This is a genomic window from Pseudarthrobacter sp. B907 (assembly GCF_040137805.1).
Taxonomy (GTDB): Bacteria; Actinomycetota; Actinomycetes; order Actinomycetales; family Micrococcaceae; genus Arthrobacter.
Window position 1 is genome coordinate 34,597 of sequence record NZ_JBEEQE010000003.1, and the last position, 113,817, is coordinate 148,413.

At 69.6% G+C, this 113,817-nt stretch carries 101 protein-coding genes, 2 tRNA genes and 1 riboswitch (1 of these 104 only partly in view); of the genes, 63 read left to right on the forward strand and 40 right to left on the reverse strand.

Features of this window, described 5'->3' with window-relative positions; genetic code table 11:
* Positions 1–18 precede the first annotated feature (18 nt).
* Both ABLI39_RS03195 and ABLI39_RS03200 read right to left on the reverse strand, forming a co-directional pair.
* Positions 19–900 (reverse strand): glutamate ABC transporter substrate-binding protein, encoded by an 882-nt coding sequence (locus ABLI39_RS03195; protein ID WP_349411944.1) that lies wholly within the window; start codon positions 898–900, stop codon positions 19–21.
* A gap of 87 nt (positions 901–987) precedes the next feature.
* The gene (locus ABLI39_RS03200; protein WP_146337010.1) at positions 988–1,743 is read right to left on the reverse strand and encodes an amino acid ABC transporter ATP-binding protein; all 756 of its coding nucleotides are present in this window, start codon (positions 1,741–1,743) and stop codon (positions 988–990) included.
* A 155-nt stretch (positions 1,744–1,898) separates the two neighbouring features.
* Between ABLI39_RS03200 and ABLI39_RS03205 the strand changes: the two genes are divergently transcribed.
* The 4 genes from ABLI39_RS03205 (at position 1,899) to ABLI39_RS03220 (ending at position 4,948) form a co-directional block, all read left to right on the forward strand.
* Positions 1,899–2,822, forward strand: a complete 924-nt coding sequence (locus ABLI39_RS03205) for an LOG family protein (RefSeq protein ID WP_349411946.1) — start codon at positions 1,899–1,901, stop codon at positions 2,820–2,822.
* Positions 2,823–2,857: 35 nt separating this feature from the next.
* Complete coding sequence (locus ABLI39_RS03210; protein WP_349411948.1) at positions 2,858–3,256, forward strand: DivIVA domain-containing protein; 399 nt, start codon at positions 2,858–2,860, stop codon at positions 3,254–3,256.
* Positions 3,257–3,276: 20 nt separating this feature from the next.
* The gene (locus ABLI39_RS03215; protein ID WP_349412199.1) at positions 3,277–4,557 is read left to right on the forward strand and encodes a putative hexosyltransferase; all 1,281 of its coding nucleotides are present in this window, start codon (positions 3,277–3,279) and stop codon (positions 4,555–4,557) included.
* 223 nt (positions 4,558–4,780) lie between these two features.
* Complete coding sequence (locus tag ABLI39_RS03220; protein ID WP_079550332.1) at positions 4,781–4,948, forward strand: DUF3117 domain-containing protein; 168 nt, start codon at positions 4,781–4,783, stop codon at positions 4,946–4,948.
* Between the two features lie 79 nt (positions 4,949–5,027).
* Here the strand turns inward: ABLI39_RS03220 and ABLI39_RS03225 are convergent, their stop codons facing one another.
* A complete protein-coding gene (locus ABLI39_RS03225) occupies positions 5,028–5,660 on the reverse strand; it encodes an O-methyltransferase (protein WP_138768734.1) in 633 nt (210 codons plus the stop codon).
* 241 nt (positions 5,661–5,901) lie between these two features.
* Here ABLI39_RS03225 and sigE point away from each other — a divergent pair, with 241 nt between their 5' ends.
* The 3 genes from sigE to ABLI39_RS03240 all read left to right on the forward strand — a co-directional run bounded on the left by sigE (position 5,902) and on the right by ABLI39_RS03240 (position 8,149).
* A complete protein-coding gene (sigE, locus tag ABLI39_RS03230) occupies positions 5,902–6,537 on the forward strand; it encodes an RNA polymerase sigma factor SigE (protein WP_349411951.1) in 636 nt (211 codons plus the stop codon).
* An 8-nt stretch (positions 6,538–6,545) separates the two neighbouring features.
* A complete protein-coding gene (locus ABLI39_RS03235; RefSeq protein ID WP_349411953.1) occupies positions 6,546–7,694 on the forward strand; it encodes a hypothetical protein in 1,149 nt (382 codons plus the stop codon).
* Positions 7,695–7,771: 77 nt separating this feature from the next.
* Complete coding sequence (locus tag ABLI39_RS03240; protein WP_349411955.1) at positions 7,772–8,149, forward strand: twin-arginine translocase TatA/TatE family subunit; 378 nt, start codon at positions 7,772–7,774, stop codon at positions 8,147–8,149.
* Between the two features lie 52 nt (positions 8,150–8,201).
* Here ABLI39_RS03240 and ABLI39_RS03245 read toward each other — a convergent pair whose 3' ends face one another.
* Genes ABLI39_RS03245 through ABLI39_RS03255 form a run of 3 tightly spaced genes read right to left on the reverse strand, consistent with a single transcriptional unit; the run spans position 8,202 to position 11,354 of the window.
* A complete protein-coding gene (locus ABLI39_RS03245; protein WP_349411957.1) occupies positions 8,202–9,353 on the reverse strand; it encodes an Mrp/NBP35 family ATP-binding protein in 1,152 nt (383 codons plus the stop codon).
* An 11-nt stretch (positions 9,354–9,364) separates the two neighbouring features.
* A complete protein-coding gene (locus ABLI39_RS03250) occupies positions 9,365–10,090 on the reverse strand; it encodes a DUF1003 domain-containing protein (protein WP_349411958.1) in 726 nt (241 codons plus the stop codon).
* A complete protein-coding gene (locus tag ABLI39_RS03255) occupies positions 10,071–11,354 on the reverse strand; it encodes a magnesium transporter MgtE N-terminal domain-containing protein (protein ID WP_146337018.1) in 1,284 nt (427 codons plus the stop codon). The genes ABLI39_RS03250 and ABLI39_RS03255 overlap by 20 nt, the downstream gene beginning before the upstream one ends.
* Positions 11,355–11,431: 77 nt before the next feature.
* On the opposite strand from ABLI39_RS03255, the gene ABLI39_RS03260 reads away from it, so the two are divergent.
* Entirely contained in the window at positions 11,432–12,301 is an 870-nt protein-coding gene (locus tag ABLI39_RS03260; protein ID WP_349411960.1) for a general stress protein, read from the forward strand.
* An 80-nt stretch (positions 12,302–12,381) separates the two neighbouring features.
* Here the strand turns inward: ABLI39_RS03260 and ABLI39_RS03265 are convergent, their stop codons facing one another.
* A complete protein-coding gene (locus tag ABLI39_RS03265) occupies positions 12,382–13,965 on the reverse strand; it encodes an aminopeptidase P family protein (RefSeq protein WP_349411962.1) in 1,584 nt (527 codons plus the stop codon).
* 71 nt (positions 13,966–14,036) lie between these two features.
* Here ABLI39_RS03265 and ABLI39_RS03270 point away from each other — a divergent pair, with 71 nt between their 5' ends.
* Positions 14,037–14,882 carry a PHP domain-containing protein gene (locus tag ABLI39_RS03270; protein WP_349411964.1) on the forward strand — a complete coding sequence of 282 codons (846 nt, stop codon included), beginning with the start codon at positions 14,037–14,039 and terminating at the stop codon, positions 14,880–14,882.
* Between the two features lie 8 nt (positions 14,883–14,890).
* On the forward strand, positions 14,891–15,499 hold the full coding sequence (locus ABLI39_RS03275) for a MarC family protein (protein WP_349412200.1): 609 nt from the start codon (positions 14,891–14,893) through the stop codon (positions 15,497–15,499).
* 22 nt (positions 15,500–15,521) lie between these two features.
* On the opposite strand, the gene ABLI39_RS03280 is transcribed toward ABLI39_RS03275, so the two are convergent.
* The 3 genes from ABLI39_RS03280 to ABLI39_RS03290 form a co-directional block, all read right to left on the reverse strand.
* A complete protein-coding gene (locus ABLI39_RS03280; protein WP_349411966.1) occupies positions 15,522–16,391 on the reverse strand; it encodes a DNA-methyltransferase in 870 nt (289 codons plus the stop codon).
* An 8-nt stretch (positions 16,392–16,399) separates the two neighbouring features.
* Positions 16,400–18,133, reverse strand: coding sequence for a DEAD/DEAH box helicase (locus ABLI39_RS03285; protein WP_349411967.1), 1,734 nt, complete (start codon positions 18,131–18,133; stop codon positions 16,400–16,402).
* A 329-nt stretch (positions 18,134–18,462) separates the two neighbouring features.
* Positions 18,463–19,989: an RNB domain-containing ribonuclease gene (locus ABLI39_RS03290; protein WP_349411969.1), complete on the reverse strand. Its 1,527-nt coding sequence runs from the start codon at positions 19,987–19,989 to the stop codon at positions 18,463–18,465.
* Positions 19,990–20,030: 41 nt separating this feature from the next.
* On the opposite strand from ABLI39_RS03290, the gene ABLI39_RS03295 reads away from it, so the two are divergent.
* Entirely contained in the window at positions 20,031–20,702 is a 672-nt protein-coding gene (locus ABLI39_RS03295; RefSeq protein WP_349411971.1) for a ferritin-like fold-containing protein, read from the forward strand.
* Here the strand turns inward: ABLI39_RS03295 and thiE are convergent.
* Positions 20,699–21,406 carry a thiamine phosphate synthase gene (thiE, locus tag ABLI39_RS03300; protein WP_349411973.1) on the reverse strand — a complete coding sequence of 236 codons (708 nt, stop codon included), beginning with the start codon at positions 21,404–21,406 and terminating at the stop codon, positions 20,699–20,701. The genes ABLI39_RS03295 and thiE overlap by 4 nt on opposite strands.
* Positions 21,407–21,432: 26 nt before the next feature.
* A riboswitch (TPP riboswitch) is annotated at positions 21,433–21,553 on the forward strand.
* Here thiE and thiO point away from each other — a divergent pair.
* The 6 genes from thiO (at position 21,545) to ABLI39_RS03330 (ending at position 26,067) form a co-directional block, all read left to right on the forward strand.
* Positions 21,545–22,828 carry a glycine oxidase ThiO gene (thiO, locus tag ABLI39_RS03305; RefSeq protein WP_349411975.1) on the forward strand — a complete coding sequence of 428 codons (1,284 nt, stop codon included), beginning with the start codon at positions 21,545–21,547 and terminating at the stop codon, positions 22,826–22,828. Its footprint overlaps the riboswitch before it by 9 nt.
* Positions 22,825–23,061: a sulfur carrier protein ThiS gene (thiS, locus tag ABLI39_RS03310; protein ID WP_349411977.1), complete on the forward strand. Its 237-nt coding sequence runs from the start codon at positions 22,825–22,827 to the stop codon at positions 23,059–23,061. Before thiO ends, thiS begins: the two co-directional genes overlap by 4 nt.
* Before the next feature lie 5 nt (positions 23,062–23,066).
* A complete protein-coding gene (locus ABLI39_RS03315) occupies positions 23,067–23,876 on the forward strand; it encodes a thiazole synthase (protein ID WP_349411979.1) in 810 nt (269 codons plus the stop codon).
* A gap of 130 nt (positions 23,877–24,006) precedes the next feature.
* The gene (locus tag ABLI39_RS03320) at positions 24,007–24,333 is read left to right on the forward strand and encodes a YciI family protein (protein ID WP_349412201.1); all 327 of its coding nucleotides are present in this window, start codon (positions 24,007–24,009) and stop codon (positions 24,331–24,333) included.
* A gap of 40 nt (positions 24,334–24,373) precedes the next feature.
* Entirely contained in the window at positions 24,374–25,669 is a 1,296-nt protein-coding gene (locus ABLI39_RS03325; protein WP_349411981.1) for an RNA polymerase sigma factor, read from the forward strand.
* Positions 25,670–25,674: 5 nt separating this feature from the next.
* The gene (locus ABLI39_RS03330; RefSeq protein WP_349411982.1) at positions 25,675–26,067 is read left to right on the forward strand and encodes a VOC family protein; all 393 of its coding nucleotides are present in this window, start codon (positions 25,675–25,677) and stop codon (positions 26,065–26,067) included.
* Positions 26,068–26,085: 18 nt separating this feature from the next.
* On the opposite strand, the gene ABLI39_RS03335 is transcribed toward ABLI39_RS03330, so the two are convergent.
* The 4 genes from ABLI39_RS03335 to ABLI39_RS03350 form a co-directional block, all read right to left on the reverse strand.
* Entirely contained in the window at positions 26,086–26,475 is a 390-nt protein-coding gene (locus tag ABLI39_RS03335; protein WP_349411984.1) for a VOC family protein, read from the reverse strand.
* Between the two features lie 67 nt (positions 26,476–26,542).
* Complete coding sequence (locus ABLI39_RS03340; protein WP_349411985.1) at positions 26,543–26,845, reverse strand: cytochrome c-type biogenesis protein; 303 nt, start codon at positions 26,843–26,845, stop codon at positions 26,543–26,545.
* Positions 26,846–26,910: 65 nt separating this feature from the next.
* Positions 26,911–27,135, reverse strand: a complete 225-nt coding sequence (locus tag ABLI39_RS03345) for a DUF3107 domain-containing protein (protein ID WP_349411987.1) — start codon at positions 27,133–27,135, stop codon at positions 26,911–26,913.
* A 78-nt stretch (positions 27,136–27,213) separates the two neighbouring features.
* The gene (locus ABLI39_RS03350; RefSeq protein WP_395940416.1) at positions 27,214–27,882 is read right to left on the reverse strand and encodes a TetR/AcrR family transcriptional regulator; all 669 of its coding nucleotides are present in this window, start codon (positions 27,880–27,882) and stop codon (positions 27,214–27,216) included.
* Positions 27,883–27,966: 84 nt separating this feature from the next.
* Between ABLI39_RS03350 and moeB the strand changes: the two genes are divergently transcribed.
* Together moeB and ABLI39_RS03360 are read left to right on the forward strand one after the other, a co-directional pair.
* Entirely contained in the window at positions 27,967–29,178 is a 1,212-nt protein-coding gene (gene moeB, locus ABLI39_RS03355; protein WP_349411988.1) for a molybdopterin-synthase adenylyltransferase MoeB, read from the forward strand.
* 11 nt (positions 29,179–29,189) lie between these two features.
* A complete protein-coding gene (locus ABLI39_RS03360) occupies positions 29,190–30,197 on the forward strand; it encodes an SDR family NAD(P)-dependent oxidoreductase (RefSeq protein WP_349411990.1) in 1,008 nt (335 codons plus the stop codon).
* Between the two features lie 40 nt (positions 30,198–30,237).
* Here the strand turns inward: ABLI39_RS03360 and ABLI39_RS03365 are convergent, their stop codons facing one another.
* Positions 30,238–31,584: a glutamyl-tRNA reductase gene (locus ABLI39_RS03365; protein ID WP_349411992.1), complete on the reverse strand. Its 1,347-nt coding sequence runs from the start codon at positions 31,582–31,584 to the stop codon at positions 30,238–30,240.
* Between the two features lie 158 nt (positions 31,585–31,742).
* On the opposite strand from ABLI39_RS03365, the gene hemE reads away from it, so the two are divergent.
* The 10 genes from hemE (at position 31,743) to hemL (ending at position 42,691) form a co-directional block, all read left to right on the forward strand.
* Complete coding sequence (gene hemE, locus ABLI39_RS03370) at positions 31,743–32,876, forward strand: uroporphyrinogen decarboxylase (RefSeq protein ID WP_349411993.1); 1,134 nt, start codon at positions 31,743–31,745, stop codon at positions 32,874–32,876.
* Positions 32,877–32,881: 5 nt separating this feature from the next.
* Positions 32,882–34,393 (forward strand): protoporphyrinogen oxidase, encoded by a 1,512-nt coding sequence (gene hemG / locus ABLI39_RS03375; RefSeq protein ID WP_349411994.1) that lies wholly within the window; start codon positions 32,882–32,884, stop codon positions 34,391–34,393.
* Positions 34,394–34,502: 109 nt separating this feature from the next.
* Positions 34,503–35,186, forward strand: a complete 684-nt coding sequence (locus ABLI39_RS03380; protein WP_349411996.1) for a hypothetical protein — start codon at positions 34,503–34,505, stop codon at positions 35,184–35,186.
* A gap of 132 nt (positions 35,187–35,318) precedes the next feature.
* A complete protein-coding gene (hemQ, locus tag ABLI39_RS03385; RefSeq protein ID WP_349411997.1) occupies positions 35,319–36,032 on the forward strand; it encodes a hydrogen peroxide-dependent heme synthase in 714 nt (237 codons plus the stop codon).
* Positions 36,029–37,294 (forward strand): ferrochelatase, encoded by a 1,266-nt coding sequence (locus ABLI39_RS03390; RefSeq protein ID WP_349411999.1) that lies wholly within the window; start codon positions 36,029–36,031, stop codon positions 37,292–37,294. Before hemQ ends, ABLI39_RS03390 begins: the two co-directional genes overlap by 4 nt.
* Complete coding sequence (gene hemC, locus ABLI39_RS03395; protein WP_349412001.1) at positions 37,291–38,289, forward strand: hydroxymethylbilane synthase; 999 nt, start codon at positions 37,291–37,293, stop codon at positions 38,287–38,289. The genes ABLI39_RS03390 and hemC overlap by 4 nt, the downstream gene beginning before the upstream one ends.
* A 20-nt stretch (positions 38,290–38,309) precedes the next feature.
* Complete coding sequence (locus tag ABLI39_RS03400) at positions 38,310–39,251, forward strand: uroporphyrinogen-III synthase (protein ID WP_349412002.1); 942 nt, start codon at positions 38,310–38,312, stop codon at positions 39,249–39,251.
* Positions 39,248–40,231 carry a porphobilinogen synthase gene (gene hemB / locus ABLI39_RS03405; RefSeq protein ID WP_349412003.1) on the forward strand — a complete coding sequence of 328 codons (984 nt, stop codon included), beginning with the start codon at positions 39,248–39,250 and terminating at the stop codon, positions 40,229–40,231. Before ABLI39_RS03400 ends, hemB begins: the two co-directional genes overlap by 4 nt.
* Entirely contained in the window at positions 40,228–41,346 is a 1,119-nt protein-coding gene (locus ABLI39_RS03410; protein WP_349412005.1) for an LLM class flavin-dependent oxidoreductase, read from the forward strand. Before hemB ends, ABLI39_RS03410 begins: the two co-directional genes overlap by 4 nt.
* Positions 41,347–41,359: 13 nt before the next feature.
* Positions 41,360–42,691 carry a glutamate-1-semialdehyde 2,1-aminomutase gene (gene hemL, locus ABLI39_RS03415; RefSeq protein ID WP_349412007.1) on the forward strand — a complete coding sequence of 444 codons (1,332 nt, stop codon included), beginning with the start codon at positions 41,360–41,362 and terminating at the stop codon, positions 42,689–42,691.
* A 109-nt stretch (positions 42,692–42,800) separates the two neighbouring features.
* Here hemL and ABLI39_RS03420 read toward each other — a convergent pair whose 3' ends face one another.
* The 4 genes from ABLI39_RS03420 to ABLI39_RS03435 all read right to left on the reverse strand — a co-directional run bounded on the left by ABLI39_RS03420 (position 42,801) and on the right by ABLI39_RS03435 (position 46,431).
* On the reverse strand, positions 42,801–43,643 hold the full coding sequence (locus ABLI39_RS03420; RefSeq protein WP_349412008.1) for a MetQ/NlpA family ABC transporter substrate-binding protein: 843 nt from the start codon (positions 43,641–43,643) through the stop codon (positions 42,801–42,803).
* 107 nt (positions 43,644–43,750) lie between these two features.
* Complete coding sequence (locus ABLI39_RS03425) at positions 43,751–44,422, reverse strand: methionine ABC transporter permease (protein WP_349412010.1); 672 nt, start codon at positions 44,420–44,422, stop codon at positions 43,751–43,753.
* Positions 44,422–45,447: a methionine ABC transporter ATP-binding protein gene (locus ABLI39_RS03430; protein ID WP_349412012.1), complete on the reverse strand. Its 1,026-nt coding sequence runs from the start codon at positions 45,445–45,447 to the stop codon at positions 44,422–44,424. Before ABLI39_RS03430 ends, ABLI39_RS03425 begins: the two co-directional genes overlap by 1 nt.
* A gap of 273 nt (positions 45,448–45,720) precedes the next feature.
* On the reverse strand, positions 45,721–46,431 hold the full coding sequence (locus ABLI39_RS03435) for a 3'-5' exonuclease (RefSeq protein ID WP_349412014.1): 711 nt from the start codon (positions 46,429–46,431) through the stop codon (positions 45,721–45,723).
* Positions 46,432–46,573: 142 nt separating this feature from the next.
* Here ABLI39_RS03435 and ABLI39_RS03440 point away from each other — a divergent pair, with 142 nt between their 5' ends.
* The 3 genes from ABLI39_RS03440 (at position 46,574) to ABLI39_RS03450 (ending at position 53,813) form a co-directional block, all read left to right on the forward strand.
* Positions 46,574–46,990 carry an MGMT family protein gene (locus tag ABLI39_RS03440; RefSeq protein ID WP_349412016.1) on the forward strand — a complete coding sequence of 139 codons (417 nt, stop codon included), beginning with the start codon at positions 46,574–46,576 and terminating at the stop codon, positions 46,988–46,990.
* A complete protein-coding gene (locus ABLI39_RS03445) occupies positions 46,987–50,277 on the forward strand; it encodes an ATP-dependent helicase (RefSeq protein ID WP_349412018.1) in 3,291 nt (1,096 codons plus the stop codon). The genes ABLI39_RS03440 and ABLI39_RS03445 overlap by 4 nt, the downstream gene beginning before the upstream one ends.
* A 101-nt stretch (positions 50,278–50,378) precedes the next feature.
* The gene (locus tag ABLI39_RS03450; protein ID WP_349412202.1) at positions 50,379–53,813 is read left to right on the forward strand and encodes an ATP-dependent helicase; all 3,435 of its coding nucleotides are present in this window, start codon (positions 50,379–50,381) and stop codon (positions 53,811–53,813) included.
* Between the two features lie 9 nt (positions 53,814–53,822).
* Here the strand turns inward: ABLI39_RS03450 and ABLI39_RS03455 are convergent, their stop codons facing one another.
* Together ABLI39_RS03455 and ABLI39_RS03460 are read right to left on the reverse strand one after the other, a co-directional pair.
* Positions 53,823–55,058, reverse strand: coding sequence for a macrolide 2'-phosphotransferase (locus tag ABLI39_RS03455; RefSeq protein WP_349412020.1), 1,236 nt, complete (start codon positions 55,056–55,058; stop codon positions 53,823–53,825).
* 108 nt (positions 55,059–55,166) lie between these two features.
* A complete protein-coding gene (locus ABLI39_RS03460) occupies positions 55,167–55,703 on the reverse strand; it encodes an ArsR/SmtB family transcription factor (protein WP_349412022.1) in 537 nt (178 codons plus the stop codon).
* Positions 55,704–55,778: 75 nt separating this feature from the next.
* Between ABLI39_RS03460 and ABLI39_RS03465 the strand changes: the two genes are divergently transcribed.
* On the forward strand, positions 55,779–57,029 hold the full coding sequence (locus tag ABLI39_RS03465; protein ID WP_349412024.1) for an MFS transporter: 1,251 nt from the start codon (positions 55,779–55,781) through the stop codon (positions 57,027–57,029).
* A 43-nt stretch (positions 57,030–57,072) separates the two neighbouring features.
* On the opposite strand, the gene ABLI39_RS03470 is transcribed toward ABLI39_RS03465, so the two are convergent.
* On the reverse strand, positions 57,073–57,567 hold the full coding sequence (locus ABLI39_RS03470) for an NUDIX domain-containing protein (RefSeq protein ID WP_349412026.1): 495 nt from the start codon (positions 57,565–57,567) through the stop codon (positions 57,073–57,075).
* Between the two features lie 193 nt (positions 57,568–57,760).
* On the opposite strand from ABLI39_RS03470, the gene nudC reads away from it, so the two are divergent.
* From nudC to ABLI39_RS03485, 3 genes are all read left to right on the forward strand, one after another.
* Positions 57,761–58,849, forward strand: coding sequence for an NAD(+) diphosphatase (gene nudC / locus ABLI39_RS03475; RefSeq protein WP_349412027.1), 1,089 nt, complete (start codon positions 57,761–57,763; stop codon positions 58,847–58,849).
* Positions 58,850–59,051: 202 nt separating this feature from the next.
* Positions 59,052–61,142 carry an ATP-dependent DNA helicase UvrD2 gene (locus ABLI39_RS03480; RefSeq protein ID WP_349412203.1) on the forward strand — a complete coding sequence of 697 codons (2,091 nt, stop codon included), beginning with the start codon at positions 59,052–59,054 and terminating at the stop codon, positions 61,140–61,142.
* Complete coding sequence (locus ABLI39_RS03485; RefSeq protein WP_349412028.1) at positions 61,142–61,789, forward strand: M48 metallopeptidase family protein; 648 nt, start codon at positions 61,142–61,144, stop codon at positions 61,787–61,789. Before ABLI39_RS03480 ends, ABLI39_RS03485 begins: the two co-directional genes overlap by 1 nt.
* 4 nt (positions 61,790–61,793) lie before the next feature.
* On the opposite strand, the gene ABLI39_RS03490 is transcribed toward ABLI39_RS03485, so the two are convergent.
* Positions 61,794–63,245: a zinc-dependent metalloprotease gene (locus ABLI39_RS03490; RefSeq protein WP_349412029.1), complete on the reverse strand. Its 1,452-nt coding sequence runs from the start codon at positions 63,243–63,245 to the stop codon at positions 61,794–61,796.
* 235 nt (positions 63,246–63,480) lie between these two features.
* Here ABLI39_RS03490 and ABLI39_RS03495 point away from each other — a divergent pair, with 235 nt between their 5' ends.
* The 4 genes from ABLI39_RS03495 to ABLI39_RS03510 all read left to right on the forward strand — a co-directional run bounded on the left by ABLI39_RS03495 (position 63,481) and on the right by ABLI39_RS03510 (position 68,193).
* Positions 63,481–64,641: a YlbL family protein gene (locus ABLI39_RS03495; RefSeq protein WP_349412030.1), complete on the forward strand. Its 1,161-nt coding sequence runs from the start codon at positions 63,481–63,483 to the stop codon at positions 64,639–64,641.
* Positions 64,642–64,725: 84 nt separating this feature from the next.
* Positions 64,726–67,749 (forward strand): UPF0182 family membrane protein, encoded by a 3,024-nt coding sequence (locus ABLI39_RS03500; RefSeq protein ID WP_349412031.1) that lies wholly within the window; start codon positions 64,726–64,728, stop codon positions 67,747–67,749.
* A 174-nt stretch (positions 67,750–67,923) separates the two neighbouring features.
* Positions 67,924–67,997 (forward strand) — tRNA-Met (locus ABLI39_RS03505).
* Between the two features lie 122 nt (positions 67,998–68,119).
* Positions 68,120–68,193, forward strand: a tRNA-Met gene (locus tag ABLI39_RS03510).
* Positions 68,194–68,247: 54 nt separating this feature from the next.
* Here the strand turns inward: ABLI39_RS03510 and ABLI39_RS03515 are convergent.
* The 3 genes from ABLI39_RS03515 to ABLI39_RS03525 all read right to left on the reverse strand — a co-directional run bounded on the left by ABLI39_RS03515 (position 68,248) and on the right by ABLI39_RS03525 (position 72,717).
* Positions 68,248–69,672, reverse strand: a complete 1,425-nt coding sequence (locus tag ABLI39_RS03515; protein WP_349412032.1) for a cryptochrome/photolyase family protein — start codon at positions 69,670–69,672, stop codon at positions 68,248–68,250.
* A 92-nt stretch (positions 69,673–69,764) separates the two neighbouring features.
* Positions 69,765–70,553: a PspA/IM30 family protein gene (locus tag ABLI39_RS03520; protein ID WP_349412033.1), complete on the reverse strand. Its 789-nt coding sequence runs from the start codon at positions 70,551–70,553 to the stop codon at positions 69,765–69,767.
* Between the two features lie 115 nt (positions 70,554–70,668).
* Positions 70,669–72,717 (reverse strand): TPM domain-containing protein, encoded by a 2,049-nt coding sequence (locus tag ABLI39_RS03525; protein WP_349412034.1) that lies wholly within the window; start codon positions 72,715–72,717, stop codon positions 70,669–70,671.
* Between the two features lie 306 nt (positions 72,718–73,023).
* Between ABLI39_RS03525 and ABLI39_RS03530 the strand changes: the two genes are divergently transcribed.
* The 6 genes from ABLI39_RS03530 (at position 73,024) to ABLI39_RS03555 (ending at position 79,491) form a co-directional block, all read left to right on the forward strand.
* Positions 73,024–74,586 carry a S1C family serine protease gene (locus ABLI39_RS03530; protein WP_349412035.1) on the forward strand — a complete coding sequence of 521 codons (1,563 nt, stop codon included), beginning with the start codon at positions 73,024–73,026 and terminating at the stop codon, positions 74,584–74,586.
* 290 nt (positions 74,587–74,876) lie between these two features.
* Positions 74,877–75,677, forward strand: coding sequence for an electron transfer flavoprotein subunit beta/FixA family protein (locus tag ABLI39_RS03535; protein ID WP_349412204.1), 801 nt, complete (start codon positions 74,877–74,879; stop codon positions 75,675–75,677).
* 14 nt (positions 75,678–75,691) lie between these two features.
* Positions 75,692–76,651 carry an electron transfer flavoprotein subunit alpha/FixB family protein gene (locus ABLI39_RS03540; RefSeq protein ID WP_349412036.1) on the forward strand — a complete coding sequence of 320 codons (960 nt, stop codon included), beginning with the start codon at positions 75,692–75,694 and terminating at the stop codon, positions 76,649–76,651.
* Positions 76,648–77,427: a PIG-L deacetylase family protein gene (locus ABLI39_RS03545; protein WP_349412037.1), complete on the forward strand. Its 780-nt coding sequence runs from the start codon at positions 76,648–76,650 to the stop codon at positions 77,425–77,427. The genes ABLI39_RS03540 and ABLI39_RS03545 overlap by 4 nt, the downstream gene beginning before the upstream one ends.
* A gap of 74 nt (positions 77,428–77,501) precedes the next feature.
* Positions 77,502–78,035: a gluconokinase gene (locus tag ABLI39_RS03550; protein WP_349412038.1), complete on the forward strand. Its 534-nt coding sequence runs from the start codon at positions 77,502–77,504 to the stop codon at positions 78,033–78,035.
* A 43-nt stretch (positions 78,036–78,078) separates the two neighbouring features.
* Complete coding sequence (locus ABLI39_RS03555; protein ID WP_349412039.1) at positions 78,079–79,491, forward strand: GntT/GntP/DsdX family permease; 1,413 nt, start codon at positions 78,079–78,081, stop codon at positions 79,489–79,491.
* A gap of 87 nt (positions 79,492–79,578) precedes the next feature.
* Here the strand turns inward: ABLI39_RS03555 and ABLI39_RS03560 are convergent, their stop codons facing one another.
* From ABLI39_RS03560 to ABLI39_RS03575, 4 genes are all read right to left on the reverse strand, one after another.
* The gene (locus tag ABLI39_RS03560) at positions 79,579–80,460 is read right to left on the reverse strand and encodes an anti-sigma factor (protein ID WP_502935182.1); all 882 of its coding nucleotides are present in this window, start codon (positions 80,458–80,460) and stop codon (positions 79,579–79,581) included.
* Position 80,461: 1 nt separating this feature from the next.
* The gene (sigK, locus tag ABLI39_RS03565; RefSeq protein ID WP_349412041.1) at positions 80,462–81,067 is read right to left on the reverse strand and encodes an ECF RNA polymerase sigma factor SigK; all 606 of its coding nucleotides are present in this window, start codon (positions 81,065–81,067) and stop codon (positions 80,462–80,464) included.
* A 237-nt stretch (positions 81,068–81,304) separates the two neighbouring features.
* The gene (locus tag ABLI39_RS03570; RefSeq protein ID WP_349412042.1) at positions 81,305–81,772 is read right to left on the reverse strand and encodes a tRNA (cytidine(34)-2'-O)-methyltransferase; all 468 of its coding nucleotides are present in this window, start codon (positions 81,770–81,772) and stop codon (positions 81,305–81,307) included.
* Between the two features lie 38 nt (positions 81,773–81,810).
* Positions 81,811–82,782, reverse strand: coding sequence for a J domain-containing protein (locus ABLI39_RS03575; protein WP_349412043.1), 972 nt, complete (start codon positions 82,780–82,782; stop codon positions 81,811–81,813).
* Between the two features lie 125 nt (positions 82,783–82,907).
* On the opposite strand from ABLI39_RS03575, the gene ABLI39_RS03580 reads away from it, so the two are divergent.
* Positions 82,908–83,810: a diacylglycerol/lipid kinase family protein gene (locus tag ABLI39_RS03580; RefSeq protein WP_349412044.1), complete on the forward strand. Its 903-nt coding sequence runs from the start codon at positions 82,908–82,910 to the stop codon at positions 83,808–83,810.
* Between the two features lie 57 nt (positions 83,811–83,867).
* Here the strand turns inward: ABLI39_RS03580 and ABLI39_RS03585 are convergent, their stop codons facing one another.
* A complete protein-coding gene (locus ABLI39_RS03585) occupies positions 83,868–84,281 on the reverse strand; it encodes a hypothetical protein (protein WP_349412045.1) in 414 nt (137 codons plus the stop codon).
* Positions 84,282–84,371: 90 nt separating this feature from the next.
* Between ABLI39_RS03585 and ABLI39_RS03590 the strand changes: the two genes are divergently transcribed.
* The gene (locus tag ABLI39_RS03590; protein ID WP_349412046.1) at positions 84,372–85,067 is read left to right on the forward strand and encodes a helix-turn-helix transcriptional regulator; all 696 of its coding nucleotides are present in this window, start codon (positions 84,372–84,374) and stop codon (positions 85,065–85,067) included.
* Here ABLI39_RS03590 and ABLI39_RS03595 read toward each other — a convergent pair.
* Positions 85,054–85,929: a DMT family transporter gene (locus ABLI39_RS03595; protein ID WP_349412047.1), complete on the reverse strand. Its 876-nt coding sequence runs from the start codon at positions 85,927–85,929 to the stop codon at positions 85,054–85,056. The genes ABLI39_RS03590 and ABLI39_RS03595 overlap by 14 nt on opposite strands.
* Positions 85,930–85,969: 40 nt before the next feature.
* Between ABLI39_RS03595 and ABLI39_RS03600 the strand changes: the two genes are divergently transcribed.
* Positions 85,970–87,196 (forward strand): cysteine desulfurase family protein, encoded by a 1,227-nt coding sequence (locus ABLI39_RS03600; protein ID WP_349412048.1) that lies wholly within the window; start codon positions 85,970–85,972, stop codon positions 87,194–87,196.
* On the opposite strand, the gene ABLI39_RS03605 is transcribed toward ABLI39_RS03600, so the two are convergent.
* Entirely contained in the window at positions 87,193–88,437 is a 1,245-nt protein-coding gene (locus ABLI39_RS03605) for an NAD(P)/FAD-dependent oxidoreductase (RefSeq protein WP_349412049.1), read from the reverse strand. The genes ABLI39_RS03600 and ABLI39_RS03605 overlap by 4 nt on opposite strands.
* A gap of 209 nt (positions 88,438–88,646) precedes the next feature.
* Between ABLI39_RS03605 and mnmA the strand changes: the two genes are divergently transcribed.
* The 7 genes from mnmA (at position 88,647) to ABLI39_RS03640 (ending at position 97,812) form a co-directional block, all read left to right on the forward strand.
* The gene (mnmA, locus tag ABLI39_RS03610) at positions 88,647–89,771 is read left to right on the forward strand and encodes a tRNA 2-thiouridine(34) synthase MnmA (protein ID WP_349412050.1); all 1,125 of its coding nucleotides are present in this window, start codon (positions 88,647–88,649) and stop codon (positions 89,769–89,771) included.
* 818 nt (positions 89,772–90,589) lie between these two features.
* Positions 90,590–92,224 carry an ABC transporter substrate-binding protein gene (locus ABLI39_RS03615; RefSeq protein ID WP_349412051.1) on the forward strand — a complete coding sequence of 545 codons (1,635 nt, stop codon included), beginning with the start codon at positions 90,590–90,592 and terminating at the stop codon, positions 92,222–92,224.
* Positions 92,225–92,356: 132 nt separating this feature from the next.
* Positions 92,357–93,448, forward strand: a complete 1,092-nt coding sequence (locus ABLI39_RS03620; RefSeq protein ID WP_349412052.1) for an ABC transporter permease — start codon at positions 92,357–92,359, stop codon at positions 93,446–93,448.
* A gap of 1 nt (position 93,449) precedes the next feature.
* Entirely contained in the window at positions 93,450–94,469 is a 1,020-nt protein-coding gene (locus ABLI39_RS03625; protein ID WP_349412053.1) for an ABC transporter permease, read from the forward strand.
* Complete coding sequence (locus ABLI39_RS03630; RefSeq protein ID WP_349412054.1) at positions 94,466–96,172, forward strand: ABC transporter ATP-binding protein; 1,707 nt, start codon at positions 94,466–94,468, stop codon at positions 96,170–96,172. Before ABLI39_RS03625 ends, ABLI39_RS03630 begins: the two co-directional genes overlap by 4 nt.
* 132 nt (positions 96,173–96,304) lie before the next feature.
* On the forward strand, positions 96,305–96,745 hold the full coding sequence (locus ABLI39_RS03635; protein ID WP_349412055.1) for a chorismate mutase: 441 nt from the start codon (positions 96,305–96,307) through the stop codon (positions 96,743–96,745).
* Positions 96,746–96,747: 2 nt separating this feature from the next.
* Positions 96,748–97,812: a uroporphyrinogen decarboxylase/cobalamine-independent methonine synthase family protein gene (locus ABLI39_RS03640; RefSeq protein ID WP_349412056.1), complete on the forward strand. Its 1,065-nt coding sequence runs from the start codon at positions 96,748–96,750 to the stop codon at positions 97,810–97,812.
* Between the two features lie 3 nt (positions 97,813–97,815).
* On the opposite strand, the gene ABLI39_RS03645 is transcribed toward ABLI39_RS03640, so the two are convergent.
* Genes ABLI39_RS03645 through ABLI39_RS03670 form a run of 6 tightly spaced genes read right to left on the reverse strand, consistent with a single transcriptional unit; the run spans position 97,816 to position 104,071 of the window.
* Positions 97,816–98,526: a DUF4166 domain-containing protein gene (locus tag ABLI39_RS03645; protein ID WP_349412057.1), complete on the reverse strand. Its 711-nt coding sequence runs from the start codon at positions 98,524–98,526 to the stop codon at positions 97,816–97,818.
* 16 nt (positions 98,527–98,542) lie between these two features.
* The gene (locus tag ABLI39_RS03650) at positions 98,543–99,835 is read right to left on the reverse strand and encodes a DUF58 domain-containing protein (protein ID WP_349412058.1); all 1,293 of its coding nucleotides are present in this window, start codon (positions 99,833–99,835) and stop codon (positions 98,543–98,545) included.
* 3 nt (positions 99,836–99,838) lie between these two features.
* Positions 99,839–100,879, reverse strand: coding sequence for an AAA family ATPase (locus ABLI39_RS03655; protein ID WP_349412060.1), 1,041 nt, complete (start codon positions 100,877–100,879; stop codon positions 99,839–99,841).
* Entirely contained in the window at positions 100,876–102,024 is a 1,149-nt protein-coding gene (locus tag ABLI39_RS03660; RefSeq protein WP_349412061.1) for a DUF4350 domain-containing protein, read from the reverse strand. Before ABLI39_RS03660 ends, ABLI39_RS03655 begins: the two co-directional genes overlap by 4 nt.
* Complete coding sequence (locus ABLI39_RS03665; RefSeq protein WP_349412062.1) at positions 102,021–102,731, reverse strand: DUF4129 domain-containing protein; 711 nt, start codon at positions 102,729–102,731, stop codon at positions 102,021–102,023. Before ABLI39_RS03665 ends, ABLI39_RS03660 begins: the two co-directional genes overlap by 4 nt.
* Positions 102,731–104,071, reverse strand: coding sequence for a DUF7847 domain-containing protein (locus ABLI39_RS03670; RefSeq protein WP_349412063.1), 1,341 nt, complete (start codon positions 104,069–104,071; stop codon positions 102,731–102,733). Before ABLI39_RS03670 ends, ABLI39_RS03665 begins: the two co-directional genes overlap by 1 nt.
* A 276-nt stretch (positions 104,072–104,347) precedes the next feature.
* On the opposite strand from ABLI39_RS03670, the gene mtrA reads away from it, so the two are divergent.
* The 7 genes from mtrA to secA form a co-directional block, all read left to right on the forward strand.
* Positions 104,348–105,022 carry an MtrAB system response regulator MtrA gene (gene mtrA, locus ABLI39_RS03675; RefSeq protein WP_349412064.1) on the forward strand — a complete coding sequence of 225 codons (675 nt, stop codon included), beginning with the start codon at positions 104,348–104,350 and terminating at the stop codon, positions 105,020–105,022.
* Positions 105,023–105,068: 46 nt separating this feature from the next.
* Positions 105,069–106,877, forward strand: a complete 1,809-nt coding sequence (gene mtrB, locus ABLI39_RS03680) for an MtrAB system histidine kinase MtrB (protein ID WP_349412206.1) — start codon at positions 105,069–105,071, stop codon at positions 106,875–106,877.
* Positions 106,874–108,592 (forward strand): LpqB family beta-propeller domain-containing protein, encoded by a 1,719-nt coding sequence (locus ABLI39_RS03685; RefSeq protein ID WP_349412065.1) that lies wholly within the window; start codon positions 106,874–106,876, stop codon positions 108,590–108,592. Before mtrB ends, ABLI39_RS03685 begins: the two co-directional genes overlap by 4 nt.
* A gap of 103 nt (positions 108,593–108,695) precedes the next feature.
* A complete protein-coding gene (locus ABLI39_RS03690; RefSeq protein ID WP_349412066.1) occupies positions 108,696–109,658 on the forward strand; it encodes a ComF family protein in 963 nt (320 codons plus the stop codon).
* 143 nt (positions 109,659–109,801) lie between these two features.
* Complete coding sequence (gene hpf, locus ABLI39_RS03695) at positions 109,802–110,521, forward strand: ribosome hibernation-promoting factor, HPF/YfiA family (protein ID WP_349412067.1); 720 nt, start codon at positions 109,802–109,804, stop codon at positions 110,519–110,521.
* Between the two features lie 30 nt (positions 110,522–110,551).
* Complete coding sequence (locus tag ABLI39_RS03700; protein WP_349412068.1) at positions 110,552–111,787, forward strand: winged helix-turn-helix domain-containing protein; 1,236 nt, start codon at positions 110,552–110,554, stop codon at positions 111,785–111,787.
* A gap of 84 nt (positions 111,788–111,871) precedes the next feature.
* A protein-coding gene (gene secA, locus ABLI39_RS03705; protein ID WP_349412069.1) for a preprotein translocase subunit SecA crosses the window boundary here: on the forward strand, positions 111,872–113,817 show its 5' portion. It continues 790 nt past the right edge of the window; 1,946 of the gene's 2,736 nt are visible here — the first part of the coding sequence; it begins with the start codon at positions 111,872–111,874; its stop codon lies off the right edge, out of view.

Below are 113,817 nucleotides of genomic sequence, written 5' to 3' on the forward strand. Positions count from 1 at the left end.
GCGACCGCCACGGCCTGCTTAGTAGCGGTTGATGGCGGGGAGCTTCGGGGCCGTCTTGATGACGGCGCCGGCGGTTGCTTCCCAGGCCTTCTTGTACGAGCCGTCCTTGTCGAAGGCTTCGAGCTGATCGTTGATCCAGCCGCGGAAGGCCTTGTCGTCCTTCTTCAGGCCGATGCCGTAAGGCTCCTTGGTGAAGGTCTCGTCGGAGGCGAGCTTGAAGGCTTCCGGCTCCTTGTTGACGAACCCGGCGAGGATGACGTTGTCGGTGGTGATCGCTTCGACCTGCTTGTTGCGCAGCGGCTCAAGGCAGGCGGAGTAGGTCGCGGCCGGGACCAGGACTGCTCCGTACTTCTCCACGATGGTGGAGGCGGGGGTGGAACCGGTCACGGAGCAGACGTTCTTGCCCTTGACGTCTTCGGGCTTCTTGATGGAGTTGTTGTCCTTGTTCACCATCAGGGCCTGGCCTGCCTCGTAGTACGGGCCGGCGAAGTCGACTTCGGTCTTGCGCTTGTCGTTGATCGTGTAGGTGGCGACGATGATGTCAACCTTGCCCTGCTTGATGAACTGCTCGCGGTTGGCGGAAACCGTCTCGACCCACTCGATCTTGTCGGCGGAGATGCCGAGCTTGGCGGCGATCAGCTTGCCGATCTCGACGTCGAAGCCGACCGGCTTTCCGTCCAGGCCCTTCTGGCCGAACAGCGGCTGGTCGAACTTGGTGCCGATGGTGATCTTGCCTGAGGACGAAAGCTTTGCCATGGTGCTGTCGGCGGCGAAGCTCGGCTTCTCGGCTACGGGCGGATTGGTAGTGGAGGAGCTGCCGCCGCAGGCGCTCAGGCTCAGGGCCAGAGCTGCGGATGCGGCAACCAGAAGGGATTTCCTTCGGGTCAAAAATGCCATCATGACATTCCTTTCATTGGACGGCCGCCTCACGGCGGCCCGGGTGCGAACTCTGCGGATGTTCGGTGGTGGTCTGGCGCAGCGGAAGGGTCAGTGCGTCAGCAGCTTGGACAGGAAGTCCTTGGCGCGGCTGCTCTTCGGGTTGGTGAAGAACTCTTCGGGCGTCGCGTCCTCGACGATCTGGCCGTCGGCCATAAAGACCACGCGGTCCGCGGCCTTGCGGGCGAAGCCCATCTCGTGGGTCACCACGATCATGGTCATGCCCTCCTTGGCCAGCTGGATCATGACGTCGAGGACCTCGTTTATCATTTCCGGGTCCAGCGCGGAGGTGGGCTCGTCGAAGAGCATCACCTTCGGCTTCATGGCCAGGGCGCGGGCGATCGCCACGCGCTGCTGCTGGCCGCCGGAGAGCTGGGCCGGCAGCTTCGGCGCCTGGTGCCCGACGCCGACGCGCTCCAGCAGCGCCATGGCGTCCTTGTCAGCCTCGGCCTTGGGCACACCCTTGACCTTGATCGGTCCAAGGGTGACGTTTTCCAGGATCGTCTTGTGCGCGAACAGGTTGAAGGACTGGAAGACCATCCCGACGTCGGCGCGCAGCTTGGCCAGTTCCTTGCCTTCGGCGGGCAGTTCGTTGCCGTCGATGGTGATGACACCGTCGTCGATGGTTTCCAGACGGTTGATGGCGCGGCAGAGCGTTGACTTGCCGGAGCCCGAGGGCCCGATGACAACAACAACCTCGCCCTTGCGGACGTTCAGGTTGATGTCCTTGAGGACGTGCAACTGGCCGTAATGCTTGTTGACGGCATTCAGGGAGACGAGGGCATCGCCGGGCACTTGAGTAGTCATAAGAAGAATCTAGCGAACATTAGCCGGATATGACCGCAATCACTCCCAGTTGGTCCACATCGTGACCCAAGAGATACCCGCAGGTCAGGGTCATACCATACGCTCCGCCGGGCACGACGCGCCGGACCGCCGGGCCCGGCGATCCGCGCTAGCCTATGGGCATGAGTACCGAGCCGCAGCCCACCCCAGACCAGACCGCAGGGAACGCCGGTTCCGGCCGACGCGAGGTCCCGCCGGCCAACGGCATCCGGCATAAGGGGCCCCTGGAGCTGCGCCGTAAGGCGGCGAAGGTCACGATGTCGGACCAGACGTTGCTGGACACCAAGGGCCCCGGCCAGTTCGTCCACACCGACCCGTGGCGTGTGCTCAGGATCCAGAGCGAATTCGTGGAAGGCTTCGGCGCCCTGGCCGACCTGGGCCCGGCGGTCAGCGTGTTTGGTTCCGCGCGGACCGTGCCGGGGAGCCTCAACTACGAACTGGCCGTCGACGTCGGCCGGAAGCTGGCCGACGCCGGCCTGGCCGTCATCACCGGCGGCGGTCCCGGGTCCATGGAAGCGGCCAACAAGGGCGCCGTCCAGGGCAACGGGGTCTCCGTGGGGCTCGGGATCGAACTGCCGTTCGAGCAGGGGATGAACCAGTGGGTGGATCTGGGCATCAACTTCCGCTACTTCTTCGCCCGCAAGACCATGTTCGTGAAGTACGCCCAGGGATTCATCGTGCTGCCCGGCGGCCTTGGCACCCTGGACGAGCTCTTCGAAGCCATGGTCCTGGTGCAGACCCGGAAGGTGACGTCCTTCCCGATCGTGCTGATCGGCACCGCGTTCTGGAGCCCGATGCTGGAGTGGCTGCAGACTACACTGGTGGCCGAGGGCATGATGGCGGAGGAGGACCTCGACCTCGTGCAGGTGGTCGACGACCCCGCGCTCGCGGTGGAACTCATCGTCGAGGGCGCCGCCAGGCACCGCAACCCCACCGGCAACAACCCCGGCACGGGGAGCAACGGAATGGGGAACGGCGGAATGGGGAACGGCGGAATGGGGAACGGCGGCGCAGTGAACGGCAACGGCCCGCGGGCCTGAACAGTCCGCCCGGCCGCGTCTGGCACGATGGAGCTGTGAGTTTCTTCCTGGTCTTCGTGGCGATCGTGCTGGCCGCCGTCGCCATCCTCGTCGGCACCGACCTGGCGCCGCGGGTCTTCCGGCGCCGAACCGGCGAGCAGCCCTTCGAGGACGGTTTCGACGAGCCCGTGGCCTCACTGCCGGCCGTGCTGCTGCCCGCCGAGGCGGAACCCGCCGACGTCGACCGGATCCGCTTCGCCGTCGGCGTGCGCGGCTACCGGATGGACCAGGTGGACCAGGTCCTCGACGAGCTGCGGGACCAGATTGCCCGGAAGGACCGCGAAATCGCCGGCCTCCGCAGGGAGCGGGACCGCAGTGAGCTGGAACACGGGGAACCGGAACGCGCCGGGCATGAACGGCAGCCGGACCGTCCCCGGCCGGATCAGGCCCCGTGAACGAAACCGCACAGGCCGGGCTGAACGCCGCCGCGTGGAGCCGGATCGCGGCCGCCGGCGCGCGCACCGCCGGCTGGCCCTGGTGGCTGCAGATCGGCGCTCTCTACCTCGCCGCCCGCCTGGTCAGCGCCTGCATCTTTATGGCGGCCGCCCTGCAGCAGGGCGTGAACCCGTGGTTTCCGCCGAAGCCGGACTACTGGAACTTCATCAACATCTGGGACGCGCGCTGGTACGGGGAAGCGCTGCGCAACGGCTATCCGGCCGTGCTGCCCACCGACGCGGCCGGCAATGTGCAGGAGAACGCCTGGGCGTTCTACCCGCTGTTCCCGCTGCTGGGCAGGACGCTCGCCGGGCTGACCGGGATGGCCCCGGCGGCCGCGCTGGGCCTGATTGCCATGCTCTCCGGGCTGGCGGCGGCCCTGGTCATCTACCGGCTGTTCCGGCTCAGGGCCACCCACCGCACGGCGCTGTGGGGCTCGGTGTTCGTGGCCACCTTCCCCGTGGCGCCGGTCCTTCAGGTGCCGTATGCCGAGTCGCTGAACCTCCTGCTGCTGGCCGCGGCGCTGCTGCTGGTGGTGCGCCGGCGCTACCTGTGGGCCATGCCGGTGGCGGTGCTGATGTGCCTCTCGCGCCCCACGGGCGTGCCCTTCGCCGCCATGGCAGGCCTGCTGTTCCTGTACCGGGTGTACCCGCACCTTGAGGCACGCTTGCCCCGCCTGCCGCGGACCGCCGGGGAAGACGGCAGCGGCCTTGGCGCCGGAGCGGTCGCCGGCACCCGCGGGCACAGCGCCGGCGAGCTGTGGTCGCTGGCCGGGCTCACCGCGGTCAGCGGCCTTGGCGCGCTGTTGTGGCCCGCCGTTGCCTGGGCTGTCACCGGGGACCTGCAGGCCTACACCAAAACCGAGACCGTATGGCGGGGGCACGACCTGGTGCCGTTCAAGCCCTGGTTCGACACCGGCGTCCAGCTCTTCGGCCCCGCCTTGGGGCTGCTGGCACCGTTCGTTTTTGTGGCCGCCTTCGCGCTGCTGATGATGTCCCGTCCCGTGGCGGCGCTGGGAGCGGAGCTGCGGCTGTGGTGCGTTTGTTATATGGGTTATCTGCTGGTCTTCCTGCACCCGCAGACCAGCACCTTCCGGATGCTGCTCCCGCTGTTCCCCCTGGCCCTGGCCGCGGCCCTGGTGTCCCGCTCCCGCGCCTACCGCGGGACTGTGGTCATCATGTTCCTGCTGCTGCAAATGGTGTGGATCGTATGGCTGTGGGCGTGGGCCCAGCTGCCGGGCGGCGGCGACTATCCGCCGTGACGCCGGACACCTTTACGGACCGGAGCGGCGGCTTTGCCCGGCGGCCTGGAATGTCCATCGATTAGCTACACGCGCGTAATTACGGGATAATGGCCCTAAGCAAGGAAAACTGAGTGTTGAGCTACGGCGGCTGCCACCACGGCCGCCAGGCGGCTTGTTTGACCAAGCGGACGCAGCCCGGCCGGGCTGGCAAGTCACGGGACTACTAAGGGGGATATTCCTCATGGCGGCTATGAAACCACGCACCGGCGACGGCCCTATGGAAGTGACCAAAGAGGGCCGCAGCCTGATCATGCGTGTTCCGCTCGAAGGCGGGGGGCGGCTTGTGGTCGAACTCAACGCTGCCGAAGCGACCAACCTCAAGGAATGCCTCGTCGGCGTTACCGAATAACGTCGACGTCGCAGGACGAAAGGGCCCGCTGCCTGATGGCAGCGGGCCCTTACTGCTTTTGCACCACAGGGGTGGAGGGCTATTTCTTGACCGCGACCAGCAGGCCGTCGCCGGTGGGCAGCATCGCGGAGGCGAGCCGGTCGTCGTCGCGGATGGACTTGCCAATCTGGCGCAGCACCACCGTCGTCGCCTCCCGGGCGGCGGGGTTGGAGACCCGGTCCTTGTCCAGCGCGTCGTTGACAATCAGCAGGCCGCCGGACTTGAGCAGCCGGATGGCCTGTTCCACATAGCCGGGGTAGTTGGGTTTGTCCGCATCAATGAACACCAGGTCGTAGGCGCCGTCGGTCAGGCGCGGCAGCACGTCCCCGGCCCGGCCGGAGATGGTGCGGGTCCGGTTCGCCGGACTGCCGGCCTCCTGGAAGGACTCGCGCGCGGCACGAAGGTGTTCGACGTCGACGTCGATGGTGGTCAGGACGGCCTGCGGGCCAAGGCCCCGCAGGATGCACACGCCGGAAACACCCGCGCCGGTGCCGATCTCCACCGCGGTCTGCGCCTTGGAAGCAGCCGCGAGCACCGTCAGGACGGCTCCGACGCCGGGGCCGATCGGCGTGACGCCGAGTTCGAAAGACCGTTCGCGCGCGTGCAACAAAACCTCATCCTCGGCAGGCAGATCTTCTGCGTAGGACCAGCTCGTGGACTTATCGGCGCTCATGGGTATCGCTTTCCGGGCAGGAGGGGAGTGTTTTATACAGCGTACTGTGTCAGTCCCTGCGTCCCCGTCACGGCGTTCCGCCGTCGGCGGAAGAAGCCTGCGGGTCAGGAAATTCCCAGCTTATTTTGAAATGATGGGTATCCGCTCATCCGCGTGGTGACCGGCGCCGAATCAACGATGTAGGACCTTGCACCCGCAAGTACCATCGAGGCGTAAGCACCATCCGCGAGGGGAGTGGACAATGTCGGTTCTGGCAGGTGTCCCTGTAACTGAGGAGTCCCAGCCCACGGCCGAGGCCGAATGGGTCAGGCCGACGTGGGAAGAGGTGGTGACCAACCACTCCGCAAAGGTCTACCGGCTGGCATACCGGCTCACCGGCAACAAGTACGACGCCGAGGACCTCACCCAGGAGGTGTTCGTCCGCGTCTTCCGCTCGCTGGAGAACTTCAAGCCGGGCACCCTCGACGGCTGGCTTCACCGGATCACCACCAACCTCTTCCTGGACCAGGCGCGCCGCAAGAGCCGGATCCGGTTCGACGCCTTGGCCGAGGACGCCGAATCGCGCATCCCCGGCCGCGAGCCCGGCCCGGAACAGAGCTTTGAGTTCAACAACCTCGACCTGGACGTGCAGGCCGCGCTCGAGGAACTGCCGCCGGACTTCCGCGCCGCCGTGGTGCTCTGCGACCTCGAAGGTCTCTCCTATGACGAAGTCGCCGTGGCGCTGGACGTCAAGCTCGGCACCGTCCGATCCCGGATCCACCGCGGCCGCACCATGCTCCGCGAGAAGCTGGCCCACCGCGACCCGAGGCCGAAGCCGGCCGCCAAGCAGGCCCTGAAGCCGCGGCTCAAGATGCCGCGCATCGCCGGCCTCCTCTGAACCGGGCAATGGGTCAGCTGAAACACTTCCTCAGTGGCCTTGCGTGCAGATACTTTGGCCGCACGCCCCGACGTCCCCGCCTCGGCGCGACGCCGCTCACCGGTGCCGCCCAGGAGCGGCGTCAGCGGCACCTTGCGCGCTGCGCCGAGTGCCGGGTCCGGCAGCAACGCGAACGCCAGTACTTGGAACGGCTGCGCGGTGCCGCCGTGCCCGCCGTCAGTGACGACCTCACCGCCAGGCTGCTCGCACGCGCCGGGGAGCTTGCCGCCGGCCACCCGGACCATGGGCCCGCCGCGTCAGCGCCTGCTCCATCCGCACCCGGGGACCCCGCCCCGGCAGCCGGGCCGTGGGTGACCCCGCACGGGCGGCGGGCTGCGCAAGCGCGGCCCTGGCGGCTCGCGGTGCAGATCGCCGGCGGAGTGGCCGCCACTACGGCCCTGATGGTCGGGGCCGCCTACGTCATGGGCAGCGACACCCCGCCCGCTCCTGAGGGCGCCTTCGCCGCGGAGCTCCCCGCCCGGCTGAACGGGCCGGCCCTGTCCTCCGAGACCGTCTCCGGCGCCGCCTGGAAGCTCAGCGGAGGCCCGGACGTGACGCCTGCCGGTTCGTTGAGCTCCGAACAGCTTTCCGCGCTGCGCGCCCGCGGCTGGGCCTGCCCTGAGCTGCGGGAGCTGGGGTACCACCTGCTCTGGGCCCGCGGCGGCGTCGCCGGCGGCTCGGAGGTGCTGGAACTGCGCCTCACCGACGGCCGGCACTTCGCCACCGTCCTGGAACAACACAGCAGCCAGCCGGCCACAGAGGAGCCGGGCACAGAGCCGCCGCCCACTGCGGTGCCGGTCAACGTGCTCACCGGCCATCCGGCCACCGAGGACGGTTTTGTGCCGGCCGGGACGGACGGGGCGGTTGCTCCCCAAAGCCCCGCAGCGGCTTCCGGCACGCTGTGGGTCAACCGCCAGGCACCGTTCCGGGCCATCTACCGGACGCCGGCGGCGACCTTCACCTACATCTCCGAACTGCCCGAGGAACAGGCCAACGACGGCGTGGGCGCCCTCGTGCAGTCCCGCCCGGGCCATGCCGAGCCGGCGCACGGCGGCGACGGGATCGCGGCCCGGCTGGAGCGGGGCTTAGAACGGATTGTGGAGCTGCTCGCGCGCTGAGTTCCCGCTGCCCGCCCGGGTGCAGCGCGGACCTGCGGAATCGTCGAGCGCACGGCTGAGAGGGTAATCTTCCTAGAGTGTTTGGAATCAACGGACCGGAATTCATAATTCTGCTGATCGTGGGCCTTTTGGTGATCGGTCCCAGCAGGTTGCCCGAATACACCCAGAAACTCGCCAACATCGTCAAGGAAGTCCGGCGGATGGCCTCCGGCGCCCGCGAGCAGATCAAAGAAGAAGTCGGCATCGACATCGACGATGTGGACTGGAAGAAATACGATCCCCGGCAGTACGACCCCAGGCGGATCATCAAGGAAGCCCTCCTCGAGGACGACACCAAGCCCGTCAGCGCGGGGGCGCCGGCCGCCGTGGCCACCGCCGAGGAGCGGCCCCCGGCCCGCGTCATCGAGCGGCTGCCCGAGGGCGAGTCTGCTCCGTACGACTCCGAGGCCACCTAGGGCGGACGCCCCGGACGGGCCAGCTTAGCGGACGGCCGGCGGGGCGTCAGGTTCAGCGCGGCTGTAGGCCCAGCGACAGGCCGTTCAGGCCGCGCGGGCTGGACGCCAGCCGTCCGGCGATGCCCGTCAAGGCCGCCGCCGCCGGAGTCTCCGGCCGGCCCAGCACCAGCGGGACGCCGGAGTCCCCGCCCTCGCGCAACAGGATGTCGAGCGGGATCTGGCCCAGCAGCGGCACTTCGGCGCCCACCGTGGCGGAGAGCCGCTCGGCGAGCACGGCGCCGCCGCCGCTGCCGAAGAGTTCCATCCGGGCGCCGTCGGGCATTTCCAGGTAGGACATGTTCTCCACGACGCCGGCCACGGACTGGCCGGTCTGCACCGCGATCGCCCCGGCCCGCTCGGCGACGTCGGCGGCTGCGGCCTGCGGGGTGGTGACCACCAGGATCTGGGCCCCTGGCAGCAACTGGGCCACCGAAATGGCGATGTCCCCGGTGCCTGGCGGCAGGTCCAGGAACAGCACATCGAGGTCGCCGAAGTAGACGTCCGTGAGGAACTGCTCGAGCGCACGGTGCAGCATCGGCCCGCGCCACGCCACAGGCTGGTTGCCCGTGACAAACATGCCGATCGAGATGACCTTGACCCCGTAGGCCACCGGCGGCAGAATCATGTCGTCCACCCGGGTGGGTGCCTGGCCGATGCCCATCAGCGCGGGGACGGAGAAGCCGTAGACATCCGCGTCGATGATGCCCACCCGCAGCCCCTGCGCGGCCAGCGCGCAGGCCAGGTTCACGGTGACGGAGGATTTACCCACGCCGCCCTTCCCGCTCGCGACGGCGTAGACCTTGGTCAGCGAGCCTGGCGCGTTGAACGGGATGCCTCGCTTGCCGCCCGGGCCGCGCAGCTGCTCCTTGAGGGCATCGCGCTGGTCCTGGTTCATGACCTTTAGTTCGACCTCGACGGCGCTGACCCCCGGCACGGCGGAGAGCGCCGCTTCGCAGTCGGCGGTGATGGTGCCGCGCAGCGGGCAGCCGGCGATGGTCAGCAGCACGGTGATCCGCACCCGTCCGGCGTCGGACACCTGCACCGAATCCACCATGCCAAGTTCGGTGATGGGCCGGCGCAGTTCGGGGTCGATCACGGTGGCCAGTGCTGTGTGCACGGCCTGCTCCAGGCCGGAGGTGCCAGCGGGTCCCTGCGGGGTGGTCATGCGGGCGTGGCTCAGCTTTCGGGGGAGGTACGGGGGGCGGAGGAGTGCGGGCTGTCCGGCTTGCCCTCGCTCCGGACGCGCGGGATCTGCTGGGTGCGCGGGCTGCGCTGCTTGTCCCGGCGTTCCTTGAGCTTTTCCTTAACCTTGTCGCGCGGGGTTTCGTGCGCGCCGGCGGAGGGGTCGTGGGTGCGCAGTTCCTCCTGCGCTTCGAGCATGTCCTCCAGCAGGCTGCGCAGCTCGGCCCGGACGTAGTCGCGGGTGGCGACCTCGCGCAGGGCGATGCGCAGGGAGGCGAGTTCCCGGGTCAGGTACTCGGTGTCCGAGAGGTTCCGCTCGGCTCGCTGGCGGTCCTGTTCGAGTGAGACCCGGTCCCGGTCGTCCTGGCGGTTCTGGGCCAGCAGCAGCAGCGGAGCGGCGTAGGAGGCCTGGAGGGAGAGCATCAGGGTCAGCAGCGTGTAGCCGAGCGCCTGGGAGTCGAACTGCCACTGTTCCGGCGCGAAGGTGTTCCAGACAATCCAGAAGACGCAGAACACCGTCATGTAGACCAGGAACGTCGGGGTGCCCATGAACCGGGCGAAGCCCTCCGTGGCGTGGCCGAAGGCGTCCGGGTTGGGGGAGAACTTGGGCAGGATCCGCGCCCGGCCGCTCAGGGGCGTGTCGAGGCTGCCGGTGGTCCTGGCTCCGGGGCGGACGGTGGAGTTCCGTGGTGTGCTGCTATCAGCCAATGCGGCCTCCAAGTTTCCTTATCGGGGCGTCGTCCTCGTGGGCGCGCCAGTCATCGGGCAACAGATGATCAAGCACGTCATCAACAGTCACCGCCCCGACGAGCCGGCCGTCGTCGTTGACCACGGGGAGCGAATTGAGGTTGTAGGTGGCCAGGGTGCGGGCCACCTCGCTGATGTGGGCCTGGTCCGAGACCGGTTCGAGGTTCTTGTCCACCAGGTTGCCCAGCGGTTCGGGCGGCGGGTAGCGCAGCAGCTGCTGGATGTGCACGACGCCGAGGAAGCGCCCGGTGGGCGTCTCCAGCGGCGGGCGCGCGATGAAGATCGAGGAGGCCAATGCGGGGGAGAGTTCCTCGCGGCGGACGTGGGCGAGGGCCTCGGCGACGGTCGCTTCCGGGGGCAGGATGACCGGGACGGGGGTCATCAGGCCGCCGGCGGTGTCCTCGTCGTATTCGAGCAGGCGGCGCACGTCCTCGGCGCCTTCGGGTTCCATCAGCTGCAGCAGTTCCTCAGCCTGGGCACTGGGGAGCTCGGCGAGGAGGTCGGCGGCGTCGTCGGGGTCCATTTCCTCCAGCACGTCGGCGGCGCGCTCGACGTCGAGGGCGGAGAGGATTTCCACCTGGTCGCCCTCTGGCATTTCCTGGAGCACGTCGGCGAGGCGTTCGTCCTGGAGTTCGCTGGCGACCTCGAACCGGCGCTTGTCGCTCATCTCCTGCAGCGCCTCGGCGAAGTCGGCGGGCTTGAGGTCCTCGTGCGTGGCGACGAACTGGGTGGCGGCCTGCGGTTCGGTGCGGGCACCCTGCTGGGCATCGGCCCAGTCAATGATCATGGTTTCGTTGCGGCGCAGCCGGCTCAGCGGCGAGAGGGAGTGGCCGCGGCGGACGAAGAGTTTGCTGACGAACCAGTCGCCGGAGCGGTGCCGGTCCATCGCGATGTCCTCGATGGTGGCGTCCCCGCTGCCGTCCGCCAGGGTCACCCGGCGGTCGAACATTTCGGCGACCACCAGGGTTTCCGCGCCGCGCTGTTCGAAGCGGCGCAGGTTCACCAGCCCGGTGCAGATGATCTGGGTCTGGTCGATCGAGGTGATGCGGGTCATCGGTACAAAGACGCGCTTTTTGCCGGGCACCTCGACGACGATGCCCACCACGTGGGGGGCGCCCCGGTTGCCGCGGGCGAGCACCACGACGTCGCGTAACCGGCCCAGACGGTCGCCCAGGGGGTCGAAGACGTCCAGTCCGAGGAGGCGCGCGACAAATACGCGCGAAAGAGTTGTGCTCACACCTACAGGCTACCGAGTCCGCTCTCTTTTAGCTGAATTTGCAGGCGCCGCCCAGCCGGATGGGTGAGAATGGGCGTATGTCAAACATTTTTGGTGGTCCAAAGGCCGGCGCTCCCGGCGGGGCGGACGAGTCACGCGCGGTTCCCAAGGGAGACACCGTCGGTTCCTACAACTCCTACCTGGACGCCCAGAAGGCGGTGGACTACCTCGCGGACCAGCAGTTTCCGGTGCAGCTGGTCTCGATCGTCGGCAACGACCTGAAGATGGTGGAGCGTGTCACCGGCCGGCTCACCTACCCCCGCGTGGCGCTTTCCGGAGCGCTGAGCGGCATGTGGTTCGGCCTCTTCGTCGGGGTCATGCTGTCCTTTTTCTCGGAGACCGGCGGGTACTTCTCGATCGTCACCTCGGTGCTGATGGGTGCGGCGTTCTTTATGCTCTTCGGCATCGTCACTTACGCCATGCAGCGCGGGAAGCGTGACTTCACGTCCACGAGCCAGGTGGTGGCGACCAACTACGACGTCGTGGTGGCCTTCGAGGCCGCCCACGAGGCCCGCCGGCTGCTGCACCAGCTGCCGATGACCCAGCACGATGCCGCCGCGCCGGGCTACCAGCAGTTCGACCACCAGCACCAGCCCTACCAGCAGGGCCCGCAGCAGCAACCCGGTCCGCAGCAGCCCGGCCAGCCGGGGCAGGGTCCGGGGCCGCAGCGGCCGGCGGGCTGGAGCGACCCCTACGGCCAGCGGGCATCCGACGCCGCCCCGCAGCAGAGGGCCGCCGGTGAGCCGGTGGCGCAGGAGCCGGAGCCGGCCCGCCCCGCCGGAGTCACCTACCCGGACCTGCCGGACGGCCGGCCGCAGTACGGGGTCCGCGTGACGGACCAACCCCGCCAGGGAGAGCGCACCCCCGACGAACCCCGCAGGGAGGGCGAGCAGCCCCCGGAGCGCTAGAACAACAAGGGCGCTAGGACAACAGACAGGGAGGCCGCCGGATCACCGGTGGCCTCCCTTTTGCGTTCCCGCCCTGGCTGCTACGGCTGCTGGGCGTCGATTTCCTGGTAGATACCGGCCATCCAGGACTCGACGTCGTCGGCCTTGCGCGGCAGCGCGGCGCTGAGGTTGACCGGGCCGTCGGCCGTCATCAGGATGTCGTCCTCGATCCGGACGCCGATGCCCCGGTATTCCGCCGGAATGCCAAGGTCCTCCTCCTTGAAGTAGAGGCCGGGTTCGATCGTGAAGACCATGCCCGGGGTCAGGACGCCGTCCAGGTACAGCTCGCGTTTGGCCTGAGCGCAGTCGTGCACGTCCAGGCCCAGGTGGTGGCTGGTGCCGTGCGGCATCCAACGGCGGTGCTGCTGGCCTTCGGGGCTGATGGCTTCCTCCACGGACACCGGCAGCAGCCCCCAGTCGGCGAGGCGCTCGGCCAGCACGGTGGTGGCGGCCGTGTGGATGTCGCGGAACTTGGTCCCGGGCTGCGCGGCGGCAAAGCCGGCGTCGGCGGCGTCGAGCACTGCCTCGTAGACCTTGCGCTGGATCTCGGAGAAGGTGCCGTTGGCCGGCAGCGTGCGGGTGATGTCCGCGGTGTAGAGGGAGTCCGCCTCGACGCCGGCGTCCAGCAGCAGCAGCTCGCCGGCATTGACCTTGCCGGTGTTCCGGGTCCAGTGCAGCACGGTGGCGTTGTTGCCGGCGGCGGCAATGGTGTCGTAGCCGAGCTCGTTGCCTTCTTCGCGGGCCCGGGCGAAGAATGCGCCTTCGACCACACGTTCGCCGCGGCGGTGGGTGAGGGCCCGGGGCAGCGCCTTGACCACCTCGGTGAAGCCCTGGACCGTGGCGACCACAGCGGTCTTCATCTGCTCGACTTCCCACTCGTCCTTGATCAGGCGCAGCTCGGAGAGCGCCTCGCTGAGCTTCTCGTCGAGCGCGTCCAGGACGCCCAGGTCCAGGTTTTCCGGGTCCTTGGCGGTGTTGTAGCGCGCGGTGTCCACGAGCGCGTCGATGTTCTCGTCCACCTTGCGCACCAGCCGGATGGAGATGCCGCCGATTTCCGGGGCGCCGACGTTCTTGGTGATCGCGAGTTCGAGTTCGGCCAGGTCGGCGGTCTCCAGGCCCAGCCGGGCCTTGAACTCGGCGAGGGTGGGCCGGGCGCCGATCCAGAACTCACCCGAGCGGGAGTCCGCGTAGAACTGCTCGGTGTCGCGGCCGGCCAGCGGGCGGAAGTACAGCGTCGCGCGGTGGTGGCCGCCGTCGTCGCCCGTGCCTTCGTCCACGGGCTCCAGGACGAGCACGGCGTCGGGCTCGTGGTCCAGGCCCAGGCCGGTCAGGTGCGCGAAGCCCGAGTGCGGGCGGAAGCGGTAGTCGCAGTCGTTGGAGCGGACCTTCAGCGGGCCGGCGGGAATGACCAGGCGTTCACCTTTGAACAGCTCGGAGATGGCCCGGCGGCGGGCGGCGGCGTGGCCCGCAACGGCGTCCAGTTCGGGCAGCTCCGCCCGGGACGGGGCCCAGTTGCTGGCCATAAACGCCTTGAAAGCGTCGGAGCTGGGCCGCTGCGAGCGGTTGTTGACGCGCTCGTCGAGGGGCTGGGAAACGGAGACTTGGGTGTTATCGGCATCGTTCACCGTCCCATAGTCTCACCAGCGGCGCGGCTTAGGCCAACAAGCCGCCCCGGTGAATCTACTAGGCTGGGGAGGTGAGGATTGACCTGCATGCCCACTCGAATGTTTCCGACGGCACCCAAGCACCCGCGGAGGTGATCGCGTCGGCTGCGGCGGCCGGTCTCGACGTTGTCGCCCTGACCGACCACGACTCCACCGACGGCTGGGCCGAGGCCTCCGCAGCCGCCCGGGAGCTCGCCGTGGCGCTGGTTCCCGGCATGGAGATCTCCTGCCGGACCCGCGAAGGCATCAGCGTCCACCTGCTCAGCTACCTGCACGACCCCACGCACCCCGGCCTGGTCGAGGAAATCACCAAATCCAAGGACGCCCGCTTCACCCGGGCCGAACGGATGGTCAGCCTGCTCGCCGAGGACTACCCGCTGAGCTGGGACGACGTCATCCACCACGTCGCCCCCGGCGCCACCTTGGGCCGGCCGCACATCGCCGACGCCCTGGTGGCCGCGGGCGTGGTCGAGGACCGCAGCGAAGCCTTCGAATCGATCCTGACCTCGCACTCCCGCTACTGGGTGCAGCACTACGCGCCGGACCCGGCCTACGCCGTCGAACTGGTCCGGGACGCCGGCGGCGTGCCGGTCTTCGCGCACCCCGTTGCGTCCTCCCGCGGACGGATCGTGGGGGACCGCACCTACCGGGAAATGATCGACGCCGGCCTGGCCGGGCTGGAGATCGACCACCGCGACAACCCGGAGGAGGGCCGGGTCTTCCTGCGCCGCCTCGCCGAACGGCACGGGCTGCTGGTGACCGGGTCCTCCGACTACCACGGGACCGGGAAGCCGAACCTGCTGGGCGAGAACCTGACCGCGCCGGAGGTGTTGGCCCGGATCGAGGAGCTGGGCACCGGAACGTCCGTGGTGCGTTGATGGAGTGGATCGACCTGCAGCTCCTGGCCTCCGTGATCGTCACGCTGTTCGTGATCATGGACCCGCCCGGAACGGTGCCGATCTTTATGTCCCTGACGGCGCAGATGGACGCCCGCGACCGGAACATGTCGGCGCTGCAGGCGCTGCTTGTAGCCACCGGCGTGATCGTGACCTTCGCGATTTTCGGGCAATCCATCCTGAACTACATGCACATTTCGCTCGCCGCGCTCCAGGGCGCCGGCGGCCTGCTCCTGGTGCTGATCGCGCTGCAGTTGCTGACCGGCTCCACCGGCGGCGAGGAGAACGCGGCGAAGTACAAGAACGTGGCGTTTGTGCCGCTGGGGACGCCGCTGATGGCCGGTCCCGGCGCGATCGTGGCGGTGATGGTCTTCGTCCAGCGCTCCAACAGCATGGCGCAGTACCTTGCCGTCGGGCTCGGGATCGCCGTGACGCTCGCGTCGCTCTACCTGGCGATGCGCTTCGCCGGCGTCGTGCAGCGCGCCTTGGGGGAGAACGGCGTCGAACTGGTCACCCGGATCGCCGGCCTGCTGCTCTCCGCGATCGCGGTGCAGATGATCGCCGACGCCGTGCACGCCTTCGTCAAAAGCTGGACCTAAGCGCGCCGCCTGCTGACCCGGACTAGTCGGGCAGGGCAGTGAACGTGGCGTGCGGGCCGAGCCTGGTCGCCATCACGTCGACGGCGGCCTGGTTCTGGTCCACGCACACAAACTTCCGCTCAAGCTTCGCCGCGACGGCGCCGAGCGTGCCGGAACCGGCGAAGAAGTCCAGGCACCAGTCCCCGGGCCGGCTGGACGCGGCGACCACCCGCCGGATCAGGCCCTCGGGCTTCTGCGTCGGATAACCGGTCTTCTCCTTGCCCGTGGGCGAGACGATGGTGTGCCACCAGACGTCGGTGGGCAGTTTGCCGAGCTCGCGCTTGGCGGGGGTGACCAGCCCGGGCGCCATGTAGGGCTCGCGGTCCACCTCGGCGCTGTCGAAGTGGTACTTCGACGGGTTCTTCACATACACGAGGATGTTGTCGTGTTTGGTGGGCCAGCGGAACTTGGCGCGGGCGCCGTAGTCGTAGGCCCAGATGATCTCGTTGAGGAAACACTCGCGGCCGAAGATCGCATCCAGCATGACCTTGGCGTAGTGCACCTCGCGGTAGTCCAGGTGCAGGTACAGGGTGCCGTCGTCCGCGAGCAGCCGCCAGGCCTCCACGAGCCGGGGCTCCAAAAAGGACCAGTAGTCGCTGAACGCGTCGTCGTACTTGTGCAGCGCGCCCTTGATCGTGTCGTAGGAGCGGCCCTTGAAACCGACGCGGTCGCCCTCGCCCCCGGCGTTGAGCACCATTTTCGTTTCCTGGCGCTTCTGGACCCGGCCGGTGTTGAAGGGCGGATCCACGTAAATGAGTGTGAAGGCGCCGTCCGGCAGCGTCGGGAGGTATTCCGCGTTGTCCGCGTGTACCACCAGGTTGCTGCCGTCCGGCGCCCAGACGGTGTCAGCCATAAAGGGGATTAGGCCTCGGCGCTGCGTGCCGGGGCGCCGCCCTGGGCTTCGCCGCTGACCACTTCACCGTTGCGGCGGCGGGTGCGGGTCCGCCGGCGCGCCCGGGTGGCCCGGTCGACCTCGGTCGGGGCGCTGGCCGTTGCGGCCGGAGCCGATGCCTCGGCGGGGCCGGTGGAGGTTTCTGCCTCGGGGGAACGACGACGGCGTCCGCCGTCGCGTCCGCCTTCGCGGGAGCCGGAGCGTCCGCCGTCGCGTCCGCCTTCGCGGGAGCCGGAGCGTCCGCCGTCGCGCCCGCCTTCGCGGGAGCCGGAGCGTCCGCCGTCGCGCCCGCTGTTTGACGCGCTGCCGCGCGAGTTTTTCTTGCCGGTCTCGCCGAGGTCCTCGAGGACTTCGGCGTCGACGCCGGCAAGCACCCGCTTGTCGCGGGGGAGACGGCCCCTGGTGCCCTCGGGGATATCCAGTTCCTCGTACAGGTGCGGCGAGGAGGAGTAGGTTTCCACCGGTTCGGGCACGCTCAGGCCGAGGGCCTTGTTGATCAGGCCCCAGCGGGGCATGTCGTCCCAGTCGACGAAGGTCACGGCGGTGCCCTTGTTGCCGGCGCGGCCGGTGCGGCCCACGCGGTGCAGGTAGATCTTCTCATCTTCGACGCACTGGTAGTTGATCACGTGCGTGACGTCGTCGACGTCGATGCCGCGGGCGGCGACGTCGGTGGCGACGAGGACATCGACCTTGTTGTTGCGGAAGGCGCGCAGCGCCTGCTCGCGGGCACCCTGGCCGAGGTCGCCGTGGATGGCGGCGGCGGCGAAGCCGCGGTCCACCAGTTCCTCGGCGACCTTGGCAGCGGTGCGCTTGGTCTTGGTGAAGATGATGGTGCGGCCGCGGCCGCGGGCCTGCAGGATGCGCGAGACGACCTCGATCTTGTCCATGCTGTGGGCACGGTAGATGAGCTGGCGGATGTCGCGCTTGGTCAGGCCCTCGTCGTCGGGGTCAGCGGCCCGGATGTGGGTGGGCTGGCTCATGTAGCGGCGCGCCATCGCGATGACCGGGCCGGGCATGGTCGCGGAGAACAGCAGCGTCTGCCGGACCGCGGGGGTGCCGGCGATCAGGGTCTCGACGTCGGGCAGGAAGCCGAGGTCCAGCATCTCGTCGGCCTCGTCCAGGATGACCATCTTGACGTTCTTCAGCACCAGGTGCTTCTGCTTGTACAGGTCGATCAGGCGGCCGGGGGTGCCGACGACGACCTCGACGCCCTGCTGCAGCGCCTCGACCTGCGGCTCGTAGGCGCGGCCGCCGTAGATGGTGGTGATCCGGGCGTTGCGCTTGCGGGCGGCGGTCTGCAGGTCGCTGGCGACCTGCACGGCCAGCTCGCGGGTCGGCACAATGACGAGGGCCTGCGGTGCGCCGGGGGCGGGCAGCAAGGCGTAGCCGGCGTCGTCGCGGCCGATGACCCGCTGCAGGGCCGGGATGCCGAAGCCGAGGGTCTTGCCGGTGCCGGTCTTGGCCTGGCCGATGATGTCATGGCCGGACAGCGCGACGGGCAGGGTCATGGCCTGGATCGGGAAGGGGTGGGTGATGCCGGCGTCGGCGAGGGATTCCACGATGTCGGCGCGGACGTTGTAGTCGGCGAACGACTTTTCCGCGATTTCGTGCGGTTTTTCGTCCGAGATGATGGTCTCTTCCGGCTCGATCGATTCCGTGCCGGATTCGTCGGTCAGAAGCTGGTGCGTGTGCAATTCACTCACAGGGGAGTTTCCTTATTCATTTGGGCTGCGCTGCTTGCTCAACGGGGCCGGCGCGGGGCCGTTCCGGAGCACGCTCAGACGCGCAGGCAAGTCCAGTGGAAGCCGATCGCGGGCTATCTGATGCTGGCACTGGGACCAGCGGGTGTGTCTCAAGATCGCGTAGGGGCGGGCTTGTTGAATTCGAAAAACTTGGAAATCAACGACCGGGCATCCATTACTACCTTTCCAGTCTAGCCGTTCGCCGTTGCGAACCTCGACCGGGGGCCGCGGTGCGGCGCGCCCGCGTACCCCGCAGCGGCGCTCGGCCGGACGGAGCCGGGACCGGCGAATCAGCCGACGAGCTCGAGCCGGACTTCCCGGGTGGCGATGTCCGAGGACACCACGCGCACCCGGACCTGGGTGCCGGACTCGAGGTCGCCGGGGCAGCGGGCGGTCACCGCGGGCTCGGCGATCTGAACGATCCCGGACGGGCCGTTCCCGTTCCCGTTCCCGTTTCCGTTTCCGTTTCCGTTTCCCTTGCCGGTGCCGTTTCCGTTGCCGCCGGGCCCGCCGGCGCCGTTCTTGGCCGGTTTCGAGCCGGAGATGACGACGGCGTCGAGCTCCTGCCCGATGTGGTTGATCAGCAGGGCGGCCTCCACGGTGTCCAGCGAGAGCCGCTCCAGCTTGGCGGCCAGCTGGTCCGAGGCCGCCATGATGGCCGGCAGCGAGGGGAGCGCCGCGCGGGCCCAGCCGGGGACCTCGGCGCCGTTGGACAGGGCCTCGCAGATGACCAGGACGAAGCGGTCGATCAGGCGGCGCAGCGGGGCGGTGGAGTGGGCGTATGCCGCGCCGATGGCGGACTGGATCGCGTCCCCGGGGACTTCGCCGTCGAACGGGGTGTAGCCGGCGCCGCGGAAAAGCATGCCGGCCGAGTGGACGATCGCCAGCTGCCGGGGGTCCGTGGGGTCCAGAGTGCGCAGGTATTCCCCGTAGCTGATCTCCCCGTCCCACGGCTTGCCGAGCGCGCCGGTCTGGCGCCGGAAATGCCGCAGCGACCGCTCGTCCGGCGCGGGCATGGTGCGCAGGATGCCGACCTTGCCCCGGAGCATCAGCTCGGCCGCGGCCATGCCGGTCATCAGCGAGATCTGGGCGTTCCAGTCCTCCACCGGCAGCGGCGGGGCCGCGACAATCCGGTAGCCGCCGTCCGGCAGCTGCTCGATTTCCTGCTCCGGCATGTTCAGGCTGGCGCCGCCGCGCAAACGTTCCAGTTCCACCCGCTTGCTGCCGACTTCCTTCAGCAACTGCAACAGGGGGTCGGCGGTGCCGCCGTCGAGCTCGGCCTGCACCCCGTGGTAGCTGAGCTTGGCCCGGCTGCGGACTTGCGCCCGGCGCACCAGGACCGAGGACACCTCGGCGGCGGCGTCGAGCTCGAACTCCCAGACGAAGGCCGCGCAGAGCTGGCCGGCCAGCAGGCTGCCGGCCGCCTCGCTGATCACTTCCGGATGCAGCGGGATCCGGCCCTCCGGCGTGTAGAACGTCTGGCCGCGGCGGCGGGTTTCGGCGTCGAGCGCGCTGCCGGGGGCGACGAAGGAGGGGACGTCCGCGATCGCGTAGAAGACTTTGTACCCGTCGCCGGCGCGGTCAATGAAGAGCGCCTGGTCCAGGTCCGTTGAGGAGGCCGGATCAATGGTCACAAACTCCACGTGGGTCAGGTCCAGGGCCGGCAGCTCGTGGCCGGCCACCGCAGCCTCGGCCTCGCGGAGCACCTCGTCCGGGAACGGGCCCGGCAGCTCCAGCGTGGTGCGCAGTGCGTTGAGCGACTGGGCCAGTTGGTTCTGCTGCTGGCGCACGCTTGGGGTCAGGCGATGATGAGACACGAAAATCAGGTTAGCCCGATTTTGGCCATTAGTCTTGGAGCATGAGCACTTCCCCGGCCAGCCCCGTCCGCGACCAGCATTTTCTCCGGGAGCTGCTGGGCGTGATGGCCTACGGGGAGCTCTCGGCCTTCGAACGGCTGTCCTCCGACGCCCGGTACTCGCCCACGCTGCGGGACCGCGCCGTGCTGGGGAGCCTTGCCCTCACCGAGTTCCAGCACTACGAGCTCGTCTGCGCGAAACTGGCGGAGCTCGGCGTCGACGCGGAGGAGGCCATGCTGCCGTTCCAGCCGTCCGTGGACCAGTTCCATGAGCGCACCCGCCCCTCCGACTGGTACGAGTCGCTGATGAAGGCCTACGTGATCGACACGGTGTCCGCGGACTTCTACCGCCTGATTTCCGGCTACGTCGACGCCGGCACGGCCGCCCTGATCGAGCAGGTCCAGTCAGCCGAGGGTGCGACGGCGGTGCTGGGCGAACGGCTCAAGGCGGCGCTCGCGGATGATCCCCGGCTGGCTTCCCGGCTGGCCCTGTGGGCGCGGCGCCTGCTGGGCGAGGCGCTCACCCAGGCCCAGCGCGTCAGTGTGGACCGCGCCCTCCTGCGCGGTCTGGCCGGCGTGGACGAGGCCGGGGCAGGGGAACTGGTCCGCTCCCTGACTGCCGAGCTCGCCGCCGCCCACTCCCGCCGGATGTCCCAGCTGGGGCTCGCGGGTTAGCTGGACGCGGCGTCGGCATCCGCCCCCGCGTCGAGCGAAGCAAGCAGCGCGCGTGCCGCCCCGGCGGGATCGTCGGCCTCGGTGATCGCCCGGACCACCACGACCCGGCGGGCGCCCGCCTCCACCACCTGCTCCACGTTGCCCAGATCGATGCCTCCGATCGCAAACCACGGCACCACCCCGGCGACCCGGCCGCCGTCGCCGGCCTCGGCCCGTTCAATCGCCGCCGCGGCGTAGCGCACCAGGTCCAGCCCGACGGCGGCGCGGCCCGGCTTGGTGGGGGTCGCCCAGACCGGACCCACGCAGAAGTAGTCCAGCCCGCTCCGGCCCGGGGCCGCGGCGATGGCCGCGTCGACCTGCTCCGGGGTGTGCGTGGACATGCCGATCACGGTGCCCTTGCCCAGGAAATCACGGGCCGCGGCGAAGGGAATGTCCTTCTGGCCGATATGGAAGACCGGCGCCCCGGCGAGCAAGGCGAGGTCGGCGCGGTCGTTCACGGCCCAGAGCCGGCCGTGCCGCTGCGCCACGGAGTGCAGGACCTCCAGGAGCTCGAGCTCCTCGGCCGCCTCCAACGACTTGTCCCGCAATTGGATGATGTCCACCCCGCCGGCGAAGGCGGCGTCGACGAAGTCCTCGAAGTCGCCGCGGCCCTTCCGGGCATCGGTGCACAGGTACAGGCGGGCGGTGGTGTGGACTTGGCTCATGTTCCAAGCCTAGTTCCTCTAAACTGGGCGCATACCGCGGGAGCCCGCGTAGGCCGCCACACGGCCGCCGGGCTGAGAGGGCGTCAGAGCCGACCGCTTGACCTGATCCGGCTAGTACCGGCGTAGGGAAGGAAACCTATGGACGCACCAGTCCCGCCATTGGCCGCCCCGACGGACCCCTCAGCACACCGGTACGACGTCGCCGTGATCGGCGGCGGGGTGGTCGGCCACGGGATCGCCTGGGAAGCGCTCCAGTCGGGCCGTTCCGTGGCGCTGATCGACGACGCTCCCGGCAGCGGGGCCAGCTGGGCCGCCGCCGGCATGCTGGCCCCCGTCAGCGAACTCCACTACCAGGAGGAAGCGCTCCTCGCGCTCATGCTGGAGGCCGCCCGGCTGTGGCCGGGCTTCGCCGCCGGCCTCGACGGGGCCCTGGACGGCGGTACCGGGTCCGGCCCGGAAGGGGCGGGCGGCACCGGGTATCTCACGACGCCGACCCTCGCCGTCGGCGCGGATGCGGCGGACCGCCGGGCACTCGCGGACCTGCGGGCCGTGCAGCAGGCCTGCGGCCTCGCCGTGGAGCCGCTGACCGTGCGTGAGGCGCGGGCCCGCGAGCCGCTGCTCAGCCCCGGCATCTCCTGCGCCCTCGACATACCCGCCGACCACCAGGTGGACCCACGCCGGCTGCTGGCCAGGATCGGAGCGCTGCTGCGCGCGGACGGCCGGTTCGCGGCCGTGCCCCGCCGCGCCGCCGGGCTGCTCTGGGACGGCGGCCGCGTTGCCGGCGCCAGCCTCGAGGGCGGCGGCGAGATCCGCGCCGACGAGACCGTCGTGGCCAACGGCCTCGGGGCGGCGGACCTGCAGGGCCTGCCCGGGGGACTCGCCCTGCCGCTGCGCCCGGTCTACGGGGACATCCTCCGGCTCCGTGTGCCGCCACAGCTCCGGCCGCTGCTGCGCTCCACCGTGCGGGGACTGGTCCGGGGGGTGCCGGTGTACATCGTCCCGCGGGAGGACGGCACGGTCGTGATCGGAGCGACCCAGCGCGAGGATGCGCCCACGGAGTCCGGCGCGGTGTCCGCCGGCGGCGTCTACCAGCTGCTCCGCGACGCCCAGCAGCTGCTCCCCGCCGTCGCCGAACTCGAACTGCTCGAGGCCACGGCACGGGCACGGCCGGGAACGCCGGACAATGCCCCGCTCCTGGGGCGCGTTCGCCGCCCTGGCTCCGGCGGCGACGTCGAGGGGCTGATCATCGCCACCGGCTTCTTCCGGCACGGCGTCCTGCTGACCCCGGTGGCCGCCGCGGTCTGCCGGGAGCTGCTGGACGGCCCGCCGGACCCGCGCTGGGCCGGGTTCCGCCCGGACCGCTTCTCCGCCCGCCGGGAATCAGCACAGGACTTTTCACCGAACGACAGGACAACAGCATGAACATCAGGCTCAACGGGGCACAGCACACCCTCGCCGACGGCGCCACGGTCAGCGCCCTGGTCAGCGTCGTCACCGGCCGGCCGCTGGCCGCCGACGGCCAGGCCACGGACGGCCGGAAGCTCGGCGTCGCCGTCGCCCGCAACGCCGAGGTGGTACCGCGCAGCCGCTGGCACGCGACGGCGCTCGCCGAGGGCGACGACGTCGAGCTCGTCACGGCAGTCCAGGGAGGATGAACACCATGGGAGAAACAGCACCGACCGCAACGCGGCAGACACGCCGGGATCCGCTGACGATCGACGGGGTGGAACTGGGCTCGCGGCTGATCATGGGGACCGGCGGCGCGCCGAGCCTGGACGGCCTCGGCACCGCCCTGGTGGCCTCCGGAACCGAACTCACCACGGTGGCAATGCGCCGCTACTGGCCGGCCGAAACCGGTTCGCTGTTCCAGTTGCTGGCGGAGCGGAACATCCGGGTGCTGCCCAACACCGCCGGCTGCTTCACCGCCCGGGACGCCGTCCTCACGGCCGAGCTGGCCCGGGAAGCACTCGAGACGGACTGGGTGAAACTCGAGGTGATCGCCGACGAGCACACGCTGCTGCCAGACGCCGTGGAACTCGTGGAGGCCACCGAACAGCTGGTGGCCCGCGGGTTTAAGGTCTTCGCCTACACGAACGATGACCCGGTGCTCGCCCTCCGGCTCGAACACCTCGGCGCGACCGCCGTGATGCCCCTCGGCGCCCCGATCGGCACCGGCCTGGGCATCCTGAACCCGCACAACATCGAACTGATCGTCTCCCGGGCGTCGGTGCCGGTGGTGCTCGACGCCGGCATCGGCACCGCCTCCGACGCGGCGCTCGCGATGGAACTGGGCTGCGACGCCGTGCTCCTCGCCACCGCCGTGACCCGCGCCCAGGACCCGGCGATGATGGGGGAAGCCTTCAAACACGCCGTCATCGCCGGCAGGCTTGCCCGGAACGCCGGCCGGATCCCGCGCCGCGAGCATGCCCTCGCCTCGTCCGCCATGGAGGGCCGCGCCGAGTTCCTTTAGCGGTTCCGGTGCCGGAACACCGGCCGGAGTACCATTCCTGAAAAGAAATGTGGCGGCAGGTGTCCTCTTGGCGGCATCGTCCTCGTCGTACTGATGTATCGACCGACTAGAAGGAGCACTTGTGGACTACATGCTTTTTATCTGTACCGATCCCACCGCGCCGGAATATGTGGCCGCCGAGGACAACATCGAGGAATGGGCGGCCGAGGTGGAGGCCCGGGGCATCGCCCGGCACGGGGACCGGCTGCGTCCTGTCGAGGACGCAACCACGGTCAAGGTGCGCGCCGGCGAGCTGGTTGTCAGTGACGGCCCCTTTGCCGAGACCAAGGAATGGGTGGCGGGCTACGACATCATCGCCTGCGCCGATCTTGATGAGGCGATCGAGGTCGCATCCAAGCACCCGATGGCACGATTCGGCAAGATCGAGATTCGGCCCGTGTGGCCGTTCGGATCCTAGCGGCCGGCCCGGAGCCGGCGATGACGGACGTCGGGGTCCCGTGAAGGCTGAAGTAAAGGACGTGCGGACCGCCATCGAAGAGGCCTCCGCCGCGGAGACCGCGCGGATCAACGCCACCCTCATCCGCGTCACGGGCGACTGGAGCCTGGCGGAGGACTGCGTCCAGGACGCCTTCGCGCGCGCCCTGGTCGACTGGCCGGAGCGTGGAATCCCGGACAACACCGGGGCGTGGCTGACCACCGTCGCCAGGAACAGGGCGATTGACCGGATGCGGAGCGCTGCCAGCGAAAAGAGGGCGGTGCGGGAACTCGGGATTCTAGCTGAGCTCGAAGCGCTGGCTGACGCCGCCCCCGGCGACCCGGGGGACGGCGACGACCGGCTGCGCCTGATCCACACCTGCTGCCATCCGGCCCTCGCGCTGGAGGCACGGGTGGCCCTGACCCTGCGCACCGTGGCGGGCCTGACGACGGGCGAGATCGCCCGCGCGTTTCTTGTTTCGGAGGCGACCATGGCAAAACGGCTGGTCCGCGCCCGCGCCAAAATACGCGACGCCGGGATCCCCTACCGGGTGCCCCCGCCGGAGCTGATCGCCGAACGCACCGCGGGGATCCTGGCCGTGCTGTACCTCATGTTCAACGAAGGGTATGCCGCCACCGGCGCCGACACCCTGATCCGGGAACCCCTTGCCCGGGAAGCGATTCGGCTCAACCAGCTGCTGATCGCGCTGCTCGACGGGTCGCCGCAGCAGCCCGAGGCCATGGGACTGCTGGCGCTGATGCTGTTCCAGCACGGCCGGCGGAATGCGCGCACCGACGCCGCCGGGGACCTGGTGACGCTGGAAGACCAGGACCGCGGACGGTGGGACCGGTCAGCCACGGCGGAGGCGCTGGACCTGCTGTCCGCCGCCGACCGGATCGGCATTACACGCGGCGCCCGGCCCGGCAGCTACCGGATCCAGGCCGCCATCGCCGCGTGCCACATGACCGCCTCCGACTTCGGCAGCACCGACTTCGCCCGCCTGGCCCAGCTGTACGACCGGCTCGCGCAGCTGGCGCCGTCACCGGTCGTCGAACTCAACCGCGCCGTCGCCGTCGCCATGTCCCAGGGGCCGGACGCGGGTCTGGAACTCATCGCCCGGCTGGAACGGACCCGGTCGCTGGAGGGGTACTACCTCCTGCCCGCCGCGAAGGCGGACCTCCTTCGCCGCCTCGGCCGGATGCCGGAGGCCGGCCATGAATACCGGCGCGCCCGGGAACTGGCGCCCTCCGAGGCCGAGCGGCGCTACCTCAACAAACGCCTGGCGGAAACCCGCCCGGAAGAATCGGGAGTACTGTGATGCGCATGGAGATGCGTCTGGAAGTCGTTCAAGTGCCTGTCGCCGACGTCGATGCGGCCAAATCGTTCTACACCGAGAAGCTCGGCTTCGCGCTGGACCATGACGTGGAATACATTCCCGGCATGCGGGTGGTGCAGCTGACGCCGCCCGGCTCCGCCACCTCGATAGTCGTCGGCACGGGCATGACCACCATGGCCCCCGGGAGCCTCGAAGGGCTGCAGTTGGTCGTCCCGGACATGGCGGCCACCCGTACCGAACTGCTGCGGCGCGGAGCCGAGATCAGTGAGGTCCAGGACATGGGCGGGATCGCCTTCGCCTATTTCAGCGACCCGGACGGAAACCGCTGGGTCATCCAGGAATCCACGTCCCCTGGGGCGAAGGAAGCCTTTCAGGGCTAGGGCAGAGGCAATCTCTGCTCAAACATCCCGCGGGGCAGTAGGCGGGTGTTCGGCCACGCAGAAGAGGTTCCCCTCCAGATCAGCCAGGGTGGTCCACTGCACGTGCGGGAATTCGTCCAGGACGTCCCACCGGTAGGTGGCACCGAGGCCGAGGAGACGATCGACCTCGGACTGTCGTGACCCCCAAGGGACGGTCAGGTCCAGGTGGAACGTTTGGTGTTCGGGGCGGGGACCGGTCATCGGTTGGAAGAACATTGCGAACCCTCCGGGGCCGGCCGGTGGCAGGTAGACGCTGTCACCTCCGGGTGAAGGCGAGGCGCCGGTCACGGATGCCCAAAATTCGGCAAGCCCGGCTGGATCCTGGGCCTCCAGGTTTACCGCACCAAGGGTGATCTGAGGAGACGTCATGGCTGCCACGTTAGCAGTGTGGCCACCCACCCGTGGGGGAGTGGCCACACTGCTGAGGGCTTTCGCGTTAGAGCCGCAGGATGGCGGACATCCGCGCCGTATCCTGCCGGGTGCGGGACCGGCCAAGATAGATCACGGCGCCGATGGCCGCGGCAGTGCCCAGCAGCAGGGGCAGGACCCATGGGATCCAGGTCAGGCCCGGCAGGTAGCCGAAGCCGGCCACCATAAAGATGATCCAGCTCAGCATCCCCACGCCGAGGGCAATCCCGGCGGGCACACTGATGCCGTACTTGGCGTGCCGTTTATCGTTGGCCCAGACCACGAACCCCGCAGCCACGGCCACCATGGCGACCACAATCAGGGACAGCATTCAGGCTCCTTTGTGAAGTGCATTTGTGAACTGCGGGGCGGGGGTGCGGATCCGGTGAGCGGTGCCTAGAGGGCGCCGAAACCGACGCGGCGGACTTCCTCGGCGCCGATTTCGACATAGCCCAGGACGTTCGCCGGGATGATGATCTGGCGGCCCTTCTCATCGGTCAGTCGAAGTTCGGTGCCCTTGGAGATGGCCTCGCCCACAAGCTTCGCCACCGCGTCCGCGTCCTGGTTCGATTCCAGGGCAATTTCGCGGCCGATGTTCTGAATGCCGATCTTTACTTCCACAGCAAGGCCTCCCAGCCAATCAAAGTGTTCAGTGTCTTCTCTACGAGTTTTCTCTACGAGGGTTTCTCTATTTGTACTCTAGGACTCTTTGGGGAAGCGGGAGATTCCGCGCCAAGCTAAACGGTAGATCAGGTCGCTGGCCACATCGAGGTCCAGGTTCCCGTCGGTTTCCAGCCAGTACCGGGCGCTGACCTGCGCCATTCCGGCCAGGCCGCGGCCCAGGAGCTGGGCTTCCAGGAGCGGCAGCTTGGTGTCCTCGGCGATGACCTTCGCGATGGCGTCGGCGAACGTCTTGTTGAACGTTTCCAGCCGCGCACTCACGTCGACGTCGTTGACCAGGTCCGATTCGAAGACCAGCCGGTGGGCCTGGTCGTCGTTCGCGATGAAGCGGTAGTAGGCGCGCATCACGGCCTGGACGCGTTCGTCGTTGTCCGTGGTGGAATTCAGGGCCCCCAGCATAAGCTCGGTGAGGGCAGACAGGTGCCTGTCCAGCAGCGCCAGGTAGAGGTCGCGCTTGGACGGAAAGTGCTGGTACAGCACCGGTTTGCTCACGTGCGCCGTTTCGGCGATCTCGTCCATGGCCGCGCCGTGGTAACCGTTGGCCACAAAGACCTCCTGCGCGGCGGCGAGCAGCTGGGCGCGCCGTTCATCGCGCGGGAGCCGCGCCGAACGCTGCGTCCCGCCGCGCGTCGGGCCGGCCGGCGACTTTCCGGTATGTCCCCGCTCAACCGGTGCCTGATGAACCACTGTCGGCCTACTTTCCCTCGCTGTTAGCTCCACTTTACGCGGGGGTAATATGACCTGGCGGCAACTTCGGGCATAGATTGAAGTATGGCTTCCAAGTTGACCGCAAACGGCACCCCCGCAACACCGGCACCGGCGCCCGGACCGCTGGTCGAACCGGCGGACGGCCTCACGCCCGAGGAGGTGGAGCGCTACTCCCGCCACCTGATCATTCCCGAGATCGGCTCCCTCGGGCAGCGCCGCCTGAAGAACGCCAAGGTCCTCGTGATCGGCGCCGGCGGCCTCGGCTCGCCCGCCCTGCTCTACCTGGCCGCCGCCGGGGTGGGAACCCTGGGCATCATCGACGACGACGACGTGGACCTGAGCAACCTCCAGCGCCAGGTAATCCACGGCGTGGCCGACGTCGGCCGGCCCAAGACCGAGTCCGCCCGCGACGCCATCGCCGCGCTGAACCCCCTGGTGGAGGTCCGGCTGCACCACGTCCGGCTCGACGCCGCCAACGCCCTGGAGCTCTTCGCCGGCTACGACCTGATCGTTGACGGTGCCGACAACTTCGCCACCCGCTACCTCGTCAACGACGCGGCCTCGATCCTCGGCAAGCCCTACGTGTGGGGTTCGATCTTCCGCTTCGACGGGCAGGTCAGTGTGTTCTGGGAGCAGCACGGCCCGACGTACCGGGACCTGTATCCGGAGGCGCCGCCCGCGGGGTCCGTCCCCTCATGCGGGGAAGGCGGAGTGTTCGGCATGCTGTGCGCCGCCGTCGGGTCCCTCATGGTGACCGAGGCGGTCAAGCTCATCACCGGCGTCGGGCGTTCCCTGCTGGGGCGGGTGGCGCTGTTCGACGCGCTCGGCGGCAGCTGGCGCGAGATCAAGGTCTCCCGGGACCCCGAGGCTCCGCGCGTCACCGAACTCACCGACTACGAGGCGTTCTGCGGGATCACGCCAACCGCCGACGCCGGGACCGAGCACACCGTCACCGCCACGCAGCTCGCCACCATGCTCGCCTCGCGCAAGGCCGGACTGAAGGACTTCCAGCTTGTGGACGTCCGCGAAAGCGGTGAATTCGAGATTGTCAGCATCGAAGGCGCCACGCTGATCCCGCAGGGGAGGATCCTGGCCGGCGACGCATGGGCCGAGCTTCCGCAGGACACCGACATTGTGTTCCACTGCAAGGGCGGCACCCGCTCCGCCGCCGTGCTGGCCGCTGCCCGTGCGGCCGGCTACGAACGGGTCAGCCACCTCGAGGGCGGCATCCTCGCCTGGGTGCGCGACGTCGAGCCAAGCAAACCGGTCTACTGAGAGGCATTGCGATGAGCGAGCATAACGGCCTGACCCCGCAGCACAAGATCGGCTCGGGTTTTGGCCCGCGGTCGACGGCGGCGGAGGTGGTCGCGGGGCTGGACCTGGCCGGGAAGGCCGCCATTGTCACCGGCGGCTACTCGGGGCTCGGCCTGGAGACCGTGCGGGCGCTGGCCTCGGCCGGAGCCCGCGTGATGGTGCCGGCGCGGCGACCCGAGCACGCCCGGAGGGTCGTGGACGATGCCGGGCTGGACGGTGTCGGCGTCGCCGGGCTGGACCTCGCCGAGCTGTCCGGCGTGCGGGAGTTCGCGGAAGGCTTCCTCACCTCCGGCTTCCTCGGCGAGGCCGGCAGCCTGGACATCCTGATCAACAATGCCGCCATCATGGCCAGCCCCGAGCAGCGCGTCGGCCCGGGCTGGGAATCCCAGTTCGCCACGAACCACCTGGGCCACTTCGCGCTCACCAACCTGCTGTGGCCTGCACTGGCCGCGGGGGAGGGAGCCCGTGTGGTGGCCCTGTCCTCCACCGGCCACAAGCTCTCGCCGATCCGCTTCGAGGACATCAATTTCGACTCCGGCTATGACAAATGGAAGGCGTACGGGCAGGCGAAGACGGCGAACGCGCTGTTTGCCGTGCAGCTGGACGCCCTCGGGAAGGGGTCCGGTGTCCGGGCCTTTGCCGTGCACCCGGGCGGCATTATGACCGAACTGCAGCGCCACCTGCCCCGGGAGGAGATGATCGCCTCCGGCTGGATGGACGCGGACGGCAACCTCAACGAGCGGTTCAAGACACCGGCCCAGGGCGCCGCCACGTCCGTCTGGGCCGCCACCTCGCCGCGGCTGGCGGGCATGGGCGGGGTCTATTGCGAGGACTGCGACATTGCCGAACCGACGGAGCCGGGAACCCCGGAGGCGCGGATCAGGGGAGTGGACGCCCACGCCGTGGACCGCGCCGACGCCGAGCGCCTCTGGAGACTGTCCGCCGAACTGACGGGGATCAACGCCTTCGCCGGGCGGTAGGCCTGGCGCCGGACCGGGCCACAGCGTGGGCCCGGGGGGCCTAGGCCGTTTCCCGGCCGCTCTCGACGGCGGGAAGTGCGCTGTGGTCGACCGGGCACTGCGCCTCGGATTCGGCCGCGCGGCGGGCTGCCGGCTGTTCGACCGTGATGCCGTAGACGGCCTCGAGGCCGGCCACGTAGTCGTCCTGCTGGCCGTTCGCGGCGAGTTCTCGGGCGCGGACGGTGGGTACGTGCAGCAGCTGCTTGACCATCCGGCGCAGCGCGAACTCGACTTCCTCGGCCGCCGCGGTGCAGCCGTGGCGGGCGCGCACCTTTTCCATCTCAGCGTCGAGCACGTCCATGGTGTGACGGCGCAGGGCGACGATCGCAGAATCGACCGAGCGCGCCTCGCGTTCCTGCTCAAAAGCCGTCGCGGCGCCGTCGACGATGCCGCTGGCCTGGTTCAGGGACTCCGCCTGTTCCTGCGGGGCGGCCAGCCGGACGGATTCGAGCGTCAGCAGCTCGACGCCGTCGAGCTCGGCGACGGCCGGGTCGAAATCGTGGGTGAGGGCCAGGTCGATCGCGATCAGCGGCTGCGGCGACGCGGACCGGATCCGGGCCAGTTCGGCGGCTTCGACCCGGTTGTCGGAGCCGCTGCAGCCGATCATCACATCGGCGGCCGCGACGGCGTCCGGCAGGGAGTCGCTGTCCAGGGCGGTGCCGCCGCGGGTGGCGACGAAGCCGGCGGCGCGGCCGGAGGAGGAGAAGACGGAGATGTCGGTGCAGCCGCGTTCGCGCAGCAGCGACATGGTGGCGCCGGCGTAGGCGCCGGTGCCGAAGACGACGGCCTTCTTGCTGGACCAGTCGGGGTTTTCCGAGAGGTCGGTCGCGAGGTCCAGGGCGACGGAGACGATGGACAGCCCGCGTGAGCCGAGCGCGGTCTGCGCGCCGACGTCCTTGGCGGTTTTCGAGGCGGCCTGGAAGAGCCGCACCAGGCCGGAGCTGGCGGTGCCCTCGTGCTGGGCGGTGATCAGGGCGCGGCGGACCTGGCCGGCGATTTCGCGTTCGCCGACGACGGCGGAGTCCAGGCCGGAGCTGACCGCAAACAGGTGACGGGTGACGTCCGGGCCGGTGCGCGTATTAAAGGAACGGGAGACGATCTGCTCGTTCAGCCCGCTGGCGCCGCTGATCTGGGACACCAGGGCGGCGCGGGCCGCCTCGACGTCGTCCGGGTGCGGGGCTTCGCCGTAGATCTCGAAGCGGTTGCAGGTGGCAAGGACAACGGCACCCGCCACGGCCGGCGATCCGGCGAGGGCGGATGTGGCCAGCCCCGAAGCGCCGGTGCTCAGTTGAGCAACGGTCTCGAGGTCGATGTCGGCGTGTGTAGCCACCAATGAGAAAAGAACCACAGCAGGACAATCATAGCTTTTTCGCGTCCGTGTAGAACAACTACCGGGCGTGGGACTGCGCACCCCGGGCTGTGATTCCCGCCACGACGGGGCCGGCAGGGCCGCAGCTGACAGGTTGTCGTTATCTTTTGAGACTGATTTTCGGCACAATCAAAGGCATGACTCCTAGCGCGGCGGCAATGAACGGCACTGCAACCAACGGCCCGGCAAACGACGGCACGGCACACAACAGTCTCGACGCCGGCCACCCCCTGATGGACGGCCGCACCGCCGACTCGCCGCTGATTACGGCCTACCGTGGCGGCAAGCCCTCCCGGCGCCCCGTCTGGTTCATGCGACAGGCCGGCCGCTCGCTGCCGGAATACCTCAAGGTCCGTGAGGGCGTGGCCATGCTGGACTCGTGCCTGCGCCCCGAACTCGCCTCGGAGATCACCCTCCAGCCCGTGCGCCGGCACGACGTCGACGCAGCCATTTTCTTCTCCGACATCGTCATCCCGCTCAAGCTGGCCGGCGTCGGCGTGGACATCGTCCCCGGCGTCGGTCCGGTGCTGGAAAAGCCGGTGCGCACCGCCGCAGATGTCGCCGCCCTGCCGCAGCTGAGCTGGGAGGCCCTGGAGCCGATCCGCGAAGCCGTGCGGCTGACCGTGGCCGAACTCGGAAGCACCCCGCTGATCGGGTTCGCCGGCGCGCCGTTCACCCTGGCCGCGTACATGGTCGAGGGCAAGCCCTCCCGCGACCACCTCGGCCCCCGCACCATGATGCACGCCGATCCCGAGACCTGGACCGCGCTGGCCAACTGGGCCGCGGACGCCTCCGGCCTGTTCCTGCGCGCGCAGCTCGAGGCCGGTGCCTCCGCCGGGCAACTCTTTGACTCCTGGGCCGGCTCCCTCGGGCTGGCCGACTACAAGCGCTTCGTGGCACCGGCATCTGCCCGCGCCCTGGACCACGTCCGGCACCTCGGTGCCCCGCTGATCCACTTCGGCACCGGCACCTCCGAACTGCTCGTCGCCATGCGCGACGTCGGCGTCGACGTCGTCGGCGTGGACTACCGGCTGCCGCTGGACGAGGCCAACCGCCGGCTCGGCGGCACCGTGCCGCTGCAGGGCAACATCGACCCGGCCCTGCTCTCCGCGCCGTGGGAGATCCTCGAAGCCCACGTCCGTGAGGTCATTGCCGCCGGCGCCTCGGCCCCGGGCCATGTCCTGAACCTCGGCCACGGTGTGCCCCCGGAAACTGACGCGGCGGTCCTGACCCGCGTGGTGGAACTGATCCACTCCATCTCCCCGGAGTAAACCCCATGGACACCGACCCTGACGCCGCCACTGGACGGTCCGCCGCTGCTGGCCTAGCCGCTTCCGCGCCCACGGCCGTGGTCGTGGGCGGCGGCATCTCCGGTCTGCTCGCCGCGAGGGAGCTGGCCCGTGCGGGCGTCCGGACCACGGTGCTTGAAGCCTCCGGAGAGTGGGGCGGCTGCGTCGGCAGCCACGTCGTGGCCGGCCTGACCCTGGACAGCGGCGCGGAATCCTTCGCCACCCGCTCGGCGGCGGTGGCCACCCTGGCCGGGGAACTCGGCCTCGGCGCGCAGATCGTCCAGCCGAACCCCGGCGGCGCCTGGGTCCAGCTGCCCGAAGGCCCCCGGGAACTGCCGAAGACCGGGGTCCTTGGCATCCCGGCCAACCCCTGGGACCCCGAGGTCCGGCGCTCCCTCGGCCTGATCGGCTCCCTCCGCGCCTCGTTCGACGCCCTGCTGCCGGCATCCGTGGGGACGGCCGCAGCCGCCACCAGCGTCGCCGACCTGGTCCGGGCCCGGATGGGCAGGCGGGTGCTGGAGCGGCTTGTCGCGCCGGTGGTAGGCGGCGTGCACTCGGCCGACCCGGCCCTGCTGGATGTGGACATGGTGGCGCCCGGCCTGCGCGCCGGCCTCCGCACCCACGGCTCCCTCGCCGCCGCCGTGGCCGCACAGCGCCGCGGCCCCGCCGGCCCGGCTGCCCAACGGGGCGCCGGTCAGCCTGGCCCGCAGAAAGCGGGCTCCGCCGTCGCCGGCCTCCGCGGCGGCATGCACACCCTGATCACCGCCCTCCTCGCCGAACTGCGCGGTCTGGGCGCCACCCTGCTCAGCGGGACCCGCGCCGACGCGGTGGAGCGCATCCCGGGCGGCTGGCGCGTCACCGCCGGAGGAGACCGGTTCGACGCCGGGCGGCTGGTGGTCGCGGTGGAAGGCCCGGCCGCCGTCGGGCTGCTCGCCGGCACCATCCCCGCCCTGGCCGCCCTCCGCCCGGACGCGGGCCCCGACGTGCGCCTGGTGACCCTGGTCCTGGACCGTCCCTCCCTCGACGCCGCGCCGCGCGGCACCGGTGTGCTCGTGGCCCCGCAGAGCCCCGGCGTCCGGGCCAAGGCACTCACCCACGCGACCGCGAAATGGGCCTGGCTGGCCGAGCGCACGCAGCCCGGCAGGCACGTGCTCCGCCTGTCCTACGGCCGCGGCGAACACCTCCCGGAAAACGGCGCCGTTACCGCGCCCGGGCCCGGGCCCGGGCGCGACGAGGACTTGTTCGAGGCAGCTCTGGAGGACGCCTCCGCGCTGCTGGGCGTCCCGCTGTCGCAGACCGACGTCGTCGGCTGGGACGTGGTGCGGTGGTCCGGTGCCCTGCCGTTTGCCGCGCTGGGCCACAAGCGGCGCGTCGACGAGGTCCGGAAGCTCTGCGCGGCGGAGGGAAACCTCGCCGTCGTCGGCGGCTGGCTGTCCGGAAACGGGCTCGCCGCGATCGTCGCCGACACACCCAAGCAAGTGGCGTCCCTGCTTCCCTAGAGCGTGTGCCTGGGCCCGGGCTGCGGGTCCCTTTCGCTGCGTGCTAGCCGGAAAGGGGCCGTTTCGGCAAATTTTCCCCGCCGGCCTTCAGCGGCTAGGCTCGATGACCATGGTTATGCACAGGTCCGAAGTTCCAGAAACGCCGGCCGGTCACCATGGGGGACTTCGACGCGGCACAGCGGTGGCGGCGCTCGGAGCGGTACTGGCTCTCACTGCAGGGGTTCCTGCCACCCAGGCGGCCTCGCCAACGCCCAGCCCGAACGCGCCGACGGCCTCGATTTCCGTCGGCATCGACGACGTGATCGGCGGCCTGCTGGGATCCCCGTCCCCGTCTCCCACGCCGTCGCCGTCCTCCGGCAGCACCGCCCCGACCCGCAGCACACCTCCGTCGACGACCACCGCGCCTGCTCCGTCGCAGACGCCGGAGCAGCGGGCTTCAGCCGCGCCCGCCGGGCCCGGGACGCTCGCCCCGCAGCCGGTCCCGGCAGCGCTGCAGCCGGCAGGCCAGGCGCCCGCCCCGGAGGCGCCCGCCGCGGAGGCCCCCGCCGCGGCCGCCCCGGACACGGCGGCCGGCACGCCGTCGGCCGCCCCCAGCGTCACCTCCCAGTCCGCCACCACGATCTCCGCCGCCAAGGCAGCCGCGCCGACGGCGACCGCATCCTCCGGTGACAAGATGCAGGCCGCCTCCGCCGTCGAACCGTCCGGGCCCTCCGCCCTGGTGGGATGGGGCATCTGCCTGGTGGCCGTCTCCCTGGGCGCCGGCGCTGTGGCCCTGCGGATGCGCCGGATCTAGGCCGGCCGCCGCCGGGCCATCCTGTGGCCGTCCGGGCTCGCCGGACGACGGCGTTGTGAAATTGAGCACTTCTACGCCCTGTAGAAGTGCTCTATTTCGACTTAGCTCGGGGGAGGGGGCAGACTGGTATCCATGAGCCACACTTCTGCCGAATCTGTCACTAAAACCGGAACAGCAGCCGAGGACTCCACCGAGCAGTTCTTCACGCTCTGGACGGTCTTCAAGCGCTCCGCCGACGTCCTGCGCAGCGGCGACGCCGCCGAGGACTTCGAAGCCCTCCTGGGGCGGCTGGCCGGGGACGGCGTCGTCCACCGCGGCAGCTACGACGTCTCCGCGATGCGGGCGGACGCAGACATCATGATCTGGCTGCACGGGCCCAAGGCCGAGGCGCTGCAGCGGGCGGTGCGCGACATCCGCCGCAGCAAGCTCTTCACCGGCACCGAGATCGCCTGGTCCGCCATGGGCGTGCACCGCGAGGCGGAATTCGCCAAGAACCACACCCCGGCCTTCTCCCGCGGCGTGGAACCGGCAGAGTGGCTCTGCGTCTACCCGTTTGTGCGCTCCTACGAGTGGTACCTGCTGCCGGACGCCGAGCGCGGCGCGATGCTCCGCGACCACGGACTGCTCGGCCGCGACTTCCCGCAGGTCATCTCCAACACCGTTTCCTCCTTCGCGCTCGGCGACTGGGAATGGATCCTGGGCCTCGAAGCCCCGGAACTCGTGGACCTCGTGGACCTGATGCGCCACCTGCGCGCCACCGAGGCCCGCCACCACGTCCGGGAAGAAATCCCCTTCTACACCGGCCGCCGCGTCAGCGCCGTCGAAATCGCCGAGGTGCTCGCGTGAGCCCGCTCGATCCGCAGGAAGCAGCCCTCACCGCCGTGAATCCCGTCACCGAGGCCGGCCGGATGGACCCCAAGGACTACGACGCCGTACTGCTCGCCTCCTTCGGCGGCCCCGAGGGCCAGGAAGACGTCATCCCGTTCCTGCGTAACGTCACCCGCGGCCGCGGCATCCCGGACGAACGGCTCGAAGAGGTCTCGCACCACTACCGCGCCAACGGCGGCATCAGCCCCATCAACGCCCAGAACCGCCGGCTCAAGGCGGCCATGGAAGCCGAACTCGCCGCCCGCGGCATCGCCCTGCCGGTCTTCTGGGGCAACCGCAACTGGGACCCCTACATCCCGCAGACCCTGCAGGAGATCTACGACGCCGGGCACCGCAAGGTCTTGATGATCACCACCAGTGCCTACTCCTGCTACTCCAGCTGCCGGCAGTACCGCGAGGACATCGGCATGGCGCTGGCCGAAACCGGGCTGGACGGCAAACTCGAAGTGGACAAGGTCCGCCAGTACTTCGACCACCCGGGCTTTGTGGAGCCGTTCGTTGAGGGCACCGCCGCCGGCCTCGCCGACGTCCGCGCCCAGCTGGCCGCCGCCGGAACCCCGGACGCCCCGGTCCACATCCTGTTCGCCACCCACTCGATCCCCACCCGCGACGCCGAGGCGGCCGGCCGCTCCGAGGCCGAGCCGCGCCAGTTCGAGGAAGACTCCGCGTACGTCGCCCAGCACCTCGCGACCGGCACCGAGGTCATCCGCCGGGTCGAAGCCGAGTCCGGCGACACCGCCCCGTGGTCCCTCGTGTACCAGTCCCGCTCCGGCGCCCCGCACGTGCCGTGGCTGGAACCCGACATCAACGATGCCATCGAGGAACTCGCCGGCCAGGGAGTCAAGGGCGTCGTGATTGTGCCGCTGGGCTTCGTCAGCGACCACATGGAAGTGGTCTGGGACCTCGACACCGAGGCCCTCGAAACCTGCGGCAAGCTCGGTGTGGCGGCCACCCGCGTGCCCACGCCCGGGACGCACCGGAAGTTCGTCGCCGGCATCGTGGATCTGATCTCCGAACGGACCGCCGCCAATAACATCGCCGACCGGCCGCACCTGACCAAACTCGGCCCCTGGTACGACGTCTGCCGGCCCGGCTGCTGCGCCAATTTCCGCGGCGAAAAGCCCACCATCGCCGGCGCGGACACCAGCGTCGGCACGGGCCACGACCCCTACCCGGCGCCCTCCGGCGCCACCGCTCCGGCTGGCCAGGCTGCGCCGTGACCGTCCGGATCGGCACCCGGGCCAGCAAACTTGCCCTGACCCAGACCCAGCAGACCGCGGACCAGCTGGCCGCCGTCGGCGGATTCCCGGTGGACCTCGTGCAGATCCGCACCGACGGCGACGTCCTGACCGGCTCGCTGTCGCAGATGGGCGGCACCGGCGTGTTCGTGGCCGCGCTGCGTGATGCCCTGCTGCAGGACGCGTGCGACGTCGCGGTCCACTCGCTCAAGGACCTGCCCACCGGTCCTGCCCTGGGCCTGACGCTCGCTGCGACGCCGAAGCGCGCCGACGTCCGCGACGTGCTCTGCGCCCGCGACGGGCTTACCCTCGCCGGACTGCCTGCCGGCGCCACCGTGGGAACGGGATCCCCGCGGCGGGCCGCGCAGCTGCGGGCCGCCCGCCCCGATCTGGACATCCGTGACATCCGCGGCAACGTGGACACCCGGCTGGGCCGGGTGCCCGGCCTGCCGGGCAACAGCACCGACGCCGTGGTGGAGGGCAAGTCCTGCGACCTCGACGCCGTTGTCCTCGCTGCCGCCGGACTGCACCGGATCGGCCGGCTCGACGCCGTCAGCGAATACCTTGAGACGAACGTGATGCTCCCCGCCGCCGGGCAGGGGTCCCTCGCAATCGAATGCCGCACCGGCGACGCCCCCCGCAAGGCAGGCTCGACCGAGGGCTCGCAGGGCGTGCTCGCCCAGGCCCTGGCTGCCCTGGATGATCCGGACACCCGGCTGGCCGTCACGGCCGAACGGGCGCTCCTGGCCCGGCTGGAGGCTGGCTGTGCCGCCCCGGTGGGCGCCTACGCCCAACGTAAGGGCAGCATGCTGCACCTCGAAGCCGTGGTCTGCGCCGTGGACGGCACGGCAACGGTCCGCGACAAGAAGGCCACCGACGGGCTGTCGGAAGTCGGCGCCACCCTGCTGGGCATCGAGCTGGCCGAGGCGCTGCTGGCCGCCGGCGCCGCCGACATCGCCGACCTGGCCGCTTCCTGAGCCGAACGGATTCTTCTCTGATGGGACGCCGTAGCGCCAACGTCCGGCCGGACGGGAACGCCGGGCCCAGGGTGCTCGAAGGGGCCCGGGTCCTGGTCACCCGCAGCCCGGACCGGGCCGGCGCGCTGGTGTCCGCGCTGCGCGGCACCGGCGCCGAGCCGCTACTGCTGCCCCTCATCGACTTTGAAGCCGCGTCCGACCAGCATTCCCTGGACGTGGCCTTCGACGCGCTCGGCGCCGGCGCCTACTCCTGGCTCGTGGTCAGCAGCGTCACCACGGTCCAGGTCCTCGAGGCGAAGGCCGCCGAACGCGGCGCGGCGCTCAGCGCCTGGCTGCCGGGGAACCTGCAGGTGGCTGCCGTCGGACCGGCCACCCGCAGCATCCTCGAAGCCCTCGACATCGCCGTGGACCTCGCGCCCGCCGGGCAGCAGTCCGGAGCAGGGCTGCTCGCCATCTGGCCCCGGCACCAGGGCAGCGTGCTGCTGCCCCAGGCCGACATCGCCGACCCGCGGCTCCGCCGCGGATTGGAGGCACGCGGCGCCTCGGTCCAGATTGTCACCGCGTACCGCACCGTCGACTACCCGGCCGACCCGCGTCGCGGCCTGTCGGCGACCGGCGCGCCCGGGGAGCCGGAGCACACCGCCGAAGTCCTGACCCCGGCCGAGGCGAAAGCCGCCCTCGACGCCGGTACCCTGCACGCCGTCGTCGCCGCCTCACCGAGCGCCGCCCGCCGGGTCCATGCCGGGCTCGCGCCGCTGGGCGAGTGCCGCCTCGTCGCGATCGGGCGGTCAACCGCCGCCGAGGCCCGCACCCTGGGCCTGCCGGTTGCCACCGTCGCCGAACAACCCACCGTCTCCGGCCTCGTCGCCGCCGTCATCGCCGCCCTGGACCCGGGACACCCGGCCCCGGACCCCCAAGCCCACTCTCCCGTCCAACCGCCGACCGTGAAGGACCAGCCATGAGCTTCCCAACCCACCGCCCCCGCCGGCTCCGCACCACCCCCGCGATGCGCCGGCTGACGGCCGAACACCGCCTCTCCGCCGCCGAACTCATCCTCCCCGCCTTCATCCGCGAAGGACTCACCGAGCCGAACCCGATCGCCTCGATGCCGGGCGTGCAGCAACACACCACCGACTCGCTCAAACGCGCCGCCGCCGAGGCCGTGCAGCTGGGCGTCGGCGGCATTATGCTCTTCGGTGTCCCCGCCGAACGGGACGCCCGCGGCACCGCCTCCCTGGACCCCGACGGCGTACTGAACAAGGCCATCCGGGACGTCAGGGCCGAGGTCGGCGACGAGCTTGTCATCATGAGCGATGTCTGCCTCGACGAGTTCACCGACCACGGCCACTGCGGCGTCCTGGACGCGCACGGCTACGTGGACAACGATGCGACGCTCGAGATCTACGGGCAGATGGCCGTGGCCCAGGCCGAGGCCGGTGCGCATGTGCTCGGGCCCTCCGGCATGATGGACGGCCAGGTCGCCGTGATCCGGCAGGCGCTGGAGCAGGCAGGACACGCCAACACCGCCGTCGTGGCCTACGCCGCCAAGTACGCGTCCGCGTTCTACGGCCCGTTCCGGGAGGCCGTCGACTCGCAGCTCACCGGGGACCGGCGCACCTACCAGATGGACGCCGCCAACCGCCGCGAAGCGATCCTCGAGGTGGAACTGGACCTCGAGGAAGGCGCCGACATGGTGATGGTGAAACCCGCCATGAGCTACCTTGACATCCTCGCCGACGTCGCCGCGATGAGCACGGTGCCGGTGGCCGCCTACCAGATTTCCGGCGAGTACTCGATGATCGAGGCCGCCGCCGCGAACGGCTGGATCGACCGGAAGGCCGCCATCACCGAATCCGTGCTCGGCATCAAACGGGCCGGCGCCAACATGGTCCTGACCTACTGGGCAAGCGAACTCGCCGGCTGGCTGAAGGCGTCCCGGTGAGCGCCCCGGCACTGCCGGACCCGGCGTCCGGCGCCAACCCCACCGCCCCCGTCGGGCCGGAGACGATCCTGCTCGGACTGAACACCTTCGGCGACGTCGGCGTGTTCCCCGACGGGCACCCCGTCCCGCACGCGCAGGTGCTGCGGCAGCTCCTGGAGCAGGCCGAGCTCGCCGACCAGATAGGGCTCCACGCCTTCGGGGTGGGGGAGCACCACCGCCGCGACTTCGCGGTCTCCGCGCCCGAGGTGTTCCTCGCCGCGGCGGCCGCCCGCACCAAGCGCATCCGGCTCGGCTCCGCCGTGACCGTACTCAGCTCCGATGACCCGATCCGGGTCTTCCAGCGTTTCGCCACGGTCGACGCCATCTCCAACGGCCGGGCCGAGGTTATGCTGGGCCGCGGCTCGTTCGTGGAGTCCTTCCCGCTGTTCGGACTGGACCTGGCCGACTACGAGGTCCTGTTCGAGGAAAAGCTCGAGCTCTTCGACAAGGCCCGCGCGCAGAAACCGATCAAATGGGAGGGCCGCACTCGCCGCCCCATCAACGGGCTCAGCGTCTACCCGCCGCTGGAGCACCACCTGCTCCCGGCCTGGATCGGCGTCGGCGGCACCCCCGAGTCGGTGCTGCGCTGCGCCGAATACGGCTACCCCATCATCTTCGCCATCATCGGCGGTCAGCCCCGCTCCTTCGGCCCGCTGGCGGACCTCTACCGGGAGGCCATGGCCAAATACGGCCACCCTATGCAGCAGATCGCCACGCATTCGCCCGGGCACGTCGCCGCCACCGACGAGGAAGCACGGGAGGAGTTCTTCCCGCACTGGCTGGCCCAGCGCAACCAGATCGGCGCCGAGCGCGGCTGGGGCCCGGGCAACCGCGCCGAATTCGACTACCTGTGCACCCCCGAAGGCGCGCTGTATGTCGGCTCGCCGGAGACGGTCGCCGCCAAGATCGCCCTGCTCAAGCAGAACCTGGGCGTGGACCGCTTTGACCTCAAGTACAGCAACGGCACGCTCCCGCACGCCGCCATGATGCGCTCGATCGAGCTGTTCGGCACCGAGGTGGCACCGCGGGTGGCCGCCCTGCTGGCCGGCGCTGCGCCGGCACCGGACAAGCCCTGAAAGAATAGGAACCATGACTTCCAGCCACCCTCGCAACGAGGAACTTTTCGACCGCGCCCGCCGGCTGATGCCCGGCGGCGTCAACTCGCCGGTCCGGGCCTTCGGCTCGGTGGGCGGCACCCCGCGCTTTATGGTCTCCGCCAAGGGCCCGTACCTGACCGACGCCGACGGCGCCGAGTACGTCGACCTGGTCTGCTCGTGGGGCCCGGCCCTGCTGGGGCACGCCCACCCGGCCGTCCTCGCGGCGGTCCACGCCGCCGTCGACCGCGGGCTCTCCTTTGGCGCCTCGACCCCGGATGAGGCCAACCTCGCCGCGATCGTCCAGGAACGCGTCCCGGCCGCCGAGCGCGTCCGGATGGTCTCCACCGGCACCGAGGCCACCATGACCGCCATCAGGCTGGCCCGCGGTTACACCGGGCGCAACCTGGTGATCAAGTTCGCAGGCTGCTACCACGGCCACCTCGACGGCCTCCTCGCCGCCGCCGGCTCCGGCCTCGCGACCCTCGCGCTGCCCGGCTCGGCCGGCGTCACCGCCGCCACGGCCGCCGAGACCCTCGTGCTGCCCTACAACGACCTGGCCGCCGTCGAAGCCGCCTTCGCCAAGCACGGCGAGAGCATCGCCGCAGTCATTACCGAGGCCGCACCCGCCAACATGGGCGTGGTCACCCCGGGCGAGGGCTTCAATGCGGGCCTGGCCCGGATCACCCGCGAGCACGGCGCCCTGCTGATCCTCGACGAGGTCCTCACCGGCTTCCGCACCGGCTACTCGGGCTACTGGGGTCTCACCGGCGGGGCGGCCGGCGCCGCCGAGCCCTGGGCCCCGGACCTGTTGACCTTCGGCAAGGTGATCGGCGGAGGCATGCCGACGGCGGCCCTCGGCGGCCGCGCCGACGTGATGGACTACCTCGCCCCGGTGGGCCCGGTCTACCAGGCCGGCACCCTCTCCGGGAACCCGGTGGCGATGGCCGCCGGCGTCGCGACCCTGACCCACGCCACGCCCGAGGTCTACTCGTTCGTCGACGCCCGGTCGCTGGAACTCTCCGCCGCCCTGTCCTCGGCCCTGGACGCGGCCGGCGTGGACCACTCGATCCAGCGCGCCGGGAACCTGTTCTCCGTGGCCTTCGGCACCTCGGCCCGCGGCGTCCACAACTACGACGACGCCCAGGCCCAGGAAGTCTTCCGCTACGCGCCGTTCTTCCACTCGATGCTGGATTCCGGGGTTTACCTGCCGCCGTCGGTGTTCGAGGCCTGGTTCCTCTCCGCCGCCCACGACGACGCCGCGATGAACCGGATCTTCGACGCCCTGCCGGCCGCGGCGAAAGCCGCAGCGGCCGCGACGGCCTAGGCACGCCGGCGGCCGTGGGCGCCGTCGTCGTCGTCGTCGTTAAACACTTTCGGCACCCGCCGCAGCGGGTGCCGAAAGTTGTTTAAGGCGGGGCCTATTTAATGCAGGCCTAGAAGGCCGGGGTCACGTCGCCGTTGGGCCATTCCTTCGCGATGAAGGCCTTGACCTCGGGGGAGTGCAGCAGCTCGTCGAGCTTCTTGATCCGGACGTCGTCCTTGGAATCTTCACGCCAGGCCAGGAAGTTGGCGTAGGGGTTGTTGTCCACCGACTCGACGGCCAGGGCGTTCTTGGTGCTCAGCCCGGCCTTGAGGATGAAGTTGCCGTTGATCAGGGCCAGGTCCACGGAGGGGTCCTTGAGGTCGTTGATCAGCAGTTCCGGCTGGTTCTCGGAGAACTTCAGCTTCTTGGGGTTCTGTGCGTCGCTGAGCGTCAGCACCGAGGTGTCGTCCTTGATGTCCTTGACCAGGCCGGCGACCTGGAGGACCTTGAGGGCGCGGACCTGGTTGGACGGGTCGTTCGTGATGGCGACCTTGGCACCGTCCTTGATGTCCTTGATGTTCTTGACCTTCTCGGAGAACGCGGCGTAGGGCTCGATGTGCACGCCCGCGCCGTGGCCGAACTTGTAGCCCTTGGTCTTGACCTGGTCCTCGAACCACGGCAGGTGCTGGTAGAAGTTGGCGTCCAGGGAGCCGTCGCTCAGCGCGGTGTTCGGCGTCTGGTAATCCTCGATCTCCTTGATTTCCAGCTTGAGGCCGGCCTTGGGGGCGAGCTCCTGGTTGATGAATTCAAGGATCTTGGCGTGCGGGACCGGGCTGGCGCCGACCTTGAGCGTCGCCGGCTTGGCCGGGTCCAGGGTCGTGACCTGGGCGCTGGGGGTGGACGAACCACCGCAAGCCGTCAGCGCCAGGGCAGTGACAATGCCTGTGGCCAGGAGGGTGAGTGACTTACGCATTCGATGCGTTCCTTTCGAAAAAGGCGGAGAGCACGACGGCGGGGCCGTGGTCCGCGCAGATGCAGAGGGCGGCTACCCGCTGCAAGACTGGGATGGTTGTTCCTGGGTCAGCGGTGGTCGAGGCTGCGGGAAATCCGCTCGCCCACGAGTTGGATGACCTGGACGAGGACGACGATCAGGACGATGGTGACGATCATGACCGTGACGTCGAAGCGCTGGAAGCCGTAGTTGTAGGCCAGCTTGCCGAGGCCGCCGCCGCCGACGAGGCCGGCCATCGCGGAGTAGCCGACGAGGGTCACCACCGTGGTGGTGGTGGCCGCAACGAGGGCTGGCAGGGATTCGCGCAGCATCACCTTGTTGATGACCTGCATGGTGGTCGACCCCATCACCTGGGCGGCGTCGATCTTGCCGTGGTGCACATCGCGCAGGCAGGATTCCACCAGCCGGGCGAAGAAGGGGATCGTGCCGATGGAGAGGGAAACCGAGGCCGCGATCGGACCGAGGCTCGTCCCGGTAAGGGCCCGGGCCAGCGGGATCAGGGCCACCATCAGGATGGCGAACGGGATGGAGCGGGTGATGTTGACGATCACGTCGCTGAGGATCCGGTTGGTAACGGGCATCGGACGCAGGCCGCCGGGGGCGGTGACGTGCAGGAACACGCCCAGCGGCAGGCCAATCAGGACGGTGAAGAACGCGGAGATGCCGACCATCTGGAGGGTCTCCACGATCGCGTCGGGCAGGGCCTTGGCCAGAACGGGGTTGCCGAAAATGTCGTTCATTAGTTGGCTCCTTCTTCCGCCGGAGCAGCATCGGCGGCCACGCGCTTGGCGCTGATGCCGCGCTCGTGCAGGTAGCGCAGGACGGCGTCGACGTCGGCGCCTTCGGCGAGCTGGACACGGAGGTGGCCGAACTGCTGGCCGCCGAGTGTCTCGACGCTGCCGGCGAGGACGTTGAAGTCCATGTTGAAGTGCCGTGCGACGCCGGTCAGCACGGGTTCCTTGGCGCTGTCGCCGGAGAAGAGGATTTCCAGCACCGGCCCGCGCTGCAGCGCCCCGTGCAGGGGTTCCGAGGGCGGCAGCGGCAGCAGGGCGCGGGCGAGCTTGCTGTCCAACTCACCGGCAACGTCCTGCAGCGCTCCGTGTTCGATAATGCGGCCGCGGGAGAGCAGCGAGACGGAGTCACAGACACGCTTCACGACGTTCATTTCGTGGGTGATGATCAGCACCGTGAGCTGCAGCCGCCGGGTGAGGTCACGGATCAGGTCCAGGATCTCTTCGGTTGTGGCGGGATCCAGGGCCGAGGTGGGCTCGTCGCAGAGCAGCACCTCGGGGTCCGAGGCGAGGGCACGGGCAATGCCGACGCGCTGGCGCTGGCCGCCGGAGAGCTGGGACGGGTAGGCGTTCTCGAAGCCCTCGAGCCCCACCAGCCTGAGCAGCTCGGCCACCCGGGCCCGGATCTTGTCCTTCGGGGTCTTGACGAGTTCGAGCGGGTGCGCCACGTTGCCGGCCGCGGTCCGGGAGTCCATCAGGTTCGCATGCTGGAAGACCATCCCGATGCGCCGCCGCGCAGCACGGATCTCCGAGTCCCGCACGGAACTGAGTTCGGTGCCGTCGATGCTGACGGACCCGGAGGTGGGGCGGTCCAGCAGGGTCAGGCAGCGCACCAGCGTCGACTTGCCGGCGCCGGAGTGGCCGATAATCCCGTGGATCGAACCCTTCGGCACGGCCAGCGTGACGCCGTCGAGCGCCACCACTTCCTTCTTGCCCTGCCGGTAGACCTTGCGAAGGTCGGTAACTGTGATCATTTATCCCTTGGCGGTTGCGTCTGGGCGCGACATAACACACGCCCTCTTCTGAACTAAATTATGTCAGCGGCGCCAAAAGGCATCCACTTACGCATCACGTTCGTCACAAAGGGAAATGGGGTGAAGATAATTCTGTGTATGGGCCCGGCGGGCGGGATTGGTGCCGGGTGCGGTTCCGGCCGCGGAATCCCGCACGGCATGACCGGGCGGCAGTCCCGGGCGAACACGCTGTGATCTCCGTCCCAGCGGGTTGCCGGGAAAGCCGGCGCCGGGCTAGAAGTCGCCCCGGCTGGCGTCCTCGGGCGGCAGGACCGGCCAGTCGCCCTCGATCACGGCGGCAGGCTTGGTCTTGCGCAGGTAGCTTTGGAAATCAGCGGCCTGCGCGGAGGCCCACTCGACCTGCAACTGGTGGAGATGGCTGGCCGGCATCCGCAGCTTGGGGAATTTTCCTGCCATCGCGTCGAGCACCCGCAGGGTCGCCAGCGCGTCCGCCGCGGACGTGTGGGCATTGTCGAGGCCGACGCCGTACTCCTCGCAGAGCGCGGTCAGCGTCCGCTTGCCCTTGCGGTACCGGTCCACCTGCTTGTTCATGATGTACGGGTCCAGGACCGGAAAGCGGCTGAGCTGGGGGACACCGTAGCGGGCCGACTCGGCGGCCAGCACAGTGAAGTCGTAGCTGGCGTTGAAGGCAATGACCGGCACCCCGGCGTCGAACAGCTCCTGCAGGACCGCCGCCAGCTCCCGGGTCACCTCTTCGGCAGGCCGGCCCTCGCGGCGGGCCTGCTCGGTGGTGACGCCGTGGATATCGCTGGCCTCGGTGGGGATCTCCACCCCGGGGTCGGCCAGCCACTCGTGTTCCTTGATGACCGAGCCGTCGGCGTCCACCACGGTCACCGAGGCGGTCACGATCCTCGCAGAGCGCGAGTTCCGGCCGGTTGTTTCGAGGTCGAATGCTGCGCGGGGAAGGGTGTGCCAGGTGCTCATGCTTCAACGCTACCTGCTGCCGCCGACAGTTTTGCGCTGCCCCGCAGAGCCCCGGGATAACCGGCGATACCCGGCAACATCGGGCAAGGCCCGGCGCTGCCGGCGGCGCCCGGACACCGGCCGGCAACGGTAACCTTGGTCCATGCGGACGGAGTATGTGGAGGCGGTGCTGGAACTCGCGGCGATGGTGCCGGCGGGCACCGCCGTCGCCTACGGTGACGTGGCCGAACTCCTCGGCGCGGGCGGCCCCCGCCAGGTCGGCTCGGTGATGAGCCACCACGGCAGTGCCGTCCCCTGGTGGCGGATCCTTAAGGCCAACGGGGACGCCCCGCCCGGCCACGAACGAGAGGCCCTGGACCTCTATCTGGCCGAAGGCACACCGCTACACGGCAGCTATCTGGAGTACCAGCGCACCGGGGAGGGCCGCTGGCGGGTTGACCTGGCGGCGGCCCGCTGGGCGCCGACCGAGGCGGAGTTCGAGCAGATCGACGCCCTTGCCGAGCGCCTCGAGCGGGAGCCGCACACATTGTCGGTCCCCACTGATGAAATGTCCGTGTGAGTAGCCCCAGCCAAACCCGTCCCGGCAAGAGTGCACCGCACCGCGCCGGCCTGCGCCTGCTGCCGCCCCGGACGCAGCACAGCGCCGTCCCGGTCCTGTCCTCGGACCAGCGGGCCGCCGTCGACGTCGCGCACGGTTCCGGCCCGGTGCTGGTCCCGGGAGCGCCGGGCACCGGCAAGTCCACGGTCCTGGTCGAGGCCGCGGTCCGCCGCGCCCAGCGCGACGGGCTGGACCCGGAGCGGATGCTGATCCTGGCCCCGGGCCGGCTCGCCGCCGACGCCCTCCGGGACCGCTTCACCGCGCGCCTGGACCGCAGCCTGAGCACGACGCCGGCGCGGACCTGGGCGTCGTATGCTTTCGATCTGATCCGGCGGGCCAAGGCCGAAGGGATCCTGCCGCTGCCGCGCGCGCCGAAGCTCCTCTCAGGGCCCGAACAGGACCTGATCATCAAGGAACTCCTCGAGGGCCACGCCCAGCCCGGACTTGAGCTGCCCTGGCCCGAGGACCTGGGCGCGGCGCTGCAGACCCGAGGCTTCCGGCAGGAGGTCCGCCAGCTCTTTGACCGGATCATCGAGTCCGGGCGGACCGCCGCGGACCTCGCGGACCTCGCCCGGCGCTGCGGCCGGCCCGACTGGACCGCCGCGGCGGCCCTCTACGCCGAGTACCGCGACGTCCTGGACCTGCGGATGCCCGAATCCTTCGACCCGGCCGGGATCATCACGGCCGCGCGCCAGATCTTCCAGGACGCCCCGGACTTCCTGGCCGCCGAGCGCGACCGGCTCCAGCTGATTCTCGTGGACGACATCCAGGAGGCGAACCCGGCAGTCTTTGAACTGCTCGCGGACATCGCCGCGGGCAAGGACGCCATCGTCACGTCCTCCCCGGACACCGTGGTGCAGGGCTTCCGCGGCGCGCGGCCGGACCTGGTGGCCGAACTGCCCCGGCTGCTCGCCCCGGTCGGCGGTACCGTGCTGGAACGGCCGCTGTGGACCGCGCACCGCCACACCCCCGCCGTCGCGCAGGCCTGGCGGTCCGTCGCGGAGCGGATCTCGCTGCGCTCCGGCGGCACCTCGGCGCGCCGGCTCGAGCACCCGGCCCCCGGTCACGACGGCGCCCGCGACGGAGTTGTTGAGGCGCACCTGCTGCCGTCCCCGGTGCACGAACTGCGCTACGTGGCGCAGCGGATCCTCGAAGCCCAGCTCAACGACGGCCGGGACCTGGGCGAAATTGCCGTGATCGTGCGCAACGGCGGCCAGCTCAGCCAACTGCAGCGCCACCTGGCCGGCCAGGGCATCCCGGTCCGGATCCCGGTCGCCGAGTCCGCGGTCCGCGACGAAGTGGCCGTGCTGCCGCTGCTGGACGCCTACGCCGTGGCCCTCGATCCGGCCCGACTCAGCCCCGAAGCCGCCGTCTCGCTGCTGACCTCCCGGATCGGCGGCGCCACCTCGATCGAGCTGCGCCGGCTCCGCCAGTCCCTGCGGCGGGAAGAGTTGCTGGGCGGCGGCGGCCGCACCAGCGACGCGCTGCTGGTGGAGGCCCTGCTGGAACCGGGCGCCCTTGCCACCCTCGGCATCGAGGGGCACTCCGCCCGCCGCGTCGCCCGGATGATCCAGGCCGGCCGGGAAGCCGCCGGGGCGCCCGGCGGCAACGCCGAAACCGTGCTCTGGGCGCTGTGGCACTCCACCGGGCTCGCCGGACGCTGGACCGAGGCCGCCCTGGCCGGCGGTGCGGCCGGGGCGCGCGCGGACCGGGACCTCGATGCCATGATGGCGCTGTTCCACACGGCCGAACGGTACGTGGACCAGCTCCCCGGCTCGGGGCCGGAGCAGTTCCTCGAGTACCTGCTCAGCCAGGAACTGCCGATGGACACCCTGGCGGCGCGGGCGCAGCTCGAGGACGCGGTCGAACTCATGACGCCGGCCAGCGCCGCGGGACGCGAATGGCCCGTGGTGATTGTGCCCGGGCTCCAGGAGGGCGTGTGGCCCAATACCCGGCTCCGCGGCGAACTGCTCGGCAGCACGCTCTTCGCCGACGCCGTCGAACACGGCGTCGAGTACGCCCTGCAACTCGATCCGCTGAGCCGGCTCCGCGAGATCCGCTACGACGAGCTGCGCAGCTTCTCCACCGCCGTCTCCCGCGCCCGGGAGGTGCTGATCTGCACCGCCGTTTCCTCGGAGGACGAGCAGCCCTCATCCTTCCTGGACTACGTCTCGCCCCTGCACCCGGACCAGGACCGGCGTGGCTTCACCCCGGTGGAGCGGCCGCTGACCCTGCGCGCGCTGGTCGCCGAACTGCGCCAGTACGCCCAGCTCGACGGCGGGTCTCCCGAGGCGGCCGAGGCCACCGCCGTCCTCGGGGCCCTGGCCGCGGCCGAACCCGCCGTGCCCGGCGCCCACCCCGAGAGCTGGTGGGGCCTCGCGCCGCTGTCCTCGACCGAGCCTGTGGTGCCGCCAGGCAGCACCGTCTTCGTCTCGCCCTCCAAGGTCGAAACTGTGCACAAGTCGCCGCTGGACTGGTTTGTCCAGGCCGCCGGCGGCGAGGCCGCGACGGATTTCGCCCGCAGCCTGGGCACCCTGGTCCACGCCATCGCGCAGGACCTCCCGGACGCCTCCGGCGGGGAATACGTGGCAGAACTGGTCAAACGCTGGCCCTCGCTCGGGATGAAGGACAACTGGGAGGGCAAACTGGACTTCCAGCGGGCAGAGACGATGGTCCGCAAGCTGGCCCAGTACGTGCTCGTGATGCGCAGTGAGGGGCGGAGCTTGGTCGGCGTCGAGCAGGACTTCGAGGTGAAGCTGCCCGATGTGGCCGCGCCGGATGCCCCCGCCGGGGACGAGGCCTGGCCGGCCCGTCCGGCCGTGCTCCGCGGCCAGGTTGACCGGCTGGAGATCGACGCCGACGGCCGCCTGGTGATCGTGGACCTCAAGACCGGCAAGCGCCAGCCCGGCAAGACCGAGCTGGAACGCCACCCGCAGCTCGGCGCCTACCAGGCCGCCGTCCTCGCCGGAGGGTTTACCGGGCCCGACGACGGCCCGCCGCCATTGCCCGGCGGTGCCGTTCTGGCCCAGCTCGGCACCAGTACCAAGAGCCCCGGCGTGCAGAGCCAGCCGCCGCTGGACCCGGACGCCAACTGGGCGCTGGACCTGGTGGGCGAGGCTGCGCGCGTTATGTCCGGCAGCACCTTCGAAGCCCGCCACGACCCCGCCAAGGGCGGTCACGGCGGCCACGGCTGCAGGCTTCCGGAAGTCTGCCCGCTGTGCGCACGCGGAAAGCAGGTCACCGAATGAGCCTTGAGTCCAGGACGCCGGCAGAGACACCGGACGCGCTGGCCGAGGCGGGGCCGGATGCGCTCCCCGAACCCCGGTTCAGCCCCGAGGAGCTTTCGGCGATGCTGGGGGAGAAGAACACCCCCACCGCCGAGCAATCGCTGATCATCTCCTCGCCGCTGGCGCCCCGGCTGGTCATCGCCGGTGCAGGGTCCGGCAAGACCGCCACCATGGCGGACCGGGTGGTGTGGCTGGTCGCCAACGGCTGGGTCCGGCCGGAGGAAGTGCTGGGCGTGACCTTCACCCGCAAGGCGGCCGGTGAACTCGCCACCCGGATCCGGGCCAAACTTGCCGCCCTGGGCCGGATTGCCGCGGCCGACCCGGAGCATAAGGTCTTCCCAGAAGGGCTGCTGAGCACCGACGCGCTGGAACCCAAGGTCTCCACCTACCACTCCTACGCCAGCGGCATCGTCTCCGACTACGGGCTGCGGCTCGGCGTGGAGCGCGATGTGGTGCTGCTCGGCGGAGCCCAGTCCTTCCAGCTCGCGAGCGGGGTGGTGGAGGCGTTCGACGGCGACTACCAGCATTTCCGCTCCGCGAAGTCCACCCTGGTCAAAGCCGTCATCCAGCTTGCGGGGGAGTGCGCGGAACACTTGCAGGACCCCGCCCAGGTCCGCGGCTGGCTGCTGGCGAGGGCCGCCGAGTTCGAGGCGCTCCCGTATGTCGCCACGGCCAATAAGAACCCCAGCCAGGCCGCGGGGGAGCTCAGCGCGCTGTTGCGTACCCGCGCCAGCGTCGCGGACATGGTGGGCCGCTACGCTGAGGCCAAACGGGCCCGCGGCGCCCTGGACTTCGGCGATCTCGTGGCGCTCGCGGCCAGGGTGGCCAGCGAAATCCCCGTCGCCGCACAGACCGAACGCCAGCGCTACAAGGTGGTGCTGCTGGACGAATTCCAGGACACCTCGCACGCCCAGCTCGTGCTGTTCTCCCGCCTTTTCGGCGACGGCCACGCCGTCACCGCTGTGGGCGACCCCAACCAGTCCATCTACGGCTTCCGCGGCGCATCCGCGGGCCAGCTCTTCCACTTTGTCCGCGAGTTCCCGGTCCGGGTGGACCCGGTCGACGGCGGCGACGCCGGCGGGGGCCCGCCGAAGTTCGCCGTCGCGCCGACGTCATACCTGACCACGGCCTGGCGCAACGGCCGGAACATCCTCGACGCCGCCAACGTGATTTCCGCCCCGCTCAGCAAGGCGGCAGCCCACGCGGGCGCCGCCGGCGCCCGGGACAGCGCGGAGTCCGTGGCGGTCCCGCCGCTGCAGCCCAGCCCCGCCGCGGTCCAAGGCCGCGTAGTCATGGGCCGCTTCGGCACGGACGAGGACGAGGCGGCGGCCGTCGCCGCGGACGTGCTGAAGTTCCGCCGGACCGACTTCGACGCCGGAAAGGCGGAGGACCCCGAACCGCCGGCGATGGCTGTGCTGTGCCGCCGCCGTGCCCAGATGGAGTGCATCCGCCGCGAATTCGAAGTCCGCGGCATTCCCTACGAGATCGTGGGCCTCGGGGGCCTGCTGGACACCCCCGAAATCGTCGACCTCGTGGCCACCCTCCGGGTGCTGGCGGACCCGGGCCGCTCGGACTCCCTGATGCGGCTGCTCGCCGGCGCCCGCTGGCGGATCGGCCCTGCCGACCTGATGGCCTTCCGTGACTGGTCGAGCTTCCTGGCGCGGCGCCGCGGCCGCCCCGGAGGCGGCGACGCCGACACCGGCGCCGGCGCTGACATCGACGTCGAGAGTGACACCGCCGAAACCGTCATCGAGGGCGACCTCACGGACGCAGCGAGCCTCGTCGAGGCGCTGGACTGGCTGCCCCGGCCCGACTGGACCTCGGCGCACGGCCGCCGGCTGAGCCCCGAAGCCCATCACCGGCTGCAACGGCTCTCGGCCGAGCTCCGGCAGCTGCGCAGCTTTATGGGTGATGACCTCAGCACCCTCCTCGGCGAGGTGGAACGCGCAATGCTGCTGGACATCGAGGTCGCCGCCCGGCCCGGCATCAGCATCCACCAGGCCCGGCGCAACCTCGATGCCTTCCAGGACGCCGCCGCGGGGTTCCTGCACACCTCCCAGCGGGTGGACGTGCTGGCGTTCCTGGCCTGGCTGGAGGCCGCCGCCGCGGAGGAAAACGGGCTCGACGCCGCCGCCCCGGAGGTTAACCACGAAGCCGTCCAGCTGCTGACCGTGCACGCCTCCAAGGGGCTGGAATGGGACGTGGTGTTCGTCCCGGGCCTCAACGCCGGGGCCTTCCCGAGCAGCCGGGATTCCCGCTGGAGCAGCGGCTCGGCCGCGCTGCCCTGGCCGCTGCGCGGGGACCGCGCCGACCTTCCGCAGTGGGACCTGGAGCACCCGGACCAGAAAGGCTGGCTCGACGCCGAGAAGGACTTCAAGTCCGCCGTCCAGGCCCACGGCGAGGCTGAGGAACGGCGCCTGGCCTATGTGGCGTACACCCGCGCAAAGCATGTGCTCTGGGTCTCCAGTGCGGCCTGGGTCGGTTCCCGGGCCGGGCTGGCGGAGATGTCGCCGTTCCTGGCTGAACTCGAGGCCCTGACCGCGGCCGGCGCGGCGGAGATCCACCCGCTTTCCGTCGCCGAGGATGCGCTCCCGGAGGAGAGCCCGCTGACGTCCGAGCTCGAGCTGGCACTGTGGCCGTATGATCCGCTGGAAGGCCCGGTCCACCCGCGAACCGGGGCGCGGCTCCGGCTGGTTCCGGGCCGCAGGGCCGCCATGGAGGCCGCCGCCGCACGGGTGCTGGAGCGGCTGGACCGGCCCGACGCCGGCGAGCTGCCTGCACCGGCGGCGGCCGGGGCGCGGCAGCTCCGCGGGCCGTCCGGCGGCTGGGCGCAGGAGGCGGCCACCCTGCTGGACCGGCGCTCCCGGCGGACCGCCGGCCAGGACGTGCACCTGCCCGGCCACATTTCCGCCTCCACCCTGGTGGACCTCGACGACGACGCGGCTTCCGTGGTGGCGAGGCTACGGCGGCCCGTGCCGCGCGAACCCGGGATGTCGGCCCGCAAGGGTACGGCCTTCCATGCCTGGGTCGAGGAGTACTTCGGCACCTCAGGGATGCTGGACCTGGGGGAGGCCGCCGGCTCGGATGATCACATTGACGAGGCGTACGGTCTGGACGCCATGGTGGAGACCTTCCGCCGGTCCGAGTGGGCCCATCGGGCGCCCGCGCACGTCGAGGTGCCGGTGGAGACCCGGATCGGCGAGGTGGTGGTCCGCGGGCGCATCGACGCTGTCTTCCGGGACGCCGACGGCGGCTGGGACCTTGTGGACTGGAAGACCGGACGCCGGCCCTCGGCCGGCGAGTTGAAGACCAAAGCCGTGCAGTTGGCCGTCTACCGGCTGGCTTGGTCCCGTCTCAAAGGCGTCCCGCTCGAGGACGTCCGCGCAGCGTTCTACTACGTGGCCGATAACCAGGTGGTCCGCCCGCACGATCTGGGGTCGGCGGAACGGCTGGAAGAAATCGTCGCCGCGGCCCTTGGGCGGAGCGCAACACCCTGACGGCGTGCGTTAGTCCTGCTTCGCCGGAACCACCGTGAGGGCCGTCGTCGAGGTGTCATCCGCCGCGGCCGGCGTGGCGGGGAGCGGGCTGGCGGCCGGGACGTCCCCGGCGTCGGGCGCCCCGGCACCGGCTTCTGTGCCGTCGTCGGCTGCGCTGATGCCGGCTGTGCCGGAGTCCTCGTCACGGGGGATCGGCGTGACGTGGACGGCTGCTACTGCACCGCCGGCACGCAGCGGGTCCGGTTCGGACGCCGGCCCCTCGGTCTCCGGGGCGATCGGCTGGACGGTCACGGCCGGCTGGGGCAGCGGTTCGACGCTGATGGGCTGCCCGCCGTGCTCGGCGACGTCCTCGGCCAGCACCGCAAGCATGGATTCCGCTTCGTCGGTCATGTCCTGGTTTCCGGCCGCGAGCCCCTTGACCAGGTACTGCGCGAGGGCGAATTCCGCGGACAGCGCGGCGCGGCGCAGCAGGTGGGCGTCGGGCGCCTCCCGGCGGCTGGAGGAGTAGTGCGAGATCACCGTGTCCACAAAGTCCTGGTCATTGGACGCGACCAGCCAGGCCATGTCGTCGGCCGGGTCCCCGATGCGCAGGTCCGTCCAGCCGGTCACAGCGGTGACCCGTTCGCCGTCGACCAGGAGGTTGTCCTCGTGGAGGTCGCCGTGCACCACGCTGGGGTTGAAGCGCCACAGCGATACGTCCTCCAGCGCGTGTTCCCAGCGTCGCAGCAGCAGTGGCGGGATCTTGCCCGTCGTGGCGGCCTGGTCGAGTTCGTTGAGCCGGCGCTGGCGGAACTCGTTGGGCGTGTAGCTGGGCAGGTCGGCGTTGCTGACCAGCGAGTGCGGCAGGTCGTGGATGGCCGCGAGGGCGGCACCGACTTCCTTGGCCAGCGCCGCGGAGCCGTCGCTGAGGTCTTCCACGGAACGGGTGGCCCCGGATAGGTGGGAGTAGACGAAAGTGCTGAGGGATCCCTGCCGGACGGTGCCGGCCACGGTGGGCATCAGGAACGGGAGTTCGGCACGGATGCCGGGAGTGAAGGCACGCAGCACCAGGAACTCGGTTTCCAGGCGTGCACTCGCCTCGGCGTGCCGGGGTGAACGCACCCGCCAGCGTTTGCCTTCGGTGTCCTGGAGAAGGGCGGAATCGAAGTCTGCCGGATCGTCGGGCGCGGAGCTCACGGCAGTCGGAGTCAGGCCGGGGACTGCCGCCGTTGCTACCGCTGCCAGTTCGATTGGTTTTCTTCTCACGCTTCCACGGTAGAGTGAGCCGCGCCCAAGACCGCGATGCATCACGGCGAGTCTGAAAGATCGGCCCGAATTAGCGCCGGGCGGTCAGTGCCGACGGCGGTCAACGGCCTAGTCTGACGAGCGGTGAAGGACAAAGATGCCGCCGTAGGGAGGCTGCTCTGATCGCTGCCGGTCGCTGGCGGTGTATTCGTTCAGCACGGCGTGGATGCGCGTGAGGAGGTCTTCGGCGTCGGCCTCGGAGAGGTGCAGCACGAAGCGGGAAAGGCTGGCCAGTGCGTCCGGCCCTGCCTCCGCCAGCTCTTCCCGGAACGCCTCCACCGGGGCCAGCGGACCGTCCGGTCCAGCCTGACCCAGGGCGGTGTCCAGATGCCAGGACCGCCCGGTGGAACGGTACGGCTTCTCCAGCGCACCGCTTTCTCCCGTGCGGACCGCGGCGGCTTCGAGGAATCCGGTGGCGAGCAACTGCCGCACGTGATAGAGCATGGTTCCCGGATCCTGGCCCAGCCGGTCGGCGAGCTGCTTGTTGGTCAGCTCGTGCAGCCCGCACAGGCGCAGGATCCGCAAGCGCAGCGGATGGGCCAGCGCCTTAACTTCCCGGGCGCTCGCGGCCGGCCTCACTTCGTCCGCGCTCGTCTGCTCTTCCATGCACTCATCCTACAAACTGATGTACTGGACTCAAATCACCTTGAATTTTCTCAATCAATGCGGAATGGTTCAGCTATGACCGATCAAACCGCGCGGGTGTTGGAACGGAACCGTGCGCCCCTGGGCACGTCCTACTGGAAACTCTGGACCTCCTCCGGGCTGTCGAACCTCGCGGACGGCGTTTTCAAGATCGTCCTGCCGCTGCTGGCCATTCAGCTCACCCAGTCACCCACGCTGATTGCCGGGCTGAGCGTGGCCGCCACCCTTCCCTGGCTTCTCTTCGCGCTCACGGCCGGGGCGCTGGCCGACCGGTTGGACCGGCGCAAGCTTATGCTCTGGGCCAACATCGGCCGGGGACTGCTGCCGGCTGTCCTGGTGGCCGTCATCCTGCTGGATTTCGGCTCCATCGGGGCTCTGTATGTCGTCGCCTTAATGGTCGGCGTGGCCGAAACGCTGTACGACACCTCCGCGCAGTCGATCCTGCCGCAGGTGGTGTACCGGGATCAGCTTTCGCGTGCCAACGGCCGGCTCTACGCGGTCGAACTCACCGCCAACCAGTTCGTTGGCCCTCCGCTGGGCGGACTGCTGGTGGCCCTCGGCGTCGTTGCGGGACTTGCCGTGCCGGCGGCCCTGTGGCTTGCCGCCGTCGGGTGCCTGTTCCTGGTCCAGGGGGCTTTCCGCATGGAGCGGGAGCAAAAGACAACATTGCGCTTTGACATCGGTGAAGGTTTGCGGTTCCTGTGGCACCAGAAGATCCTCCGCACGCTCGCGGTCATGACGGGAGTGTTCAACTTCGCGTCCAGCGCGGCATTTGCGGTCCTGGTGCTGTTTGCCGTGGGGCCGGCCTCGGAAATGAAACTGTCCGAGGTGGGGTTCGGCGTTCTCTTGACGGCTTCCGCCCTCGGTGCGTTCGTCGGCTCGTTCACCTCCGAGTGGGCCGAAGCCAGGCTGGGCCGGTCCAAGTCCCTGATGCTCACGATCTTCGGGAGTGCGCTGATCGTGGGTGCGCCCGCCCTGACCAGCGACCCGTACGTCCTTGGCCCCATTCTTTTTTTGGGCGGCATGCTGGTCATGCTGTGGAACATCATCACCGTCTCCCTACGCCAGCGCATTGTTCCCAACCACCTGCTGGGCAGAGTCAACAGCGCGTACCGCCTGCTCGCCTGGGGCACCATGCCGCTCGGTGCGGCAGCGGGCGGCCTGCTGGCCCAGTGGCTGGGGCTTCAGGTCATGTTCGGCATCATGGGGGTGCTTACCCTCGCGCTCCTCGCGCTGATGCCCGTCCTCACAGACAAGGCCATCGCCGACGCCGACGTCGAATCCTGAGTTGGTTCAGTGGCGGGTCATACGGCCGGTGGATCCTCGCTTCTTACCGGGCTTGAAAGACTCCGGTCTCACGGTACCGCTGGTAGAGCTTGATCACTTCAAGCGTCGGCTGATGAATTGGCAGGGGTGGTTGAGACAAAGGGAAGAACGCGATCTCGCGGACCTCGGAAGGCTCCGGCACCACATTCCCCTTCCAGCTTTCCAGGACAAAGCACAGCGCAAAAGCATGGACCTTGTCGCCGTTCGGGTACTCCAGCTGATGCAATTCCGGCTCGGAAAGGCTGGCGAACGCGACCAGGTCTGCTGGATCAGCTTCGATTCCGGTTTCCTCAAACAGTTCGGCGACGGCGGTACGCGTGAAACTCTGCCCGGGCTCGCAGGCGCCGGCGGGAAGTTCCCAGACCCCGTTGTCGACTCGGCGCTGGAATAGTGCTGTGCCGTCGGAGCGCAGCACCAGGACCTGCGCTCCCGGCAGAAGCAGCTGGCGGGAGCCAACCTTCTGGCGCAGTTCCCAGACATATGATCCAACGTGTCCCATTGACCCTCCCAGTGGTCTACGCCAAGCAATGTCGGCCGGCTAGTGGCCAGTATGACCCTTGCATGCGGCGCCGGCCCGTCACGGTGGTCGTCGGGAGACCAGATTTCCTCTGTTCCCCTGAAGTAGGACGTGCAGGCGGCCCCGCCCGCCACGGCAAATGTCAATTGTCGGCGGGGGTCGGTACGGTGGGTACATGAGTCTTGCGGAGTCACCAGAGTCCGGTACCGGGCCAAATACTGGAGCGACTGATCCTGCTGCGGCGCACGCGCCGGCGCCGGCCGACAGCCCGCCCGCCAACCGGCTGCGGGACACCGTCCTTCCGGTACGCCCCGCGCTGATCGACCGCGGTTCCGCGGCCAGGCTGCAACCGGACATGCTGGCGGACCTGCTGCGCTGCGGCGGGGTGCAGGCCATGCTCCTCTCGCGGCGCCAGGCGCTGGTCAGCGGTGAAGGCCTCGTCTTTCTGGACGCGGCCGGCCTCGCCGCGCGGCTGAAGGGAACCGCGTACGCGCCGGAACAGGTGATCTACCTGGGCTCGGCCCTTCCCGGGGCTTCCGCGGCCGCGGGAACCCAGTACGTGCTGTTCATCCTGCCCGAGCAGTTCGAGGTCCGCGCCGAGCCCTTCGAGCAGCACGTCGAGGGCATCCCGGCCGGGGCCCAGTGGGCCGGGTTCCGCGAGGTCGCGGCCCAGCTGGACGCTACCGACACCGCCCTGTTCATCGAGGCCAGCGCCATCGCTAACTGGCACGCCACCCACACCCACTGCCCGCGCTGTGGCGCCGCAACCGTGCCGGAGGCCGGGGGCTGGGTCCGGCGCTGCCCCGCGGACAACTCCGAGCACTACCCCCGCACGGACCCGGCCATCATCGTCACCGTCGTCGGCCCGGACGACCGGCTGCTGCTGGGCGGCGGAGGCCCGCTGGATTCCCGGACCTACTCCACCCTGGCCGGCTTCGTCGAACCCGGCGAATCGCTCGAGCAGGCCGTCATCCGCGAAATCGGCGAAGAAGTGGGGGTGCGGGTCACCGCGTCACAGTACCTTGGCTCCCAGTCCTGGCCGTTTCCGGCGTCGCTGATGCTCGGCTTCACCGCGACGACGGCGGACACCGAGGCCACGCCCGACGGCGTCGAGGTCACCCGGGCCCGCTGGTTCAGCCGCGCCGAGCTGCAGGAAGCGGTGCTCAGCGGCGAAATCGTGATCTCCAGCAGGCTCTCGATCGCCCGCGCCCTGATCGAGCACTGGTACGGGGGCGTCATCCAGGACCGCGCGGACCAGGCATGAGGTCCCCGTGACACCCCGCCGCGGCACCGTCGCGCCCGCCCGTTCCACCCTGCGGCCCTTCCGCCGCGCACCCTTCAACGACTAAGCAGCAGACGTGAACACAGATATCTTCCAGTCCAGCGCCTTCCCGGCCGGACAGTCCGATGCCGGGGTACCGGCCCCTGAGCCGGCGGCGCAGGACAACCGCTCACTCGAGGAGCGGATCCTGGGCGGCCTTGACGCCGAACAGCGCGAGGTCGCCAGCACCCTGAACGGGCCCATGTGCGTGCTCGCGGGCGCCGGCACCGGCAAGACCCGTGCCATCACGCACCGCATCGCTTACGGGGTGCACTCCGGCGTGTACAGCCCGCAGCGGCTGCTTGCCGTCACTTTCACGGCACGGGCCGCCGCAGAGATGCGCAGCCGGCTCCGCGACCTGGGCGTCGGCAGCGTGCAGGCCCGCACCTTCCACGCCGCGGCGCTGCGCCAGCTGCAGTTCTTCTGGCCCCAGGCCGTCGGAGGCGCACTGCCGAACCTGCTCGACCACAAGGCCCAGATGATCGCCGAGGCCGCCCGCCGGCTGCGGCTCAGCACCGACCGCGCCTCCATCCGGGACCTCGCCTCCGAAATCGAGTGGGCCAAGGTCTCCATGCTCACCCCGGCCAACTACCTGGAAAAGGCCCAGGGCCGCGGCACCCCGGGCGGCTTCGACCTGACCGCCGTCGCCCGGGTGTTCCAGTCGTACGAGGACGTCAAAACGGACCGGAACGTCATTGATTTCGAGGACGTGCTGCTGATCACCGTCGGCATCCTGCAAGAGGACCCCAAGGTCGCAGCCACGGTCCGGGAGCAGTACCGGCACTTCGTGGTGGACGAATACCAGGACGTGTCGCCGCTGCAGCAGCGGCTCCTGGAACTGTGGCTGGGCGGCCGGGACGATCTCTGCGTGGTCGGTGACGCCAGCCAGACCATTTACTCCTTCACCGGTGCCTCTCCCAAGCACCTGCTCGGCTTCAAGGGCCAGTACCCGGACGCCACGGTGGTCAAGCTGATCCGCGACTATCGGTCCACGCCGCAGGTGGTGAAGCTGGCCAACGAGCTGCTGGCCGGCCGGCGCAGCGGTGGTCCCGTGGCGGACGCCGCCTGGGCCGCGCCCCTGCAGCTGGTGGCGCAGCGGCCCGCCGGGCCGGTGCCGCAGTTCACCGAATGTTCCGACGACGAGGCCGAGGCCGCCACGGTGGCCGTGAAGATCCGGGCGCTGCTCGACGCGGGCACGCCCGCGAGCCAGATCGCCGTGCTGTTCCGCACCAACGGCCAGTCGGAGGCCTATGAGCAGGCGCTCGCCTCGGCCGGCATCGGCTACCAGCTCCGCGGCGGCGAGCGGTTCTTCGCCCGGAAGGAGGTCCGCGACGCGATCCTGCAGCTCAGGGCCGCCACCCGCGCGGTCGCCGAAACCGCGGCGCCCGAGCCCCTCGGCCAGCTGGTCCGCGACATCGTGTCCTCCCTGGGCTACACGGACGCGGCCCCGCACAGCGGCGGCGCCCTCCGGGAACGCTGGGAATCCCTGGCCGCCCTGGTGGCCCTCGCCGACGAACTGGTGGTCAGCAGGGGAGCGGAGTTCAGCCTTGCGGACTTCGTGAACGAACTGCAGGAGCGCTCGCTCGCGCAGCACGCCCCGACCGTGCAGGGCGTGACCCTGGCGTCGCTGCACGCAGCCAAGGGCCTCGAATGGGAGGCCGTGTTCCTCGTCGGCCTGAGCGAGGGCCTTATGCCGATCTCCTTCGCTGACACCCCCGAATCGGTGGATGAAGAACGCCGCCTGCTCTATGTCGGCATCACTCGCGCCAAGGAGCACCTCTATCTGTCGTGGTCCACCGCCAGGACCCCCGGCGGCCGGGCGAACCGCAAACCCTCGCGCTTCCTGGACGGGCTGCGGCCCGACTCGGTGGCCAGCTCCTCCGTCCGCGGCAAAGGCGCGGCGCCGCGCCGCAAGGCGGCCGTTCCGGCGTCGTGCCGGGTCTGCGGCAGCATGCTCTCCTCCGGCGCCGAACGCAAGGTGGGCCGGTGCAGCCAGTGCCCGCCGAGCTACGAGGAACAGACCTTCGACGCGCTGCGGCAGTGGCGGAAGGAAACCGCTCTTGAAGCCGACGTCCCCGCCTTCGTGGTCTTCACCGACGCGACCCTGACCGCGATCGCCGAGGCGAGGCCCGAGTCCCTGGAACAGCTCGCCACGCTGCCCGGGGTGGGCGCCTCGAAGCTGGAAAAATACGGCGAAACCGTGCTGGCGGTCCTGGCTGAAAGCTCAGCGCACTGATGGCCGGCGCCGGGAATCGCAGCGGCACGCCGCTGACCACCGCCGACGGCGCGCCGGTGGAGGTGCGCCGCTCGGCGCGCCGGCGCCGCACCGTGGCCGCGTTCTGGGAGAACGGCACGGCCGTCGTCGCCATCCCCGCCCACTTCAGCGGCGCCCAGGAGCGCGAATGGGTGCAGCGGATGCTGGAGAAGCTCCGGGCGCAGGGATCCCGGGGCCGCAAGGCCGTCGGCAAGCGCCGTGCCGGCAGCGACGCTGAGCTGGCGGCGCACGCGTCAGTCCTCTCCGCCAAGTACCTCGGCGGCCGGGCAGTCCCGACGTCGGTCCGCTGGGTGACAAACCAGAACTCGCGCTGGGGCTCGGCGACGCCGTCGGAGGGCACCATCAGGCTCTCCCACAAGCTGCAGCCAATGCCGCAGTGGGTCATTGACTATGTGCTGTTGCACGAACTGGCGCACCTGCTGGTGGCAGCCCACAATGCGGCGTTCTGGCGGCTGCTGGCGGCCTACCCGGAAACCGAACGAGCCAAGGCCTTCCTGGAAGGTGTTTCGTTCGCCACCGCACGCGGCCTTCCGGCCGGGGCCGACGACGCCGGGACCACCGCTGACGACGTCGACGACGCCAGCGAGCTCGAGGGCGCCGTCCGCTAAGGGGTCAGGCCTTCGGGCTGCCGCCCTCGTCGTCGGCGCCGGGCTTGCCGTCGGAGCCGCCGCCCTCGGCGCCGGGTTCATCGCCATCCTCGTCCGCAGCCGGCGGGGCAGTGTCGAACCCGCCGCTCAGCAGCTTCTGCAGGGCGTCGTCAACCTCGGTGTCACTGGCCTCGGCCAGCTTGCGGCGCTCGCTGAAGCCCTTCGGGTCGTCCAGGTCCTCCGCGGTGGGCAGCAGATCGGGGTGCTGCCAGATGGCGTCCCGGCCTTCCACGCCGCGTTCTTCCTTGAGCTGGGCCCACAGCGTAGCGGCCTCGCGCAGCCGGCGGGGCCGGAGTTCGAGGCCGACGAGGGACGAAAACGCATGCTCGGCCGGGCCGCCGGTGGCGCGCCGGCGCCGGACGGTCTCGCGCAGCGCCGCGGCAGAGGGCAGCAGCTTCTCGGTGGCGGCGGCCGTGAGTTCGTCGACCCAGCCCTCCACGAGGGCCAGGGCGGTCTCCAGCTTTTCCAGCGCCTGGTCCTGGGCGGGGGTCCGCTGCGGCATAAACACGCCCTGTGACAGGGCTTCCTGGATGCCCTCGGGGTTGCTGGGATCCAGCTCGCGGGCCAGCTCTTCGATCTTCGAGGTGTCGATGTGGATGCCGCGGGCGTAGGCCTCGATCGCGCCGAGCAGGTGCCCGCGCAGCCACGGCACCTGGACGAAGAGCCGGGCGTGGGCGGCTTCGCGGACCGCGAGGAAGAGGCGGATGTCGTTTTCCGGCAGGCTGAGGCCCTCGCCGAACTTCGCCACGTTGGCCGGCAGCAGCGCCATTTCCAGGTCGGCCAGGGGCACACCGATGTCGGTGGAGCTGACCACCTCGGCGGAGAGGGCGCCGATCGCCTGTCCCAGCTGCATTCCGAAGATCGCCCCGCCCATGTTCTGCAGCATCGAGGAGGCGCCGCCCATCATGGACTTCATTTCCTCGGGCATCTGCTCGGTCATCGCCGAAGACAGGGCGTTGGCGATGCTGTTGGCGACCGGCTCCGTCAGCCGCTTCCAGGTGCCAAGGGTTTCTTCCACCCATTCGGCTCGGGACCAGGCCCGGCCGATCAGCCCGGTAGCGGGCAGCTCGGTCACCTGGTCCAGCCACAGCTCGGCGAGCCGGAGGGCTTCGTCGACCTCACGGGACTGCGCGGCGGTGACGGACGGGTCGGAGCCGCTGGCGGCGACCCGGCGGGCATTCTCGTGGGCCAGCTGCCAGTTCACGGGTCCGTCCGAGGAGGCGCTCATCATGGCCTGGACCTGGGAGAACATCTGGGCCAGCAGGTTCGGGTCGTCCGGCAGCCCGGCGGCCTTGGCGAGCTCCGCCGGATCGATGTCCCCCATGCCCTTGCCGCCCATCAGGTTCTGCAGCATTTCTGCCAGCGGATCCTTGGGTTCGTCGTCCCCGTTGGACGGATTGAGTGGGTTAGAGGTCATGATCCCGCCGATCGTCGGTGTGACTGGTGCTCAAGTTCACGCTACCCCTCCGCGTGAGCGGCTGTCTCCCGAAACCCGGCCCCGTTCGCTGTCGGCAAAGAGTCCCGGCGGCCCCCGAGCGCGTAGTGTTAGAGGCTGGAATATTTGCAGGCTGTCGAGCCGGTTTCGGCCGCAGCCGCAGCGCCAGATTCCGGCCCCGGCAGGGGCCCAGGCGCCGGCACGGAGAGGTCCTTCATTGACGTTTACCCAGGGCGGACGGCCCCCCGGCGAACCCGCGCCCCTCGACGGCGAAGCTGCGCCCCTCGGCGGCGGCATTAAGGCCCGGCAAGCCGGCAAAACCGGGGGAGGGGACCACCGCTCTTCCACCATGCTCGTCTCCGGCCTGCTGGCGCTGGGCCTCGGCCTGGCGGCGATGACGCTTCCCGTCCCCTACGTCGTCGAATCGCCCGGCCCGACCTTCAACACACTTGCCACGGACAACGGCAAACCTGTCATCACCGTGTCCGGCCACGAGACGTTTCCGGCCAAGGGCAGCCTGGACCTCACCACCGTGTACGTCGACGGCGGCCCCAACGGGCCGGTGACCGTGTTCGAGGCCCTCAACGCCTGGCTCAGTCCCTCCAAGGCGGTCTACCCGGAGGAACTGATCTTCCCCAACGGCGTCACCAAGGAACAGTCCCAGCAGGAAAGCGCCGTCGCCATGACGACATCGCAGGAGAACGCCGTCGCCGCGGCCCTGAAGGACCTCGACATCCCGTTCGAGCAGAAGCTGCAGGTGGCCGGCGTTCCGGACGGCTCGGCGTCCAAGGGCAAAATCCTGGAAGGCGACGTCCTGGTCTCGATCAACAGCAAACCGATCACGGCCCTGAGCGTTGTCCAGAGCGAGCTCGCTGCCGGAAACGGCAAGCCGGTCACGGTCGTCGTCGACCGCAACGGCAGCCAACAGCCGCTGACGGTCACCCCGAGCAAGTCCCAGTCCGGGCGGTACCTGCTCGGCGTTGGGCTGCAGTACAAGTTCAAGTTCCCGTTCGACGTCAAGATTTCCCTCGACAAGGTCGGCGGCCCCAGCGCCGGCATGATGTTCGCGCTCGGCATCGTGGACACCGTGACGCCCGGTGACCTGACCGGCGGCAAACACATCGCCGGCACCGGCACCATCACCCCCGACGGCGCCGTCGGGGCCATCGGCGGAATCGGCCAGAAGATGGTCGGGGCCAGGGCCGGCGGGGCCACTATGTTCCTTGCCCCGGCGGCGAACTGCGACGACGTCGTGGGCCACATTCCGGCGGGCCTACAGGTCGTCAAGGTGGAGAACCTGGCCGAGGCGCGGCGCGCAGTTGAACTGTCCGCGGCCGACGGCGACACATCCGGACTCCCCACCTGCACCAGCAACTAGACTGACCCCGGAACTAAGCTCCACTGCCACTCGTGGCACTAATAACTCAATCCAGCACTGACGACCAGCTATGAGGTACCGAGTTTGTCCCGTCCCAGCACCGTCCCGCCCGGCAGACCGCAGCAACGGCGGGGCGCCCTGACGCCCACCCTGATCGTTGTCGCCCTCATCGTGGTCGGCTTCATCTTCTTCGCCAATGTCTGGACGGACGTCCTCTGGTACCAGCAGCTGGGCTTCTTCGAAGTCTTTATGACAGAGAACCTCGCGCGGATCGCCATCTTCCTGGCCGGCTTCGCCGTTATGTTCGCCGCGATGTACTTCGCGATCCGGATCGCCTACACGTCCCGTCCGGTCTACGCGCCCGACTCGGACGTCCGGGACAACCTCAATCGCTACCAGGCCCAGCTTGAGCCGATCCGCCGGGTGGTCATGATCGGCCTGCCGGTACTGTTCGGCCTCTTCGCCGGCAGCGCGGCCGCCAGCCAGTGGCAGAAAGTGCTGCTGTTCCTGAACCAGCAGCCCTTCGGCCAGAACGATCCGCAGTTCAACCTGGACATCAGCTTCTACCTCATGACGCTGCCGTTCCTTGGCTTCGTTACCGGCTTCCTGATCAGCGTCGCCGTCGTGGCCGGCATCGCCGGGATCCTCACGCACTACCTTTACGGCAGCATCCGGCTGATGGAGCGCGGCGTCTTCACCAGCCGCGCCGCCCAGATCCACCTGGCGGTCACGGGCGCGGCCTTCTTGCTGCTGCTCGGCACCAACTTCTGGCTGGACCGCTACTCCGCTGTGCTCAACAGCGGCGGCCGCTGGGCCGGAGCGCTCTACACCGACGTCAACGCGGTCATTCCCACCAAGGCCATCCTCGCCGTCGCCGCCGCCCTCGTGGCCGTGCTGTTCATCGTCGCTGCCGTCATCGGCAAGTGGCGGCTGCCGGTAATCGGCACCGCCATGCTGGTCATCACCTCGATCCTGGCCGGCGGCGTCTACCCCTGGGTGATCCAGCAGTTCCAGGTCCGCCCCTCGGAGCAGACCCTGGAGAACGAATACATCAAGCGGAACATCGCCATGACCCGTGCCGCCTACGGCCTCGACAAGATTCAGGAGAAGCGCTACGAGGCCACCACCAACGCCACCACCGGCGCCTTGGCCCCGGACGCGCAGACCACCGCCAATATCCGGCTGCTGGACCCGAACCTGATCTCGGACGCCTTCTCCCAGCTTGAGCAGTACCGGCCGTACTACCAGTTCCCAAGCACCCTGAACGTGGACCGTTACGAGGTGAACGGCAAGATTCAGGACACCGTGATCGCGGTGCGCGAGCTGAACCCGGGCGGACTCGCCACCAACCAGCAGTCCTGGCTGAACCGGCATGTGGTCTACACCCACGGCTACGGTGTGGTCGCGGCGAAGGGCAACAAGTTCACCGCGGACGGCAAGCCCGAATTCCTGCAGTCCGGCATCCCGTCCACCGGCGTGCTGGGCACCGACACCAGCTACCAGCCGCGGATCTACTTCGGCGAAAACTCGCCGGACTACTCGATTGTCGGCGCCCCGGACGGCGCCGCGCACCGCGAGCAGGACCGCCCGGCGGCCAAGGAAGGCGACGCCGGAACGCAGTACACCTTCACCGGCAACGGCGGCCCGAACGTCGGCAGCTTCCTCAACAAGATCCTCTATGCGATCAAGTTCCAGTCCTCGGACCTGCTGCTCTCCGACGGCGTCAACGCCGAATCGCAGATCCTCTACGACCGGAACCCGAAGGACCGCGTCGAAAAGGTTGCGCCGTACCTGACCGTGGATGGCAACGCCTACCCCGCCGTCGTCGACGGCAGGGTGAAGTGGATTGTCGACGGCTACACCACGAGCCCGTACTTCCCGTACTCGCAGCAGGAACAGCTTTCCGACGCCACGAGGGATTCGCAGACCTCGGCGGGCCGAACCGCCGCGTTGCCGAGCAACTCCGTCAACTACATCCGCAACTCGGTCAAGGCCACGGTCGACGCCTACGACGGCTCGGTCACGCTCTACGCCTGGGATGACCAGGATCCGGTCCTGAAAGCCTGGCAGAAGGTGTTCCCGACGTCGCTGAAGCCCTTCTCGGAGATGTCCGGCGCCCTGATGAGCCATGTCCGCTACCCGGAGGACCTGTTCAAGGTCCAGCGTGAACTCCTGGGCCGCTACCACGTGACCAACGCGGACAACTTCTTCACCAACAACGACGCCTGGAGCGTGCCGAACGACCCGACCGTCAAGGAAGAGGGGGTCAAGCAGCCGCCGTTCTACATGTCGCTGCAGATGCCCGACCAGGACAAGCCTGCCTTCCAGCTGACCTCATCGTTCATCCCGCAGGTGGTCAATGGCAATGCGCGCAACGTCCTCTACGGCTTCCTGGCCGCGGACTCGGACGCAGGCAACCAGAAGGGCGTGAAAGCGGACAGCTACGGCCAGTTGCGGCTGCTGCAGATCCCGCCGGAGGCCAACGTACCCGGGCCCGGGCAGGCGCAGAACAAGTTCAACTCCGATCCCACCGTGTCCCAGGCGCTGAACCTGCTGCGGCAGGGCGCCTCGGCCGTGCTCAACGGCAACCTGCTGACGCTGCCGGTCGGCGGCGGCCTGCTCTACGTCCAGCCGGTCTACCTGAAATCGACGGGGGAGACCTCCTACCCGACACTGCAGCGGGTCCTGGTGGCGTTCGGTGACAAGATCGGATTTAAACCGACCCTGGATGAGGCGTTGAACGAGCTGTTCGGCGGCAAATCCGGGGCAACCGCCGGCGACGCCGCCAACAACGGCCAGACGCCGGCAAGCCCGTCACCGGGCACCACGCCGCCGGCCACCGGCGGCAGCACGGACGCCAAGGCCGAGCTGAAGGCGGCCCTCGACGAGGCCAACGGCGCGATCAAGGCCGGCCAGGAGGCCCTGGCCAAGGGCGACTTCGCCGCCTACGGCGACCAGCAGAAGAAGCTCTCCGCGGCCCTGCAGCGGGCCATCGACGCCGAAGCCAAGATCGCCACGACGACGCCGGCGCCCGCGCCGTCGGCCACACCGTCACCGAGCGGCAGCGCTTCGCCGTCGGCCACGCCGTCGCCGTCGCCGAGCAAGTAGGCGCGGACGGCAGCAGGCACAGCAGGCCGGATTCCCCGTTCCGTTGGAGCGGGGAATCCGGCCTTCGCCTTTCCCGGCGTCGCCCGGGCCGGCGGGCTTCAAAGCCGATGGGATGCACATCACGCCGCCCCGATTTGGCCTCCCGTTCACCGGCAGGTAAAGTTGTTCTTGCGACGCGGGGTGGAGCAGTTCGGTAGCTCGCTGGGCTCATAACCCAGAGGTCACAGGTTCAAATCCTGTCCCCGCAACTGAGAAGAAGTCCGGAACCCGGCAATGTGTTCCGGACTTCTTGTTTTAACCGCCGGCCCCTCGCCGGAACCAGGGGAGTGGTCGGGGCGGCTGCCAAAGTAGGGTAGTGTTGATCAAGCGACGCGGGGTGGAGCAGTTCGGTAGCTCGCTGGGCTCATAACCCAGAGGTCACAGGTTCAAATCCTGTCCCCGCAACGAATAGCAGTAAAGCGAAGGCCCGGATCATGCGATCCGGGCCTTCATTGTTTCCTAGCCGTCCTTGAGCCGCTGGTAGGTCTCCAGCGCCCGGGCCCGGGACTCCGGGAGGCCAACGATCGGCTCCGGGTAGCCGCCGGCCGCCCCGTCGGCCTTCCACGGCTCGTGCACGGCCTTGTCCTCCAGCTCCGCCAGTTCCGGGAGGAACACCCGCAGGTAACGGCCGGCGGCGTCGAACTTCTTGCTCTGGGTGACCGGATTGAAAATCCGGAAGTACGGCGAGGCATCCGCTCCGGAGCCGGCCACCCACTGCCAGTTGGCGGGGTTGCTGGCGGCGTCCGCATCCACGAGGGTGTCCCAGAACCACGCCTCGCCGACCCGCCAGTCGGCCAGCAGGTTCTTGACCAGGAACGACGCCGCCGCCATCCGCACGCGGTTGTGCATCCAGCCGGTCTGCCACAGCTGGCGCATCCCGGCGTCCACCAGCGGATAGCCGGTGCGGCCCTGCTGCCAGGCCTCCAGTTCGGCGTCCGACGGCGTCTGCCAGGCGAAGTCGTCAAATTCCGGGCGGTAGTTGCGGGTGGCCAGCTGCGGGTTCTCGTAGAGCAGCTGCCAGCAGAATTCCCGCCAGCCGAGTTCGGAACGGAAGACCCCGACGTCGGCGGGGGCGCCGTGCGGGAAGCGTTCCCGGAGCGCGTGCCAGACCCGGAACGGGCTGATTTCGCCGAAACGCAGGTGCGGGGAGAGCCGGGACGTGCCCTCGACGCCGGGCACGTCCCTGCCGGTGCCATACTCGGACGCAGGCCCATCCAGGAAGTCCTCCAGCCGGCGGCGGGCGCCTGCCTCGCCTGGCGTCCATTCCGCGGCAAGCCCGCCGCTCCAGTCCGGGCGGTGGGGGAGCAGGGCCCAGTCCTCCAGCGCCTCGCCGGCCGGCAGTTCACCTGAGCTGTTCCGTGCCGGTGCAGGGAGTCGCTCCGGTGCGCCCAAAGGCTGCCGGGGCTCCGGCGCCTCGAGGCAGGCCTTCCAGAACGGGGTGAAGACCTTGTACGGGCCACCCGCGCCGGTACGGACCGTCCAGGGCTCGAACATGAGGCTGGCCTGGAAGCTTGAGGCGGCGATGTCCTGCCCGGCGGCCCATTCCTTGAGGCCGGCGTCCACGGCACGTTCCGGGCCGCCGTAGCGGCGGTTCCAGAACACGCGGCTGGCCCCCGTTTCCTCGGCCAGTGCCCGGACCACGCGGTCCGCCGGGCCGCGGCGCAGGAGCAGGCGCGAACCGGCTGCTTCGACGTCGGCGGCGAGTGCCTCGAGTGAATGGTGCAGCCACCACTTCACCGCCCCGCCCAGGGGCCGTACACCGGGAGATTCTTCGTCCAGGACATAGACCACGGTGAGGGGGTCGCCCGCCGTGGCGGCTTCCACCAGCGCGGGATTGTCGTCAAGGCGGAGGTCGTCGCGAAGCCAAACGAGAGTCGAGGACATGGCTCCACGCTACTGGATCGGCGCCGGCCCCGGACGCGGCCCGGGCATAGCAAGGGCCGGGCACCCCGCGGCGCCCGGCCCTGCCCTACGGGTTAGAGCTTGTCGAAGTCGGCTTCGTCCACCGTGCTGCCCGCGGTCGGGCCGTTGCTGGCGCCGAGGGCCTGCGTGCGGCCACCGGACTTGAGCGCGGCGAGGCGCGCCTCGATTTCGGTCTGTTCGCCGAGGTCCTCCAGGGAGTTGAACTGGGCGTCCAGGCTGGAGGCGGCGAGTTCCTGCTGGCCGCGGACCTTGGCCTCTTCGCGGCGGATCTTCTCTTCGAAGCGGCCCACCTCGGAGGTCGGATCCATGATGTCGATGCTCTTGAGGGCGTCGTGCACCTGGGTCTGCGCGGCGGCGGTCTTGGACCGGGCGACGAGTTCGTTGCGCTTGCTGGTGAGCTCGTTGAGCTTGCCCTTCATCTGGTCCAGGCCGTGCTTTAGCTTGTCGACGACCTCGGACTGGGAGGCGATGCTCGGCTCGGCCGACTTCGCCTCGTTTTCCGCCGTCATCTGGCGCTGTAGGGCCACCTTGGCGAGGTTGTCGAACTTCTCGGCGTCCACCGTGTCGCCGTTGGCACGGTACTCGTCAGCCTTGCGCGAGGCGGCCAGGGCCTTGTTGCCCCAGTCCTGGGCGTTCTTGACGTCCTCGTTGTAGTCGTCCTGGAGCATACGCAGGTTGCCGATGGTCTGCGCGACGGCGGATTCGGCTTCGGCAATGTTGTTCGTGTAGTCGCGGACCATCTGGTCCAGCATCTTTTGCGGATCTTCTGCCTGGTCCAGCAGGGAATTGATGTTCGCCTTTGCCAGCTGCGCCATACGGCCGAAAATGGACTGCTTAACCATGGTGTTGCCTTTCGTCCTATCCAGTGGTGGCCACTGGATTCGGTGAACAGTGAATGTACCGCTTCTACCCGCCGGCCGGAACGAGTCCGCCGGCGCCTAGTCTGTAACCGGCCGGCTAGAAACTCCCGGAGTCCCCGCCGCCGAAATCGCCGCCGCCGCCAAAGTCGCCGCCGCCGCCCCAGCCGCCGCCGGAATCGCCGCCGCCCCAGCCGCCTCCGCCGCCCCAGCCGCCGCCACCGCCGCCGTGCAGGATGGAGTTGATCAGGATGCCGCCAAGGATGGCGCCGCCAAGGCCGCCGCCTCCGCCGCCGCCGAACATTCCGCCGCGGCCGTAGCCCTGGTTGGCGAAGCCGCCGAACTGGTCCACGTCGGCCTGCGCCTGCTGGGCTGCCTGGGCGGCGAGGGAGTGCGCCTGCTGGGCGTACTGCAAGGCCGTCACCGGGTCGGTGCGGGAGATCGACAGCGCGTAGTCGAGGTTGCGCTGCGCCTCGGCGAGCCGCGTGCGTGCCTCGGTGCCCACGCCGCCGCGGCGGGCAGTGATGTAGTCCGACGTGGCGCTGATCTGCGCCTGGGCGGACATGAGGCTCTGCTGCAGCGAGGCCTCCGCCCGGCGGGTTTGTTCCTGCTGGTCGCGGATGCCGGTGAGGGCGGCATCCAGGGACTGGTGGGCGTTCTCCACACGCGCCAGGGTGGCGATGGGGTCGATCTTGCCGCCCTGGATCTCGGCCTTGACCTGGGCCAGTGCGGCCTCCACGCCGGCCACCGGTCCGGCCAGCTCCGGGTGCGCACCGGACTGGATCATGGCGCGGGCCTGGGCCAGGTCCTGGGAGGTGTCGACGACGGCGGACTCGAGCCCGCTGCTGGCCTCGTCCAGGTTGGCCGCCACCTTGGTGATGGCGCCGAGCAGCACGTTGGTCTGGTGCAGGCTCTCCTCCGCGGCCCGGACGGCGACGGCGGCGAGGCTGCCCTCACCGGCGCTGAGCTTCTCCTGGGCCGTGGCCGAGGCGTTCTGCACAAAGGCCAGCCGTTCCTTGGCCTGGCTGATGTTGTCCGCCACCTGCGTGAGCGCGCTGTCCGCGTATTTCGCCCGGAGGCCGGTCAGCGACTCCTCGGCCGCAACGATTTTGGTCTCGGCTTCGGCGGCGCCGGCCCCGACGTCGGCGAGTGCCTGCGGGGCGTTCTTCTCCAGCTCCCGCAGGGAGTCGAAGTCGGCCTTTTGCTCCTGAAGGGAGGCCAGCGCCGCCTCGGACCGGCGGATAATCTCGCCCAGCCAGGTCCGCTGCTGCTCCTCGGTGTCCGGGATGTGGTCGTCCAGCTGCTGCTGCAGCTTGAACGACTCGGTCATGTGGGCCTTGGCGTCCTGCAGCGCCTTCGTGAAGTTCCCGACGGCGGCTTCGCCGTACTGTGCCTGGGCGAAGCCAAGCTCCTGCTCGCTGGACTTGATGGCGTCGTCCGCCTCGATCAGCAGCGAGCTGCTCTTGCGGCGCAGTTCATCGACGCTCAGTCCGGCCAGCGGGTCCAGGTCGGCGCCCTGCGGTCCGTAGGCGGTGCCGCCGGCCACGGCGGCTTTCTTCCGGCGGTTGCGGAGGTAAAGGTAGGTCCCCACGCCGCCGGCGGCCACCACACCGACGCCGACCAGGACGCCGTTCCCGGCGTTGGCTCCCGACGGGACCGACCCGCTGCCGCCGCCGGCGGCGTCACCGATTGCGGCGGCGGCGTCGATCGCGGCCTGGGCATAATCCTTCTTGCCACCGGCCAGATTCGCCACGACTGCATTCTGGGTGATACTCGATTTTTTGGCATAGATCGCGCTTCTGGTGCTCGGCGCAAAGTAGTACTGGCCGGCAGTTGAGATGGCGAGCAGCACATCCGCGTTGCCCATGCCCTTCTTCGTGGCCACGGCGTCGCCCCACGTCGTCGCATTCGCGGGGTTCTCGAAGGAGTTCACAGTGACCACGTAAAGGTTGTACTTGTGGTCTTTCAGGAGCTTCTGGATCGCGTCCTGGACCTCGCCCTTGCGGCTGCCCAGCACATTTGCGCTGTCCACGATGTTTTGTCCGGAAGGGATGGTCACCGGGTCTTCGGCCAGCGCGGGAGCGGCGGGGAGGGCCAGCAATCCGGCGACGCCGAGAACGGCGAGGAATCGTTTCATCATTGACCGCATCGGTAACCCTTCAGCACTTCTGTGACCGGATCAAGCCGAACCGGTCGTCTCAGAACGCAGCAGCGCCCCCACGCAGGTGTAAAGCCGCAGGTCGCTGTGGCAATTCCATTTGATTCTATGGTGCACCCCGGAGGCCGTCCACCGCCGGGAATATGCCACCAGCGAAACGCGCTGCACCCACCGGGACGCCAATTCACATGGCCTCCCACATAGGGGTCGGCGTTCAGGAACCTCCCAGCAAATGTTCGCTTTTGCACCAGTCTGGGCGAGCATACTTATCTGCAGACGAGGATGAAAGGAAGTCCCATGACTGAGAACCCAATGCAGGGCGCGTCACCGGATCCATCGACCAAGAACCGGGACCCGCTTGGGCCGGGCGAGAGTGCTCCCGCGGCTCCGCACGCCGCCCCCGCTGAGGACTCAGCCCAGGAGAACCCGACGACGAGGCTGGACCGGCCGGCGGACAACGCCCCGCAGCCCGTATATCCGCAGCGCCCGCCCGCTTACGGCCAGCACCCGGACACCGACACCCAGCAGTTCGGCGCACCGGCTGCCCAGCCCCAGTACGCCCACACTCCCGGCCCCTATGGCGGCTACGGCAACCAGCCGCCGGCAGGGCCTCCGGCACACAACTCGTTCAGCCAGCCGGGCAACGCACCGAAGCGCAAGGCCGCCTTCGGCGTTCCCACGCTCGTCGCCAGCATCCTCGCCGCCGGGCTCGTGGGCGGCGGCGTCGTGGCCGGCAGCAGCGCACTGATGGGGAACCGCCCGGTGGCTTCCACCGGCAGCGCCGGCCAGCCCGGCACCGTGATCGTCAACAACAAGGACGACGTCAACGCCATCACCGCCGCCGCCCAGAAGGCCTCGCCCAGCGTTGTGACCATCAAGGCCACGAGCGGCAGCGACGGCGGGACCGGCTCCGGCATCATTCTCGACGGCGACGGGCACGTGCTCACCAATACCCACGTCGTCACCCTGGACGGCAAGACCGCCAAGGCCGCAGTCGAAGTCCGCACCAGCGACGGCAAGGTCTTCAGCGCAAAGATCGTCGGCACCGACCCGCTCTCCGACCTCGCGGTGATCAAGATCGACAACCCGAGCGGGCTGATCCCGGCCAGCCTCGGCGACTCGGGCAAGCTCAATGTGGGCGACACCGCCGTCGCGATCGGCTCTCCGCTGGGGCTGACCGGCACCGTCACCGACGGCATCGTCTCGACCCTCAACCGCACAATCAGCGTGGCGTCCTCGGCGGCACCCAAGGACGGCGCAGACAACTCCCAGGGCGGTGACCAGGGCTTCCAGTTCGCCCCTCCCGGCGGCGGGCAGGCGCCGAGCACCGCCAACCAGGGCAGCATCTCGATCAACGTCATCCAGACGGACGCGGCGATCAACCCGGGCAACTCCGGCGGCGCGCTGGTCAACAGCAAGGGAGAAATTATCGGCGTCAACGTCGCGATCGCTTCCGCCGGCGGGGATGCCAGCGGCAGCAGCAGCGGCAACATCGGCGTCGGCTTCAGCATCCCGATCAACCACGCCAAGCGGGTGGCCCAGGAGATCATCAGCAACGGCAAGGCCAGCCACGGCCAGCTCGGGGTCAGCGTCAAGTCCAAGGCGGCCGGCAGCTCGTCCTCCGGCTTCTCGGTCGGCGCCGATGTGGCCACGGTCGAGCCGGGCTCGGCGGCGGACAAGGCCGGGATCAAGGTCGGCGACGTCGTCACGAAGTTCCAGGACCGCTCCATCAGCGATCCCAACCAGCTCACGGCGGCCGTACGGGAGCAGGCCGCGGGCGCCACGGTGAAGGTGACCGTCCTGCGGGGCGGCCAGGCGAAGGAACTCGACGTGACCCTCGGGGCCGCAGCCGAACAGTAACCCTCGGGTGCAGCAGTGCACCACCGAATGCAAGGCCGGCCGGCACCTTGGGGGTGCTGGCCGGCACTGTTTTTTGCGGACCCTTTGCCCCCGGCCCGCAGGGACGGGCGCCCCCGCCGCCGCGTCCCGCCAGCCGGTCCTGACACAGGCGTTAACCCGGGCCGCACCGGGCCCGCGCTGTATGGTTAGCTAGGAGAAACCGCGGCGCCCCCGGGCGCCCCCTGGCCACGGCCCACCCGGCCGGCCGCCCACCCGCATGGAAGGCTGCTGTAGAGACAGTGGAAGAGACCCTGAAGATCATCGTGCTGGTCAAGCACGTACCGGACGCGCAGTTCGACCGCCACCTCACCGGCGGAGACAACACCACGGACCGCTCCGAAAGCATCCTGTCGGAGCTGGACGAATACGCCCTCGAAGCCGCGCTGCAGCTGATCGAGGCCCGCGGCGGCGAGGCCGCCGGCAACAAGCTCATCGCCCTGAGCATGGGCCCGGCCGGTGCCGTCAACGCCGTCAAGAAGTCGCTCCAGATCGGCGCCACCGAAGGCGTCCACCTCAGCGACGACGCGCTCGCCGGCTCGGACGCGGCGGCCACCTCCCTGGCCCTGGCGGCCGCGATCCGGCACCTCGGCGCCGACGTCCCCGCAGACCTGGTCCTGACCGGCATGGCGTCCACCGACGGCGAGACCTCCCTGGTTCCGGCCCAGCTGGCCGAGCGCCTTGGCCTGCCGCAGGTCACCTTCGCGTCCTCGCTCGAACTCGACGGCGGCACGCTCACCGCCCGCCGTGACGGGGACTCGCACGCGGATACGGTGGAGGCCACCCTCCCGGCGCTCGTGTCCGTGACGGACCAGATCAACGACCCCCGCTACCCGAATTTCAAGGGCATCATGGCGGCCAAGAAGAAGACCATCACCACGCTGACGCTGGCCGACATCGGCGTCGACCCCGACTCGGTGGGGCTGGCCGGCTCCTGGACCGCCGTCGAGACCGCCGAGGTCCGCCCGCCGCGGACAGCCGGCACCATCATCACCGACGAGGGCGACGCCGGCATCAAGCTGGTCGAGTTCCTGGCCGCGCAGAAGCTGCTCTAAGGGGAAAACCGGACATGGCAAAAGTACTTGTATTCATTGACACCCCCGGGCCGGCGCTGAAGAAGTCCAGCCTGGAGCTCCTTACCATCGCCCGCTCCCTGGGCGAGCCGGCGGTGGCCTTCAACGGCGAACTGCAGGACGCAGTCGCCGCGGACCTCGCCGCGTACGGCGCCGCGGATCTCTACGTCCCCGCCGCGGCGGACCTCAACGACTACCTCGTCGGGCCGAAGGCGGCCTTCCTGGCCGCCGCCGCGCAGACCTCCGGGGCCGCCGTCGTGCTGGCCGAGAACTCGGCCGAGGGCAAGGAGATCGCGGCGCGGCTGGGCATCAAGCTCGGCGCCGGCGTGATCACCGACGTCGTCGCCGTGGACCCGGACGGCACGGCGCACAAGTCGGTGCTCGCCGGCTCATACACCACCACGGCGAAGGCCACCACCCCCGTGGCCGTCCTGACCGTCAAGTCCAACAGCGTTGAGCCGGAGCCGGCCGCCGCGGCGACCGCCCCGCAGCCGGTCACCGTGGAACTGCCCGCCGATGCCACGACCGGGGCCGCACGCGTCACTGCCCGGAACGACAAGGCCGCGAGCGGCCGCCCCGACCTGTCCGAGGCCCGGATCGTGGTGGCCGGCGGCCGCGGCGTGGACGGCAACTTCGGGCCCGTCGAGGAACTGGCAGACGCCCTGGGCGCGGCCATCGGCGCCTCGCGCGCGGCCACGGACGCCGGCTGGATCGGCCACGACGCCCAGATCGGCCAGACCGGCAAGACCGTCTCGCCGCAGCTCTACATCTCCGCCGGCATCTCCGGCGCCATCCAGCAGAAGGCCGGCATGCAGACCGCCAAGGTGATTGTGGCCGTCAACAAGGACGCCGAATCGCCGGTCTTCGAGATCGCCGACTTCGGCATCGTCGGCGACCTCTTCCAGGTACTCCCGCAGGCGACCGAGGAAATCAAGAAGCGCAAGGCCGGCCAGTGAGCACCAACGCCCCCGCGGCACAAAGCCCGTTCGATCCGGAGCACCACCGGATCGAGCGGGTGCTTTGTTTCACCGCCCACCCGGACGACGTCGATTTCGGCGCCGCGGGCACCATCGCCGCGTGGACCGCCGCCGGGGTCCAGGTCAGCTACTGCATCATGACCGACGGCGACGCCGGCGGTTTCGATCCGGGGCAACGTGACGAAATCGTGCGGTTGCGGACCGAAGAGCAGCAGCGCGCCGCCGCCCTCGTGGGCGTCACCGACATCCGCTACCTCCACCAGCGCGACGGCTATCTCGAGGCCTCGCACGAGGTCATGCGCGAGGTGGTGCGCCTGATCCGCCAACTCCGCCCCGACGTCGTGCTTGCCATGCATCCCGAGCGCAATTGGAACCGCATCCAGAAGAGCCACCCGGACCATCTGGCGGTGGGGGAGGCGGTGACGCGGGCCGTCTACCCGGCGCTGGAGAACCCCTTCGCGTACCCGGAGCTGGCCGAGGCCGGCCTGGCGGCCTACAAACTGCCTTGGCTCTGGCTGTTCGCCGGGCCGGAGGAACGCGAAAACCACTTCGTCGATGTCAGCGGGCACGTCGAGGCCAAACTGGCCGCCATCCACATCCACGTCAGCCAGCACCCCGATGTCGAGGCCATGGAACGCACCGTCCGCGCCCTGATGCTGGCCACCGCGCAACGCGGAGGGCTGGCCGAGGGCCGCAGCGCCGAGGCGTTCCACGTCGTAGCCGTCAACGGCCCCGGCACCATCGCCGGTTTCTAGTGTTGCCCGCGGGGGACCGCTGCCATATGCTTGCCATTGTTTAAATCATATTTATTGATGGAAGGCAGACTTTAATGGCGAAGACTGCGCAGCACCCCGTTCTGGTCATCATGGGCGTCTCCGGCTCGGGCAAATCAACCGTGGCCGGCCTGCTGGCCGGCCGGCTCGGCTGGGACCTAGCCGAAGGCGACGACCTGCATCCGGCCTCCAACGTGGCCAAAATGCACGCGGGCCAGCCGTTGACGGACGAAGACCGCTGGCCGTGGCTGGACAGCATCGCCGACTGGATCCGGGCGCACACGGCGGCCGGGACACCCGGCGTCGTGACCTGCTCCGCCCTGAAGAAGCGGTACCGGGACGTGCTGCGCGGGGAGGGTGTTGTCTTCGTTTTCCTCGAAGGCAGCAAGGACAGGATCTCGGACCGGCTCGCCTCCCGGCACGGCCACTTTATGCCGCCGGCCCTGCTGGAATCCCAGTTCGAAGCCCTTGAAGCCCCCACCGAGGACGAAAACTCCATCACCCTGTGCGTCGGCGCCACACCGGCCGAAGAGGCCCAGGAAATCATCGACCGTCTCCAACTCGACGCCGCCGGCGCCGGCACGCACTGACCGCGCGCCGGACACACCCTTCATTCCCAGCTAGGAACACGTTTTGAATTCTCTTGCAGCACTGCAGCTTCCGGCTGCCGTCGAGGCCTGGACCGGCCACGACACCCGACTCCTGGTAGTCGCCGCCGTCGGCATCGCACTGATCGTGGTGCTGATCGCCAAGTTCAAGCTCCACCCCTTCCTCGCCCTGGTGCTCGGCTCGGCCTTCGTCGGCCTGGCCTCCGGGGTGGAACTGGCGAAGATCATCACCAACTTCGAGGACGGGGTCGGCGGCGTCCTGAAGGAAGTCGGCCTGCTGATCGCCCTCGGCGCCATGCTGGGCAAGCTCCTGGCGGACTCCGGCGGCGCCAACCGGGTGGTGGACACACTCCTCGCCAAGGCCAGCGGCAACCGCGTGGTCTGGTCCATCACGCTCGTCGCGGTGATCATCGGCCTGCCGATGTTCTTCGAAATCGGCCTGGTGCTGCTGCTGCCGGTGATCGTCCTGGTCACCCAGCGCTCGCGGATGCCGCTGATGCGCATCGCCATCCCCGCCCTGGCCGGGCTGTCGGTGCTGCACGGCCTGGTGCCGCCGCACCCGGGACCGCTGATCGCGATCAGCGCGGTCAAGGCCGAACTCGGCACCACGCTCGCGCTCGGACTCCTGGTGGCCATCCCCACGGTCATCATCTGCGGGCCGTTGTTTTCCCGGCTCGCCGCCCGGTGGGTTCCCGTGGGCGCCCCCGCCGTTGCGGGCGGCATCGACACCGAGCACGGGGCCGACCTGGAGGGCGTCAAGCGCCAGCCCAGCTTCCTGGTGACGCTGCTGACCATCATCTTCCCGGTGGTGCTGATGCTGCTCAAGGCCGTCGTGGACATCATCTGGCCGGACGCCAAGACGGCGCCGTGGATCCGGGTCTTCTTCGACTTCGTCGGCCAGCCGCTGGTGGCCATGACGCTCGCCGTGCTCCTGGCAATCGGTACCTTCGGCTACGCCGTCGGCTTCACCGGCAACAAGATCACCGCCAAGATCGGCGCGAGCCTCGGCCCGATTGCCGCGATCCTGCTGATTGTCGGGGCCGGCGGCGGCTTCAAGCAGACCCTGATCGGCGCCGGCGTCGGCGACGCGGTCAAGAAGTGGGCCGAGGGCGCCAACATGTCCGTGCTGGTGCTCGGTTTCCTCGTGGCGGTCGCGCTGCGCCTGGCCACCGGCTCCGCCACCGTGGCCACCGTGACGGCGGCCGGCATCGTCGCCCCGCTGGCCAGCTCGCTCTCACCGACCCATGCCGCCCTGCTGGCCCTCGCGATCGGCGCCGGTTCGCTCTTCCTCTCGCACGTCAACGACGCCGGCTTCTGGCTGGTGAAGGAACTGTTCGGCCTCAGCGTCGGCCAGACCTTCAAGACCTGGTCCGTGATGGAAACGCTGATCTCCGTGGTGGGCTTCGGCTTCGTGATGCTGCTCTCGCTGGTCATCTAAGCGTCCGGACAACACCCAACCGGCACAACAAAGCCGCGCCGGCCCCAAGAAACCAAGCGGGGCGCTGCGCGGCTTTGTTGTTTGGTCTTAGGCGCCCAGCGGGGCCGACGCTACGGTCGGCAAGGTGGGCGACTTCGAGCCGCCCGCGGGCTCCACCGTGATCCCCAGAGCGGCGGCGGAACCGATGCCCGTGACGACAGCCGGCTTGGACAGTGCTTCCGCGTCCATCAGGCCCTTGGAAACCGGGGCCGAGCCGTCCTTGGGGATCAGCCACATCTGGTAGACCTTCCCCGCCGGCGGGGCCGGAACGCCGTTCATCTTCACCACGGCGGCATCCTTCGAGGAGGACAGGGTCAGCGAGGCCGTGCCGCCGCCGATCACCTCGACCGTCGCCTTGCGCACATCGCCGGCCTGCATCACCTGGTTGAGCGGATCGTTCTGGTTGGCGACATACGCCCCCACCCCGACGCCGCCGATGGCGATGGCGGCCGCAGCAGCGACGCCGATCAGCCAGGCGCGGGTGCCCTGCGGCCGACGCCGCTCCTCCCGGCGCTTGCGGGCGGCACCGAGTTCATCGGTGACCGGAAGTTCGGGGTTCTCCCGGACCGGCCGGGCCACCACCGGGGCTGCGGCGTCGGGGGACGGCACGGCGTCGGCCGGTCCGGCATTTTGTGCCGGAAGGGCGGCGACGATGCGGTCGAAGAGTCCGGCGGGCGGTTCCTCCTCGGCGCTGAAGCTCCGGGCCAGGGCCTCGCGGGCCTGCCGGACGCGCTGTTCGAATTCGGAGCGCTCGGCCAGCGGTGCGTCGGCAAGGTGGCGCTCGACGGCGTCGCGTTCGGCGTCGTCAAGGGCGTGGAGCGCGTAAACCTCGGCGAGGTCCACGGCGCGGCCGGAGCTGAGGTCGCCGGCGATGTCGGGGGAGAAGCTGCCGGGCGCGCGGTCGCTGTCCTGTGGATTCATGTCGTTCATCTCAACTCACCCCCAAACAGGTCTTCAGGCGGATTAGTCCATCGCGGATGCGGGACTTGATGGTGGGAACGGCCGCGTTGAGCCTCTCGGCGACTTCCCGGTAGGTAAGCCCTCCGTAGTAGGCGAGCCGGACGGATTCCTGCTGCGTGTCGGTCAGCGTGTCCAGGCAGCGGACCACGGCCTCGGCCTCAAGCCGGCTGCCGACCTCGTCGGAGACGGAGTCGTGGTCGATCTCCTGGCTGCTGGCGCCGTACCTGGACTCCCGGTCGGTGGACGACTGCGAGGACCGGACCTTGTCCACGGCCCGGCGGTGCGAAATTGTCATCAGCCACGCGAGCGGGCTGCCGGCGTCGGCGTTGAACTTCGCCGCGTTCTGCCAGACCTGCAGGAAGACTTCCTGGGTGGTGTCCTCGCTCAGCTCCGGGTCGATCAGGACGCGGCGCGCCATGCCAAAAACACGGCGCGAGGTGAGCCGGTAGAACTCGGCGAAAGCAGCCTGGTCCCCGCCGGCGATCTGTCCGAGCAGTGCTGCCAGCCGGCGGTTTACGTCGGCTGGGGCGCTGGGGGGAGCAGCGGCCGCGGGATTCGGGGCATTCGGAGTGTCCATCACCTTCAAGCATAAGGTGCCGTCCGCCGATCGGGGGCCAGGACGGGCTTGGACGTCGCCGTGGTTGCCCGCAGCCCGAAAGGCCGGGCGTCTATCCACCTGCATTGTGCTCACCTGCCGCTCCTCGCTCCCTTCGACGTCCAGCATGGATGGTCTCTCAGAAGGCATTCGGAGCGGCGGCAGGTCCGGATGGGATGGACTTCGGGAATCCGTGGCGGAATCCGTGGCGAGGCGCTGCTAGAGCTTGGCGCCCGCGAAGCCGTGCTGGCGCCACGCCTCGTAGACGGCGATCGAGGCCGCGTTGGCCAGGTTCAGCGAGCGCAGCGCCGGCAGCATCGGCAGCCGGACGCGGGACGTCACATGCGGGTCGTTTTTCAGTTCCTCGGACAGGCCCACGGATTCGCGGCCGAACATCAGGACGTCGCCGGGAAGGTAGCCGATGTCCGTGTAGGAGGTTTCGCCGTCGGACGTGAACGCAAACACCCGCTCCGGCGCCAGGGCCTCCCATGCGGCGTTGATGTCCCGGTGCACTGTGACGACGGCGAGGTCGTGGTAATCCAGCCCGGCGCGGCGGAGTTTGGCGTCGGAAAAATCAAAGCCCAGCGGCTCCACGAGGTGAAGCTCGGCCCCCGTGATGGCGGCGAGCCGGATGGCGTTGCCAGTATTGCCGGGAATTTCGGGGCTGTGGAAGAGGATGCGGAACACGCTTCCATCCTAGCGATCGGTCCGGGCGGTCCGGTACGCTAGTGCATTCCGCGCAGCAGCCGGGCGAGTACCGGAACGTTGACCGTGTTCGGGGCCGGCCCGGAACTGAGGAACTGCTTGAGGCCTCGGGCCAGGCCGGCGGCGTTGACCACCTGCACGGTTTCGTGGCTGTCGCCCCGGCCCCGGGAGCGTCCGTGCCGGTCGATCACGGGTTCGTGCAGGTTGCCGTCGGTACTGTGGACCACCGTCCAGCCGGTGACGTTAAGTTCCGGGAAGATGTCCTGCATCCGGCGCACCACGTGGGCCAGCTGCGGCGGGGCGATGGAGCGGCCGCCGTGGTTCAGGGTGCTGCCGTTCCAGGCATAGGCGCCCGGCGGCAGGAGCATGGAACCGATGATGGCCAGCCGGTAGCCGGAGAGCAGCGCATGGTCGATGTGGCTGTTGTCCGCCGGGGACTGCAGGCCGTTGACCAGGCGGGAAGCGGGAATCGCGGGCAGGATCTGCCGGGTGATCAGCTGCACTGTGCGCATCTCGCGCTGGATGCGGGCCTCCGCGCCGAAGAGCCCGCGCTTGCGGGGCATGCCGTGGACCTGCTGGCCGGCCACCGGCTCCGGGATCAGCGGCACCTCGCCGGCCGCGGCCACCTCCTCGAAGGAGGGCACGTACACCGGGGCGTCCGCGGCGGTGTTCCGCGGCGTGTTGGGCCTGCGAACGTGTGCGGAGGCCCGGCTGCCGGCAGCCGGCGCGTCGAAATGCGCCCCTTCCTCGGCCGGGGCCGTCCGGCTGGAGAATGCGGTGCCGCTGCCGTACGAGCGGTCGTAGTCGGCGCGGCGCCTGGCGTCGATGAGCGTCTCGTAGGCGAGGGTGACGCGGCGGAACGTGGCGGCGTCGCCGCCGTGGTCGGGGTGCGCCGTGCGGGCAGCCTTCCGGTAAGCCACCTTGATGTCCTTGTCCGTTGCCGTGACAGGAATCCGGAGGACCTGGTAGTGCGAGCTGCTGCCCTGCGTCAAGCAAGAATCCTTTGCATCGGTGGAGCGGGTCCGGCCGGGACCTCCGGCGTGGCCAGTTTAACCGGCTGGGGGAATAACGAGCGCGCGGCCGCAGATGGTTCCCGGCGGCTGGCATAATTCAGCCCATGAAGATTGCCCTCGCCGTCAACCCGCGCGCCTCCTTCGGCCGCGGACGGCATGCCGGCCAGGAAGCGGCGGACTGCTTCCGCGCGGCCGGGGTGCAGGTGCAGTTGCTGTGCGAGGACAGCTACGAGCTGCTGTCCCGGGCCGTGGACAAGGCGCTGGCCGACGGGGTGGATGCGCTGGTGGTGGCCGGCGGCGACGGGATGGTGCACCTCGGCGTCAACGCGCTCGCCGGGTCGGGCGCCGCCTACGGCTCGACGCCGCTGGGCATCATTCCGAGCGGCACCGGCAATGACATGGCCCGGGCGCTCGGACTGCCGCGGCACAACATCCCCGCGGCCGCCGCCCGCGTCCTTGAGGCCCTGCCCACGGGCGGGCGGCTGATCGACGCCGGCCGGGTGCGCTCCGGGGACCGGACGTACTGGTTTGCCGGCGTCGTCTCGGCCGGCTTCGACGCAGCCGTCAACGAACGCGCCAATGCCTGGCGCTGGCCCCGGGGCCGCTCCCGGTACAATCTGGCCATGCTGCGCGAACTGGCCACCTTCCGCGCCATCCAGTACACCGTGACGGCCGACGGCGAGCGCTGGAGGCAGGGGGCCATGCTGATCTCGGTGGCCAACGGGCAGTCAATCGGCGGCGGCATGAACGTGGTGCCCGACGCTGTGCTCGACGACGGATACCTTGACCTGTTCATTGTCCGGCCGCTGTCCCGCGCGGGATTCCTGGCCGTGTTCCCCAAGGTGTTCTCGGGCCGGCACGTGGGCCACCCGGCGGTGGAGATCCGCCGGGTCCGGGAAGTTGAACTGGAAGCCGCCGGCGTCATCGCCTACGCGGACGGCGAACGGATCGGGCGGCTGCCGCTGGCCATCGACGTCGTCCCCGGTGCCCTTCGGGTGCTGGCGTAGGCCCGCGTCGGCTCGGGCCGCGCTCGCGGCGGCCCGCGCCGACGCCAGCAGCGGCCGCTACCGGGCCCTGGCCGGAGAGAGCCGGTTCAGGGCAAGGGCCCCGACCAGCAGGCCGAAATCGCGCAGCGCCACGTCAAAGAAGCTGCCCAGTACCAGCAGGTTGATGATGATGCCGAGCAGCCAGACGGCGACCAGCAGAGAACCGAAGCGGGGCCGGAACGCTACCGCCAGGCCCGCAACGATCTCCACGACGCCGACGATGTACATAAAAGTTTGCGCCGGCAAGGGGACTACCGACGTCGCCACGGGGGCGAGATACATCGTCCAGTGGGTAAGCAGGTTGGTGAACTTGTCCAGGCCGAAAATGATCGGTGCCACGGTGAAAACCGTGCGCAGCAACAGGAAGGCCTGCCGCTGGGCGCCGGCCGCGGCGGTCGGGGCGGGGGCTGCCAGTGTGGTTGAAGATTTCATCATGCACTCCTTCTAAAAATGGATATCTTGATTTTAGAATGGTAGCGGAGGTTAAGCAATGGATCTTGTTTTTAGAGCTAGGGTGGATTTATGAACGTCTTTTCGTGGAGCCGCAGGCTGGCCGCCGTGGCCTCCCTGGGCGATGAGAGCCGCCGGCGGCTCTTCGGCTTCGTCGCCGCCGCGGACGACGCGGTCAGCCGTGACGATGCGGCGGGGGCGCTGGGGCTGGCGCGCAGCACGGCGTCGTTCCAGCTGGACCGCCTGGTCCATGACGGCCTGCTGGCAGTGGAATTCCGCAAGGTCGGGGGCAAGGAGGGCCCGGGCTCGGGCCGTCCGGCCAAGCTCTACCGTGCCGCCGTGCAGGAGGTCTCGGCGTCGGTGCCCGAGCGCAGCTACGACCTGGCCGCCGAACTGCTGGTGACGGCTATTGAGGACTCAGCGGCGGACGGCGGATCCGCCCGGGAGGCGCTGCTGCGCGCGGCCCGGGCGCGCGGCGAGAACGCGGCGGAGTCCGCCGGCGGCGACTTTGACGCCGTGCTCGCCGACGAGGGGTACCTTCCCGCGGACGACGGCGCCGGCGGCTTAGTGTTGCTCAACTGCCCCTTCCACCGGGTGGCCCAGGGCCACACGTCTGTGGTCTGCGCCATGAACGGCGCGTTCCTGGCCGGCGCCGCCGCAGGCTGCGGCCTGGCCCCGGACCGGGTGGAAGCGCTCGACATCGAGGTCCTCAGGGCGCGGGACGACGCCACAGCAGCCCAGTGCTGCGCCCGGATCAGGCCGGCCTGAGCCTGGCCTGCCCCTTGAGGCCGGTCAGCAGGACGCCGGCGACCACCATAATCCCGCCGACGACCTGGACCAGCGTCAACGGCGTGCCCAGCGCCACCGTAATGATCGCCGTGAACACCACCATCAGGTTCAGGTAGTTCCCCGCGGTCCCCGGCGGGGTGGTCTTCAGCGCCAGGTTCCAGAACAGGTAGGCGCCGAGGGAGGGGAAAACGGCGATGTAGGCCAGCGACCAGCCTTCGGCCGGGGTCTCCGGGAAGCGGACGTTCAGGGCGAGGGCGAAGGGGGCCAGCGTCACGGTGGCGATCGCCACCTGCACCGCCGTGGCGGTGATGGCGGGAATCTCCAGCCGGCGGGCGATGATCGTGTAGCTGCCCCAGACCACGATGGCGCCGATCATCATCAGCTCGCCGGTATTGATCGAGAGGCTGAACACCCGCTGCAGTTCCCCGCGGGTCAGGACCAGCAGCACCCCCAGCAGCCCCAGGCCGATGCCGAGCCAGCCGAGCCGGGTGGTCTTCTCCCCGAGCAGGACGATCGCCATCACCACAATCAGGGCCGGGTTGGCCGCCGTGATCAGGGAAGCGTTCATGGCCGAGGTGTAGCCCAGGGCGCCGTACAGCAGCAGGGTGTAGCCGCTCATCCCGAGCACGCTCAGCAGCAGCAGTACCGGCGAGCGGCGCAGCACCGCCCGCCAGTCCGGCTTTTCGACGAAGTGGGCCAGTGCCAGCAGGGGCAGCGCCGCCAGGGTCCAGCGCCAGAAGGTCAGGTCCAGCGGGGTCATCGAGGCGACCGCGGCCTGGCCGACGACGAAATTTCCGGACCAGAACAGGGTGGCCAGGACGAGGTACAGGGACGCCTTCACCGCTCGAATGTACACCAGCACGCGACGGTAGAATTGGGCTGTGCCCGTTTACCTAGACCACGCCGCCACCACGCCGCTCGCCGCCGAGGCGCTCGCCGCCCTGACGCGTGAGCTGGCGCGCACCGGCAACCCCTCCTCGCTGCACGGTTCCGGCCGCCGCGCCCGCCGGGCCGTCGAGGATGCCCGCGAGGCGGTGGCCGCCGCGGCCGGGGCGCACCCCTCGGAAGTCATCTTCACCTCCGGCGGCACGGAGGCCGACAATCTCGCCGTCAAGGGCCTCTACTGGGCCCGCCAAGCCGAGGACCCCCGCCGCACCCGCATCCTGTGCTCCACCATCGAACACCACGCCGTGCTGGACACCGTCGAATGGCTGGAGCGGCACGAGGGCGCCGACGTGCGCTGGCTGCCGGTCGACGCCGAGGGCGTGCTGGACCTGGCGGCGCTGGAGGCCGAACTGGCCGACGGCCCCGCCTCGATCGCCCTCGTCACCGTGATGTGGGCCAACAACGAGGTGGGCAGCATCCAGCCCGTCGCCGACATTGTGCGCCTGGCACACGCCGCCGGAGTGCCGGTGCATGCCGACGCCGTGCAGGCCTTCGGCTCGGTGCCGGTCGATTTCCGCGGGACCGGCCTGGACGCAATGTCCGTCTCCGGGCACAAGATCGGCGGTCCGGTCGGCGTCGGCGCCCTGCTCCTGGGCCGCGCCGTCAAGCTGACCCCGGTCCAGCACGGCGGGGGACAGGAGCGCGACGTGCGATCCGGCACCCTGGACACCGCCTCGATCGCGGCCTTCGCGGCGGCGGCGGAGGCGGCGGCTGCACACCTGGCCGGGGAGTCCGCGCGGATCGCCGGGCTCCGGGACCGCCTGATCGAGGGCGTGCGCGACGCCGTGCCGGAGGCCGTGCTGCGCGGCGCCCCGGGGCCAGGCCGGCTGCCGGGCAACGCGCACTTCACCTTCCCCGGCTGCGAGGGTGACTCCCTGCTGTTCCTGTTGGACCTTGCCGGCGTGGAGTCCTCCACCGGATCCGCCTGCACCGCCGGCGTGCCCCGGCCTTCGCATGTGCTGCTCGCGATGGGGCTCGACGAGGACACCGCCCGCGGTGCCCAGCGCTTCACCCTGGGCCACACGTCCACGGAGGCCGACGTCGATGCCCTGCTGGCCGCCCTGCCGGGGGCGTATGCCCGCGCCCGCCAGGCCGGCATGGCCGGGCACGAATCCAGCATCCAGACCGCCGGAACCATCGCCCGCCACTCCGCCGCCGGCTAGGGCTCCGGCAGCAGCTGCTCCAGCGGGATGTCCTGGTCCGCCAGTACCGCCGGGCTCACCTGGGCCCGCGCGGCGATCAGGGCCTTGATGGCCTTCTGCGGCTTGGCGGAGCGGGGCCAGTTGACGTTCATGCCCGCCACCACACGGCCGCCGCGCTGCCAGAACGCCAGGAACTCCTTGGCCTCCAGCGAGCCCCGGATGACGGGCGGGCCGTCGATGAGCGTCGGGAAACCGGAATACTCCATGCTGACGTCGTACTGGTCCGTGTAGAAGTAGGGGATGGTGTCCAGCACGGCGTCCCGGCCCAGCATCGCCCGTCCGGCGACCTTGCCGCCGTTGAGCGCGTTGGACCAGTGCTCGCTGCGGTGGTGCCGGCCGGTGAACGGGTGCAGGGCGTTGGCGACGTCGCCGGCGGCAAAGACCCCGGGAGCGGAGGTCCGCAGCGAGGCGTCGGTGATGATCCCGTTGCCCAGCTCGATGCCGGCCGCCGCGGCGAGCGAGGTTTCGGGCACGACGCCGACGGCGACCACCACCAGGTCGGCGGCCAGGACTTCGCCGGCGTCGGTGCGGACGCCGGTGACCCGGCCGGCGTCGCCAGTGATCGCGGCGGCCGACGCCGGCAGCCGGAACCGCACGCCGCGGGACTCATGCAGCGAGCGGAAGAAGCCCCCCAGTTCGGGGCCGATCGCCGCCGCCAGCGGCACCTGCTCGAGCCCCAGCAGCGTGACGGCGTTGCCGTAGGAATTCGCGGCCGCGGCCAGTTCCATCCCGATCCAGCCCGAGCCGACCAGCACCACGTTTCGGCCGCCGCCGGCCAGGGCCTCCCGGAGCCGGCGGCTGTCCTCGACCGTCCGGAACGTCATCACGCCCTCGAGGTCGCTGCCGGGCAGCGGAATTGAGCGCGGACGTGCGCCGGTGGCCAGCAGGAGCGCCGAATAGCGGAGCCGCGCGCCGTCGGCGAGGTCCGCCGTGCGGGCACCCGTGTCCAGCGCGGTGGCGGGAGCGCCCAGGCGCAGCTCGACGTCGTTCTCCGCGTACCAGCGGGCCGGCACCACCGGGAGCGCCTCCTCGCCGTCCTTGCCGAGGAGGTACTCCTTCGACAGCGGCGGCCGCAGGTAGGGGGCATGCGGCTCCTCGGCGAGCAGGGTCACCGGACCTTCGTAGCCCTCGGCCCGCAGGGTCTTCGCGGCGGTGGCTCCGGCCAGTCCGCCGCCCACAATCACGATGTTGTCGATAGTCATCTCTGGGGGTCCCGTCTGCGCTGGTGCCAGGAGTTGCTAAGCCGAATTTCTAAAACAGTTAACTTTGACGCTAGAAGAGCCGGGCCTGAGCGTCAAGGCTTTTTGGGGGAGCAATCGGCGTGGCGATAGAATAGGCGGGCGGACGTTGTGTTAGCTCCACGCCTTGGGGCGACCGCCCGTGAACCCCCTGATTCCCACAGAAAGCCAGCATGCGAGTTCTTGCAGCCATGAGCGGCGGCGTCGATTCCGCCGTCGCCGCAGCCCGCGCCGTCGAGGCCGGCCACGACGTCGTCGGGGTCCACCTTGCCCTCTCCCGCATGCCCGGCACGCTGCGCACCGGCAGCCGAGGCTGCTGCACCATCGAGGACTCTCGCGACGCCTGGCGGGCCTGCGACGTGCTCGGCATCCCGTACTACGTCTGGGACTTCTCCGAGCGCTTCAAGGAAGACGTCGTCCAGGACTTCATTGACGAGTACGCCGCCGGACGCACCCCCAACCCCTGCATGCGCTGCAACGAGCGGATCAAGTTCGCCGCCCTGCTGGAGAAGGCGATTGCCCTGGGCTTCGACGCCGTCTGCACCGGCCACTACGCCAAGGTGATCACCGACGCCGAGGGCAACCCGGAACTGCACCGCGCCGCGGACTGGGCGAAGGACCAGAGCTACGTGCTGGGCGTCCTGACCCACGAACAGCTCCGGCACTCGATGTTCCCGCTCGCCGACACCCCGTCCAAGGCGGAGGTCCGCGCCGAGGCGGAGCGCCGCGGGCTGTCGGTGGCGAACAAGCCCGACAGCCACGACATCTGCTTCATCCCCGACGGCGACACCGCCGGCTGGCTGGCCGAGAAAATCGAGATGACCACCGGCGACATCGTGGACGAATCCGGCGCCAAGGTCGGCGAGCACCCCGGCGCCAATGCCTTCACCGTCGGCCAGCGCCGCGGCCTGAAGCTGGGCACCCCGGCCGCCGACGGCAAGCCGCGCTTTGTGCTGGAGATCCGGCCCAAGGAAAACAAGGTGGTGGTGGGTCCCGAGGCCCTGCTGGCCATCGACGAGATCCGGGGCATCAAGGTCTCCTGGGCCGGGTTGCCGATCGCCGAAATCGCCACCGGCGCGGAGTTCGACTGCCACGCCCAGGTCCGGGCCCACGGGGACCCCGTCCCGGCGACCGCCCGGATGGAGCACACGGACGGGGCCGGGGATTTGGTGGTCACCCTGGCCGAGCCGCTGCGCGGTGTGGCCCCCGGCCAGACCGTGGTGCTGTACCAGGGCAGCCGGGTCCTTGGCCAGGCCACGATCGACGCCGCCCGGTCGCGGCAGCGCGCGGCCCTCTAGCGCCCGTCCCAGTTTTCGACGTCCCGCACCGGACGGACATGTCCACTCTTCGCGGCCACGAGTGGGCATATGGGGATTATGTCCATTCCCCGGCCCGGGCCCAGGGCATGCGCCCGTCAGGATCTCTGCGGAGGGACATGTCCATTGGCCGAAGGGTGCTCAGGGCATGTCCGCGCGCGGGTGCCTGGGACCCGGGGGCATGTCCATTCTTCGCGGCCACGAGTGGGCATATGGGGATTATGTCCATTCCCCGGCCCGGGCCCAGGGCATGCGCCCGTCAGGATCTCTGCGGAGGGACATGTCCATTGGCCGAAGGGTGCTCAGGGCATGTCCGCGCGCGGGTGCCTGGGACCCGGGGGCATGTCCATTCTTCGCGGCCACGAGTGGGCATATGGGGATTATGTCCATTCCCCGGCCCGGGCCCAGGGCATGCGCCCGTCAGGATCTCTGCGGAGGGACATGTCCATTGGCCGAAGGGTGCTCAGGGCATGTCCGCGCGCGGGTGCCTGGGACCCGGGGGCATGTCCATTCTTCGCGGCCACGAGTGGGCATATGGGGATTATGTCCATTCCCCGGCCCGGGCGAAGGGCATGTCCACCCGCAGATCGCCGCCGTCGAAGGTGCCGAAGATCCGGGCCATATCCTGCAGAAAACGATGAGTTCCTTCGAATCGTGTAAATTTTGTGTCTCAACTCACAAGATTTGACGATGCACCCCACGGTCTTCTGGTTGAATCTAGGAATCAGGACAGTGAGCTGCCCCACGAGTCAAGCTACCCCGGGCAGCGGACTAGTACTCATCGAACAGAAAGTTCACAGATGGCAATGAACAAAAAAGCCCTCCAGAGCGCCATCGCGCTCGCCGGGGTTTCCGCCTTTGCATTGACGGCCTGCACCGGTCCTTCCGGCGGCGGAACGTCCTCCGGCAGCGCCGCAGGCGGAGGCACCATTACGTACGGCACCACTGACAAGGTGGTCACCCTCGATCCGGCCGGCTCGTACGACGCCGGCTCCTTTATGGTGATGAACCAGATCTACCCGTTCCTGATGAACTCGAAGCCCGGAACGGCCGATTCGAGCCCGGATATCGCCGAGTCCGCTTCCTTCACGGCCCCGACCGAGTACACCGTCAAGCTCAAGTCCGGCCTGAAGTTCGCCAACGGCCACGCGCTGACGTCCTCCGACGTGAAGTTCTCGATCGACCGCGTCGTGAAGATCAACGACGACAACGGCCCGGCCTCCCTGCTCGGCAACCTCGCCTCGGTGGAAGTCAAAGACGACTCCACCGTCGTGTTCAAGCTCAAGGAAGGCAACGACCAGGTCTTCCCGGGCGTCCTCGCAGCCAACGCCGGCCCGATCGTCGACGAAGAGGTCTTCCCCGCCGACAAGCTGATGAGCGACGACGAGATCGTCAAGGGCAAGCCCTTCGCCGGCCAGTACACGATCGAGAGCTACAAGAAGAACGAGCTCATCAGCCTCAAGGCCAACGCGGACTACAAGGGCATGCTCGGCAAGCCGGCGAACGACAGCGCCACGATCAAGTACTACGCCGACTCCAACAACCTCAAGCTCGATGTCCAGCAGGGCAACATCGACGTCGCCGGCCGCAGCCTGACCGCGACCGATGCCGCCGACCTCGAGAAGGATTCCAAGGTCAAGGTCCACAAGGGCCCCGGTGGCGAACTGCGTTACATCGTGTTCAACTTCGACACCATGCCGTTCGGCGCCAAGACCCCCGACGCCAGCCCGGCCAAGGCCCTGGCCGTCCGCCAGGCGATGGCCAGCGTCGTCGACCGCGACGCGATCGCCAGCCAGGTCTACAAGGGCACCTACCTGCCCGCGTATTCCGTGGTCCCCGACGGCTTCGTCGGCGCCATCAAGCCGCTCAAGGACATGTACGGCGACGGCAACGGCAAGCCCAGCCTCGACAAGGCCAAGAAGGCCTTCGCCGACGCCGGCGTCACCGCCCCGGTCACCCTGAAGCTGCAGTACAACCCGGACCACTACGGCAAGTCCTCCGGCGATGAGTACGCCATGATCAAGGAACAGCTGGAGAAGTCGGGCCTGTTCAAGGTCGACCTGCAGTCCACCGAGTGGGTCACCTACTCCAAGGACCGCACCAAGGACGTCTACCCCGTCTACCAGCTCGGCTGGTTCCCGGACTACTCCGACGCCGACAACTACCTGACCCCGTTCTTCATCCCGGGCAACTTCCTCAAGAACCACTACGAGAACGCCTCCGTGACGGACCTGATCAAGAAGCAGCTCACCACCGTTGACAAGAGCGCACGCGAAAAGGTGCTTGGTGACGCCCAGACGGCCGTCGCCAAGGACCTCTCCACGCTGCCGCTGCTGCAGGGCGCCCAGCTGATGGTCGCCGGCAAGGACGTCCAGGGGGTCGACAAGACCCTCGACGCTTCCTTCAAGACCCGTCTCGGAGTAATTTCCAAGTAGGTCCATTCCCCATCCGGTCCTGACCAGCCATGGAGGCGGGGCGCCTGCGCGGCGTCCCGCCTCTCTTGCTGAGGGCAGGACAACCGATTCCGGAAGCCCACGAAGCCGACGGAAACACAAATTTAGGTACCAATGACAACACTTATTGAGGCGCCGCCCAGCGACGCCGACGGCCTATTGCCGACAAAGAAAAAGGCGTCCGGTGGGGGACTGGGCCAATACATCCTGATCAGGTTCCTGCTGATCTTCCCGACCATCTTCATCCTGGTCACGCTCGTGTTCTTCCTGATGCGGATCACGGGCGACCCGATCACGGCCGCCCTCGGCGGCCGGCTCCCGCCGGAGCAACTGGCCGAACGCATCCACTCGGCCGGCTACGACCGGCCCATCTTCGTGCAGTACTTCGAATACCTCGGCCGCCTCCTCACCGGCAACTTCGGCACCACACTCTCGGACAACCGGCAGGTCTCCGAGATGCTGACCACCTACGGGTCGGCGACGCTCGAGCTGTCCATCAACGCGCTGCTCGTGGCCCTGGTTGTGGGCATCCCGCTGGGCATGATTGCCGCGCACCGCCGCGACAAGGCGCCCGACGCCGTCCTGCGCATCTTCGCCATCCTCTGCTACGCCACGCCGGTGTTCTTCGCCGGCATGCTGCTCAAGCTGACCTTCTCGGTCTGGCTCGGCTGGCTTCCGGTGGCCGGGCGGGCCAAGACCTCGACGGAACTGGCCCTCACCGCGCTGCAGGCGCCCACCGGCATCTACTGGCTCGACGCCGTCCGCAGCGGCAACATGGCCGCGCTGGGCGATGTCACCGCGCACGCCGTGCTGCCCGCCGTCGCCCTGGGCCTGCTGACCGCCGGTATCTTCCTGCGTCTGGTCCGCACCAACGTGATCGGCACCCTCGGCAAGGATTACGTGGAGGCCGGACGCTCACGCGGCGTCAGCGAATTCCGCCTGGTCACCAAGCATGCCTACAAGCCGGCGCTGATCCCCATCATCACCGTGATGGGCCTGCAGATCGCGGTCATGCTCGGCGGCGCCGTGCTGACCGAGACCACCTTTGAATGGAAAGGCCTGGGCTTCCAGCTCGCCACCTACCTGACGGCCCGCGACTTCGTGGCCGTGCAGGGCATCGTGGTGCTGCTCGCCGTGATCGTGGCCGTGACCAACTTCATCGTGGACATCGTCGCCGCGCTGATCGACCCCCGCGTGAGGTACTGACATGAGCATCGAACCAACCATCGCCGCAGAAAACCGCCGGGAACCCTGGTTCAAGCGGCTGCCGGTCGTTTCCCACTTCAACAAGAGCGTCGGCCTGCAGCGGGGCATGCTCGTTACCGGGCTCATCCTGACCGCGCTGTTCCTGCTGACCGCGATCTTCGCCCCGCTGATCGCCCCGTTCGGCTTCTCCCAGATCTCCGACGCCGACGGCAGTTTCCCGGCGCAGCAGGCCCCCGGTGGGCGGCACCTGCTCGGTACCACCGTCGGCGGCTACGACGTGTTCTCCCGGGTTGTCTGGGGCGCGCAGACCGCCGTCCTGGTGATCGTCGTCGCCGTGATCATGTCCATCTTCATCGGCGTGATCCTCGGCCTGGTCAGCGGCTACATCGGCGGCTGGCTGGACCGGATCCTCGTGGTGATCGCCGACGCCGTGTACGCCTTCCCGTCCCTGCTGGTGGCGATCGTCATGGCGATCGTGATCAGCGGCGGGCGCTCCAGCCTGTGGGGCGGGATCCTGGCCGCGGCGATCTCGATCACCGTGGTCTTCATCCCGCAGTACTTCCGGGTCATCCGCGCCGAAACCATCCGGCTCAAGGCCGAACCCTTCGTCGAATCGGCCAAGGTGGTGGGCGCATCCAACATCCGGATCATGAGCCGGCACATTTACAAGAATGCCACCCGCACCCTGCCGCTGATCTTCACGCTGAACGCCTCCGAAGCCATCCTCACCCTCGCGGGCCTGGGCTTCCTCGGCTTCGGCATCGAACCGACGTCGGCAGCCGAATGGGGCTTCGACCTCAAACAGGCGCTGGCGGACACCACCTCCGGCATCTGGTGGACGGGTGTCTTCCCGGGCCTGGCCATTGTCCTCACCGTGGTGGGGCTGACCCTGGCCGGCGAAAGCATCAACGACCTCAACGACCCGCGCCTACGCGGGCGCAAGAAGGCTGCCTCCGGCAAAGGCGGCCCTGATTCCGCCGGCGCCCAGACAGCAAACTCAGCAGAAGTGAGCAGTTCATGAGCACCAATATCGGCTCCATTTCAGACCAGCACACCCGAGGCTCCGGGCCCGTGCTGGACATCAACAACCTCAAGGTGACCTTCGCCACGGACGCCGGGGACGTCTATGCCGTGAAGGATGTCAGCCTCGAGGTCAACCCCGGCGAGGTCGTCGCCATCGTGGGCGAATCCGGCTCCGGCAAGACCGTCACCGCCAAGACCATCCTGGGTCTCTTGCCGGAGACGGCCATCAGCTCCGGCGCCGTGCTGATCAACGGCAACAACGTGATCAGTGTGAGCGCCGCGAAGCTGCGGGAAATCCGCGGCCGCGACGTGGCCATGGTGTTCCAGGAGCCCTCGACGGCGCTGAACCCCGTCTTCACCGTGGGCTGGCAGATCGCCGAGGGCATCCGTGCCCATGCCGGGCACAGCCGGGTCAGCGCCAGGGAGGCCAAGGCCCGCGCCATCGAGGCCCTGCGCAAGGTGGGCATTCCGGACCCGGAAACCCGGGTCAACTACTACCCGCACCAGTTCTCCGGCGGGCAGAAGCAGCGCGTGGTCATTGCCGCGGCGCTGGCGCTCAACCCGGGGCTGATCGTCGCCGACGAACCGACCACGGCGCTCGATGTCACCGTGCAGGCGGAGATCCTGGAACTCCTGCGCGAGCTCCGGGACCAGTACGGCACCTCGATCGTGCTCATCACTCACAACATGGGCGTCGTCGCCGACCTCGCCGACCGCGTCGTCGTGATGTATCAGGGCGACGTCGTCGAAGAGGCCAGCTCGCGGGTGCTCTTCGCGGAACCGAAGCAGGACTACACGAAGAAGCTCCTGGCGGCCGTCCCGCACCTGGGCCGGAACTCCGCCTCGGCGGGCATGACCGAACGCGCCCACCAGGGCGGCAAGGTCCTGGTCGAGGCGAAGAACCTGACCATCGAGTACCCGGGCCGGCTGGGCAGCCCCGCGTTCAAGGCCGTGGACGGCGTGAACTTCACGCTCTCCGAGGGCGAGGTGTTCGGCCTCGTCGGCGAGTCCGGTTCCGGCAAGACCACCATCGGCCGCGCCATCGCGGGCCTGAACAAGACCACGGGCGGCAGCCTGAAGGTCCTCGACTACGAGATGCTCAATCTCAAGGAGCGCACCTTCAAGCCGCTGCGCAAGCAGATCGGGTTTGTGTTCCAGGACCCGGCGGCGTCGTTCAACCCGCAGCTGACCATCGGTGAGTGCATCGCGGAGCCGCTGGTCATCCACAGCAAGCCGACGCCGGCGCAGGCCCGCCAGCGGACCCGGGAGTTGCTCGAATCGGTGCAGTTGCCGGCGTCGTACGCCGACCGCTACCCGCACGAGCTCTCCGGCGGCCAGCGCCAGCGCGCGTCACTGGCGCGGGCGCTGATCCTGAACCCGAAGCTGCTGATCGCCGACGAGCCGACGTCGGCGCTGGATGTTTCGGTGCAGGCGAAGGTGCTGGAGCTGTTCAAGGAGATCCAGGCCGAATTCGGATTCGCCTGCCTGTTCATCAGCCACGACCTCGCCGTGGTGGACATCCTCTCACACTGGGTCGGTGTCCTCTACAAGGGCAAGATGGTGGAACAGGGCCTCGGAAACCAGGTCATGGGCCACCCGCAGCACGAGTACACGAAGAAGCTCATCGCGTCACTGCCCGTTCCGGATCCGGACGAGCAAGCACGGCGCCGCGAGGAGTTCCGCGCGGTGCTCGGCGCCTGAGCCGGACCGTTCCGGCAGCACCTAAAGGGCATGCCCGCCGTTCACTGCGAACGGCGGGCATGCCCTTTTCGGCACGGGTGGCCCGCGCTTAACACCCGAGGGGATTTCAGCCCGGCCCCCTAGACTGGGTCAATGACCGAGCAGAACCAGAACCTCCACCACGACGCCGACGCCGATCCCTACGACCCCGCCGCCAGCTCCCTGGCCGGGCACGTGGATCCCGCGGTGATGGCGGAACTGCTCTCCATCCGCTCCAGCATCGACAACATCGACGCCACCTTGGTGTTCCTCCTGGCCGAGCGGTTCAAGGCCACCCAGAAAGTCGGCTTCCTCAAGGCCGCGCACAAACTTCCCGCCGGGGACCCGGGCCGCGAGACGGCACAGATCGCCCGGCTGCGCCGGCTCGCCGCCGAAGCCCACCTGGACCCGGCGTTCGCCGAGAAATTCCTGAACTTCATCATCGGCGAGGTGATCCGCCACCACGAGGCCATCGCCGAGGACCACCAGGCCGCCGCGCATGAGGCCGCCGCCGGGCGGGCACCGGCCGGCCCGGCCGTCTCCGCCGAGGCGTAGCCGTGCCCGTACCCGCTGCCCCGGTGCCCGCTGCCTACGTGTCTGCTGCCGCAGAGGTCACGGCCACAGCCCTGGGCCCGTGGCCGGGGGAGGACCCCGTCGAGGCCGCCCGGATCATCCGCGGCGAGCTCGGCAGCCCGCACCTTCCCTTCCTCGCCGAGCTCCCCGACCGCGGCGTCGGCTCGGACGCGCTGGGCCGCACCGCCTCGCTGCTGGAGGGTCTCGCCGTCGACGTCCAGCCGTTCGGCTGGCGGCTCGTCGACCGGCCCGGCAAGGACCTGATGCGTGCCCGCTCGGCGCTGTCCACCGACATCAACGTCCTCGCCGACGTCGTCGGAGCCGAAGAGACCCCCGCGGCCGAGCTGAAGATCCAGCTGCGCGGCCCGCTGAGCCTGGCCGCCGGCCTGCACCTGCACAACGGCGAACGGGCCCTCATCGACCATGGTGCGCGGCGGGATCTCGCGGCCTCGCTCGCGGCCGGCGTGGGCGCCTACCTGCGCCGGGCCGCCGCCGCCGTGCCCGGCGCTGCCCTGGTGGTGCAGCTCGACGAACCGGACATCGCGGCCGTGATGGCCGGCACCATCCCCACCTCCAGCGGCTACCGCACCCTGCGCGCCGTGCCGGGTTCCGAAGTTACCGAATCCTGGCGGATTGTCATTGACGCCCTGCGCGCGGCCGGGGCGGCCGAAATCGTGGTCTCCGTGCCCGAAGTCGAGGCACCCTTCGACCGGATCCTCGCCGCCGGCGCCGACGGGATCGCCGTGCCGCTGCGGGCGCTGACCTCCCGCCAGTGGGAGCAGCTCGCCGGCGCGGTCGAGTCCGGCAAACGCCTGTGGGCCGGCGCGCTGGGCGTCGAGGACCCCGCAGCGGCGCTGCCCCGCGTGCCGCAGGCGGTCGAGACGCTGTGGCGCCCGTGGCGCCAGCTCGGGCTCCCGGCGGGGGCTCTGGGCTCGGTGCGGGTCACACCGTCCGGCGGCCTCGCCGGGCATACCCCCGCGTCCGCGACGGCGGTGCTGACCCGGCTGACGCAGCTCGCCGACGGGCTGAACCAGCTCGCCCTCGGCTAGGCCCTAGACGCGGCGTTCCCAGCGGTCGGGCCGGACCCGCGCGGGGAGACGGCCGGGGCCCGACGCGCCGGCGGGGTAGGGCTCAAGCCGGTAGTCGAAGCGGCCGGCGTAGACCAGCACCAGCCCGATCTGCGGCTGGATCACCTTGACCTGGATCCGGTGCCGTCCCTCGTCCGCGTCCCACCACTGCTCGGCATAGGCCTTGGCGTCCAGGGCCGCCGGCAGCGGGATCCGCAGCGGGCCCAGGAACAGCCGGGAGGCCTCGGAGATGCCGCGCAGCCGTCCCCCGGGGGTGACGCTGAGGTTGAGGTCGGTGACGAGTCGGCGGTAGCGGCCCACATAGTCCACCAGCCGCGGGGCGCCGGCGGAGGTGTCCAGGCTGGTGGTGTCGTGGAAGATCCTGGTGGTCCGCGGGAAGAAAATGTCCCGCCGGGCGGTCAGGCTGGGGCGGCCGAACGGGTCCAGATGGGCGTGGTTCTCGATCCGGAACCTGATCCCATCGCCGTACTCCGGGAAAAACGCCTGCTCACCGGTGGCGAGCCGCAGCAGCGGCCGCAGCCACGCCTGCCGGCAGCCGACGACGTCGAAGACGCCCTCGCCGACACCGTAGCGGCCGGACCCCGGCACGAGGGAGAAGTACTCCTGCAGTTCGGGCTGCAGCTTGGCAAAATCCGGTCCGAGACCGAGCCGGTAGATCGGTTCATCGCCGTTCACGGCATCCTCCTAGGGGTCACAGCCGTCCCGCGGCCTTCAGACGAATGTACGCGTCCGCGAGGGCCGGCGGCAGCTGCGCGGGTTCGGCGTCGACGACTTCGACGCCGGCCTGGCGCAGTTGGGCGCTGACCGCGTCGCGTTCCAACAGGGCCCGCTCGGCTGCCGCGGCGCGGAACACACCGGTGGCGCTGGAGCGCTCCCGCTGCATCTCACCGAGCATGGGGTCGCGGACGGAGGCCACCACCACCACATGTTGCTGGGCGAGCTGGGCGGCCACGGGCAGGAGCCCCTCTTCGGGCGCGCCGCCGTCGAGCGCGGTCAGCAGCACCACGAGGGAGCGGTGGGCGGACACGGAGCGGACCTGGGCGGTGATCTGGCTCCAGTCGAGTTCGATGAGTTCGGCCGACAGCGGTGCCATCGCCTGGACCAGCTGGCCCAGCAGGTTGCCTTTGGCCGCGGACCCCGCCCGTGCCCGGAGCATACGGTCGAAGGCGAGGAAGTCCACCCGGTCCCCGCCGCGTTCGGCGAGGACGGCCAGCAGCAGCGCCGCCTCGATGCCGGTGTCCAGCCGGGGCTCGTCGGCGATCCGGGCGGCGGCGGTGCGGGAGGTGTCGAGCAGGATGACCACGCGGCGGTCCCGTTCCGGCCGCCAGGTGCGGACCACCACGGCGGAACGGCGGGCCGTGGCGCGCCAGTCGATGGATCTCACGTCGTCGCCGCGTACGTAGTCGCGGAGGGAATCGAATTCGGTGCCGGCACCGCGGATCTGGACCGCCGCCTTGCCGTCGAGTTCGCGGAGCTGGCGCAGTTTGGAGGGCAGGTGCCGCCGCGCATTGAACGGCGGCAGCACCTTCAGCGTTCCGGGGCAGGGCAGGGTGCGCTGCCGGGCGGCGAGCCCCAGCGGGCCGAAGGCGCGGACGGTAACGTGTCCGGCCGCCAGCTCCCCGCGCCGGGTGGGCGTCAGCGTGACGGTCATCCGGCGGCGCTCGCCGGCCGGGAGCAGCAGGCGCTGGCGGGGGTTCTGCGCCCCCGCCGAAGGTTGCCACGCGTCCCGGAGCAGGCCGCGGAGGGCGCGGCGGCCGGCGTTCGCGACCATGAGGACGGACTCCGCAGACCCGCCCAGGGCGACGCTGCCGGGGTCGCTGCGCTGCACCGAGACGTGCCGCAGCGGAGTGGCAAGGCCCAGGTCCAGCAGCGCCGCGGCCGCCAGCAGCAGGAGCACCGCCGTCGCCGACTCCCACCCGGGCAGGAGCACCGCCGGGACCAGGCCCAGCAGCGCCAGCAGCACAAAGCGTCCGGAAATCGCCATGGCTCAGCGCGGGACAGGGACGGAGGCGAGGATGCTGCCCAGCACACCGTCCACCTGCACACCGTCCATCTGCGCCTCGGGCCGCAGGGCCACCCGGTGCCGCAGGCAGGGCAGGGCGAGGGCCTTGACGTCGTCGGGGGTGACGAAACTCCGGCCGGAAAGCCAGGCCCAGGCGCGGGAGCCGTTGAGCAGGGCGGCGGCCCCGCGCGGCGAGACGCCGAGCTGGAACGACGGCGCCGCCCGGGTGGCGCGGACGATGTCGACGATGTAGCCAAGGACCTCGGGCCCGATCTCGACGGCGGCCACCGCCTGCCGCGCCCGCTCCAGTTCGGCCGGGCCGGCGACGGGGCGGATGCCGGCCGCCGCCAGCTGGCGGGGGTCGAAGCCGGCGGCGTGCCGGCGGATCACCTCGATCTCGTCCTGCCGTCCGGGCAACGGCATGGTGAGTTTGAGCAGGAAGCGGTCCAGCTGGGCCTCCGGCAGGGGATAGGTGCCCTCGTACTCCACCGGGTTCTGCGTGGCCGCCACGATGAAGGGCCCGGGCAGCTCGCGCGAGACGCCGTCCACGGAGACTTGCCGCTCCTCCATGGCCTCCAGGAGTGATGCCTGGGTTTTGGGCGGGGTCCGGTTGATCTCGTCCGCGAGCAGGATGTTGGTGAAGACCGGGCCCTCCCGGAAGCTGAACTCGGAGGTGTGTGAATCGTAGATCAGCGAACCGGTGACGTCGCCGGGCATCAGGTCCGGGGTGAACTGGATCCGCTTGGTGTCCAGGCTGAGGGCGGCGGACAGGCTGCGCACCAGCAGGGTCTTGGCCACCCCGGGGACGCCCTCGATCAGCACATGGCCGCGGGACAGCAGGGCGATCAGCAGTCCGGTGACGGTGGCGTCCTGCCCGACGACGGCCTTGGCGACCTCGTGGCGGACGTCCAGCAGGGCCTGGCGCACGGGATCGGCGCCGGCGGGCTCCCGGGGGACGGCGGCGTCGTCCGCCGGTCCCGGAGCGGGACGGGGCGCGGGCCAGGCTGCGGTGGTCTGGTCGTTCATCGGCTGTGTACCTCTTTCTCTAGTCTGTCCAGTTCCTGGGCCCAGCGCACCAGCTCCGCTTCGGCGCGGGGTGTGGCATTGAGGACGTGGCCGATTTCCTCGGGCGTCCGGCCCAGGTGCCGGCCCGCGGCGTCGATGATGGCGGCAGCCCCGGCGTCGGGCCCCAGCCGCAGGGTCCGGGCAAGCCGGATCAGCGTGCCGGCGCGGAGCACCTCGGTGGCCCGGTCCACGGCGCGCGCGTCGTGGTAGAGGCGGGCCCGGCCCTCGGCCGTCTCCGCCGCCTTGACCACCACCGGGAGCGGCTCGAACACCAGCGGGCCGAGCCTCCGGCCGCGCCAGAACATGGCCAACAGCGCCACGAACGCCAGCCAGGGCCCGAGGACGTGGGTCCACGGGGCGGCGAGTTCATCGAGGGTCACCGGCTCCTTCGCGGCGGGGACGTCGGAGAGGCCGGGCAGGTACCAGACGAGGTGCTGTTCCGCGCCGAGGCTCCGCAGCACCAGGGCAGCGTTTCCGTCCTCGGCCAGGGCGCCGTTGCTCAGGATCTCGGTGCTGCCCAGGACCACTGTCCGGCCGTCCTCGCTGCCGGCGTAGAGACCGCCCTGGCCGCCGGGTGGTGTGTAGCACACCACCTCGCCGTCGTACAGGTAGCCGTTCCTGGCCGTGACGGTGCCGGCGGCGGCGGGATCCGGGAGGACACAGTCCGGGGCGAGGACCTCGGTGCGCTCCTGCACCACCCCGGCCTGCACGATTCCGCCGGTGAGTCCCTGCAGCGTGTTCAGCCGCGGGGTGAGAACCACCAGCCGGTCCGTGGCGCCGCCCAGGTACTGCAGCTGGTCCCGGCCGAGGTAGCCGTTGCGGTCATAGAGCAGGACGGTGGTGCCTTCGCCGGCGTGCCGGGCGGCGTCGAGCGCCCGGACGGTGGCGTCCAGGGAGTCCTGCTGTTCCACGGCGACGCCGTGGCGGCCGAGGATTTCCGCGGCGGCGCGTGCCCCGTCCGGGGCGGGATTCCGGATGGACAGCGGGGTGCGGTCGCCGCGGGGCTGCAGCTGGAGCACGGCCGTCAGGACCAGGGCGGCGATGAACACGGCGCCGAGGATGGCCCAGGTGCGGTGCCGGCGGAGCAGCGCCGTCGTCCCGCTCACAGCGGCCTGACCAGAGTGTCCGTGCCGGCGTCGCGGTAGTCCGGGGCGGTACCGGCCAGGGCCGCGTCGAGCCGGGCCAGCGCCTCGTGCTCGCGGGGCCCGCCGTCCGCCCCGCCGTAGCGGACGGCGTCGAAGGTCAGCGCCGCCTCGTCCAGTTCCCGGGCGTGGACGGGGAACGCACGGCCCAGCCGTGCAGCGACCTCGCCGGCGGTCCGGCCCGGTTGCGGATCCAGCACGGCGCGGTCTTCCGCCGCCCGGGCGAGGGCACGGAACTGCTCGACAATGGCCGTGGCCCAATCCCCGCGGGCAGCCGCCGCTGCGGCCCTTCCGCGGTGCGCGTCCGGGCTCAGAGGCGCGCCGGCGTCGAAAACCTTCCCGTCGGCGGACCGCCTGGCATTGAGCCGGGGCCGCACCACCAGGACGGCAACCACAATAACGACGGCGGCGATGACCAGCAGCAGCGGGACGGCATAGCCGGCGTCGCCGGCCGGGGCGCCGTCGCCGGAGAACGAGCGCAGCCAGCGGCTGAACTCCGCCAACGCATCGTCCAGCCAGCTTGGCGCGGCGTCGCGGTACGGGGCCTTCGCGAGTTCCTCCGCCGCCCAGCGGCCGGCCTCCCCGCGGTCCGGAAGCACCGGAGGTTCCGCCTGCAAACCCGCGGCCAGGACGGATACGGCATGGCCTGCGTGGACGGCGGCGGCCGTCATCACCGGACCGGGGGAGGGCCGTAGGGCGGGCGCTGCCACACCGCGGGCGCCCCGAGGATGGCGGCCGGAGCCCTTCCCGGGACGCCGTCCGGGTCGCTTCCGGTCTCCAGTTGGCGCATCAACGACAGGTCCAGCCCGTCCTTGCGCATCCGCAGGTCCAGGTAGACCAGCGCCATGGTCGAGGTCTGGAAGGCGAAGCCCACGGCAGCGACCAGCGCCGTGACGACGGTGCTGACCAGGGCGACGGCGACGCCGACGGTGTGGTCAGCGCCGTCGCCGCCCTGGCTGAAGACGGTAAATCCGAGGGCGTTGCCAAGGAGCTTCACGGGAAGCAGGACGATCTGGCTGAGCACCCCGACGAGCAGGCCGACCACCAGTGAGATTCCCAGCAGGCGCCACCAATTGCCGCCGGTCAGCTGCCAGGAGCGGCGCAGCCCGGCGAACGGGCCCAACTCCTCAACCACGATCGCCGCCGGTGCGACGAGGAACCGGACGGCAAGCCAGACCAGCACCACCACCAGGCCGAAAAACAGGAGCACCAGCGCGACCGGCGCGGAGCGGCCCAGGGCGGCTACCAGCGCCATCGTTACCAGCACAGAGAGCGCCACGACGGCGGCGACGCCGAGGATCAGCAGGCCGGCAAGCCCCAGCAGGGCGCCCATCCGGGAGCGGGACAACGACCACATCTGGCGGAAGCCCGTCCGCCGGTTCAGCAGCGAGCGGGCCACGGGAACCGCCATGGCCCCTTGCACGATGACCGAGATGAGGACCGAGAGGAGCATCAGCACGAAGCCGACCCCGGCGATGCCCAGGCCGAGAGCCACCGCCTGCGAGGGGCTGATTCCCTCCAGCCACCCGGAGGGCGACCACCCGGAGACGACCCCGGTCTGGGCCAGGGCGGAGACGACGGAGCCCAGCGCCTGCGCGATCACCCCGGCCCCGAGCATGGCTGCGGGATTGCGCCGGACGGTCTGGAAGGCGCCGTCCAGGATCTCGCCCAGCATCAGGGGCCGCAGCGGAACGATGCCTGGTTTCGGCGGGGCGACATAGCGCGGCTGTCCGTAGGGGGCCTGCGGGTGCCCGGGCTGGCCGGGGATCCGGGGACCCCACTGCGTCTGCTGACCCCATTGCGGCTGCTGGTCCCACCGCGGCTGCTGGTCCGGCAGCGGAGGTACTCCCCACTGCGGCGGCGGGGCCGGTCGCCGCTGGTTCCCCCACTGCGGCTGTTCGCCCCACTGCGGAGGCGGGGCCGGTTGCTGCTGGTTTCCCCAGGGGTGCTGCTGGCCCCACTGGGGGCGGCCGCCCCACTGCTGCGGCCCGGTAGGTTCCTGCTCAGACAAGCCTTTCCTCCCCAAGAAAATTGCCCACCGGATGCCCGCGGCCCGGGGCGCGATGCCCGGCAGCCCGCGGTCCCCGGCGTCAGTCCGGGCCAGGCTTGCCCCCAGCCTATAGTTTCGTGCGCCGGCCGCAAGCACCCCGGGCCTGTTCGGGCGTCCGGCCAGGTGCGCACCCGCCGGCGAAAACGGCCGTTGCCCGGCCCAGCGTGCGGCCGCCCGCGCCATGCCGGGGACGGCAGGAATACGACAAAGCCAATTCAATAGGGGAATATGTAAGGTATGAAGGCACGGATTTTGGTAGTGGACGATGACGAGGCGCTGGCCGAGATGATCGGTATTGTGCTGCGCAACGACGGCTTCGACCCCGTCTTTTGCGCGGACGGCGGGCAGGCCCTGGAGGTCTTCCGCTCCTCCAAGCCGGACCTCGTGCTGCTGGACCTGATGCTCCCCGGCATCGACGGCATTGAAGTGTGCCGCCAGATCCGTTCCGAATCCGATGTCCCGATCGTCATGCTGACGGCAAAGGCGGACACCTCCGACGTGGTGCGCGGCCTCGAATCCGGTGCCGACGACTACGTTCCCAAGCCGTTCAAGCCCGCCGAACTCGTGGCCCGGGTTCGGGCGCGCCTGCGCCCGGGCGACCAGAAGGCCCCCGAGACGCTGCGCATCGCGGACGTCACGATCGACGTCGCCGGCCACGTCGTGAGCCGCAACAGCGAGCGGATTTCGCTGACCCCGCTGGAATTCGACCTGCTCGTCGCTCTGGCCCGCAAACCCTGGCAGGTCTTCACCCGTGAACTGCTGCTGGAACAGGTCTGGGGCTACCGGCACGCGGCGGACACCCGCCTGGTCAACGTCCACGTCCAGCGGCTCCGCTCGAAGATCGAACGCGATCCCGAAGCCCCCGAAGTTGTATTGACGGTCCGTGGTGTCGGCTACAAAGCAGGTTCCTGAGCCGGAAGAAAGCCCGGACCAGCCGCCGCCCCACGGCCAGTCGCCGCTGTTCCGTGCCCGCATTTGGGCCCGCCGCGCCCGGATCGTCACCGCCCGGGTGGCGCGCCTGGTGCGCACCGGAGCATCCAAGGTCCTCCCCGGGACCCGGTACCTGCTGCGCGCCCTGCACCGGCGCTGGCGGCGGTCCCTGCAGTTCCGCACCGTGCTGACCACCCTCCTGCTGGCGGTCGGCTCGTTCGCCGTCGTCGGCGCCTACCTCTCCAACCAGATCGCCAACAACCTCTTCCAGGAACGGCTGGCGCAGGCGGAGTCCGAGACCCGCTACAACGTCAAACAGGTCCAGGACACGTTCGACGGCGCGCAGGTCACCGACCAGTCCAGCGTCATCACACTGGTCTACGACACGCTGAACGCCGTCGAAGGCCGCGGGTCCGTGATCCAGCGCCGCTACGTCTTTGAGGCGATGCCCGAACAGACCAAACCGCGCAACCGCTGGGTCGAATCGCGGGCCTCCGACCAACTCACCATCAGCGTGATCCCCACCGAACTGCGCAAGGCAGTGCAGGACTCGGGCAAGGACCAGTTCTGGGCCTCAACGGAGTTTCCCGTGGGCACCGAGGACCGCCCGGGCATCGCCGTCGGGAACAAGGTGACGTTCAACGGCACGGTCTACGAGCTCTACCTCATCTACGACCTCAACACCGCGCAGAAGACGCTCGACGAGATCCAGAACGTGCTCCTCGCCGGCGCCGCCGCCCTGGCGCTGATGGTCGGCGCCGTCGCCTGGTACGTCACCCGCAACGTCGTCAGTCCCGTCAGCCATGCCGCCCTCGTCTCCGAGAAGCTCGCCGCCGGTCAGCTGCAGGAACGCATGGTGGTCAAGGGCGAGGACGAGGTGGCCCGCCTGGGCGCCTCCTTCAACCACATGGCCGCCAGCCTGCAGGAACAGATCACCCAGCTGGCCACCCTCTCCCAGATGCAGCAGAGGTTCGTCTCGGACGTCTCGCACGAGCTCCGGACCCCGCTCACCACGGTGCGGATGGCCGCCGAGGTGCTCTACGACGCGCGGGACGAGTTCGACCCGGTCAACAAGCGCTCCGCCGAGCTGCTCTACCACCAGGTGGAGCGCTTCCAGTCCCTGCTGGCCGACCTGCTGGAGATTTCCCGGTTCGACGCCGGCGTGGCCATGCTCGACGCCGAACCAACCGACATCGTCCAGCTCATCTCGCACGTGATGGAGGGGGTAGCGCCGGTGGCCGCCGAATACGGTTCCGAAGTCACCCTGAATGCCCCCGAGGGCAGCATCGTGGTGGAAATGGATGACCGGCGGATCGACCGCATCCTGCGCAACCTGGTCCTGAACGCGCTCGAGCACGGCGAGGGCAAGCCGGTGAACATCTCCGTGGCGGCCAACGACACCGCGGTGGCCGTGGCGGTCCGGGACCACGGAATCGGCATGACCTCCGCGGAAGCCGCCCGCGTGTTCGACCGCTTCTGGCGGGCCGACCCGGCCCGCGCCCGCACCACCGGCGGCAGCGGCCTGGGCCTCTCCATCGCGACCGAGGACACCAAGCTGCACAACGGCTGGCTGCAGGCCTGGGGCAAGAAGGGGAGCGGTTCCAACTTCCGGCTCACCCTGCCGCTGCGCCAAGGCGAAGCGATCGCCAAATCCCCGCTCCAGCTGGAACCCGCCGACGTCGGGATTACGGGGGGTCCCGGCAAGCAGATGATGCTGCTGCTGGAGACAGCCGCCACCGTGCCCCGCCCGGCAGCCGGCGGACCACGCGGACCAGCCGGATTCACCGGAACGGGCTTCACTGCGCCCCGCTTCAACGGAACAGAGGACCAGCCATGAGAGGCGCCAGCAAGCTCACCAGCCTCGCCGCGGCCCTGCTGGCCCTGGTCCTCGTGCTGCTCACCTCCTGCGCGCAGATCCCGCGCTCCGGGCCGGTGGGCAAGAGCACCGATGAGAGCGCCGGAAAACCAAACAACGCCCCCGTCTTCTTCCCCGTGGCCCCGCGGTCCGGTGCCGGGCCCGAGTCGGTGATCGAGGACTTCTACCTCGCGGGCAGCGGCTACGAGGACGACTACGCGGTGGCGCGGCAGTACCTGACCCAGGCCTCCTCGGTGAAGTGGAAGCCGGACCAGCGGGTGCTGGTCTTCCGCTCCGCCCGGGTGGTGGGCACCGCCGTCGAAAACGTCTTCAACTACGAACTGGACCTGGCCTACACGGTCGACGCCGACGGCATCGCCACGCAGCTGCCGGAAGGCACCAAGGAGAACATTCCCGCGACCCTGACAAAGGTCGACGGCGAGTGGCGGATCGCCCAAATTCCGGACGGCACCGCAATCCCCGAGGAGACGTTCAAAGTGATCTACGGCTCCTACCCGATTTACTTCTACGACCCCACCTTCACCTACGCCGTCCCGGATGTGCGCTGGTTCATCAAAAAGAAGACCGTCAAGGCCATGACCAGCGCCCTGCTCGGAGGCCCCGCCCCCTACCTGAAGGGCGCCGTCGTCAGCGCCTTCCCCTCGGGCATGAAGCTGGCCCGCGAATCCGTCCCCGTGGTCTCCGGAGCGGCGCAGGTGGACCTGTCCGCCAAGGACCTCGTGGAGGCCTCCAACGAGGACCGGCTGCGGATGCAGACCCAGCTGGCCCTGACCTTCCGCAGCCAGCCGGACGTCATCAACGTCGAACTGCGGGCGAACCAGGACCTGGTGCGGGTGGAGGACAACGGGTCCGTACTGCCGCCGGTGCGGGACAAGGACGTGCCCGCACGCCAGATCGCCGTCAGCAACAACGACTTGGTACGGCTCGAGAACAACAAGCTCAGCCCGCTCCCGGACATCAAGTCCGTGAGCGCCCTTTCGCCGCGGCTGCCGGCCGAGTCCCCGGTCTCGCAGACCGCGGCCTTCCTCAACGCCGGCCGGACCACGCTGTACTCGATCGTCCCCGGCCAGCCCGCCCGCGCCCTCACCACCCGGGCCGGCCTGTCCAGGCCGTCGTTCGGACGCTACGACTGGGTCTGGACCGCCGGGCCTGGCGCCAACGGGGCCACCGAGGTCCTGGCCTACCGGCCGGCCGGGATCGCCGAGGGCGCCAACGTGCCCGGCGTGACCCTCACCCCGTCCTGGCTGGCCGGACGGAAGGTCAAGGAGTTCCGGGTTTCCCGCGAAGGGACCCGGGCCCTGGTCATCTCGGAGCTGAACGGCAAGACCAGCGTCCAGGTCACCGGCATCATCCGCACCGGCGACGGCACCCCGCGGGACCTCACCGTGCCGATCACCCTCCAGACGGCCCACGAGCCGGACCAGGGCGTCTGGGTCAACGACACCACCGTGGCCGTGATGAAGGGCTCCGCGAGCGAGAACGTCACGCCGGAACTGGTCTCGCTGACCTCGGCGGCGCCCCAGGCGCTGGCGCCCTGGCCGGGCCTCACCGCGCTCAGCGCCGGTAACGGACCGGCGGAGATTTATGGCCAGTCCGCCGAGGGCATCTTCCAGCGGCTCGGCAACGGCTGGTCGCCCCAGCTCAAGGGCGCCGTGGATCCGTCCTTCGCGGGCTGAGCCGGGCAGACCGCCGGCCACGTAGCGGCTGGCCACGCGCCGGCTGTCCACATAGCGGCGCGGAGGGCTTCCGGACCGGCGCCGCGGCGCCCAGCCTTGAGGGGTGAACACACCACCGCGCCGGGCCCGCGCCCGGGGGCCCGACCCCGACCTCGATCCCGACCCCGATCCGCCGGCGGCGGGGCACCGCGGCGGCTACCGCCGCTGGCCGGCGCGGACCGCGGACCGGGCAGCCGCGGCCGCGGCGGAACTGCTGGCCCTCGCCGCCCCGGTGGAGTGCGTCTGCTGCGGCGCGGAGGACCGGGCCCTGTGTGCCGTCTGCACCCGCAGGCTCCGGCGGCTCACCCGCCGGCCGTTCCGGGCCGAGGGAAGGGCGCCGGCGCTGGTGGACATGGACGGCTCGGTCCTGCTCCCGGTCGTTGCCGCCGGCGTGTACCGGAGCGAGCTGGCCCAGACCGTGCTGTCCTTCAAACGGCACGGCCAGGGACAGCTGGCCGAGGAACTGGGCAGGGCGCTGGCCCGTGCCGTCGGCGCAGCCATCGCCCCGGCCGACCCGGTCCTGCTGGTCCCGGTCCCCACCAGCGGCGCCGCCTTTCGACGCCGGGGGTTCAGTCCCGTCCACCTGCTGCTCGTCCGGGCCCGGCGGAGCCCGGTCCTGGAAGGCGCCAGCGTCGCCGACGTGCTCCGCAAGACCCGTCCCGCACCGTCCGGTATCCGCGCCGCACTCCGGGCGGCCGCGACGCCGCCGGTTCGGCCGGGCGGTCAGAAGGGTCTGGGCCGCGCGGACCGGGCGGGGCGGGTGCGCGGCTCCATGCGGGTCAGGACCGGATTCTGTCCGCCGGAGCTGGCCGGGCGGCCCGTTGTGGTGGTGGACGACGTGCTCACCACGGGGGCCACGCTGGCCGAAGCCGCCCGCGCCCTGCGCGCCGCGGGGGCCGTGGTCCGGGGCGCGGTGGTGCTCGCGGCGACACGCCCGCCGACCCGGCAGGACTTTGCCGCGGCAATCCCCGCACTGGCGCGGGACACCGGCGCACAGGAAAAAAATAAACCAAAAAAGGATGAATAACAGGGGCCCATGAACTAACGTCGAAGATGGGTACCAAGAACAGATGTACCTGTCGATAGCGGCTCGGAAAGGGGCTCGACTGTCAATCAGATCAGCCCCCGGAAGTGCCGCCGTCGTGTCACCGAAGTCATTTGGAGGGCACCATGGAGTTCATGATCAGCGGTCGTAATTTGACGGTCTCGGACCGGTTCCGCGAATACGCCGACGAAAAGATCTCAAAGATCGCGTCACTGGGGGACAAGGTCCAGAGGGTGGACGCAAAGGTTTCCAAGGAGACCAAAGCCCGTCAGACCGCAGAACTGCTCACAGTCGAGCTGACCGTTCTGGGCAGGGGCCCGGTGATCCGTGCCGAAGCCAGCGCGGCAGACAAATTCGCCGCCTTCGATCTGGCCTACAACAAGCTTCTTGAACGGCTGCGCCGGGCCAAGGACCGCAAGAAGGTCCACCACGGCCGGCACACCCCGAAGTCCGTCACCGAGGCGACGGCCACCCTTGAACCCGCCAGCACCCGGGAACCCATCTACGAGGAAGCGAGCCATCCGCCGCAGCCCCTGACCGAGGAGAAATCGCCCTACGAGGTGGAGAACGACATCCCGGCCGGAGACTCCCCGGTGTTGATCCGGCGCAAGGTCTTCCCCGCGTCCTCCCTCTCGCTCGACGACGCCGTCGACAACATGGAACTCGTGGGCCACGACTTCTACCTGTTCGTGGACAAGGACACGAAGGCTCCTTCGGTCGTTTACCGCCGTGAAGGCTGGACCTACGGGGTGATCAGCCTGGACCAGACCTGCGAGCCGGGCGAGGCTCCGCTGGAGGAGAAGATCATCGCTTATCGTTCAGAGGATGAGCCCGCCAGCGCCTAATGCCGGCGACCATCCGACGAAGGGAATGACGTGCACGCATCGCTGAGCCTCAAGCAGGCGCGGCGGATCGCACTGGCAGCCCAGGGATTGGATAAGGTCCGGCCCGCCGCACCCGTGAGCGCACGGGCGGTGGGCCGCACCTTTGCCCGCCTCCACCTGGTCCAGATCGATTCCGTCAACGTGCTCTCGCGGAGCCACTACCTGCCGTTCTTCTCCAGGCTCGGGAACTATGACCGGTCCATCCTGCAGCGCATGGCCGGGACCCACCCCCGCCGGATGATGGAGTACTGGGCCCACGAGGCCAGTTTCATCCGGCCCGAGCACTTCCCCGACCTCCTCCAGTGGCAAAGCCGCAAATGGGTCGGCGCGCACGCCATGGATCCGGAACTCCGCAGCGGGGTGGCGCAGCGGGTGCTGACCGCCCTGAGTACGGGCCGGGCGCTGACCGCCGCCGAACTGACGGCCAGGCTGGGCCATATCGAGGACCGGTCCACGGACAACTGGGGGTGGAACTGGAACGCGGTCAAACGGGTCCTCGAGCACCTTTTCGAGGAAGGCCTCGTCTCCGCCGCATCCCGGACGGACTCCTTTGAACGCCGCTACACGCTGACCGCCAGGGTCCACGCCGCAGCGGCAGCGCAGACGCACTCCGACACTCGGCAGGAACCGGACGCCGCGGCGGCCATGGTCCGGCTGATCGACGCGGCGGCGCAGGCCCACGGGATCGGCACCCTGCGGTGCTTCGCGGATTACTTTCGGTCCCCGCAGCGCGCGGCCGCCGTGGCCGTGGATCAGCTTGTCGACGCCGGACGGCTGGAGCCGGTCACCGTGGCCGGCTGGAACCGGCCGCTGTACCGCCACACCGACGCCGTGCTGCCGCAGGCCGCCACCGGCCGCGCGCTGCTGAGCCCGTTCGATTCCCTGGTCTTCGAACGCCGCCGGCTGGAGGAACTCTTCGGCTTCCACTACCGGCTCGAGATCTACACCCCCGAAGCCAAACGCCGCTACGGCTACTACGTGCTGCCCTTCCTGCTGCGCGACGGGATTGTGGCCCGCGTCGACCTGAAGGCGGACCGCGCCACCGGGAGCCTGCTCGCCCGGGCCAGCCACGCCGAGCCCGGCGCGCCGGCCGACACCGCCGTCGAACTCGCCGAAGAACTCCAGCTCATGGCAGAGTGGTTGGAGCTGGACCGGATCGTAGTCGCCCCCGTGGGGGACCTGGCGGCCGCCCTCGGGCAGGCCGTGGCCGGCCTGCATCCGCTCTGAGGGAACAGGCGCGTTCCGCCCTGCGTCTCTCCCGTAGACTAAACACGCCGGAATTCGGCAGCTTGAGACTGGGAGCAATTTCACGTGGCATCACTTATCGAAAAACTTCTCCGTACGGGTGACAAAAAGACCCTGCGGCAACTGCGGAACTATGCCGATTCCATCAATGCCCTGGAAAGCTCCTTCCAGACCTTCACCGACGCCGAACTGCGTGAAGAAACGGACCGGCTGCGGGCCCGCCACGTCGACGGCGAAAAGCTGGACGACCTGCTGCCCGAGGCGTTCGCCGCGGTCCGCGAAGCCTCCTCGCGCACCCTCGGGATGCGCCATTTCGACGTCCAGCTGATGGGCGGCGCCGCCCTGCACCTGGGCAACATCGCCGAAATGAAGACCGGTGAAGGCAAGACCCTGGTGGCCACGGCTCCGGCCTACCTCAATGCGCTCGCAGGCAAGGGCGTTCACGTCATCACCGTCAACGACTACCTCGCCGAATACCAGTCGGACCTGATGGGCCGCGTCTACCGCTTCCTGGGCCTGACCAGCGGCTGCATCCTGTCCAACCAGGACCCCGCGGTGCGCCGCGAACAGTACGCCTCGGACATCACCTACGGCACCAACAACGAATTCGGCTTCGACTACCTGCGCGACAACATGGCGTGGGACAAGTCCGAGCTGGTCCAGCGCGGCCACCACTTCGCCGTCGTCGACGAAGTGGACTCCATCCTCATCGATGAGGCCCGCACCCCGCTCATCATTTCCGGCCCGGCCCAGGGCGACACCAACCGCTGGTACAGCGAATTCGCCAAGGTGGTGCTGCGGCTGCAGCCCGAAACCGACTACGAAGTCGATGAGAAGAAGCGCACCGTCGGTGTCCTCGAGGCCGGCATTGAAAAGGTCGAGGACTACCTCGGCATCCACAACCTCTACGAGTCCGCCAACACCCCGCTGATCGGCTTCCTGAACAACGCCATCAAGGCCAAGGAACTCTTCAAGCGGGACAAGGACTACGTCATCCTCGACGGCGAAGTCCTGATCGTGGACGAGCACACCGGCCGCATCCTCGCCGGCCGGCGCTACAACGAGGGCATGCACCAGGCGATCGAAGCCAAAGAAGGCGTCGAAATCAAGGCCGAGAACCAGACCCTCGCGACCGTCACCCTGCAGAACTACTTCCGTATGTACGACAAGCTCGCCGGCATGACGGGTACCGCGGAAACCGAAGCCGCCGAATTCATGAGCACCTACAAGCTCGGCGTCGTCGCAATCCCCACCAACCGGGACATGCAGCGCATCGACCAGGCGGACCTGGTCTACAAGAACGAGACCGTTAAGTTCGACGCCGTGGTCAAGGACATCGCCGAGCGGCACGAGAAGGGCCAGCCGGTCCTGGTCGGCACCACCAGCGTGGAAAAGAGCGAGTACCTCTCCCGGCTGCTGGCCAAGGAAGGCATCCGCCACGAGGTCCTGAACGCCAAGAACCACGCCCGTGAAGCGTCCATCGTGGCGCAGGCCGGCCGCAAGGGAGCCGTGACCGTCGCGACCAACATGGCCGGCCGCGGTACGGACATCATGCTCGGCGGCAACGCCGAGTTCACCGCCGTCGCCGAACTGGCCACCCGTGGCCTCGACCCCGAGGAAAACTCCGAGGAATACGAAGCCGCGTGGCCCGCCGCGTTCGAGGCGGCCAAGCAGTCCGTCAAGGACGAGCACGAGGAAGTCCTGAACCTCGGCGGCCTGTACGTGCTCGGCACCGAACGGCACGAGTCCCGCCGCATCGACAACCAGCTCCGCGGCCGCTCCGGCCGCCAGGGCGACCCCGGCGAGTCCCGTTTTTACCTGTCGCTGACCGATGACCTGATGCGGCTCTTCAACTCCGGCGCGGCCGAGCGGCTCATGAACAGCTCGGTGCCGGACGACGTCGCCCTCGAATCAAAGCTCGTCTCGCGGGCCATCGCCTCGGCCCAGGGCCAGGTGGAAGGCCGCAACGCCGAACAGCGCAAGAACGTCCTGAAGTACGACGACGTCCTGAA

What these genes read in the sequence shown, in the direction of transcription:
- ABLI39_RS03620 (WP_349412052.1), top strand. Translation starts at nt 92,357, where the DNA reads ATGACAACACTTATTGAGGCGCCGCCCAGCGACGCCGACGGCCTATTG.
- ABLI39_RS03430 (WP_349412012.1), bottom strand. Translation starts at nt 45,447, where the DNA reads ATGATCACAGTTACCGACCTTCGCAAGGTCTACCGGCAGGGCAAGAAG.
- ABLI39_RS03235 (WP_349411953.1), top strand. Translation starts at nt 6,546, where the DNA reads ATGGGTCAGCTGAAACACTTCCTCAGTGGCCTTGCGTGCAGATACTTT.
- nudC (WP_349412027.1), top strand. Translation starts at nt 57,761, where the DNA reads ATGAGTCTTGCGGAGTCACCAGAGTCCGGTACCGGGCCAAATACTGGA.
- ABLI39_RS03490 (WP_349412029.1), bottom strand. Translation starts at nt 63,245, where the DNA reads ATGACCTCTAACCCACTCAATCCGTCCAACGGGGACGACGAACCCAAG.
- thiO (WP_349411975.1), top strand. Translation starts at nt 21,545, where the DNA reads ATGGACGCACCAGTCCCGCCATTGGCCGCCCCGACGGACCCCTCAGCA.
- ABLI39_RS03420 (WP_349412008.1), bottom strand. Translation starts at nt 43,643, where the DNA reads ATGCGTAAGTCACTCACCCTCCTGGCCACAGGCATTGTCACTGCCCTG.
- hemG (WP_349411994.1), top strand. Translation starts at nt 32,882, where the DNA reads ATGGACACCGACCCTGACGCCGCCACTGGACGGTCCGCCGCTGCTGGC.
- ABLI39_RS03245 (WP_349411957.1), bottom strand. Translation starts at nt 9,353, where the DNA reads ATGACCACCCCGCAGGGACCCGCTGGCACCTCCGGCCTGGAGCAGGCC.
- ABLI39_RS03320 (WP_349412201.1), top strand. Translation starts at nt 24,007, where the DNA reads ATGCTTTTTATCTGTACCGATCCCACCGCGCCGGAATATGTGGCCGCC.
- ABLI39_RS03295 (WP_349411971.1), top strand. Translation starts at nt 20,031, where the DNA reads ATGAGCACTTCCCCGGCCAGCCCCGTCCGCGACCAGCATTTTCTCCGG.
- ABLI39_RS03195 (WP_349411944.1), bottom strand. Translation starts at nt 900, where the DNA reads ATGATGGCATTTTTGACCCGAAGGAAATCCCTTCTGGTTGCCGCATCC.
- thiS (WP_349411977.1), top strand. Translation starts at nt 22,825, where the DNA reads ATGAACATCAGGCTCAACGGGGCACAGCACACCCTCGCCGACGGCGCC.
- ABLI39_RS03560 (WP_502935182.1), bottom strand. Translation starts at nt 80,460, where the DNA reads ATGAACGACATGAATCCACAGGACAGCGACCGCGCGCCCGGCAGCTTC.
- ABLI39_RS03200 (WP_146337010.1), bottom strand. Translation starts at nt 1,743, where the DNA reads ATGACTACTCAAGTGCCCGGCGATGCCCTCGTCTCCCTGAATGCCGTC.
- moeB (WP_349411988.1), top strand. Translation starts at nt 27,967, where the DNA reads ATGGCTTCCAAGTTGACCGCAAACGGCACCCCCGCAACACCGGCACCG.
- ABLI39_RS03630 (WP_349412054.1), top strand. Translation starts at nt 94,466, where the DNA reads ATGAGCACCAATATCGGCTCCATTTCAGACCAGCACACCCGAGGCTCC.
- sigE (WP_349411951.1), top strand. Translation starts at nt 5,902, where the DNA reads ATGTCGGTTCTGGCAGGTGTCCCTGTAACTGAGGAGTCCCAGCCCACG.
- ABLI39_RS03260 (WP_349411960.1), top strand. Translation starts at nt 11,432, where the DNA reads ATGTCAAACATTTTTGGTGGTCCAAAGGCCGGCGCTCCCGGCGGGGCG.
- ABLI39_RS03665 (WP_349412062.1), bottom strand. Translation starts at nt 102,731, where the DNA reads ATGACGGCCGCCGCCGTCCACGCAGGCCATGCCGTATCCGTCCTGGCC.
- ABLI39_RS03655 (WP_349412060.1), bottom strand. Translation starts at nt 100,879, where the DNA reads ATGAACGACCAGACCACCGCAGCCTGGCCCGCGCCCCGTCCCGCTCCG.
- ABLI39_RS03615 (WP_349412051.1), top strand. Translation starts at nt 90,590, where the DNA reads ATGGCAATGAACAAAAAAGCCCTCCAGAGCGCCATCGCGCTCGCCGGG.
- mnmA (WP_349412050.1), top strand. Translation starts at nt 88,647, where the DNA reads ATGCGAGTTCTTGCAGCCATGAGCGGCGGCGTCGATTCCGCCGTCGCC.
- ABLI39_RS03440 (WP_349412016.1), top strand. Translation starts at nt 46,574, where the DNA reads ATGCGGACGGAGTATGTGGAGGCGGTGCTGGAACTCGCGGCGATGGTG.
- ABLI39_RS03335 (WP_349411984.1), bottom strand. Translation starts at nt 26,475, where the DNA reads ATGACGTCTCCTCAGATCACCCTTGGTGCGGTAAACCTGGAGGCCCAG.
- ABLI39_RS03590 (WP_349412046.1), top strand. Translation starts at nt 84,372, where the DNA reads ATGAACGTCTTTTCGTGGAGCCGCAGGCTGGCCGCCGTGGCCTCCCTG.
- hemL (WP_349412007.1), top strand. Translation starts at nt 41,360, where the DNA reads ATGACTTCCAGCCACCCTCGCAACGAGGAACTTTTCGACCGCGCCCGC.
- ABLI39_RS03580 (WP_349412044.1), top strand. Translation starts at nt 82,908, where the DNA reads ATGAAGATTGCCCTCGCCGTCAACCCGCGCGCCTCCTTCGGCCGCGGA.
- ABLI39_RS03530 (WP_349412035.1), top strand. Translation starts at nt 73,024, where the DNA reads ATGACTGAGAACCCAATGCAGGGCGCGTCACCGGATCCATCGACCAAG.
- hpf (WP_349412067.1), top strand. Translation starts at nt 109,802, where the DNA reads ATGGAGTTCATGATCAGCGGTCGTAATTTGACGGTCTCGGACCGGTTC.
- ABLI39_RS03360 (WP_349411990.1), top strand. Translation starts at nt 29,190, where the DNA reads ATGAGCGAGCATAACGGCCTGACCCCGCAGCACAAGATCGGCTCGGGT.
- thiE (WP_349411973.1), bottom strand. Translation starts at nt 21,406, where the DNA reads ATGAGCCAAGTCCACACCACCGCCCGCCTGTACCTGTGCACCGATGCC.
- sigK (WP_349412041.1), bottom strand. Translation starts at nt 81,067, where the DNA reads ATGGACACTCCGAATGCCCCGAATCCCGCGGCCGCTGCTCCCCCCAGC.
- ABLI39_RS03220 (WP_079550332.1), top strand. Translation starts at nt 4,781, where the DNA reads ATGGCGGCTATGAAACCACGCACCGGCGACGGCCCTATGGAAGTGACC.
- ABLI39_RS03520 (WP_349412033.1), bottom strand. Translation starts at nt 70,553, where the DNA reads ATGGTTAAGCAGTCCATTTTCGGCCGTATGGCGCAGCTGGCAAAGGCG.
- ABLI39_RS03525 (WP_349412034.1), bottom strand. Translation starts at nt 72,717, where the DNA reads ATGCGGTCAATGATGAAACGATTCCTCGCCGTTCTCGGCGTCGCCGGA.
- ABLI39_RS03380 (WP_349411996.1), top strand. Translation starts at nt 34,503, where the DNA reads ATGGTTATGCACAGGTCCGAAGTTCCAGAAACGCCGGCCGGTCACCAT.
- ABLI39_RS03685 (WP_349412065.1), top strand. Translation starts at nt 106,874, where the DNA reads ATGAGAGGCGCCAGCAAGCTCACCAGCCTCGCCGCGGCCCTGCTGGCC.
- ABLI39_RS03225 (WP_138768734.1), bottom strand. Translation starts at nt 5,660, where the DNA reads ATGAGCGCCGATAAGTCCACGAGCTGGTCCTACGCAGAAGATCTGCCT.
- ABLI39_RS03435 (WP_349412014.1), bottom strand. Translation starts at nt 46,431, where the DNA reads ATGAGCACCTGGCACACCCTTCCCCGCGCAGCATTCGACCTCGAAACA.
- ABLI39_RS03550 (WP_349412038.1), top strand. Translation starts at nt 77,502, where the DNA reads ATGGCGAAGACTGCGCAGCACCCCGTTCTGGTCATCATGGGCGTCTCC.
- ABLI39_RS03585 (WP_349412045.1), bottom strand. Translation starts at nt 84,281, where the DNA reads ATGAAATCTTCAACCACACTGGCAGCCCCCGCCCCGACCGCCGCGGCC.
- ABLI39_RS03330 (WP_349411982.1), top strand. Translation starts at nt 25,675, where the DNA reads ATGGAGATGCGTCTGGAAGTCGTTCAAGTGCCTGTCGCCGACGTCGAT.
- ABLI39_RS03425 (WP_349412010.1), bottom strand. Translation starts at nt 44,422, where the DNA reads ATGAACGACATTTTCGGCAACCCCGTTCTGGCCAAGGCCCTGCCCGAC.
- ABLI39_RS03605 (WP_349412049.1), bottom strand. Translation starts at nt 88,437, where the DNA reads ATGACTATCGACAACATCGTGATTGTGGGCGGCGGACTGGCCGGAGCC.
- ABLI39_RS03635 (WP_349412055.1), top strand. Translation starts at nt 96,305, where the DNA reads ATGACCGAGCAGAACCAGAACCTCCACCACGACGCCGACGCCGATCCC.
- ABLI39_RS03450 (WP_349412202.1), top strand. Translation starts at nt 50,379, where the DNA reads ATGCTGGGGGAGAAGAACACCCCCACCGCCGAGCAATCGCTGATCATC.
- mtrA (WP_349412064.1), top strand. Translation starts at nt 104,348, where the DNA reads ATGAAGGCACGGATTTTGGTAGTGGACGATGACGAGGCGCTGGCCGAG.
- ABLI39_RS03515 (WP_349412032.1), bottom strand. Translation starts at nt 69,672, where the DNA reads ATGTCCTCGACTCTCGTTTGGCTTCGCGACGACCTCCGCCTTGACGAC.
- hemQ (WP_349411997.1), top strand. Translation starts at nt 35,319, where the DNA reads ATGAGCCACACTTCTGCCGAATCTGTCACTAAAACCGGAACAGCAGCC.
- ABLI39_RS03205 (WP_349411946.1), top strand. Translation starts at nt 1,899, where the DNA reads ATGGGCATGAGTACCGAGCCGCAGCCCACCCCAGACCAGACCGCAGGG.
- ABLI39_RS03340 (WP_349411985.1), bottom strand. Translation starts at nt 26,845, where the DNA reads ATGCTGTCCCTGATTGTGGTCGCCATGGTGGCCGTGGCTGCGGGGTTC.
- ABLI39_RS03465 (WP_349412024.1), top strand. Translation starts at nt 55,779, where the DNA reads ATGACCGATCAAACCGCGCGGGTGTTGGAACGGAACCGTGCGCCCCTG.
- ABLI39_RS03625 (WP_349412053.1), top strand. Translation starts at nt 93,450, where the DNA reads ATGAGCATCGAACCAACCATCGCCGCAGAAAACCGCCGGGAACCCTGG.
- ABLI39_RS03280 (WP_349411966.1), bottom strand. Translation starts at nt 16,391, where the DNA reads ATGGCTGACACCGTCTGGGCGCCGGACGGCAGCAACCTGGTGGTACAC.
- ABLI39_RS03485 (WP_349412028.1), top strand. Translation starts at nt 61,142, where the DNA reads ATGGCCGGCGCCGGGAATCGCAGCGGCACGCCGCTGACCACCGCCGAC.
- hemB (WP_349412003.1), top strand. Translation starts at nt 39,248, where the DNA reads ATGAGCTTCCCAACCCACCGCCCCCGCCGGCTCCGCACCACCCCCGCG.
- ABLI39_RS03650 (WP_349412058.1), bottom strand. Translation starts at nt 99,835, where the DNA reads ATGGCGATTTCCGGACGCTTTGTGCTGCTGGCGCTGCTGGGCCTGGTC.
- ABLI39_RS03460 (WP_349412022.1), bottom strand. Translation starts at nt 55,703, where the DNA reads ATGGAAGAGCAGACGAGCGCGGACGAAGTGAGGCCGGCCGCGAGCGCC.
- ABLI39_RS03400 (WP_349412002.1), top strand. Translation starts at nt 38,310, where the DNA reads ATGGGACGCCGTAGCGCCAACGTCCGGCCGGACGGGAACGCCGGGCCC.
- ABLI39_RS03315 (WP_349411979.1), top strand. Translation starts at nt 23,067, where the DNA reads ATGGGAGAAACAGCACCGACCGCAACGCGGCAGACACGCCGGGATCCG.
- ABLI39_RS03470 (WP_349412026.1), bottom strand. Translation starts at nt 57,567, where the DNA reads ATGGGACACGTTGGATCATATGTCTGGGAACTGCGCCAGAAGGTTGGC.
- hemE (WP_349411993.1), top strand. Translation starts at nt 31,743, where the DNA reads ATGACTCCTAGCGCGGCGGCAATGAACGGCACTGCAACCAACGGCCCG.
- ABLI39_RS03540 (WP_349412036.1), top strand. Translation starts at nt 75,692, where the DNA reads ATGGCAAAAGTACTTGTATTCATTGACACCCCCGGGCCGGCGCTGAAG.